Source organism: Novosphingobium sp. HNCC26DJ243, assembly GCF_057180545.1.
Map to the genome: position 1 here is coordinate 679,223 of NZ_JBXUGN010000001.1, position 113,745 is coordinate 792,967.

At 63.1% G+C, this 113,745-nt stretch carries 108 protein-coding genes, 2 tRNA genes and 1 pseudogene (2 of these 111 only partly in view); 39 read left to right on the plus strand and 72 right to left on the minus strand.

Annotation, left to right across the window (positions count from 1 at the left end; genetic code table 11):
• Positions 1-54 carry the start of an SRPBCC family protein gene (locus tag AC2A04_RS03250; protein ID WP_484210878.1) on the minus strand. Its footprint begins 648 nt before the window's first position, so 54 of the gene's 702 nt are visible here — the first part of the coding sequence; it begins with the start codon at positions 52-54; the stop codon falls past the left edge of the window.
• Between the two features lie 168 nt (positions 55-222).
• Between AC2A04_RS03250 and AC2A04_RS03255 the strand changes: the two genes are divergently transcribed.
• A complete protein-coding gene (locus AC2A04_RS03255; RefSeq protein WP_484210879.1) occupies positions 223-546 on the plus strand; it encodes a hypothetical protein in 324 nt (107 codons plus the stop codon).
• Between the two features lie 7 nt (positions 547-553).
• On the opposite strand, the gene AC2A04_RS03260 is transcribed toward AC2A04_RS03255, so the two are convergent.
• The 12 genes from AC2A04_RS03260 to mdlC all read right to left on the minus strand — a co-directional run bounded on the left by AC2A04_RS03260 (position 554) and on the right by mdlC (position 17,731).
• Positions 554-2,974 carry a glycoside hydrolase family 3 protein gene (locus AC2A04_RS03260; RefSeq protein ID WP_484210880.1) on the minus strand — a complete coding sequence of 807 codons (2,421 nt, stop codon included), beginning with the start codon at positions 2,972-2,974 and terminating at the stop codon, positions 554-556.
• Positions 2,975-3,064: 90 nt separating this feature from the next.
• Positions 3,065-4,264 (minus strand): MFS transporter, encoded by a 1,200-nt coding sequence (locus AC2A04_RS03265; RefSeq protein ID WP_484210881.1) that lies wholly within the window; start codon positions 4,262-4,264, stop codon positions 3,065-3,067.
• Positions 4,261-5,319, minus strand: coding sequence for a LacI family DNA-binding transcriptional regulator (locus tag AC2A04_RS03270; RefSeq protein ID WP_484210882.1), 1,059 nt, complete (start codon positions 5,317-5,319; stop codon positions 4,261-4,263). The genes AC2A04_RS03265 and AC2A04_RS03270 overlap by 4 nt, the downstream gene beginning before the upstream one ends.
• Before the next feature lie 6 nt (positions 5,320-5,325).
• Positions 5,326-6,246, minus strand: coding sequence for a glycoside hydrolase family 16 protein (locus tag AC2A04_RS03275; protein WP_484210883.1), 921 nt, complete (start codon positions 6,244-6,246; stop codon positions 5,326-5,328).
• Positions 6,243-7,748, minus strand: a complete 1,506-nt coding sequence (locus tag AC2A04_RS03280; RefSeq protein ID WP_484210884.1) for a tryptophan halogenase family protein — start codon at positions 7,746-7,748, stop codon at positions 6,243-6,245. The genes AC2A04_RS03275 and AC2A04_RS03280 overlap by 4 nt, the downstream gene beginning before the upstream one ends.
• Entirely contained in the window at positions 7,745-8,782 is a 1,038-nt protein-coding gene (locus AC2A04_RS03285; protein ID WP_484210885.1) for a cupin-like domain-containing protein, read from the minus strand. Before AC2A04_RS03285 ends, AC2A04_RS03280 begins: the two co-directional genes overlap by 4 nt.
• Positions 8,775-9,494 carry a SapC family protein gene (locus AC2A04_RS03290; RefSeq protein WP_484210886.1) on the minus strand — a complete coding sequence of 240 codons (720 nt, stop codon included), beginning with the start codon at positions 9,492-9,494 and terminating at the stop codon, positions 8,775-8,777. The genes AC2A04_RS03285 and AC2A04_RS03290 overlap by 8 nt, the downstream gene beginning before the upstream one ends.
• Positions 9,491-11,041, minus strand: coding sequence for a tryptophan halogenase family protein (locus AC2A04_RS03295; RefSeq protein ID WP_484210887.1), 1,551 nt, complete (start codon positions 11,039-11,041; stop codon positions 9,491-9,493). Before AC2A04_RS03295 ends, AC2A04_RS03290 begins: the two co-directional genes overlap by 4 nt.
• Positions 11,042-11,196: 155 nt before the next feature.
• Positions 11,197-14,151, minus strand: a complete 2,955-nt coding sequence (locus AC2A04_RS03300; RefSeq protein WP_484210888.1) for a TonB-dependent receptor — start codon at positions 14,149-14,151, stop codon at positions 11,197-11,199.
• A 186-nt stretch (positions 14,152-14,337) separates the two neighbouring features.
• A complete protein-coding gene (locus AC2A04_RS03305; RefSeq protein WP_484210889.1) occupies positions 14,338-14,838 on the minus strand; it encodes an aromatic-ring-hydroxylating dioxygenase subunit beta in 501 nt (166 codons plus the stop codon).
• Complete coding sequence (locus AC2A04_RS03310) at positions 14,835-16,178, minus strand: aromatic ring-hydroxylating oxygenase subunit alpha (protein ID WP_484210890.1); 1,344 nt, start codon at positions 16,176-16,178, stop codon at positions 14,835-14,837. The genes AC2A04_RS03305 and AC2A04_RS03310 overlap by 4 nt, the downstream gene beginning before the upstream one ends.
• Positions 16,175-17,731 carry a benzoylformate decarboxylase gene (gene mdlC / locus AC2A04_RS03315; protein WP_484210891.1) on the minus strand — a complete coding sequence of 519 codons (1,557 nt, stop codon included), beginning with the start codon at positions 17,729-17,731 and terminating at the stop codon, positions 16,175-16,177. The genes AC2A04_RS03310 and mdlC overlap by 4 nt, the downstream gene beginning before the upstream one ends.
• A 95-nt stretch (positions 17,732-17,826) precedes the next feature.
• On the opposite strand from mdlC, the gene AC2A04_RS03320 reads away from it, so the two are divergent.
• Together AC2A04_RS03320 and AC2A04_RS03325 are read left to right on the plus strand one after the other, a co-directional pair.
• Positions 17,827-18,717 carry a LysR family transcriptional regulator gene (locus AC2A04_RS03320; RefSeq protein WP_484210892.1) on the plus strand — a complete coding sequence of 297 codons (891 nt, stop codon included), beginning with the start codon at positions 17,827-17,829 and terminating at the stop codon, positions 18,715-18,717.
• A gap of 63 nt (positions 18,718-18,780) precedes the next feature.
• A complete protein-coding gene (locus tag AC2A04_RS03325) occupies positions 18,781-19,692 on the plus strand; it encodes a ketopantoate reductase family protein (protein ID WP_484210893.1) in 912 nt (303 codons plus the stop codon).
• 230 nt (positions 19,693-19,922) lie between these two features.
• Here the strand turns inward: AC2A04_RS03325 and cobA are convergent, their stop codons facing one another.
• From cobA to AC2A04_RS03380, 11 genes are all read right to left on the minus strand, one after another.
• Complete coding sequence (cobA, locus tag AC2A04_RS03330; RefSeq protein WP_484210894.1) at positions 19,923-20,759, minus strand: uroporphyrinogen-III C-methyltransferase; 837 nt, start codon at positions 20,757-20,759, stop codon at positions 19,923-19,925.
• The gene (locus tag AC2A04_RS03335; RefSeq protein ID WP_484210895.1) at positions 20,759-23,269 is read right to left on the minus strand and encodes a nitrate reductase; all 2,511 of its coding nucleotides are present in this window, start codon (positions 23,267-23,269) and stop codon (positions 20,759-20,761) included. The genes cobA and AC2A04_RS03335 overlap by 1 nt, the downstream gene beginning before the upstream one ends.
• The gene (gene nirD / locus AC2A04_RS03340; protein ID WP_484210896.1) at positions 23,266-23,607 is read right to left on the minus strand and encodes a nitrite reductase small subunit NirD; all 342 of its coding nucleotides are present in this window, start codon (positions 23,605-23,607) and stop codon (positions 23,266-23,268) included. The genes AC2A04_RS03335 and nirD overlap by 4 nt, the downstream gene beginning before the upstream one ends.
• A complete protein-coding gene (gene nirB, locus AC2A04_RS03345) occupies positions 23,604-26,102 on the minus strand; it encodes a nitrite reductase large subunit NirB (RefSeq protein ID WP_484210897.1) in 2,499 nt (832 codons plus the stop codon). Before nirB ends, nirD begins: the two co-directional genes overlap by 4 nt.
• A gap of 217 nt (positions 26,103-26,319) precedes the next feature.
• Positions 26,320-27,576: an alginate export family protein gene (locus AC2A04_RS03350; protein ID WP_484210898.1), complete on the minus strand. Its 1,257-nt coding sequence runs from the start codon at positions 27,574-27,576 to the stop codon at positions 26,320-26,322.
• A gap of 51 nt (positions 27,577-27,627) precedes the next feature.
• Entirely contained in the window at positions 27,628-29,307 is a 1,680-nt protein-coding gene (locus tag AC2A04_RS03355; protein ID WP_484210899.1) for an ABC transporter ATP-binding protein, read from the minus strand.
• A 16-nt stretch (positions 29,308-29,323) separates the two neighbouring features.
• Complete coding sequence (locus AC2A04_RS03360) at positions 29,324-30,331, minus strand: ABC transporter permease (protein WP_484210900.1); 1,008 nt, start codon at positions 30,329-30,331, stop codon at positions 29,324-29,326.
• A 16-nt stretch (positions 30,332-30,347) separates the two neighbouring features.
• Positions 30,348-31,754: a CmpA/NrtA family ABC transporter substrate-binding protein gene (locus AC2A04_RS03365; protein ID WP_484210901.1), complete on the minus strand. Its 1,407-nt coding sequence runs from the start codon at positions 31,752-31,754 to the stop codon at positions 30,348-30,350.
• A 214-nt stretch (positions 31,755-31,968) separates the two neighbouring features.
• Positions 31,969-33,189 (minus strand): CmpA/NrtA family ABC transporter substrate-binding protein, encoded by a 1,221-nt coding sequence (locus AC2A04_RS03370; RefSeq protein ID WP_484210902.1) that lies wholly within the window; start codon positions 33,187-33,189, stop codon positions 31,969-31,971.
• A complete protein-coding gene (locus AC2A04_RS03375) occupies positions 33,189-33,767 on the minus strand; it encodes an ANTAR domain-containing response regulator (protein WP_484210903.1) in 579 nt (192 codons plus the stop codon). Before AC2A04_RS03375 ends, AC2A04_RS03370 begins: the two co-directional genes overlap by 1 nt.
• Positions 33,768-33,835: 68 nt before the next feature.
• Positions 33,836-34,609 carry an enoyl-CoA hydratase/isomerase family protein gene (locus AC2A04_RS03380; protein WP_484210904.1) on the minus strand — a complete coding sequence of 258 codons (774 nt, stop codon included), beginning with the start codon at positions 34,607-34,609 and terminating at the stop codon, positions 33,836-33,838.
• Between the two features lie 95 nt (positions 34,610-34,704).
• Between AC2A04_RS03380 and AC2A04_RS03385 the strand changes: the two genes are divergently transcribed.
• A complete protein-coding gene (locus AC2A04_RS03385; protein ID WP_484210905.1) occupies positions 34,705-35,037 on the plus strand; it encodes a hypothetical protein in 333 nt (110 codons plus the stop codon).
• Here AC2A04_RS03385 and AC2A04_RS03390 read toward each other — a convergent pair.
• Both AC2A04_RS03390 and AC2A04_RS03395 read right to left on the minus strand, forming a co-directional pair.
• The gene (locus AC2A04_RS03390) at positions 34,986-35,768 is read right to left on the minus strand and encodes a (S)-acetoin forming diacetyl reductase (RefSeq protein WP_484210906.1); all 783 of its coding nucleotides are present in this window, start codon (positions 35,766-35,768) and stop codon (positions 34,986-34,988) included. The genes AC2A04_RS03385 and AC2A04_RS03390 overlap by 52 nt on opposite strands.
• A gap of 80 nt (positions 35,769-35,848) precedes the next feature.
• Positions 35,849-37,492, minus strand: a complete 1,644-nt coding sequence (locus tag AC2A04_RS03395; protein ID WP_484210907.1) for a flavin-containing monooxygenase — start codon at positions 37,490-37,492, stop codon at positions 35,849-35,851.
• A gap of 293 nt (positions 37,493-37,785) precedes the next feature.
• Between AC2A04_RS03395 and AC2A04_RS03400 the strand changes: the two genes are divergently transcribed.
• From AC2A04_RS03400 to AC2A04_RS03415, 4 genes are all read left to right on the plus strand, one after another.
• Positions 37,786-39,225 (plus strand): NAD-dependent succinate-semialdehyde dehydrogenase, encoded by a 1,440-nt coding sequence (locus AC2A04_RS03400; protein ID WP_484210908.1) that lies wholly within the window; start codon positions 37,786-37,788, stop codon positions 39,223-39,225.
• Positions 39,226-39,416: 191 nt separating this feature from the next.
• On the plus strand, positions 39,417-40,466 hold the full coding sequence (locus AC2A04_RS03405; RefSeq protein ID WP_484210909.1) for a Gfo/Idh/MocA family protein: 1,050 nt from the start codon (positions 39,417-39,419) through the stop codon (positions 40,464-40,466).
• The gene (locus AC2A04_RS03410; protein ID WP_484210910.1) at positions 40,463-41,275 is read left to right on the plus strand and encodes a hypothetical protein; all 813 of its coding nucleotides are present in this window, start codon (positions 40,463-40,465) and stop codon (positions 41,273-41,275) included. The genes AC2A04_RS03405 and AC2A04_RS03410 overlap by 4 nt, the downstream gene beginning before the upstream one ends.
• Before the next feature lie 31 nt (positions 41,276-41,306).
• Positions 41,307-42,566 carry an MFS transporter gene (locus AC2A04_RS03415; RefSeq protein ID WP_484210911.1) on the plus strand — a complete coding sequence of 420 codons (1,260 nt, stop codon included), beginning with the start codon at positions 41,307-41,309 and terminating at the stop codon, positions 42,564-42,566.
• On the opposite strand, the gene AC2A04_RS03420 is transcribed toward AC2A04_RS03415, so the two are convergent.
• Both AC2A04_RS03420 and AC2A04_RS03425 read right to left on the minus strand, forming a co-directional pair.
• Positions 42,485-43,093 carry a hypothetical protein gene (locus AC2A04_RS03420; protein ID WP_484210912.1) on the minus strand — a complete coding sequence of 203 codons (609 nt, stop codon included), beginning with the start codon at positions 43,091-43,093 and terminating at the stop codon, positions 42,485-42,487. The genes AC2A04_RS03415 and AC2A04_RS03420 overlap by 82 nt on opposite strands.
• A gap of 252 nt (positions 43,094-43,345) precedes the next feature.
• Positions 43,346-43,435, minus strand: a tRNA-Ser gene (locus tag AC2A04_RS03425).
• A 148-nt stretch (positions 43,436-43,583) separates the two neighbouring features.
• Here AC2A04_RS03425 and hspQ point away from each other — a divergent pair.
• Positions 43,584-43,964, plus strand: coding sequence for a heat shock protein HspQ (hspQ, locus tag AC2A04_RS03430; RefSeq protein WP_484210913.1), 381 nt, complete (start codon positions 43,584-43,586; stop codon positions 43,962-43,964).
• A 38-nt stretch (positions 43,965-44,002) separates the two neighbouring features.
• Here the strand turns inward: hspQ and AC2A04_RS03435 are convergent, their stop codons facing one another.
• Entirely contained in the window at positions 44,003-44,881 is an 879-nt protein-coding gene (locus AC2A04_RS03435; protein ID WP_484210914.1) for an ABC transporter permease, read from the minus strand.
• A gap of 111 nt (positions 44,882-44,992) precedes the next feature.
• Here AC2A04_RS03435 and AC2A04_RS03440 point away from each other — a divergent pair, with 111 nt between their 5' ends.
• From AC2A04_RS03440 to AC2A04_RS03450, 3 genes are all read left to right on the plus strand, one after another.
• Positions 44,993-45,697, plus strand: a complete 705-nt coding sequence (locus AC2A04_RS03440) for a GcrA family cell cycle regulator (RefSeq protein WP_484210915.1) — start codon at positions 44,993-44,995, stop codon at positions 45,695-45,697.
• 92 nt (positions 45,698-45,789) lie between these two features.
• On the plus strand, positions 45,790-46,953 hold the full coding sequence (locus AC2A04_RS03445) for a GGDEF domain-containing protein (protein WP_484210916.1): 1,164 nt from the start codon (positions 45,790-45,792) through the stop codon (positions 46,951-46,953).
• A gap of 50 nt (positions 46,954-47,003) precedes the next feature.
• A complete protein-coding gene (locus AC2A04_RS03450) occupies positions 47,004-48,008 on the plus strand; it encodes an acyltransferase family protein (RefSeq protein ID WP_484210917.1) in 1,005 nt (334 codons plus the stop codon).
• A 5-nt stretch (positions 48,009-48,013) separates the two neighbouring features.
• On the opposite strand, the gene AC2A04_RS03455 is transcribed toward AC2A04_RS03450, so the two are convergent.
• From AC2A04_RS03455 to rimP, 14 genes are all read right to left on the minus strand, one after another.
• Entirely contained in the window at positions 48,014-48,244 is a 231-nt protein-coding gene (locus AC2A04_RS03455; protein ID WP_484210918.1) for a hypothetical protein, read from the minus strand.
• Positions 48,241-48,453 (minus strand): hypothetical protein, encoded by a 213-nt coding sequence (locus AC2A04_RS03460; protein ID WP_484210919.1) that lies wholly within the window; start codon positions 48,451-48,453, stop codon positions 48,241-48,243. Before AC2A04_RS03460 ends, AC2A04_RS03455 begins: the two co-directional genes overlap by 4 nt.
• A 168-nt stretch (positions 48,454-48,621) precedes the next feature.
• Positions 48,622-50,943 (minus strand): polyribonucleotide nucleotidyltransferase, encoded by a 2,322-nt coding sequence (gene pnp / locus AC2A04_RS03465; protein WP_484210920.1) that lies wholly within the window; start codon positions 50,941-50,943, stop codon positions 48,622-48,624.
• Positions 50,944-51,103: 160 nt separating this feature from the next.
• Entirely contained in the window at positions 51,104-51,373 is a 270-nt protein-coding gene (rpsO, locus tag AC2A04_RS03470) for a 30S ribosomal protein S15 (protein ID WP_484210921.1), read from the minus strand.
• Between the two features lie 5 nt (positions 51,374-51,378).
• Complete coding sequence (gene truB / locus AC2A04_RS03475; protein WP_484210922.1) at positions 51,379-52,332, minus strand: tRNA pseudouridine(55) synthase TruB; 954 nt, start codon at positions 52,330-52,332, stop codon at positions 51,379-51,381.
• A 4-nt stretch (positions 52,333-52,336) separates the two neighbouring features.
• Positions 52,337-53,044 carry a site-2 protease family protein gene (locus AC2A04_RS03480; RefSeq protein WP_484210923.1) on the minus strand — a complete coding sequence of 236 codons (708 nt, stop codon included), beginning with the start codon at positions 53,042-53,044 and terminating at the stop codon, positions 52,337-52,339.
• Position 53,045: 1 nt separating this feature from the next.
• The gene (locus AC2A04_RS03485) at positions 53,046-53,603 is read right to left on the minus strand and encodes a GNAT family N-acetyltransferase (RefSeq protein WP_484210924.1); all 558 of its coding nucleotides are present in this window, start codon (positions 53,601-53,603) and stop codon (positions 53,046-53,048) included.
• A complete protein-coding gene (locus tag AC2A04_RS03490) occupies positions 53,600-54,187 on the minus strand; it encodes a thymidine kinase (RefSeq protein ID WP_484210925.1) in 588 nt (195 codons plus the stop codon). The genes AC2A04_RS03485 and AC2A04_RS03490 overlap by 4 nt, the downstream gene beginning before the upstream one ends.
• A 13-nt stretch (positions 54,188-54,200) precedes the next feature.
• Positions 54,201-54,605 carry a 30S ribosome-binding factor RbfA gene (gene rbfA, locus AC2A04_RS03495; protein ID WP_484210926.1) on the minus strand — a complete coding sequence of 135 codons (405 nt, stop codon included), beginning with the start codon at positions 54,603-54,605 and terminating at the stop codon, positions 54,201-54,203.
• Between the two features lie 2 nt (positions 54,606-54,607).
• Positions 54,608-55,144, minus strand: a complete 537-nt coding sequence (locus AC2A04_RS03500; protein ID WP_484210927.1) for a DUF1697 domain-containing protein — start codon at positions 55,142-55,144, stop codon at positions 54,608-54,610.
• Between the two features lie 446 nt (positions 55,145-55,590).
• Positions 55,591-58,179, minus strand: coding sequence for a translation initiation factor IF-2 (gene infB, locus AC2A04_RS03505; protein WP_484210928.1), 2,589 nt, complete (start codon positions 58,177-58,179; stop codon positions 55,591-55,593).
• A 5-nt stretch (positions 58,180-58,184) separates the two neighbouring features.
• Positions 58,185-58,922 (minus strand): DUF448 domain-containing protein, encoded by a 738-nt coding sequence (locus AC2A04_RS03510; RefSeq protein WP_484210929.1) that lies wholly within the window; start codon positions 58,920-58,922, stop codon positions 58,185-58,187.
• Complete coding sequence (gene nusA, locus AC2A04_RS03515) at positions 58,903-60,537, minus strand: transcription termination factor NusA (protein WP_484210930.1); 1,635 nt, start codon at positions 60,535-60,537, stop codon at positions 58,903-58,905. Before nusA ends, AC2A04_RS03510 begins: the two co-directional genes overlap by 20 nt.
• Positions 60,538-60,540: 3 nt before the next feature.
• Positions 60,541-61,134 carry a ribosome maturation protein RimP gene (rimP, locus tag AC2A04_RS03520; RefSeq protein WP_484210931.1) on the minus strand — a complete coding sequence of 198 codons (594 nt, stop codon included), beginning with the start codon at positions 61,132-61,134 and terminating at the stop codon, positions 60,541-60,543.
• 340 nt (positions 61,135-61,474) lie between these two features.
• Between rimP and AC2A04_RS03525 the strand changes: the two genes are divergently transcribed.
• Together AC2A04_RS03525 and AC2A04_RS03530 are read left to right on the plus strand one after the other, a co-directional pair.
• Entirely contained in the window at positions 61,475-61,603 is a 129-nt protein-coding gene (locus AC2A04_RS03525) for a hypothetical protein (protein WP_484210932.1), read from the plus strand.
• Positions 61,603-61,830, plus strand: coding sequence for a PspC domain-containing protein (locus tag AC2A04_RS03530; protein ID WP_484210933.1), 228 nt, complete (start codon positions 61,603-61,605; stop codon positions 61,828-61,830). Before AC2A04_RS03525 ends, AC2A04_RS03530 begins: the two co-directional genes overlap by 1 nt.
• Before the next feature lie 92 nt (positions 61,831-61,922).
• Here AC2A04_RS03530 and AC2A04_RS03535 read toward each other — a convergent pair whose 3' ends face one another.
• Positions 61,923-62,648 (minus strand): queuosine precursor transporter, encoded by a 726-nt coding sequence (locus AC2A04_RS03535; RefSeq protein ID WP_484210934.1) that lies wholly within the window; start codon positions 62,646-62,648, stop codon positions 61,923-61,925.
• 60 nt (positions 62,649-62,708) lie between these two features.
• Here AC2A04_RS03535 and AC2A04_RS03540 point away from each other — a divergent pair.
• Positions 62,709-62,785, plus strand: a tRNA-Arg gene (locus AC2A04_RS03540).
• A gap of 278 nt (positions 62,786-63,063) precedes the next feature.
• On the opposite strand, the gene AC2A04_RS03545 is transcribed toward AC2A04_RS03540, so the two are convergent.
• Positions 63,064-63,663: a nuclear transport factor 2 family protein gene (locus tag AC2A04_RS03545; protein WP_484210935.1), complete on the minus strand. Its 600-nt coding sequence runs from the start codon at positions 63,661-63,663 to the stop codon at positions 63,064-63,066.
• 244 nt (positions 63,664-63,907) lie between these two features.
• On the opposite strand from AC2A04_RS03545, the gene AC2A04_RS03550 reads away from it, so the two are divergent.
• The 11 genes from AC2A04_RS03550 to AC2A04_RS03600 all read left to right on the plus strand — a co-directional run bounded on the left by AC2A04_RS03550 (position 63,908) and on the right by AC2A04_RS03600 (position 76,300).
• On the plus strand, positions 63,908-64,399 hold the full coding sequence (locus AC2A04_RS03550; protein ID WP_484210936.1) for a nuclear transport factor 2 family protein: 492 nt from the start codon (positions 63,908-63,910) through the stop codon (positions 64,397-64,399).
• 34 nt (positions 64,400-64,433) lie between these two features.
• A complete protein-coding gene (locus AC2A04_RS03555) occupies positions 64,434-64,904 on the plus strand; it encodes a nuclear transport factor 2 family protein (RefSeq protein WP_484210937.1) in 471 nt (156 codons plus the stop codon).
• Positions 64,905-65,024: 120 nt separating this feature from the next.
• Positions 65,025-66,380 (plus strand): esterase, encoded by a 1,356-nt coding sequence (locus tag AC2A04_RS03560; RefSeq protein ID WP_484211677.1) that lies wholly within the window; start codon positions 65,025-65,027, stop codon positions 66,378-66,380.
• A 559-nt stretch (positions 66,381-66,939) separates the two neighbouring features.
• A complete protein-coding gene (locus AC2A04_RS03565; protein ID WP_484210938.1) occupies positions 66,940-68,598 on the plus strand; it encodes an efflux MFS transporter permease in 1,659 nt (552 codons plus the stop codon).
• Complete coding sequence (locus AC2A04_RS03570) at positions 68,595-69,785, plus strand: HlyD family secretion protein (RefSeq protein ID WP_484210939.1); 1,191 nt, start codon at positions 68,595-68,597, stop codon at positions 69,783-69,785. Before AC2A04_RS03565 ends, AC2A04_RS03570 begins: the two co-directional genes overlap by 4 nt.
• Positions 69,785-71,191 (plus strand): efflux transporter outer membrane subunit, encoded by a 1,407-nt coding sequence (locus AC2A04_RS03575; RefSeq protein WP_484210940.1) that lies wholly within the window; start codon positions 69,785-69,787, stop codon positions 71,189-71,191. The genes AC2A04_RS03570 and AC2A04_RS03575 overlap by 1 nt, the downstream gene beginning before the upstream one ends.
• A gap of 95 nt (positions 71,192-71,286) precedes the next feature.
• On the plus strand, positions 71,287-71,823 hold the full coding sequence (locus tag AC2A04_RS03580) for a 2Fe-2S iron-sulfur cluster-binding protein (RefSeq protein WP_484210941.1): 537 nt from the start codon (positions 71,287-71,289) through the stop codon (positions 71,821-71,823).
• A complete protein-coding gene (locus AC2A04_RS03585) occupies positions 71,820-72,791 on the plus strand; it encodes an FAD binding domain-containing protein (protein ID WP_484210942.1) in 972 nt (323 codons plus the stop codon). Before AC2A04_RS03580 ends, AC2A04_RS03585 begins: the two co-directional genes overlap by 4 nt.
• 4 nt (positions 72,792-72,795) lie before the next feature.
• Positions 72,796-75,033, plus strand: coding sequence for a molybdopterin cofactor-binding domain-containing protein (locus tag AC2A04_RS03590; RefSeq protein WP_484210943.1), 2,238 nt, complete (start codon positions 72,796-72,798; stop codon positions 75,031-75,033).
• Between the two features lie 236 nt (positions 75,034-75,269).
• The gene (locus tag AC2A04_RS03595) at positions 75,270-75,602 is read left to right on the plus strand and encodes a DUF6481 family protein (protein ID WP_484210944.1); all 333 of its coding nucleotides are present in this window, start codon (positions 75,270-75,272) and stop codon (positions 75,600-75,602) included.
• A gap of 86 nt (positions 75,603-75,688) precedes the next feature.
• Positions 75,689-76,300 carry a spermine/spermidine synthase domain-containing protein gene (locus AC2A04_RS03600; protein WP_484210945.1) on the plus strand — a complete coding sequence of 204 codons (612 nt, stop codon included), beginning with the start codon at positions 75,689-75,691 and terminating at the stop codon, positions 76,298-76,300.
• A 9-nt stretch (positions 76,301-76,309) separates the two neighbouring features.
• Here AC2A04_RS03600 and AC2A04_RS03605 read toward each other — a convergent pair whose 3' ends face one another.
• From AC2A04_RS03605 to AC2A04_RS03630, 6 genes are all read right to left on the minus strand, one after another.
• Positions 76,310-76,978, minus strand: a complete 669-nt coding sequence (locus tag AC2A04_RS03605; RefSeq protein ID WP_484210946.1) for a TadE/TadG family type IV pilus assembly protein — start codon at positions 76,976-76,978, stop codon at positions 76,310-76,312.
• Positions 76,972-77,583, minus strand: a complete 612-nt coding sequence (locus AC2A04_RS03610; RefSeq protein ID WP_484210947.1) for a TadE/TadG family type IV pilus assembly protein — start codon at positions 77,581-77,583, stop codon at positions 76,972-76,974. The genes AC2A04_RS03605 and AC2A04_RS03610 overlap by 7 nt, the downstream gene beginning before the upstream one ends.
• The gene (locus AC2A04_RS03615; protein WP_484210948.1) at positions 77,580-79,529 is read right to left on the minus strand and encodes a TadE/TadG family type IV pilus assembly protein; all 1,950 of its coding nucleotides are present in this window, start codon (positions 79,527-79,529) and stop codon (positions 77,580-77,582) included. The genes AC2A04_RS03610 and AC2A04_RS03615 overlap by 4 nt, the downstream gene beginning before the upstream one ends.
• A gap of 143 nt (positions 79,530-79,672) precedes the next feature.
• Positions 79,673-80,878 (minus strand): CaiB/BaiF CoA transferase family protein, encoded by a 1,206-nt coding sequence (locus tag AC2A04_RS03620; protein ID WP_484210949.1) that lies wholly within the window; start codon positions 80,876-80,878, stop codon positions 79,673-79,675.
• Entirely contained in the window at positions 80,875-82,437 is a 1,563-nt protein-coding gene (locus tag AC2A04_RS03625; protein WP_484210950.1) for an acetyl-CoA acetyltransferase, read from the minus strand. Before AC2A04_RS03625 ends, AC2A04_RS03620 begins: the two co-directional genes overlap by 4 nt.
• An 83-nt stretch (positions 82,438-82,520) precedes the next feature.
• Entirely contained in the window at positions 82,521-83,681 is a 1,161-nt protein-coding gene (locus AC2A04_RS03630; RefSeq protein WP_484210951.1) for an aminotransferase class I/II-fold pyridoxal phosphate-dependent enzyme, read from the minus strand.
• A gap of 66 nt (positions 83,682-83,747) precedes the next feature.
• Between AC2A04_RS03630 and AC2A04_RS03635 the strand changes: the two genes are divergently transcribed.
• Positions 83,748-84,116, plus strand: coding sequence for a winged helix-turn-helix domain-containing protein (locus AC2A04_RS03635; protein ID WP_484210952.1), 369 nt, complete (start codon positions 83,748-83,750; stop codon positions 84,114-84,116).
• On the opposite strand, the gene AC2A04_RS03640 is transcribed toward AC2A04_RS03635, so the two are convergent.
• The 17 genes and pseudogenes from AC2A04_RS03640 to AC2A04_RS03720 form a co-directional block, all read right to left on the minus strand.
• A complete protein-coding gene (locus AC2A04_RS03640; protein ID WP_484210953.1) occupies positions 84,113-84,439 on the minus strand; it encodes a hypothetical protein in 327 nt (108 codons plus the stop codon). The genes AC2A04_RS03635 and AC2A04_RS03640 overlap by 4 nt on opposite strands.
• Positions 84,440-84,583: 144 nt before the next feature.
• Positions 84,584-85,870, minus strand: coding sequence for a metal-dependent hydrolase family protein (locus tag AC2A04_RS03645; RefSeq protein ID WP_484210954.1), 1,287 nt, complete (start codon positions 85,868-85,870; stop codon positions 84,584-84,586).
• Between the two features lie 86 nt (positions 85,871-85,956).
• Positions 85,957-86,415 carry a hypothetical protein gene (locus tag AC2A04_RS03650; protein WP_484210955.1) on the minus strand — a complete coding sequence of 153 codons (459 nt, stop codon included), beginning with the start codon at positions 86,413-86,415 and terminating at the stop codon, positions 85,957-85,959.
• A gap of 50 nt (positions 86,416-86,465) precedes the next feature.
• Complete coding sequence (locus tag AC2A04_RS03655; RefSeq protein WP_484210956.1) at positions 86,466-86,747, minus strand: hypothetical protein; 282 nt, start codon at positions 86,745-86,747, stop codon at positions 86,466-86,468.
• Positions 86,748-86,817: 70 nt separating this feature from the next.
• Positions 86,818-87,603: an NUDIX domain-containing protein gene (locus AC2A04_RS03660; RefSeq protein ID WP_484210957.1), complete on the minus strand. Its 786-nt coding sequence runs from the start codon at positions 87,601-87,603 to the stop codon at positions 86,818-86,820.
• Positions 87,604-87,926: 323 nt separating this feature from the next.
• Entirely contained in the window at positions 87,927-88,256 is a 330-nt protein-coding gene (grxD, locus tag AC2A04_RS03665; protein ID WP_484210958.1) for a Grx4 family monothiol glutaredoxin, read from the minus strand.
• A 27-nt stretch (positions 88,257-88,283) separates the two neighbouring features.
• A complete protein-coding gene (locus AC2A04_RS03670; protein WP_484210959.1) occupies positions 88,284-88,517 on the minus strand; it encodes a BolA family protein in 234 nt (77 codons plus the stop codon).
• Positions 88,517-88,840, minus strand: coding sequence for a DUF1476 domain-containing protein (locus AC2A04_RS03675; RefSeq protein ID WP_484210960.1), 324 nt, complete (start codon positions 88,838-88,840; stop codon positions 88,517-88,519). Before AC2A04_RS03675 ends, AC2A04_RS03670 begins: the two co-directional genes overlap by 1 nt.
• A gap of 105 nt (positions 88,841-88,945) precedes the next feature.
• Positions 88,946-89,494: a hypothetical protein gene (locus AC2A04_RS03680; RefSeq protein ID WP_484210961.1), complete on the minus strand. Its 549-nt coding sequence runs from the start codon at positions 89,492-89,494 to the stop codon at positions 88,946-88,948.
• 110 nt (positions 89,495-89,604) lie between these two features.
• Positions 89,605-90,198, minus strand: coding sequence for a hypothetical protein (locus AC2A04_RS03685; protein ID WP_484210962.1), 594 nt, complete (start codon positions 90,196-90,198; stop codon positions 89,605-89,607).
• A 132-nt stretch (positions 90,199-90,330) separates the two neighbouring features.
• Positions 90,331-92,574: a prolyl oligopeptidase family serine peptidase gene (locus AC2A04_RS03690; RefSeq protein WP_484210963.1), complete on the minus strand. Its 2,244-nt coding sequence runs from the start codon at positions 92,572-92,574 to the stop codon at positions 90,331-90,333.
• A gap of 53 nt (positions 92,575-92,627) precedes the next feature.
• Positions 92,628-94,766, minus strand: a complete 2,139-nt coding sequence (locus tag AC2A04_RS03695) for a prolyl oligopeptidase family serine peptidase (protein WP_484210964.1) — start codon at positions 94,764-94,766, stop codon at positions 92,628-92,630.
• Positions 94,767-94,914: 148 nt separating this feature from the next.
• Positions 94,915-95,340 carry a 50S ribosomal protein L17 gene (gene rplQ / locus AC2A04_RS03700; protein ID WP_484210965.1) on the minus strand — a complete coding sequence of 142 codons (426 nt, stop codon included), beginning with the start codon at positions 95,338-95,340 and terminating at the stop codon, positions 94,915-94,917.
• A 120-nt stretch (positions 95,341-95,460) separates the two neighbouring features.
• A complete protein-coding gene (locus AC2A04_RS03705; protein WP_484210966.1) occupies positions 95,461-96,522 on the minus strand; it encodes a DNA-directed RNA polymerase subunit alpha in 1,062 nt (353 codons plus the stop codon).
• Positions 96,523-96,640: 118 nt separating this feature from the next.
• Positions 96,641-97,030 (minus strand): 30S ribosomal protein S11, encoded by a 390-nt coding sequence (rpsK, locus tag AC2A04_RS03710; protein ID WP_008065643.1) that lies wholly within the window; start codon positions 97,028-97,030, stop codon positions 96,641-96,643.
• Between the two features lie 48 nt (positions 97,031-97,078).
• Complete coding sequence (gene rpsM / locus AC2A04_RS03715; RefSeq protein WP_292625769.1) at positions 97,079-97,447, minus strand: 30S ribosomal protein S13; 369 nt, start codon at positions 97,445-97,447, stop codon at positions 97,079-97,081.
• 307 nt (positions 97,448-97,754) lie between these two features.
• Positions 97,755-97,910: pseudogene (locus AC2A04_RS03720) on the minus strand (DapH/DapD/GlmU-related protein); the annotation flags it as partial.
• Positions 97,911-98,331: 421 nt separating this feature from the next.
• Between AC2A04_RS03720 and AC2A04_RS03725 the strand changes: the two are divergent.
• Complete coding sequence (locus AC2A04_RS03725; RefSeq protein WP_484210967.1) at positions 98,332-98,757, plus strand: DapH/DapD/GlmU-related protein; 426 nt, start codon at positions 98,332-98,334, stop codon at positions 98,755-98,757.
• A 229-nt stretch (positions 98,758-98,986) separates the two neighbouring features.
• Entirely contained in the window at positions 98,987-99,778 is a 792-nt protein-coding gene (locus AC2A04_RS03730; RefSeq protein WP_484210968.1) for a transglutaminase-like domain-containing protein, read from the plus strand.
• Here AC2A04_RS03730 and AC2A04_RS03735 read toward each other — a convergent pair.
• The 4 genes from AC2A04_RS03735 to hemF all read right to left on the minus strand — a co-directional run bounded on the left by AC2A04_RS03735 (position 99,775) and on the right by hemF (position 104,600).
• Positions 99,775-101,865, minus strand: coding sequence for a RelA/SpoT family protein (locus AC2A04_RS03735; RefSeq protein WP_484210969.1), 2,091 nt, complete (start codon positions 101,863-101,865; stop codon positions 99,775-99,777). The genes AC2A04_RS03730 and AC2A04_RS03735 overlap by 4 nt on opposite strands.
• 73 nt (positions 101,866-101,938) lie before the next feature.
• Positions 101,939-102,562 carry a GNAT family N-acetyltransferase gene (locus tag AC2A04_RS03740; protein WP_484210970.1) on the minus strand — a complete coding sequence of 208 codons (624 nt, stop codon included), beginning with the start codon at positions 102,560-102,562 and terminating at the stop codon, positions 101,939-101,941.
• Positions 102,563-102,612: 50 nt separating this feature from the next.
• Positions 102,613-103,224 carry a hypothetical protein gene (locus AC2A04_RS03745; protein ID WP_484210971.1) on the minus strand — a complete coding sequence of 204 codons (612 nt, stop codon included), beginning with the start codon at positions 103,222-103,224 and terminating at the stop codon, positions 102,613-102,615.
• 497 nt (positions 103,225-103,721) lie between these two features.
• Positions 103,722-104,600, minus strand: a complete 879-nt coding sequence (hemF, locus tag AC2A04_RS03750) for an oxygen-dependent coproporphyrinogen oxidase (protein WP_484210972.1) — start codon at positions 104,598-104,600, stop codon at positions 103,722-103,724.
• Positions 104,601-104,646: 46 nt separating this feature from the next.
• On the opposite strand from hemF, the gene pdeM reads away from it, so the two are divergent.
• The 10 genes from pdeM to AC2A04_RS03800 form a co-directional block, all read left to right on the plus strand.
• Positions 104,647-105,321: a ligase-associated DNA damage response endonuclease PdeM gene (gene pdeM, locus AC2A04_RS03755; protein WP_484210973.1), complete on the plus strand. Its 675-nt coding sequence runs from the start codon at positions 104,647-104,649 to the stop codon at positions 105,319-105,321.
• Between the two features lie 127 nt (positions 105,322-105,448).
• Positions 105,449-105,967 (plus strand): translation initiation factor IF-3, encoded by a 519-nt coding sequence (gene infC / locus AC2A04_RS03760; protein ID WP_484210974.1) that lies wholly within the window; start codon positions 105,449-105,451, stop codon positions 105,965-105,967.
• A 206-nt stretch (positions 105,968-106,173) separates the two neighbouring features.
• Complete coding sequence (locus tag AC2A04_RS03765) at positions 106,174-106,473, plus strand: hypothetical protein (RefSeq protein ID WP_484210975.1); 300 nt, start codon at positions 106,174-106,176, stop codon at positions 106,471-106,473.
• An 88-nt stretch (positions 106,474-106,561) separates the two neighbouring features.
• Positions 106,562-107,227: a hypothetical protein gene (locus AC2A04_RS03770; RefSeq protein ID WP_484210976.1), complete on the plus strand. Its 666-nt coding sequence runs from the start codon at positions 106,562-106,564 to the stop codon at positions 107,225-107,227.
• Between the two features lie 75 nt (positions 107,228-107,302).
• Complete coding sequence (locus AC2A04_RS03775) at positions 107,303-108,715, plus strand: SLC13 family permease (RefSeq protein WP_484211678.1); 1,413 nt, start codon at positions 107,303-107,305, stop codon at positions 108,713-108,715.
• A gap of 186 nt (positions 108,716-108,901) precedes the next feature.
• Positions 108,902-109,564: a hypothetical protein gene (locus AC2A04_RS03780; RefSeq protein WP_484210977.1), complete on the plus strand. Its 663-nt coding sequence runs from the start codon at positions 108,902-108,904 to the stop codon at positions 109,562-109,564.
• Positions 109,564-110,310: a DUF4331 family protein gene (locus tag AC2A04_RS03785; RefSeq protein WP_484210978.1), complete on the plus strand. Its 747-nt coding sequence runs from the start codon at positions 109,564-109,566 to the stop codon at positions 110,308-110,310. Before AC2A04_RS03780 ends, AC2A04_RS03785 begins: the two co-directional genes overlap by 1 nt.
• A 22-nt stretch (positions 110,311-110,332) precedes the next feature.
• Positions 110,333-111,682: a hypothetical protein gene (locus AC2A04_RS03790; protein ID WP_484210979.1), complete on the plus strand. Its 1,350-nt coding sequence runs from the start codon at positions 110,333-110,335 to the stop codon at positions 111,680-111,682.
• Positions 111,621-112,799: a HupE/UreJ family protein gene (locus AC2A04_RS03795; RefSeq protein ID WP_484210980.1), complete on the plus strand. Its 1,179-nt coding sequence runs from the start codon at positions 111,621-111,623 to the stop codon at positions 112,797-112,799. Before AC2A04_RS03790 ends, AC2A04_RS03795 begins: the two co-directional genes overlap by 62 nt.
• 51 nt (positions 112,800-112,850) lie before the next feature.
• Positions 112,851-113,745, plus strand: partial view of a potassium channel family protein gene (locus AC2A04_RS03800; RefSeq protein WP_484210981.1) — the 5' portion only. 215 nt of this gene lie beyond the right edge of the window; the window shows 895 of its 1,110 coding nt (coding positions 1-895); the start codon lies at positions 112,851-112,853; its stop codon lies beyond the right edge, outside the window.

Consider the following 113,745-nt stretch of genomic DNA (forward strand, 5'->3'; position numbering starts at 1 on the left):
GGCCAATGCCGCAAGGCCACCTGCAACCTTTCCGGGCTGATCTGTATGTTTCATCGCATCACTCCTGGCGGCATGACATCGGCCGCCTGTCGCGATGAAAACGAACGACATCTCATTCCGGGCAAGGGCAGTAGCCTGCATGCGACACGCCCCATCTCAAAAGTCGCGCTTTGTCGCGGCTCAATGATTAACAACGCACGGGAGATTTCGGGAGGAACAGACATGCAATCGCAAGCTCTGCGCGCAGCCTTTATCCTTGGCGCGTTCCTAGCTGCCCTTCCCGCGCGCGCCGACGACCCCGGCGACCTGGCAATGCGCACGTCAGCCGCGCGAGAGCGCGACAAGTCCGTGATCCGCCAGCTCAACCTTGCCGAGGCGGCGCGGGTTCGCGATCGGGACGCGCGCTACGCAGCGCAAGCCCGTGCATCGCGTGAAGCTACGGCCGACTACGCCAACCGCCGTGCGCGCTACGAGCGCGACATGGCCGCGTGGCGCCGCGCAGTCGCCGCCTGCCGCTCGGGCGACCGCGCCGCCTGCGCGCGCTGAAGCGGTTTCAGTTCGCCAGAGGTGGACAGGCAGGCATCTGTCCGATCCCCTCGATCCCGGCATTGCGCAGGCTTATCACGAAGCCCTTGTCCGCACCCATCCGCAGCGGAGTACCGATCGCCTTGATCGGGGCGCCGTGCTGGGCAAAGCACTTGAGCGCGATCATCAGCGTGCCCGCCTTGCCCGGAGCCGTCGCGCCAACCAGCGTCGTCACATCAAGCCTCACGCCGCCAAAACTCACGGTGACCGGTCTCGTCCCGACCGCATCGACGCGCCAGTCCAGCCGGAGCGCGAACCCGCCGTTGAGATAGCGTTCCATGTCCACCGGCGGCCCGTCGACAGCAATGTCGCCCTTACCGCTCCAGGAGAACTGACGCGCATCCTCCTGCGCCATCAGGTCCACCGCGCGCATCGTTACGGTGCTGTCCAGACCCAGACGCCACGGCTCGATCACCCGGCCATGCCGGATGTAGGCAGTATCGCTCAGCGCCGGTCCCTGCTCCACGCGCGGGTCTTCGTTGACCTTGCCCATTTTTGCAGGCTGAGCGTAGGAAAGTCCGTACCCCGCCGGAAACAGCGGGTCGACCATCGGCGCGCGGGCGTCCTGCGGCCAGGCAAAGGGCAACCTGCCGGTGAAATCGCGCGCTGGCTTGCCATCCTTGCCAGCCACCAGCACATCGGCAACGCCCTGACCCTGTGATCCAGGCTGCCAAGCCGCCACAAAGGCATCGGCAATGTTCATTTCGGCACCAACGAACATCGGACGCCCGGAAAGGAACACCGCCACAACCGGCACACCCTGCGCCTTGAGCCGGCGCATCAGGTCCAGCTCGCCCATGCGTGGATGGAACACGAGGTTGGGAATATCGCCCTGGAATTCGGCATAGGGTTGCTCGCCAAACACGACCACGGCAACATCGGGCTTGCCCGGAGCATCGCCGGTTGGATCGACGCGCACCTTGCCGCCGGCAGTGCTGACCGCGTCAGCAATTGCCCCCCCGATCGTGCGGCCCCTGGGAAAGTCCTGCGCGGTCGTGTCGGTGCCCTGCCAGGTGATCGTCCAGCCCCCTGCCTGCATCGCCATGCTGTCCGCTCCCGGCCCGGTCACCAGAACGTTCGCGCCCGGACGCAGCGGCAGAATCCCGTCTTCGTTCTTGAGCAGGACCAGCGATTTGGCGACTGCCTCGCGGGCGATGTCGAGATGCGCCTGCGCACCCACCTGCGAAGGATTTCCGCGCTCGATCAGCTTGGGCCCCATCAGCCCCAGCTTGAATTTCACGCGCAGCACCCGCCGCACCGCATCGTCGAGCCGGGCCCTGGAAATGGTCCCGTCGCGCGCCTCGCGCAATGTGCTTTCGAACAGACCTTTCCAGCTGTCTGGTGCCATGAACAAGTCGAGACCCGCATTGATCGAAGCTGCACAATCCGTCGGCGTGCAGCCCGGTATCTGCCCGTGCCCGTTCCAGTCCCCCACCACGAGGCCCTGAAAACCCATCCGGCCCTTGAGCACGTCTGTCAGCAGCGACTTGTTGCCGTGGTTCTTGATCCCGTTCCAGCTGGAGAAACTGGCCATGACGGTCAGCGCGCCCGCCTCGATCGCGGGCGGATAGCCCTGCGCATGAAGACGCACCAGGTCTGCTTCGGAAACCCTGGCATCGCCCTGGTCCTTGCCGCCCTCGGTTCCGCCATCGGCGAGGAAATGCTTTGCGCTCGCCGCAACCTTGCCCGGCCCCAGGGGAACTCCGCGCTGCAACGGTCCTTGCAGTCCTTCGACCATGGCCTTGGAATAAGCCGCGACCAGCGCTGGATCGCCTGAATAGCCTTCATAAGCGCGCCCCCAGCGTGGGTCTTGCGGCACGGCAAGCGTCGGCGCGAAAGTCCATTCGATGCCCGATCCGGCAACCTCGGCTGCGGTGGCCGCACCAATCCTGCGGATCAGGTCGGGGTCGCGCGCCGCGCCAAGTCCGGTGTTGTGCGGAAAGATTGTGGCGCCCGGCAGGTTGGAATGGCCATGCACCGCATCCACGCCGAACAGTATCGGAATGCCCGCCCCCGACTGGCGCGACGCCTTGCGATATTCGGTGACGAGCTTCAGCCACTTGGCGGCATCCGCCCGCTCGTCGCCATAGGGGCCGCTGTTTCCACCTGCCAGGATCGAGCCCAGCGGATAGCGTGCAAGATCTTCCGGCGTCATCGAACTGATGTCGCCCTGGATGACTTGGCCGACCTTCTGCTCGAGCGTCATCCGCGCGATCAATCGGGTGATCGCCCGTTCGGTCGCGGGATCGGTTATCGCCGATGGGCTGTGGGCTGCTGGCCAGTTGGCGGGGTTGGCGACGCCTTCGGGCGCTTGCGCATTCAGTGCCCCGGCGCTCACGCCCAGAACCAGCATGGCCGCAAGGCCTCGTGCCACCATTCGCTTCGACATCGACTACCCCGGATTCTTGTTTGAGAACGTTCTCAAACGCGGTTTGTCATGCACCGAAGCGTAAATCAAGCCCCTTGGGACGAACGGCAATCAGCTCTGTTCTGAAGGCTCGGGTGCGCGCGCCAGCAGGGTCATCGCGCCCAGCGCCAGCACTGCCAGAACCACGAACAACCCGGAAAAACCGAGCGAAGGGACCAGCGCGATCGTAAGGGACGGCATGGCCAGCGACGGGATCGTGTTGGTGAGATTGAACAGTCCCAGATCGCGCCCGCGCCGCGCACCATCGGGCAGGACCCGCAATGTGTGCGCGGTGTGGAGCGCGAGGAACACTGAGGTCGAAAGCCCGAACAGCAGGTAGGCTGCAATCGCCTCTGCCCTGCCCTGCGCGAGGGCCATGGCGGCAAGCCCTGCCGCCGCACCCGCTGCCGCCACAGCAAGCGGCACGACGGGCCGATCCCGTCGATCCGCCCAGCGTCCCGCCAGCAGAGCCGTCGGCGCGCCGATCAGCATGGCAAGGCTCAGTACCCGCGCTATCCCGGCGTCCCCGAAGGTGGGATCCACGCGCCTGAACCACAGGTAGAAATAGGCGAAGAGCGATGCTTCGGAGATCTGCACCAGCAGCCGCGCAAACCACATCCGCGTCGCCATCGCCCGCAGAACCGCGCGCGCCGCTTCCGTCGCTTGCGCACCGATGCGCGCCGGTCGTTCTTCGCGTCCATCCTCACCCAGCAACACAAGCGGGGCGATGCAAGCGATCACCACGCCTGCTACGATGGCAAAGCGCTGCGGCAAGTCGGCAAGCCCGGGAATCGTCACGAAGGCTCCTGCCAATGCTCCTGACGCAGGCGCAAACGCCAGAAGGCCGCCCAATAATCCCTTGCTGCCATCGGGCACGCGGTCCCCCGCCCATGCCGAAAGCGGCCCAAGCATAATGTTGAGGCCGATCTGCCAGGCTACGATCAGTCCGATCAGCCCCTGCAAGCTCTGCATCAAAGGCATGGCACAAAGCAGCGCGCTCGAAATGACGAGCCCCGCTACCACCCATGACTTTCGGCTACCGGTAATGTCGCTCAACCAGCCGAAGGCGATGTTCGCCACGCTTGATCCGATCGCGCCGATGAACGTCGTCAGCGCCAGCCAGCGCACGCCATCCCCGCCCGCCAGCCGCTCCACGTGCATCGGCAGAAGCAGCGTCAGGAACGGCGTATAGGCAATCGCCGCGCCAGCCCAGGCCAGCGCATAGAGCCCCAGAAACCGCCGGTCGCGCCTTCCGCTGTCCAGACCGCTCACACCGGGCCGGTCGAGGCGCGAACCTCAAAACCCATCGGGATGATCACCGGCCCCACGTCGGCATCGGGATTGCGATGTGCCGCGATCAGCATGCGCACGGCCATTGCTGTCGTCTCGGCAATCGGCTGATCCACTGCGGTCAGCGCAGGCCGCGTAAACCGCACCAACGGCGTGTTGTCGAAGCTGACCAGCGAGAGGTCGTCGGGAATGGCAAGGCCGAGCTCTTCGGCGATCTCTACCGTGGCGAGCGCCATCTGGTCGTTGCTCGCAATGATCGCACTTGGCCGGTCAGAGCGCGAGAGCAGCGCGCGCGCTGCCCTGACCCCGGATTGGTAGGTAAAGTCGCCGGCTTCAAGCAGCCCTTCGGTGGGCGCGCCTGCGGCCTCCATCTCGGACCGCCAGCCGTGCACTCGCTTGGCGATCAGCCCGTATTCGGGAGGGCCGGAAATCACCCCGATCCGCCGATGCCCGAGATCGAGCAAGTGCCGCGTCGCCATGCGCGCTCCTCCTTCGTCATCCATTGAAACGAGGATGCCTACAGGCAGACCATTCTCGGTCACCTGCGCGCCGATCCGCGCGAACGGCACATTGTGCTTGGCGAGGACTTTCAAGATTTTGGGATTGTCAGAGTGTGGCGGCGTCAGGATCGCGCCATCGGGTTGAAGCGCAGCAATTGCCGCCGAAAGCTCGCGCTCGACATGATCATTGTGCGTGTCCACCAGTTCGAAGATCAGCCGATAGCCGTGCTCGCTACACTCGAGCATCCCGCCGAGCAGCATCTGGTCGACCCAGTCGGTACCCTGCCGCGCGCGCCAGTCGGCGATCGTGCGTTCGCGATCGTTGAGCGCCAGGATCAGGTACGAACGCGAACCACTCATTCGCTGCGCCGCGATTGAAGGCACGTAGCCCAGCTTGTCGATCGAGCCTTGCACCTTGTCGCGCATTTCGGGCCGTACGTTCGGCTCGTTATTGATGACGCGGCTGACCGTTTGCAACGATACCCCGGCATCTGCCGCCACGTGCTTGATCGTTACCGCCTGCCGCCTGCGCACCATCGTCCGTCAATTGCCCCCGCTCGTTCCGCTGACAGCGTTATCCGAGCCCGCGCGCTTTTGCCAGACGCGCACGTAATCCACTTCCATCCGCTTGGGAAAACCGTTGTCGTCCACGCCGCCGCTGTTGCGCCCCTCGGGCAGATGCCCGCCGATGGCGAGGTTGAGGATCAGGTGGAAAGGCTTGTCGAACGGGGCCCCGGGCTTGTCCGATCCCAGACTGTGCCATTCGTGCGGCACCCGCCGCTCGTACTCGGTCCCGTCTACCCGCCAGACGATGCCGTCCTTGTCCCACTCTATTTCGTAGAGATGATAGCCGTCCACTTCGCCCGCCAGCGGCGTTTCGTCGCCGATGTAGCGGTTTTGCGGCGGCTCCCCGCCAAAATGAATCGTGCCCAGAACGCGATTCTCCCTGCCGCCTGCGCAAGTTGCGCAGGGTTCGCCAAGGTTGACCGCCTCCATGATGTCGATTTCGCCTGACCGCGCCCATCCGCCATAGGACCAGTCTTCGGGCAGCATCCAGATCGCCGGCCAGGTGCCCTGCCCCCGCGGCAACTTCGCGCGCACCTGCACCTTGCCATAGAGCCACGATGTCTTGCCCGCCGTCGTCAGGCGTGCAGAGGTGAACGGCTTGGTCCGCGTCGCGGCCTGTCTCTCCGGCAAAGTGCGCTGATCTTGTGGATAGGCTGGGCCGGTCTGCGCCTCCTTGCGCGCAACGATCGCCAGTTTGCCATCGCGCACCGCGTGATTTGCCGGCGCGCGGGTGTAGCACTGCCGCTCATCGTTACCCCCGCCCCAGCAATCGTCGGCCAGTGTCCACCGCTTGTCGTCGACGGTCGATCCGTCGAACTCGTCGGCCCAGACCATGTGCCACTCGTCCTGCGGTGTGCCTGCTGCAAGCGCGGCAGCCGCCAGCAACAGCACGCTCATGCCGCCACCGGCACCGCCGCGCCGCAATAGCGGGCGACGTATTCCCCGTGCAGAGGAAGACCCGCCACCGTGCGGCTCACCTGCTCCCGCAGCGTGGACAACAAGTGCGCCAGTTCCTCATCCCGCAGCTTGGCCGCCACCGGATGATGGCTCTGCGGCACAATCCCTTGCCCCATCATCACCTGCACCCACGAATTCTCGGCAAACAGTTCTTCGTGTTTGCGGAAGACGCGACCGGTTTCGCGGAACAGTTCCATCTTGTGCATCAGGCTGTCCGGCACCGCCATGCTCGCGCAGTGCCGCCAGAATGGCGTATCGCGACGGTCGGTCGCCTTGTAGTGCAGGATCAGGAAGTCCCTGATTTGCTCCATGTCGGTCATCTGCTGCTCGTTGAACTCGGCAACGTCGTGCGCGCTGATTGCGCCCGCCGGAAGCATTCGCACGATCCGCAGGATTGCGCGCTGGATCAGGTGGATCGAGGTCGATTCCAGCGGCTCCATGAACCCGCCTGCAAGCCCCACGGCCACGCAGTTGCGTTGCCACTGCTTGCGCCGCGCGCCAGTGCGGAAGTGGATCGGGTTCGGCTTTACCAGCTTGTCGCCTTCCACTGTGGAGAGCAGCTTTTCCAGCGCCGTTTCGTGATCCATGTAGGCGTTGCAATAGACCACGCCATTGCCCTGCCGGTGCTGCAGCGGGATGCGCCACTGCCACCCGGCCTCGTGAGCGATGGCACGGGTATAAGGGACCGGCGGCCTCACGCTCGAGGTCTGGATCGCAATCGCGCTGTCACATGGCAGCCAATGGGTCCAGTCGTCATAACCGACCCGCAGCGCGCCCTCGATCAGCAGCGCACGAAAGCCCGTGCAGTCGATGAACAGATCGCCTTCGATCCGCTTCCCGCTTTCCAGCGTCAGCGCGGCAATGTCGCCGCCTTCGGCATCGAGATCCACTTGCGCGATCTTGCCTTCGATACGCACAGTGCCATCGGCCTCGGCCATCCGGCGCAGGAACCTGGCATAGAGTCCCGAATCGAGCTGATAGGCGTAATTCATGCGGTCGTCGGGCAAGTGCGCGAACCGCCCGGCTTCTGCTGCCTTCAGTTCAAGGCAATATTCGCCATAGGCCTCGAGATGCCCACGGGCTTTCCCATTCAGCCAGAAATGCTGGAATCCCGCCGACCAGTGGTCCTTTCCCGTCCCGCCGAACGAATGGAAGTAGGCCTCGCCCGGCACGCGCCAGTTCTCGAAGTTGATGCCCAGTTTGAACGTCGCCTGCGTCGCGCGCATAAACTCGGCCTCGGATATGCCGAGAATGCGGTTGTAGGCGACCAGCGGCGGGATCGTGCTTTCGCCCACGCCGATCGTGCCGATCTCTTCGCTCTCGACCAGCGTCACGCTGGCAACCGCCCCCAACGTGCGCGACAGCGCGGCGGCGGTCATCCACCCGGCCGTGCCGCCGCCTGCAATCACGATGCGGCGCGGAAGTTGCTGTGCGGCACTCATTGCGAAAGGCTCCTCAGCAGGAATTGGTGAAGGCGTTGCGCGCCCTTGGCGTCAAGCCGAGCGAGGACCCCCTGCCCGGCCTTGGGAACATGTGCGCGCGCCGCTTCGCCGCCCGAAAAGACGTAATGCTCGAACATCAGCCGCCAGACTGCGCGCTCGTCCTCGGGCAGATCGCGGATCGCCATGATCGCGTGCGTCAAGGCATTCTGGGGCTGGCCGAGATAGCGCGGCGTATCCCGCCACCAGTAATTCACCAGCACATTGAATGGCGCGAGCGCTTCGACGTGATGATACCACAGCGGCGGAATCACCAGCGCGTCGCCGGGCTCCAGCTCTGCAACCACCGCGTGCTTCTGCGCTTCGCGGAACTTCGGATGCCGCGCGAAGTCCGGGCTTTCGAAATCCACCATCGAAACCGGCCGCCCCGCGGGCGTATTGTCGATAGGCCCGAGATAGAGATTCTCGAACTGATCGGGCGGAAACAGGGTGAAACGCCGCCGCCCGACGGCACAGCACGCCAGGTTGCGCGGGAAATCGTTGTGCGCAGCAATCCGCGTGGCATTGCCGATCCAGATCGAGGCAAGCGCATCCTCGCGCCCGAAGTCCACATGGTTTGCCTCATGCAACCCGTCGAAGAACTGGCGCATGTCGATCGATCCCAGATAGACCGTCGGCACTTGCGCGCCTTCGATCCCTTCGGCCTTGTCGAAACCGGCAAGGATGTCGGGCAAGCGGCCCTTGCCCATGCGGAAGTTTACCGTCATCGCCTCGTCATAGAAAAGGCGCCCGCCCTGCCCGGGCTCCGCAATCGAGACCGGCAGGTCCACAGGCCGCGCATGAGCGGCAAGATAGGCGCGGGCCGCGCGGGCGGACTCAAGTCCGGCGCGGACCAGCGGCCAGTCCGAAACGAGTCCGCGAAGCACGATGGGCGAGGTTGCGTCACGCAGGATCGTGTCCCGTTCGGCGTTGTCGCAAAGCGTGCGCTCGGGCACTGCGGCAAGATTTGCGTGGAACGAGCCGTCCGCGTCAGCCACTGTGGGACAACCGGTTCTTGCGCGCCACGAGATCGGCAAAATGCGAAAGCGAGGCGAGGATCATGGTGATGCGCAGCAGATGTCCGCTCGCCATCAGATAGGCCAGAGCGTCCCCGTCCAGCGCCGTCAGCTTCTCCTCGTTGATGGTATGGTAACCGACGAGCGAGTTGGTGGAACCGTTGTCGAGCGTGACTTCGAGAGTAAAAGGTTCTGCCAATTCGTAACGGTCCAGCGCGGCGTAAAAGTCTCCTGCTTCGCGGTGGGCAAAGTCGAGATCGCCGAGCTTGCCCGCAATATCCTCGAGGAAGGGCGTCGGCTTGCCTTCTGCGTCAAACGCGCGAACGCCTTCTCCGTTGGTGCTGATGCGCGGATGATCAAGATCGACGTGAACCTGTCCGACGTCATCTTGCGAAGCCGGTCGGCCGACGAGAAATGGCTGGATTGCCATGGCAAGCGGGCGATATGTCGCGTCCCAGCGCCCATCTCGCAGGAACAGGTTCTCGCCCGCCTCGAAGCCGAACAGCGCGAGCGCGCCCAGTTGCCCGCTGGCAAGATCGCGCCGCAGGACAATGGGATAATGCGCCTGGACCTGGCGGAATTCGGCCGGAACGGTTGGGCAGGCCATGACATTGTCGCCCATCTCGGCACCGGCGGCCGTGTGGATGCGCAATTCGCCATGGTCGGCAGGATTGAGAATAGCGTGGTTGCTCATATCACTGCCGTTCCTTGCGTGGCGAACTGTTCGGGTGGCGGGTTCGTGGCGCCCTTGATTGCTGCGTCGAGGTACGTCCGGTTCGAGGGCAAAGCCGCCGCGAGCGCGCGCGAACGCTGGTTCACGTCGGCCAGGCGATCTGTCGCTGCACCTGAATGGGTTCTTGCAACCTCCGGCACCGCAAACCCCATGCCATAGAGGACGTATTGCTGGCTTGCCGCGCAGAACAGTTCGTCCATGCGCGGAAAGTCCCACACCGAAGGGGGCTGATCCCGCCAGAGTTCGAGGTATTCGGAAAGGCGGAGCGGGACGCTCGCGGGATCGCGCTGCGCCAGCCAATAGGGCTCGGTCCGATGGCTGAGCACGTAATGCAGTTTGAGAAATTCGACGATGCGGTCCCAGCGATAGCGGAACAGCTCGTTGAAGCGTTCGGCCAGCATGGCCATCGTGCTCGCCCGGCGCGGGAAGTTGTCGGCCAACGCCTTGATCGACAGTTCGATGGTGACGATCGCTGAAGCCTCGAGCGGCTCGATGAACCCTGCTGACAGGCCAACGGCGAGGCAATTGCGCTCCCAGAACCGGGCGCGGTGGCCGGTGGCGAACGACAGCTTGCGTGGGCGCAGTGATGCGACATCCGCGCCTGTGACCTTGGCTGCAACATAGTCGCGAAGGATTTCCTCGGCCCGGCCATCCTCCATGAATCGCGAGGCAAAGACGCAGCCGATGCCGCGACGGGTTGGCAGCCCGATATCCCATATCCAGCCCGCTTCGTGCGCGGTGCCGATGGTCTGCGAGGCAATCGGGCTACCCGGTGCAACCGGCACCTGCACGGCGAGCGCGCTGTCGTTGAACGAGACGTCGGACCGGTTGATCCACGGCACGGCGCAATGCCCGCCGATCAAAACCGCCGCCTGCCCCGAACAATCGATGAAGAAGTCTCCCGCGATCGTGCGCCCGTCATGCAGGTGCAGCCCGGCAATGTTGCCGCTTTCGCAGGCTGCCACGCCCGTGACTTGCGCAACCACGTGTGTCACGCCAAGCCGCGTGGTGGCGTGGCGCATCAGCAGCGCGGCAAACTTTCCTGCGTCCAGATGATAGCCGTAGTTCAGCGCGCCCGCGTAATCCGGCATGGTCCGCTGGCGTGGCGCAAGGTTCTGCAAACATGCCGAATGCTGCGAGGTCATTGCTGCAGCAAAAGGCTGCTCGGGCGCATTGGTCTGCCACGCACCGAGCAGGGCAGTCATGTCGCCCGGAGGTGGTGGAGTGAAGGGATGGAGGTAACTGTCCTGCGCAGAGCCATCGACCCAGCCATCAAAGCGCGAGCCCTGCTTGAATGACGCATCGCACTGGCCAAGGAATTCGGTCTCGGTAATTCCGATCGTGGCCAGCGTCTCGCGCATGGTGGGCCATGTGCCCTCGCCCACACCGATTGTCGGAATGTCGGGCGCTTCGACCAGCGTGATGCCAAGCTCGGGCCGTCGCGCTGCCAGCAGGCAAGCCGACAGCCATCCCGCGGTGCCCCCGCCGACGATGACAACCTGTTGCACCGACCCGATCATCGCTCACCCAATCCGGCCATCGGTTGATCCGAAGACCCGTAATTCCAATCGGTTACGCCTGGCTGAGACCCCTGCGGCCCGCACTGCCAGCAAGCAGTACGGGCCGCCGGGTCTTTCAACACAAGCGGATCACCCCGCCAGCATCAGAACGTAAACCGTGCACCGGCAGCATAGCGCGCATAGCCCGGTGCCGCAAAGAACACGGTCTGGGTGTTGCGCTGATAGCCCTTGCGGTCGGCATTGGTGATGTTGATGCCCTCGACGAACACCGTCACGCCCTTGCGGATTTCGTACGATGCACTGACGTCGAACTGGCCATAGGCCTTCACGTAGTACGGGTCGAACCCGTAGCCCGAGAGGAAACCATCACGCCAGTTGTAGGCAACGCGCGCCTGCAGACCGTTCTTGTCGTAGAACAGCACCGCGTTGGCGCTGTCGCTGACCCCGGTCACCGCGAACTGCGGCACGGTGTAGCGGACGGCGTTGTCGAACTTGGTGTCGCTCTTCACCACGGTGTAGTTCAGGATCGTGCCGAAGCCGCTGTCCCCGAAGCTGTGCTGTATCGCAAATTCCCAACCCCACAGCTTGGCCTTTTGATCGCTGTTGGTCGGCTGCGTGGTAATGAAGTTGACCAGCGGATCGGAACTCTGACCAACAACGCCGGTAACGACTCCGTTGCTGTCCCGAGTGACGGTCGACGGATACTTGGCACCGATGTAGTCGAGCAACTGCTGTGCGGTGGCGTTCGGGCCGAGCGCCGCACGGGCCTCTGCCGCATTCGCACCCGCTGCGGCATTCGTCAGTCCGAACGCAGGCTGGTTCACCTGGGTCTGGCTGATGAAGTTCTTCACCACCTTGTGGAAGAAGCCCACCGACACGTAGCTGGTCGGCGCGTAGTACCACTCAGCCGAAAGATCGACATTGTTCGACTTGTACGGCAGCAGGCCCGGATTGCCGCTCGATGCCGTGCTGCCACCGATGCGGATTGGCGAGGCAAGCGTGGTACCACCCTGCAGCGAGGTATAGTCGGGGCGCGTGATCGTCTGGCTGTAGGATGCGCGCAGGCGGACATTCCGGACCGGCTCCATGTCAAAGTCGATCGCTGGCAGCCAGTTCTCGTACTCGCCCTTGAGCGAGGCTGCGGCAACTTGCTGCGGGTTGCCATAATCGATCGCGGTTTCGTTGCCGCCGGTCCAGATCGTGCGGACCGGGATCGGCACCTGTGCCGTGGAGTCGACCTTGGTCTTCTCATAGCGCAGGCCGAGGCGCAGGTGCCCGGTGCCGGCACCCAGATCGAACGAGTGGGTCGTCTGCAGATAGGGCGCCACGGTGCGTTCGCGAACGCTGCGGTCCGTGGTGTACTTGGCGATGCAGGTGCCTGCCGCGACCGCGCTGCTGCAAATGCCGAGCTTGCTGTCGAGCAACTTGATCAGGCCGTCAGTGTCGATCTCGAAGTAGTTCGGGATGATCGACCCATCCTGCGAACCAGACATGCCCGAAAGATCCTTGGGCAGGTTGCGGATCTGGTAGAGATCGTCCGGCGTATCGGCTGCCGAAAGCGTGCCACCCCACGTGTCGTTCTGGATAACGCCGAAGGCCGAGCGCACCTTGTTCTCGGTGTAGGTCACGCCGAAATCGAGGCTATCGATGAACGAGGCATCGAAATCGTAACCGCCGCGCAACGCAACTTCGTTGATCTCGTCACGCATGTAGGCCGTGCGGAAGGCGTTGCCTGCCGGGCGGATGTTCGAAGCCTGGATTTCCGCACCGGGGTACATCTGAACACTGATGACCGGCATGTCGGAAGTGTAATCGACCTTCTGCGACTTCACGCCGAAGATCGCGCTGCCGACCGCGATGCCCGAGCCATAAGGCTTGGTCGGCTTGCTTTCCGCTGTCGAATGGTGGCCGTCAAGCTCGAGACGCAGGCCACCGGGGCCATCCCACTTGAGATTGCCACCGATCGAGTGGTTGCGCGAGCGGTTGGCTGCGACCGCGCCGGTAATGGCGAGGTCCTTGCCGGGGCCGAAGTTCTCGGCATAGAAGTTCGGGCCGGCCGCCGGCCCATCGGTCCAGCTGCTGGAGGTGTCGCCGTGGTTGAACCACACGCCGATCGAGTTGGTGCGCGCGTCGATCGTGTTCTGCGAGAAGGTATAGTCGACAGTGGCTGTCAGCGTGTCGGTCGGCTTGATCTGCACCACGGCCTGACCGTTGATGCGCTTGCGGCGGAATGTCGTGAAGTCATAGCCCGCGTTCTGCGTGACCTGATAGACATCGTTTGGCCCAGGACGGTTCTCGATGTTGGCAAAGCCCGGGCTGCCCGGCATCGCCAGCGAACCCCAGTTGTTTTCCGAACCGAGATAGCCCTCGCGCCAGCCAGCATTGAACTGCGCCTGGCTGGCCTTGCGATCCTGATACGACCCGGTCAGCAACACGCCGATGCGGCCATCTGCGAAAGTATTGCTGATGATGCCCGAGACTTCCGGCGTGATGCTGGTGCCTTCGAAGAGCGACGTGTCATAGACACCCTTGGCACCGATGCTGCCGTGAAAGCCCGGACGATCGAGCGGCTTGGCAGTCTTGATGTTGATGACCGAACCGATGCCGCCGGTGGCGAGCGATGCGCGGCCCGACTTGTAGACTTCGACCCCGGCAATGCCTTCGGAGGCAAGGTTGGCGAAGTCGAACGAGCGCGAGGCCGGAGCGCCACTGCTTCCACCGAGGCTGGATGCGGGCATCTGGCGGCCGTTGAGGAGGACGAGGTTGAAGTCGGGCCCGAAGCCGCGCACCGTCACGGTCGAACCTTCGCCGTTGGAACGGTCGATCGAGACGCCCGTGATGCGCTGCAGCGATTCAGCAAGGTTGGTGTCGGGGAACTTGCCGATGTCTTCGGCAGAGATCGCATCGACCACGCCCTGCGCGCTGCGTTTGATGTTGAGAGCCTGTGCGAGTGAGGCGCGGATGCCGGTCACGACGATCGCCTCGCCCTCACCCTCAGCCGGAGCCACCTCCTGCGCCAATGCGGTCTGGCTGGCGAGCGCCAGTGCCATTGCGCCGAAGCTCGACGCACGCACGATCATGGAACGCTTTGACCTCATACTTCCTCTCCCCCCACTGTTCGGGACTCGACGCCTCGCGCCTATTGTGAACGTTCACCTAAATGAGAACGTTCACTCCGTCAAGCGTACGCAAGCGCGCCGAGTGCGAAAACTCGCAACCGGCCATCGGCCAAACTCAGGGAAAATTCAGGATGTCAGAAGGTTGCGCTCAGGCTCGAGCCGGTGTCAGATTGAATTGATGTCGACCACCGTCGGAATCGTGTCGTTCAGCAGGAAAATCGTCTTTCGCGCGATCTTCCATGCCGAACCGTCCGGAACGAGCCGGTATTCATAGCGTCCGAAGAAACAATCGGCGCGGTTCATGCGCACATCGAAGCGGTGGCAGGTGAAGGCTGCGGAAACGTCTGCACCGCCTTCGTCCGCACCTGTTACCAGAACATTGGTCACCTGATGCACCACACGCGGCAGGGGTGACGACGCCGTCGACAGCCCGGAGGTCAGCCGCATGACGCGATCTTCGAGATTGCGCCGACCTTTGTAGTAGATTAGCGACAATTCACGGTCGGGATCTCGCGTAGTGGTCGTCTCGTCGCGCCACGCCGGCATCCAGAATTCGACGTCGGGCGTGAACAGATCGAGCCACTCGGCAAAGCGCCCCGTGTCGATGAGCAGGGCTTCGCGATAGAGAAGCTCTTCAGCCCCGGCGCGGGTCAACTCCGCGCTCATGCTGCGAACTCCGCTTCCATACGCTTGGCCCATGCCCGGTAATAGGCGTGATAAAGCGTCTCGTCGCACAGCTGTGAATCCGCCAGCACGCTGCGTTCGGGACTGAGGTCGATCCGGTCGGAAAAGCGATTCCCGCCGTCCACGCTCGCCGTCATCCCCCGCGCATAACCTTGCAGCCAGGGCTCGACCGTTCCTGCAAAGCCGATCTGGCAATTTTCGTATGATACCGTGTCGTCGGGCGTTGCCATGCCGGTCGGATTGAAGAAATCCTCGTACTGGCGAATGCGCTGGCGGCGGGCATCATTGCTCTCTCCTTTCGGCGCGATGCACCAAGTCCGCATTTCGGTCAGCCCCGGCGCAACCGGGCGGATCACGCGCAACTGGCTCGAGGCATTCTCTGCCACCTGCAGGTTGGGGAAGATCGTGAGGTTCCGCATGTTGAACATCCAGTCGCGCTTGCCCTCGCCGTGCCGTTCGGCCAGCGCCCTTGCGCTCTCGTATAGCGGGATTGCAGGCGTCACACCGAACACGCCCCAGTTGAGCACGTGCCCGTTGGCGAAAGAGAAGCTTCCGCCGCCGATCCCTTGCGTCTCTTCCTTCCAGTAGTCGCTGTTCTCCCACACCGAGGCGACGACGTCCCCGCTCATCTCCTTCTGCCGCCGCTCTAGCACGCGAATGTAGGAAGGATGCGCGGAGGTAAAATGATAGGCGTCCGAGCAGTTCTCGAGCTGCAGTTTCCAGTTCGCCTCGAACGTGAAGGTCACCTGCCCCGGCACGAGTTCGAGTCCCTCCTCGCTCTGATCCGCAACGAGATCGAGCAGCTTGGTCGTCTCACCCAGATGGTCGGCCAGCGACAGGACGTCCGCCGCAAGACTGCCGAACAGGAACCCGCGATAGTTCGCAAATCGGGGCAGTTCGGCCAGCCCGTGATCTTCCCGCCCGAAGCTCTCGGAATAGCATCCCGCCTTCTGCCATTTCACCGCCTTGTTGCGACCCGCGCTGTCGAAGGTCCAGCTGTGATAGGGACAAACGTGCAGCCGTGCATTGCCCTGTCGCACCTGCGCCAGCCGCGCGCCTTTGTGCGGGCAGGTGTTGACGAAGCCGCGCAACGTCCCCTCGCCATCGCGCTGCACCAGGACCGGAACACGGCCAGCAAAGGTCGTGAAGAAGTCGTGCGCGTTCTCTGCCTGACTCTCGAGCCCGAGGAACACCCACCCACCTTCGAACAGCACCCGCATCTCGGCATCAAAAACGGCTGGATCGGTGAAGATCGCACGGTTTACCCGAAACACGCCGTCTGCCGGACGATCGTCGATGAGGTCGGATATCCGCAACGTCACAGCACCATCGCCTCTACAAGTGTCGGACCATTCGCCGCGAAGGACCAGCGCAGCGCTTCGTCAAGGCTGGCCGCATCCGTGGCGCGCCGCGCCTGCACCCCGTGGCCTTGCGCAAGCATGCAGAAATCCAGCTCGGGAAATTGCGTGCCGACCAGCGTCTGCATTCCGAAATGCCGCCCGAAGTGGTGCAGTGCCTCGTAGCGATTGTTCTTGATGATCACGAAGCTGACGGCGGCCCCGTTCTGAGCCGCTGCATGCAGTCCCTGAATCGCGTACATCGCCGACCCGTCGCCCAGCACGGCGATTACCTTGTCGCCGGGTCGCGCCATGGCCATCCCAACCGCCGCTGGAAGCCCATGGCCCAACCCGCCGCTGGCCGTTGTGTAGAATGTGTCCTTCGCCACGATCGGCAACCGGTCGTGCATCGGCCCACGGCTCGACGGCGCTTCCTCGACGATGATCGTCTTGCGCCCTCGCAAGGCGGCGATCCGCTGCAGCACATAGGCATCAGTCATCGCCGAGCCGTCCAGCGGCGCCGGCAATATCCGTCCTTCCGGCGGGACCCGTGCCTCGGGTTCAGGCCCCGCCAGCAATTGATCGAGCGCCTTGTCGCACTGCGCCACGATGGCCGCGCCCGCAGGTGCCCAAGCAGCATGGACATGATTGTCGCCGATCATCCACACTTCGCAACTCTCGGGCACGTGCGGCCCTTGCCCCTCGACATGGTAGAGACTCATCGGCCCGCCCAGCGCCAGTACGAAGTCGAAGCTTGCCAGCGCTGCGACGATTGCCTCGCGCCCTGCCGTCAGAAAGCCGGCAAACAGCGGATGATCCTCGGGGAAGCTGCACCGCGCCGACATAGGCGCGACCAGCACCGCAGCATTGTGCCGTTCGGCAAGAGCAACCACCTGATCCCACGCCCCATCGCGCGCAACCCCCGCGCCCACCACGATGGCCGGCCGCCGCGCCTTCGCCAGCGCCAAGCCGCATGCCGCAATCGCGCCCGCATCCGGCTCTTTCCCGGCATGGACGGTCCGCGCAGTGAAGGGCGCGCAATCGCGGTCCCAGTCGTCGATCGGAATCGAGACGAATGTCGGCCCGCACGGCGGCTCCATCGCCACCAGCCACGCACGGTGCAGCGCTGCCGGCACATCCTCGGCCCGCGCGGGCTCGCACGACCACTTGACGAAGGGCCGGGGAAACTCCGCGGCACGCTCGGCGAACAGGAACGGCTCGTATGGGAGGATCGAACGCGCCTGCTGCCCCGCCGTTACCACCAGCGGCGTCTGGTTCTTGAACGCAGTGAACAGGTTGCCCAGCGCATGGCCTACGCCTGCCGAGCTATGCAGGTTGACCAGAGCCGCCTTGCGCGTGCCTTGCGCAAAGCCATCCGCCATGCCCAGCACGACACTTTCCTGCAGCCCCATCACATACCGAAAATCCTCGGGAAAGTCGCGGAACATCGGCAGCTCGGTCGATCCCGGATTGCCGAACACCGTCGTCATGCCCAGCTCGCGCATCAGGTTGATGGTCACGTCGCGGACGGTAGGCATGGTCTCTCCCGGTTCCTTGTTTTTCTACGAAAACGATGAACCACCCGACCAATCGAAACAATTGCAAATCACCGCCAAAGCCATACGCTCAACGCATGGATTTTGACGAACGCCAACTCCGCGCCTTTCTTGCTATCGCCGAAACCGGCAGCCTCGGCCGCGCCGCGCGGTTGGCCAATCTCACCCAGCCTTCGCTCAGCCGACTGGTCAAGGGCATGGAGCACCGCCTCGGCCACCCGCTGTTCGACCGCGGCGGCAAGGGCATGACGCTCACCCCGGCCGGTGATCTGCTCGCCACCCACGCCCGCCACATCGTCCACGAGATGCAGGCCACGCGTGATGAACTGGGCGCGCTCAAGGGTCTCAGGCGCGGCGTCGTGCGGGTCGGCGCAGTCGCTGCGGTCATGCGCACGCTCGTCGCCGATACCGTGGGCAAGCTACTCGCCGATGCCCCCGGCCTTGGCGTCGAACTGAGCGAGGCGGTGGACGGCGAACTGCTGGACGCACTCGTCACTCGGCGCGTCGATCTTGTGGTTGCCGCCAGCCCGCTCGATCATCCCGACGTGACCGTCATCGGGCCCGGCGCTTATGCCGACAGCTTTGCCGTGTTCTGCGCCACCGATCATCCGCTGCCATCGTCCGCATGCCTTGCCGCCGCCCTTCAGCACGATTGGATCATGCCTGGACCCGCCTTCACCCCGCGCGAGACCTTCGAGCGTCTGGTTCGCGCGCAAGGCTGTGCCCTCCCCCGCATCGCGGTCGAAACTGCATCGGTCGAGGCCATGATCGCCGTTGCCGCGCGCAGTCGCCTGCTCTGCTGGCTGCCCGAACCCCTTCTCGCGGCACACGTCGCGAGCGGAACCATGCGCCGGCTCGACATTCCCGAACTTGCCCGTACGCGCGGTTTCCTGCTTCATCGCCGCCGCTCAGGCCTACTCCCCGAAGCCGCGCGCCGCTTCGCAGAGCTGTTCCCGCTGGCCACTTGACCAAGGCTTGCGATCCCCCAAACTCGCGTGCCTGCATGTGCACGTGAGGGGAGGAACGGGTCAATGGAACGGATCGTGATAGTCGGCGCCGGCGCCATGGGCTGCCTGTTCGCAGGTCGCCTCGCCCTTGCCGGCAAGTCCGTCACTGTGGTCGACGTCGATCCTGCCCGCCTCGCGCAGATCGCCGCAGAAGGCATCACGCTGGATGATGACAGCGGACATCACCGCGCGGTCGTCGATGCTGCGCTCGCCGCCGAAGCTGACGGTCCGGTCGACCTGCTGATGCTCTTCACCAAGGGCATGCACAGTGCCGCCGCCATCCGTTCAGTCGCGCACCTTGTCCGCACCGATTGCGCCGTTCTCACGCTCCAGAACGGACTCGGCAATGTCGAGGCCATAGCTGAGGTTTTCCCGGCGGACCGCATTCTGTGGGGCGTCACCGATTTTCCCGCCGATCTCGAAGGGCCCACCCGGGTCGCGTCGCACGGGCAGGGGCATATCTTTCTCGGCAATTATCCCGCCGGCGCAGACGATCGCGCCCAAGCCGTCGCCAGCGTGTTCAACGCTGCAGGGCTCAATGCGGTCGCCGATCCACATGTCCGTGTAGCCGTGTGGGAAAAGGTTGCTTTTAACGCTGCGCTCAATGCCTTGTGCACTGTCTCGGGATTGCCGGTTGGCGGTCTCGATCATCCGGCCGGTCGCAGCGCGGCCCGCGCCGTCATCGATGAAATTGCCACCATCGCCAAAGCCGAAGGTGCAGAGGTTGACCACCCCCGGCTTTGCGCCAAGGTCGATTTCGCACTCGCCAATCACCGCACGCACAAGCCATCGATGCTTCAGGATCGCCTCGCTGGTCGCCGCACGGAAGTCGAATCGATCAACGGCGCGGTGCTCGACGCCGCCGGGCGCCACAACGTGTCCAGCCCGGCGCTTCAAGTCCTCACCGATCTCGTTCGCCTCAGGGAACCAGATTAAGACCTTTTCATTGGCTTAGGCTTGGCAATTGAGACGTCATATGAAGACGAGGAATATCGCCAAAATAACCGCCCCGTATCCGATCTGTCGCCGAGATTACACCTTGCGCCGCGATTGAGCGGTTAAATTATCCCCCTGGCCCCGGCTCGCTCTAGGCGAACACTCGAGTAATCGCGCCGAAGCTGACCAGGCGCATCGGTCAAGCCTGCCATACGATCATCTTGAATCTCTCAAGATTGTGCGGCAAGCTCCTGTAAAATAGGGATATTCAACGACACATCAGTCGGAGCTTCTTCTTCGGGAAAACTGTCCAGCATTGCTCGACAGCCCGCATCGCTCTGCCGCATTGCCTGACCGATCATCAGGAGCGCCGGCCCATCGCCCAGCGCGGTTCGCGCGGCCAGGGGCAGGAGATCAAGCCGCGTCTGGAAGTGCCTTTCGTCTGGAAGGCTCGCGTTCTCGACCAGCACTACCGGGGTATCTGCCGCAAGCCCCGCCGCGATCAGGTTTCGTGAGACATCGCCTGACGCAGCCTTGCCCATATAGACCGCCAGCGTGGCCTCGGGATCGGCCAGCGACCGCCAATCGAGATCGAGCGCCTCTCCGGCCCGCGCGTGCGCCGTCACGAACACCAGCTTGCGTGCCAGTCCCCGAAGCGTAAGCGAACGCCCCAGCCCTGCTGCCGCAGCACTCGCCGCAGTCACACCCGGACACACCGCCACCGCAACGCCCGCTGCGCGGCAAGCGTCCAATTCCTCTGTCGCGCGACCGAAGATGGAGGGGTCCCCACCCTTGAGCCTGACGACGCGTTCGCCGACAAGCGCTGCTTCGGCGATCAGTCGGTCGATTGTCTTCTGGTCCCTGGAATGCCTTCCGGAGCGCTTGCCCACGTGTATCAGTCGCGCATTGTCTGACGCGAAACCAAGGACTTCCAGGCCAACCAGCGCATCATAAAAGATCACACTGGCGGACCCGATCAGCCGTTCGGCCTTGCGCGTAAGCAATTCGGGATCGCCGGGCCCTGCGCCCACCAGCCAGACCATGCCTGCAGGAAAGTCATGCGTCATTACGATGCCTCCGCTAGTTCAGTTTTGTATTCCCGCAGAAGCCGGGCAATTGCTGGACGGCACGATCCGCAGTTCGTGCCTGCCCCACAGGCCTTGCCCACCGCCTCGACCGACGCTGCCCCATCCTGTGCGACCGCAAGAATGTGTTTCGTGCCGATGCCGTGGCAGACGCAGACGATCGGACCGCGATCGGGCACTGGCGTGCTGGGCCGTCCGGCGAGAAGTGCGCTCGGCTGCGCGTCCCCTGAACGCAATTGCCCGATGATCCAATCGCGCGCAGGCAAGGTGCCGCTGCGTGTCACGTAGAGCGCAGCGACAAGCCTTTCTGCCGTATCGAGCACTACGATGCGGCGCATGCCGCGCACCGCATCGAGAACTTCGATCCGTTCGCCCCCGGGCAGCAGCGCATCGGCGTCGATCGTTCCGTTTCCGGCCAGTTCGTGAAGCCATCCGCCCTCGATCCGGGAACGGCTCCACCAGACCAGCCCGTCCGGTGCGATCGCTTCGGCACGGACAAGAAATGCGCGCCAATCGGTACTCACGGCGGCGATCCGGCACGCATTGTTCTTGAAACCCGGCTGGCCCGAGACGGGATCGACGGACTGATCGGGCAGCAGGTTACCCCGACCGCCGCTGGCCATCGCCTCGCTCCAATGCATGGGCACGAAGACCTGCCCTTGCGCCTGTGCGTCCGTAACGCTGGCCCGAAAGACTGAACGTCCGCTCTGCGAGACGACCTCGGCCAAGGCGCCTTCCGCGATTCCCGCAGCAGCCGCATCGACGGGATGGACCTCGAGCAGAGGCTCACGGCGGTGCTGAGCGAGTGTCGGCGAAAGACCGGTGCGCGTCATCGTGTGCCACTGGTCGCGGTAGCGCCCGGTGTTGAGCCGAAGTGGAAAGGCCGCATCGGGCATCCGCGTCCGTGGCTCGACGGAAACGTGCTTCATCTCGCGCCCCGCCATAGGGTGACGACCGCCCCACAGAAACGGCTCCAGCGCTTCGTAGTCATCCGTCGAAATCGCGGCGTGGGTCGTCAGGTCGAGCACTTTGCCATGCGTTACTGCAAGTGACGTCATGGCGGCATATTCGCGATAGACCATCGCGGCTGAAGACCACTCGAACGCCCTGCCGAAGCCCATGCGCTCGGCCACATCGCGGATGATCGCCCAATCTGCGCGCGCCTCGCCGGGCGCGTCAAACAGAGCGCGCTGGCGGCTGATCCGGCGCTCGGAATTGGTGACCGTACCGTCCTTCTCGCCCCATGCGAGAGCAGGCAGGCGAACGTGCGCGAACTGCGCGGTGTCGGTATCGGCGATCACGTCCGAAACCACGACCGTCTCGCACCGCGCCAGAGCCTCTCGCACGAAGCCTGCGTCGGGCATCGAGACTGCGGGATTGGTCGCCATGACCCAGAGGAACTTTATCCGGCCGTCATGGATTGCGCGGAACATGTCCACCGCCTTGAGGCCCGGCTCCGTGCACAGCCTGTCGGTGCCCCAGAACCCGGAAACATCCGCGCGTTCAGCCTCGGAAAACCCGAGGTGGCAGGCGAGCATGTTGGCCAGCCCGCCCACTTCGCGCCCGCCCATCGCATTGGGCTGCCCGGTCATCGAGAACGGCCCCATGCCGGGCGCATTGATTCGGCCCGTGGCGATGTGCAGGTTGATGATCGCGTTGCCCTTGTCGGTGCCGGCAACCGACTGGTTCGCGCCCATCGAGAACACAGTGACCATGCGTGGGTGCTCGGCCACCATGTCTGCCAGCGCGGCAAAGACTTCGGGGTCGAGGCCATGATCGACCCCTGCATCTTCGCCCTGCGCCAGTCCGCGTCGGACCATGTCGGCCAGCAGGGCGTTGAACAGGGACACGTCGCCATCGGGCAGAACAGGCACGTGCAGATCGGCCTGCTCGGCCGTTTCGGTACGTCGAGGATCGATCACTACGATCTTCGTGCCTCTTGCCTCGCGCGCGGCCTCGATCCGCTGCCAGATCACAGGGTGGCACCAGGCGGTGTTGGAACCGACGAGCAGGATCAGGTCGGCATCGTCGAGATCGTCGTAGGTGACCGGAACGATGTCCTCGCCAAAAGCCCGATTGTGCGCAGCGACCGCGCTGGCCATGCACAACCGGCTGTTGGTGTCGATGTTGGCGCTGCCGACAAAGCCCTTCATCAGCTTGTTGGCAGCATAGTAATCCTCGGTCAGCAATTGGCCCGAGACGTAGAAGGCCACGCTGTCTGGCCCGTGCTGTTCGATGCAGTCGCGCATCCTTCCCGCGACGAGATCGAGCGCCGCATCCCAGCCCGCCCGTTCGCAGCCGATCATCGGATAGAGCAGACGCCCCTCCAGACCCACCGTTTCGCCAAGGTGCGTGCCCTTGGAACACAGCTTGCCGAAGTTGGCCGGGTGCTCGACATCGCCCTTGATCGTGACCGTCCGCTCACCTGTCACCGTAGCGCGGATGCCGCAGCCGACCCCGCAATAGGCGCAAGTGGTGCGGATTTCCTTCACGCTGCGCGGCTTCCGACCACGGCAGAGCGCAGGAGATAGATTCGGCCTGCGTCAACACGCAGCGGGATTGTGGGCACGCATCCCTTGTCTTCGCCCAGCGCCTCGCCGGTCTTGAGCGAGATGTTCCAGTTGTGCAGCGGGCAGGCCACGACGTTGCCGTGGACGATGCCCTGGCTGAGCGGGCCCTGTTTGTGCGGGCACTTGTTGACCAGCGCGTAGAATTCGTTGGCCTGGGTGCGGAACACCGCGATTTCATCGTGCCCTACCACTGGTAGCGTGCGCGCAGTGCCGGGGGTGATCTGGTCCACCGGACCGATATCGAGCCAATCGCCGATCACAGGGCGTTCTCCATCTGAAGCGGGCGCACCTCGGCGAGGTGCTGGTGAAGGTCGGCGTCCTTGCCTGCCACGCGCTCGGCCCATGGGTCGTCTTGGCAGAAAGTCTGCGAATAGCGGAAGCGGGCGGCGAGGCGCTTCACGCTTTCGGGATCGTCGAAGAGCCCGGCCTTTACATGTTCGAGCCCGACGCGTTCGATCCACGGCGCGGTGCGTTCAAGGTAATGCGCCTGTTCACGATAGAGCTGGATGAACGCGGCGCAGACCTGCATCGCCTCGTCCTCGGTGGCGACCTTGGTGAGCAGGTCCGTGGCGCGGACCTTGATCCCTCCGTTGCCGCCGACATGCAGTTCGTAGCCCGAGTCCACGCAGACCACGCCGAAATCCTTGATCGTGGCTTCGGCGCAGTTGCGCGGGCAGCCCGATACGGCGATCTTGAACTTGTGGGGCATCCACGAGCCCCAGGTCATGCGTTCAAGTTTCACGCCGAGGCCGGTTGAATCCTGCGTGCCGAAGCGGCACCATTCCGATCCGACGCAAGTCTTCACCGTGCGCAAGCTCTTGCCGTAGGCGTGGCCCGAAACCATCCCGGCGGCGTTCAGGTCGGCCCAGACGGCAGGCAGGTCTTCCTTCTTGATGCCGAAGATGTCGAGCCGCTGTCCGCCAGTCACCTTGACCATCGGCGCGTTGTATTTTTCCACGACGTCGGCGATCGCGCGCAGTTCACGCGGGTTGGTGAGGCCGCCCCACATGCGCGGGACGACCGAATAGGTCCCGTCCTTCTGAATGTTCGCGTGCATGCGTTCATTGACGAACCGGCTCTTCTGGTCATCCTCGTACTCACCCGGCCAGGCGCAAAGCAGGTAATAGTTGAGCGCAGGGCGGCAGGAAGAGCAGCCATCGGGCGTTTTCCAGTGCAGTTCCTGCAGCGCCTGCGGGATCGACCGCAGGTTCTTTTCGAGGATCAGGCGGCGCACGTCATCGTGGCCGAAACTGGTGCACTTGCACATCGTCTTGGGGCCGGACTGGACTTCGCTTCCCAGCGTCAGCGCCAGCAGGCTTTCGACAAGCCCGGTGCAACTGCCGCAGCTGGCAGAGGCCTTGCAGGTGCTGCGCACGGCATCGAGGCTGCATGCGCCCGCGTTGATCGCTTCGACGACCTTGCCCTTGGTCACGCCGTTGCAGCCACAGATCTCGGCATCGTCCGAGAGGGCGGCAACGGCGGCATTAGGGTCCAGCAGCGCACCCCCGGACGCAAAGGCCTGCCCGAAGATCAGCGCCTCCCGAATGTCTGAGATGTCCTCGCCCTTGCGCAGGAGATCGAAGTACCAGGAGCCGTCTGCGGTATCGCCATAGAGCACCGCACCAACCAGCTTGTTGTCACGCACGACGACGCGTTTATAGAGCCCGCGCGCGGCATCGCGCATGACGATGTCCTCGGCCCCGTCTCCGCCCGAGAAATCGCCCGCGGAGAACAGGTCGATGCCCGAGACCTTGAGCTTGGTCGAAGTAACCGAGCCTTCGTAGCCTGAGGGCTGTTCTGTCGCATGGTCGGCGAGCGCGCGGCACATGTCCCACAGCGGCGCGACGAGCCCGTAGCAATTGCCACGGTGCTGGACGCATTCGCCCACGGCCATGATTGCAGGATCGCTGGTGACCATGTGATCGTCGACGACGATGCCGCGCTCGACATCGAGGCCAGCCGACTTGGCTAGTGTCGTGCCCGGGCGGATGCCGACAGCCATGACCACGATGTCGGCGTCGAATTCACGCCCGTCCTTGAGCTTCACGGCTGAAACATAGCCATTCTTGCCGACGATCTCGGCGGTGTCCCCGCCGGTGACGATGGCCTGGCCACGGCGTTCGAGTTCGGTCTTGAGCAGGTAGCCCGCGGCCTCATCGAGCTGGCGCTCCATCAGCGTGGGCATCAGGTGAACGACGGTGACCTTCATGCCGCGAAGCGAAAGGCCATGCGCTGCCTCCAGCCCGAGCAGGCCACCGCCGATCACTACCGCAGAGCCGCCCTTTTCGGCCGCTGCGAGCATCTTGTCGACATCGTCGAGATCGCGGAACGTAACGACCCCGGCGAGGTCCTTGCCCGGCACGGGAATTATGAAGGGGTCCGAACCTGTCGCGATCAGTAGCCGGTCATAGGGTTCGACGCGGCCCGATCTTGCCACCACGGTCTGCGTCGCGCGGTCGATCGACACGACCGGGTCACCCGAAACCAGGGTAATGGCGTTGTCGGCGTACCAGTCGTCACCATTGATGACGATGTCCGCGAACGCCTTCTCGCCTGCCAGCACCGGCGAAAGCATGATGCGGTTGTAGTTCACGCGCGGTTCGGCGCCGAAGATCGTCACATGGAAGCGGGCAGGATCGCGGGCTAGGATTTCCTCGACGGCACGGCACCCGGCCATGCCGTTGCCGATCACCACAAGACGCTGGCGCACCTGCGCCGTGCGGTCCTTCTCGCTCAATGTCGTGGGCGCGTTCACTTGAACTTTTCCTTCGCAGACGCGCAACACGAAAAAGCCGCCCGAAACGCATCCTGAAAAGGACGGTCTGGGCGGCGACATTGCCACGCGATGTTGAATTTCCGGCCTTGCGCTGGTTCGCCCGACCTTGGGCGGCGCTTCGGCCTTCGTTCACTTGGCTAACCGATTCGGGTGCTGCACTGCAAGTGATATTTTGCAGTGCAGCAACCCCAACCGATCAGAAAGCCACTTCGGACTGGAGCCAGAGCATCTCCTTGTCGACGCCGAACTTCTCCGCATCGTAATTGGCGTACTTCACGAGGAAGCCTACCTTGCTGACCTTGAACCCGACGCTGGCATCCCATTCGGTACCGTAGCGGGTGTTGCCGATGTCACTGCGGAACCGGTGGTAGGTCACGTTGGCATTGAGGCCTGGCAGCGCCTTCACCTTCGGAAAGACCTTGGCCAGCGTCACGTAGTAATCCTCGAGGCCAGCAGCGGGCGTGGTCAGGAACAGATCGGCCCAGCCGTTGAACTTGTGAAGCGTGGCAAGTGGCGTCTGGAATGCCTTGCCCGCAGCCTTGTCGGCGCCAAGTTGTTCGTAACCAGCGGTAAGCGTGTAACCCTTGGCTGCAAGGCCAAGTTCGCCCAGAATGTAATCGGCCTCGTAGTTCACAGGGTTCATGCCCATGTCGAGCTGACGGGCATAGCTTGCCAGAACATTGAATTTGACCGCCTTGGACAGCGGGAAGCTGCCTGAAGCTCGCGCGCCATAGGTCTGCGACGAGTTGGCGTAAGCGAAGGCTTCGTCATAGTCGATCAGGTAGGAAAAGGCCTTTGCAGTGACGGGTCCGAATTTGGCGCCCGCACCCAGGAACACGAAGTCGCCATCCATCGAGCGACGCGGGCCAGCTTCCGATCCAAAGATCGAATCCTGCTGGATCGCATAAGTGCCGTCGAGGCTGACCGGGCCGAGCGTGGCTTCTGCGCGTACCGCATCGAAGCTCTGTTCGTTCTGGCGCCAGCCGACCGAGCCGACGAAGCGCTGATCATCGAGATTTATGCGCTGGCGCCCCACGGTAAGCGCAAAGGCCTTGGTCTTGTACTGGACCTGGAGACGGTTGAGATCGATGCTCTCGCCATCGGGAACCACGGCAAAGCCGGGGCGGCGCTGCGAACTGCCCGGAAGGACGAATGGGAAGGCGTTGTATTCTTTGCTGATCCCAAACGTGCCTTCGGCTTCGACCAGGAACGACAGGTGCGAGGGCGCGTGCTTGACCTCGAAGCCTGCGCGAAGGCGTGCGGTGACTGCGTCGGCATCGACGGTTGGCTGATCGATGCCCTCATAGCGCAGGCGCGCCTCTATGATCGGGTCGAAAGTAAGCCCATCCCCCATCGGCACCGGATCGCCGAATGGCTTGTCCGCCGCCAACGCAGGGTGTGCGAGAGCAACCGGCGACGCGAGCAGCGCCGCCGCCAGAATGCGAGACTTCATGATTTCCCTCCTGATTGACCCCAATCGCCAATCAGGCATCCTCAATCTTGGTCAGGCCGCCTTCTCGTGCGGTCCGTGATCGTATTCGGCCAGGAAGCGCAGGACTTCCTGACGGTACGCATAGAAATCCGGGTGCTTGAGCAGCGCCTTGCGATCGCGCGGGCGCGGCAGGTCGACCTTGAGCACCTTGCCGATGGTGGCGTTCGGCCCGTTGGTCATCATCACCACGCGGTCGGCCAGCAGGATCGCCTCATCCACGTCATGCGTCACCATGATCGCGGTCACCTTGGTGCGGTTCCACACTTCGACCAGCACGTCCTGCAGGTCCCAGCGAGTAAGGCTGTCGAGCATTCCGAACGGCTCATCGAGCAACAGCAGGCGCGGTGACAGTGCAAAGGCGCGGGCAATGCCGACTCGCTGGCGCATGCCGTTCGACATCTCGGCAGCCATCTTGTCCTTGGCATCGGCAAGTCCGACACGCTCGAGATAATAGTCGACGATCTCGCGCCGCTCGGCCCGCGTGGCGTGGGGATATACCCGCTCCACACCCAGGGCGACGTTCTGGCGCGCGGTGAGCCAGGGCATCAGGCTTGGTGCCTGGAACACCACGGCCTTGTCCGGCCCGGCGACGTCGATCTCGCGATTGTCGAGAATGATGCCGCCCTTGCTGATCTCGTTCAGCCCGGCGGCCATCGTAAGCACTGTCGACTTGCCGCAGCCCGAGTGGCCGATCAGCGAGACGAATTCGCCCTTGTCCATCAGCAGGTTGAAGTCCTCGACCACGGTCAGCGGCCCCTTTGGCGTCGGATAAATCTTGTTGAGCTTCCAGAACTCCATGTAGCGCCGCGTCGCGCCCTTCCTCGCCGCATCCTGATAGGCCTTTGGCGGAGGCGCGAGATCGAGCGGGGTGACGTTGGGCAAAGTGCCCATGTCGCTGCCTTTGGCCGCCTTCTCGCCTGCGAGGCTGCCGAGATAAGTGACGATCTCGGTTCGCAGGGCCTGAAAGTCGACACTGTCGTTCACCGCTTCACGATCGCGTGGGCGCGGCAGGGTGACAGGGAAGATGCGACCGATGCGCGCGGCGGGTGCTGGCGTGAGCACGGCAACGCGGTCGGCCAGCAGCAAGGCTTCATCCACATCGTTGGTCACGAGGATGATCGTGCGTTTCTCTTCCTCGCGGATGCGCTCGATCTCGTCCTGCAGCTTGGCGCGGGTGAGCGCGTCGAGCGCCGAGAGCGGCTCGTCCAGCAGGAGGATTTCCGGCTCCATGGCAAGCGCGCGGGCAACCGAGACGCGCTGGCGCATGCCCCCGGAAAGCTGTGCTGGCTTGCGGTCCATCGCATGGCCCAGGCCGACAAGCTGCACCTTCTGCCGAACAAGCGCGGCGCGAGCCTCCTTGCTGCGGTCCTTGTGAACCGAGTCCACAGCGAGCGCGACATTCTGTTCGACGGTCAGCCAGGGAAACAGCGAGTACGACTGGAAGACCAGGCCACGATCCTTGTCAGGGCCGGTGATCGGCTTTCCCCGCAGGAGCATTTCACCGGCATCGGGTTCAACCAGACCGGCAATGGCCGAAATCAGCGTAGTCTTTCCGGCACCGGAAAACCCCAGGATTGCGATGAATTCGCCCTCCTCGACATCGAGATCGATGCCGCCGAGCACTTCGGAAACACCGCCGGACTTGCCGGTGTAGCTTTTGCGTACACCCTTGAGCGAAAGGATCGTGGCCATGGCGCTATTGCCTTTCTCAGACGGTGCGGTTGCGGCTGACGAAGGCCTGAAGCGCCATCATCACACGGTCGAGCGCAAATCCGATCAGGCCGATCACGACGACCGCGACCATGATGCGCGCCAGCGACTTTTCCGAGCCATTCTGGAATTCGTCCCACACGAACTTGCCGAGGCCGGGGTTCTGCGCGAGCATTTCCGCCGCGATCAACACCATCCAGCCAGTGCCGAGCGAGAGGCGCATGCCGGTGAAGATGTAAGGCAGCGACGATGGCAGGACGAGCCGCGTCAGGCGCGCAAACCAGCTGAGGCGCAGCACGCGACCCACCGCGATCAGGTCCTTGTCGATACTGGCAGTGCCGATGGCGGTGTTGATCAGCGTCGGCCAGAGCGAGCAGAGCATGACGACGACCGCCGAGATGATGAAGCTCTTGGCGAGCGTGGGATCGTCGCTGGTGACTGAGGCCGAGACGACCATCGTCACGATCGGCAGCCAGGCAAGCGGGCTGACCGGGCGCATCACCTGCACCAGCGGGTTGATCGCGGCGTTGACGCGCTTCGACATGCCAGCGACCAGACCGAGCGGGACCGCGAACAGCGTGGCAAGGACGAAGCCTGCGGCCACCGTTTCAAGGCTGGTGAAGATCTGGTCGATGAAAGTGGGCGGGCCGGTATAGGCGTAGCCCGAAGCTACCGCTTCCGAGGCTGCAACACGCGAGGCGGCGGCTTCATCAAGCAGACCGAGGAAGGCCGTCCAGACATCGCCCGGTCCCGGAAGCGCGCCCAACGAAGTCTGAACCAAGGGAGCCAGCAAGGCCCAAAGCGCAAGAAAGCCGCCGATCCCCGCCAGCGGCGGCCAGGCCGCATCGAACACCGCCCGCCCAGCCGGGAGCTTGAGCGCGAAAGGCAGCTTCGAAGCAGTCGTCACGGGCGTTTCCTCCGGGGTCGGGAGGAGAGACACGCTCTCCTCCTTGTCCTTGCCAACGAGTTCAAGGAATTCGTCCTTGCGAAGCGGTACGGCGTTCATATGCTGAGGTCCTGTCTTACTTGACGCCGGCCGGCGTGACCTTCTGCCCCGGCTTCAGGCCGATGGCGAAGCTTGCGGCATAGGCGGCGGGCTTTTGCGCATCGAAGGGCACGCCATCAATTGCCTTGCGGGTATAGACGCGGAAGCCGTCGGTCTTGGGGAACTGCTCGGCAGTGGCCTTCCCTTCGGCGACAAGCGACTGTGCGGCGGCATCATAGAGATCGGGGCGGTAGACCGACTTCACGGTATCGAGGTACCACTGGTCGCTCTTGTCCTCTGCGATCTGGCCCCAACGGCGCATCTGCGTGAGGAACCAGATGCCGTCCGAATAAAATGGGTAGCTGGCCTGCTGGTCGAAGAAGAGATTGAATTCGGGCGTATCGCGCGTGTCGCCCGAGCCGAAGGTGAACTTCCCTGTCATCGACGCCATCAGCACCTTTTCATCTGCGCCGACGTACTTCGAATTGGCGAGCAGCTTGACCGCTTCGGGACGGTTCTTGCCGCCTTCTGCATCGAGCCACATCGATGCGCGGATCAGAGCGCGGGTGAGCGCCTTGACCGTATTAGGGTTCTTCTTGGCGAATTCGGCGGTCAGGCCGAAGACCTTGTCGCCCGTGGTCCCGGCAATATCGGGATCGACGATGATCGGCACGCCGATCTTCTTTGCTACCGAGGCCTGGTTCCACGGCTCGCCCACCGAATAGCCGTTGATCGTGCCTGCTTCCATGGTGGCGGGCATCTGCGGCGGTGGGGTTACGGAGAGCTGGACGTCCGCTCCGGTGACGCCCGCAGTATCGGCAGGAAGGTAGAACCCGGGGTTCAGACCGCCAGCGGCGAGCCAGTAGCGTAGCACGTAGTTGTGCGTGGAGACGGGGAAGACCATGCCCATCTTGAAGGGCTTGCCCTCGGCCTTGAACTTGGCAACCACCGGCTTGAGCGCTGCGGCCGAGATCGGCATCTGCACCTTGCCGTCCGGCCCCTTGGGCAGGGTCGGCGCAATCATGTCCCAGACCTGATTGGAAACTGTCACGCCCTTGCCGTTGAGATCGAGCGAGAACGGCGTGACCAACGGAACCTTGGACCCGATCCCGGCGCCCGAGGCAAGAACCTGGCCCGCCAGCATGTGCGCGCCATCCAGTTGGCCACCAGTCACGCCATCGAGCAGGACCTTCCAGTTCGCCTGGGGTTCGAGCGTGACGGTCAGGCCCTCTTCGCGGAAGAAGCCCTTTTCCTGCGCGACGACGAGCGGAGCAATATCGGTCAGCTTGATGAAGCCGAGCTTGAGGACGGGCTTCTCGATGCCGTTGGCGGACGCTGCCGGCTTTTCCGGCGCATCGGCACTCTTGCCGCAGCTTGCGAGCGCCACACTAGCGAGCAGGACTGCCACCATGCCGCGCCGATTGATCCTGCGAAATCCGTCCATTCGAACCACCCCTTTGGCCGGCGTGGACAACACAAAAAAGCCGCCTCGACTTGGCCGTTGAAGGCCAGATCGGGCGGCGACGTTGCCACGCAATGAAACTGCTGCGCCGGTGATGCGTGGTCCCGTCCATCCTTGGGCGGCGCTTCATCGGCTGACCCAAGGCTATGTGATTCGCACCCTGTTCCGCAAGCGCTTTTTGCACCGCAGCAGAATTTTATGTCGAAGACTGTGCTTTCACGTACTCGGCCAGACGGGCTGGGTCAAACACGCTTCCATCAAAAAACGTGTTGTTTTCCAGCGTTATAAGACCCTGCTGCATGCTCACCGAGGTAGGGCCAGCAAGGCTTCCTTCGACCTTCGAGCTGGCGCCTGGAAGCGGATCGCCCGTTCCCAATAGTGCACTGCGGTAGACGTCGGGTCGGAATACGCGCGCAGCGCGGGCCGCTTCGTCGGCGTCGAACCCGTTGCCTTCCCAGCGAACCATCTGGCTGTAGAGCCATTCGGCCTGGCTGACCCACGGGAAATTGGCGGCCTCACGATGCTGGAACATGAAGTCTGGATAATGCAGAACCTCGCCACCGCGTGAGAGCAGCAAACGATCGGAGATGGCTCGTCGGATCAGGTCGGCATCACCATCCAGGTACTCGGATCGCGAAAGAATCGCCGCATTGGCTTGCAGATTGGCGGGATCAACAAAGTGTTCGCCCGCCTTGCGCAAGGCCCGTACCAAGGCTTCGACCTGCGTACGACGTTCCTCGATGAGCGGTTCGCGCAAGGCGAGAACCTTCTCCACGCCGCGCCGCCATATCTGTGCGGTGAGCAACACGATCCGCCCCGCCCCGCGCTCCACCGCGACGCTGTTCCACGGCTCACCCACGCAAATCCCGTCAACCTCGCCAGCGTCGAGTGCGTCGGCGCAGAACGGCGGCGGTACCGTTGTGATCTCCACGTCAATGTCGGGCCGAATGCCACAACCTGCGAGCCAGTAGCGCAGCATGTAGTTGTGGCTGGAGTAGCGGTGGACCACGCCGAAACGTAAAGGATGGCCCGCTGCCTTGCGTTCGGCGGCGACCTCGGCCAGCGCCGCGCCGACGGACCTGGGATCGCCCAAGGCGCCGGGAGGGCACACGCGATCCGCAAGATCGGTGCGCAACGTGATCGCGTTGCCATTGAGACCGAGGACGAACGGCACCGACAGCGGCACCGCCGGACGTCCACGGCCCAGTGTGGTGGCGATCGCGAGCGGGGCAACCATGTGCGCGGCGTCGGTGTGACCATAGAGCAGCCGGTCAAGCACCGTTGCCCAGCTCATGTCTTTCACAAGCCGCAGCGCGAGGCCTTCGGCCTCGGCAAAGCCGTGTTCGCGCGCAAGGATCGGCAGACAGGCATCGACCAGCGGCAGGAAACCGACGGCCAGTTCGCCGTGCTCGACCATCAGATCCCTCCCATCAACTGGTGCGCGGTGACGACCGCATCGGCAATGTCGACGATGCGCTTGCCCTGATTCATCGCGGTCTTGCGCAATTCGGTATAGGCCTGCGGCTCGCTGAAACCGCGGCTCTCCATGAGGATGCGCTTGGCCTTGTCGATCGTCTCACGCTCGGCCAGCTTGCCCTTGGCCTCGGCGAGATCGGCCTGGAGACGCGAAAAGGCGTTGAAGCGGCGAACGGCAAGATCGAGTATCGGGCGGATGCGGTGCGGCGCAAGGCCGTCGACCACGTAGGACGAGACGCCGGCATCGATCGAGGCCGCAATTGCTTCATCGTCGCTTTCATCGACGAACATGGCAATGGGCCGGTCGAGCACGCGGCTGACGGCGAAGTATTCCTCAAGCACGTCGCGTGAGGGGTTGCCGAGATCCATCAGGACAATGTCGGGCGATATCTCGCCAATTCGCGCCACAAGGCCGCGCCGCTCGGTCACCACGAAGATTTCGCAGTCGGCCAGCGCGGCGAGACCTTCCTGGATCACCGCCGCGCGTGACGCACTTTCATCGACGATAGCAATCCGCATCTCTCGCTTGTGCAATGCAGCACGCCAAGATGCAACGGGGATATAAGACAAGGTTCGCAACGAGGGCGCTAGCGCCCGAGAAAATGGGCCTCGCGCCGTTCGAATACCGAAGCGACGCCTTCTGCGTAGTCGGCTGTCTGCTTGAGAATCGATTGCTCGTGGTGTTCGTGCGCAAGAGTCGGGGAAAGGCCTGCGAGAAGATCGGCAACGAGCGTCTGGCGCACCGCTATCAGCGCAAGCGGAGCGTTTGCAGCGATCTCACGGGCCATTTCAAGCGCCGCGTCGTCCAACGAACCATCAGGAGCTATCCGGTCCACCAGGCCGATGCGCAAGGCTTCGTCGGGCTTCGTGCGGGCCGCGGAAAGCATCAGCCAGGCGGCGTTCTGCGCACCCACAAGGCGCGGCAGGGTTTGCGTGAGCGCGAATCCGGGATGGAAACCGAGCCTTACAAAGTTGGCCGAAAGCCGCGCCGAAGATGCTGCAACGCGAAAATCTGCCGTGAGCGCGAGGCCGAGCCCTGCACCTATTGCACCGCCCTGCACTGCTGCGACCAGGGGCTTGCGTCGCCGGAAGATGCGCGTGGCCTGTTCGTAGAGCCGCGCGATCGAGTCCATGCCACCTTCGGCAGCGATCGCCTCGTCTCCCGCCAGATCGGCACCGGCGCAGAAATTGCGTCCTTCCGACGAGAGCAGAAGACAGCGGACTTCCGGATCGGCGTCGAGCGTGTCGATAGCATCGGCGATGGCGCGCAGGAGTTCGGGACAGGCGTAATTGAAGGGCGGCTTGTTGAAACGGATGTGACCGATGGCGCCATCGACCTGCGTCGTCACCTGCAATGTCATGTCCTTTCTTTCCCGATCGCTTGAGAACAGGGTTAGGCCCGAGAAAGGCACAATGGCAATCGCGACTATGATTGCGGTGAGCTATGGATGGTCAAGTGGCGACGTTCGGCAAGCAGCCGCCATGCGGCGATGTCAGAGATCATGGTCACCGCTTACGAGAAACGCTGGACGTTATCTGCGCAGGGCGTGCCCTCTTCAAGTTGCGCAATGAGACGGTGAAGACCTGGCGCTATGCGGCGGGAACGTGCCGCAATTTCTTCAAGATCAATGACGGCGCGATTGCCATAGCTGTCGGTGGCAATGGCGGGCGGGCCAGCAGTAACCAGGCTGGGGATCGCGCCGGTGCCACTTGCACCAGCGCGATCCGCAAGACGCCTCAGTTGAAGACCATGCCGCCGTCGATCAGGACCGACTGGCCGGTCATGTAGTCGGAATCAGGTCCGGCAAGGAACGATACGCAAGCTGCAACCTCGCTTGGCTGCGAAAGGCGCTGCAACGTGATGTTGCGAGTGAACTGCTGCATGCCCCATTCGACGGATTCACCGGCATTGTCGCCGACATCCTTTGCGACCTTCTGCATCATCGGCGTGTTGACGATGCCAGGGCAATACGCGTTCACGGTGATGCCATATTGCGCAAGATCGCGGGCGGCAGTCTGCGTCATTCCGCGCACGGCGAACTTCGTGCCCGAATAGACCATGAGGCCAGGATTGCCGACCTGGCCGGCCTGGGAGCAAGCGCTGATGATCTTGCCGCCGTGGCCCAGATTTCGGAACGCCTGTGCGGCTGCCTGGATGCCCCAGAGAACGCCGCCGACGTTGATGTCGTAGGTGCGGCGATAAAGTTCGTAGGTTACGTCCTCGATCGGCGTGATCGGCGCAACGCCCGCGTTGTTGATCACGACATCTAGTCCGCCGAGCTTGGCGATCGTCTCGTCGATGGCGGCAAAGACTGAATCGCGGTCCGCCACGTCAACCTTGATCGCCACGGCCTTGCCGCCTGCGCTCTCGATAGACTGGGCGACCTTGAGGGCCTCTTCGGTCTTGAGGTCGGCGCAGGCGACGGCGAAGCCGTCCTGCGCCAGCCGCACGGCGATCGCCTCGCCAATGCCCTGCGCGGCGCCGGTAATGAATGCGACCTTTCCTGTAACCCTGCTCATGTTCGAAATCCTTTCCCAACGGTTCTTTGATCTGCTTGTCAGGCGGCGGCACTGGTCCGGGTGGTTCTTGCCGCCGGAATTCAGGCGGGCCGAGCCGCGCCGGCGCGTTCGAGTGCGAACCCGCGATAGCCTCCATCGACGACCTCGCGGAGCAATTGGCGATAAGAGGCAAGCCCGCCCATATAGAAATAGATCGCGTTCTTCTTGCCGGGGATGTTGGACCCGAAGATCCAGGATTCCGCCTTGGGAAACAGGGTGTGCTGAGAGATTTCGTCGCACAGTTTCACCCAGTCCGCCTCGGCCGCTGGCTCCGGCTCGATCGTCGCGATGCCGTTGGCCTCCATGTAGGCGATCGTCTCGGCAATCCAGTCAACTTCGGTTTCGATTGAGGGCGGCAGGTTGGTGAACGGTCCGTTCGGTCCGAGCACCATGAACATGTTGGGAAAGTTGGCGGTGGCGATCGCCATGTAGCTGGTCGGCCCCGCTTCCCAGTGATCCTGTATGAGCATGCCATCGCGTCCGCGCAGTTCCAGCCGCTTGTAATTGCCGTCCACCGCGTCGAACCCGGTTGCAAAGACAAGCATGTCGAGCTCATGTTCCACGCCGTCCGAGGTGAGGATACCGCGGGGCGTGATGCGGGTGATCGGGGTTTCGTCCTTGCCGATGTGGACCAGTGTGACGTTTTCGCGATTGTAGACCGCGTAATAGCCGCTGTCGCAGAGGGGGCGCTTGGCGTAGAGGTCCCGCGGCTTGAGCTTGCGCGCCGTTTCGGGATCGTTCACGATTTCGTCTATCTTTGCGCGGATGTAGTCTTGCGCCGCGCGATTGGCCGCTTCGTCCGTGGCAATGTCGCTGAAAGTCTCGAACATGAAGCGGAAGCCGCCGCCCTTGGCCCAGGCCTTGTCGAAAATCGCCTTGCGCTCCTCCTCGCTGACGCTGAACACCGGCGTCTCGCTGGCGTCAAAGCCGAACGCGAGACCCGAACCGCGAACCTGATCCCAGGTCTGATCGAAGTTGTCACGAATTTCGGCAAGGCGCTCCGGCGTGATCGGCACATTGCCGATAGGTACCGAATACTGCGGCGATCGCTGGAACACCGTGAGATGCGCTGCGCGTGGTGCTACTGCGGTGATGAACTGCACCCCGGTGGAGCCGGTACCAATCACGCCGACGCGCTTGCCTTCGACAGTGGCATCCGCCGGCCAGCGCGAGGTGTGATGCATCTCGCCGGCGAACGTCTCGATGCCGGGAATATCGGGAATGTTCGTTGCGGCAAGGAGACCGAGGGCGGGAATGTAGTACTTCGCCGAGTAGGCATCGCCGCAATCGGTGGTGATCGTCCAGCGCTTGTTCGCATCATCGAAAACCGCCGAGACAATGCCGGTCCCGAACCGGATGTCCTTCTTCAGATCATGCCGCTCGGCCACGGCTTCGAGATATTCGAGCACGTCTGGCTGCTGGACATAGGTCGATTTGAAGGGCCACTGCCGGTAGAGTTCCTTGTCCCACGAATAGCAATAGACATGGGATTCGGAGTCGGACAAGGCGCCGGGATAGCGGTTCCAGTACCACGTCCCGCCGACCCCGCCGGCCTTGTCGAACGCGAGGACGTTCAGGCCCAGATCGTCGCGCAGTTTCTTGAGTGCGTAGAGCCCGCCAAAGCCTGCGCCGACGACAACGGCATCGAGTTCGATCAGCGATCCCGAGCCAGCTTCTGCGGCCATTGCATCCTCCATCCGTGATTTATAATTTTGAATTTGTATCAGATTTCATCGTCATGCGAGCACGGCTTTGCGGATCTGAAACCCATTCATTGGTGTCCGAAGGTATGTTGGTTGCTGGCAGAGTCAACAATGCGCAAGTCATTTCACAATGCGGAAAACCCCACCCTTGCGCGAAACGGCGGAGTTGCTGGGGTTCGTCGCGAGCCAGTGGACGGCTGCATTCTACTCTGACAAATGTGGCTCATCATGCCTGCCCGTCGCGGTTCGGGCGTCCTTTCGCGGAGTTAAGTGCAATGCAGTACCCTGACACCCAGTTGTTCATCCACGGCCAATGGCGCGATGCTGCGGATGGCCGGACCCTGCCGGTCGAAAATCCGGCAACGGGAGAGCAAATCGGACGGGTGGCGCATGCTAACCGCTCAGACCTCGACGCAGCCCTGGCATCGGCTGACAAGGGCTTTGCGGTGTGGCGCGACTTCACGCCAGCCCAGCGCAGCGTGATCATGCGCAAGGCCGCAGGCCTGCTGCGCGAGCGCGCCGACGACATCGCGATGCTGCTGACGCTCGAACAGGGTAAACCTCTGGTCGAAGCCCGCGGCGAGACAATGGCGGCCGCCGACATTCTCGAATGGTTCGCCGAGGAAGGCTTCCGGGTCTACGGTCGTATCGTGCCTCACCGGTCGAACCTGGCGGTCAGGCAGATGGTGGTGAAGGACCCGGTCGGTCCGGTCGCAGCGTTCACGCCCTGGAACTTCCCGATCAACCAGATCGTGCGCAAGATCGGGGCCGGCCTTGCCGCCGGATGTTCGATCATCGTCAAGCCGCCCGAGGAAACGCCTGCAAGTCCCGCCGCGTTCATGCGCGTGTTCCAGGATGCCGGGCTTCCCGAAGGTGTGCTGAACATGGTCTTCGGCACGCCATCGGAGATTTCCGAATACCTCATCGCAAGCCCGATCATCCGCAAGATCACTTTCACGGGATCGACCCCGGTCGGCAAGCTTCTGGCAGGCCTTGCGGGACAGCACATGAAGCGGGTTTCGATGGAGCTGGGCGGACAGGCCCCGGTGATCGTCTGCGCGGATGCCGATGTCGAGCTGGCCGCGCGCACGATCGGGCCGGCAAAGTTTCGCAATGCCGGGCAGGTCTGCGTATCGCCCACGCGCTTCCTCGTTCACTCGAGCGTGAAGGCCCGGTTCGAGGCTGCGCTTACGGAGCTGGCGCAGAACCTGAAAGTCGGTGACGGTACGCTGGCCGATACGCAGATGGGTCCGCTCGCCAACACGCGCCGGATCACCGCCATGCAGGAGCTTTGCGACGATGCGCTTGCGCGGGGGGCGCGTCTGTTGACGGGCGGCTCGCGTATCGAAGGCGCAGGCAACTTCTGGTCGCCCACGGTAATGACCGACGTACCCGCCGACGCGCGCCTGTTCAACGACGAGCCGTTCGGCCCCGTCGCCGGCATCCGTGCTTTCGATGACCTCGATGAAGCGATTACCGAGGCAAACCGTCTGTCGTTCGGTCTTGCAGGTTACGCATTCACGTCTTCGCTGGCCAATGCCGACAAGCTGGGGCGGCGCGTCGAAGTGGGCATGATGTGGATCAATACCCCCGCTGCCGGCTCTGCCGAGCTGCCGTTCGGGGGGATCAAGGATTCCGGCTACGGCTCTGAAGGAGGCCACGAGGCACTTGAGGCCTATCTCAACACACGGGCCGTAGTCGTCGCGAACGTGTAAGGCCGCAGTGGTCAAAACCGCTGCCATTGCTGAAATGCTTTGCCAAACCCCTCCGAATTTTTTATGTGATTAAAAAATTCGGAGGGGAGATTCGGGATGATGAAAGCGCTCGCAGCGTGCAGGACGGCACCTGCCTTGCCCCATGATCGTCTGCGCCTCCCGTTCTGCCTTGTTCGGAAGAAGGTTTCAGCATGAATTCGGAACGATCGCCGTTCGGTGTCGGCATTATCGGTGCTGGCCTGGCGTTTCAGGCGATTCACGCCCGCGTGCTTGCAAGCTTGCCGCAGGACTTTGCCCTGCGCGCAGTGTGGGACCCCGATTCCGGTCGCGCCGCCGAGGCCGCACAATGGCTTGGCCTCGATCCGATTGCGCAACTCGACGATCTGCTGGGTGATCCCGCCATCGCCGTTGTCGTGATCGCCAGCCCTGCCCGCTTCCATGCCGAACAGGCCATCGCCGCGATGCGCGCAGGCAAGAAGGCCGTACTGGTCGAGAAGCCCCTCTGCTCCACGGCAGAGGAGGCCGATGCGATTGCGCAAGTGGCAGCAGAAACCGGAACCGCCCTGCTCGTAGGCACCATGCATGTCCACGACCCCGCATGGCTGGCCGCGCGAGAGCAGATCGAACGCCATGCCTTTGCGCCTTCACTTGTGCGGTCCTCGATCGTGTTGCCGCCCAACGCGCGCTTCGAGGAATGGGCGACCGAACCACTTGCCGCCGTGCAGCCCCCGGCAAATCCACCGCCGCCGATGACGCCGGAGCAGCTCATGCAGCTGTGCATCCTCGAGCTGGCGATTCACGACCTCCCGCTGGTCCGCAAGCTGGCCCCTGAAGGGCAGGCTCCGAAAGTGCACACCGCGCGGCTGCGCAACCCGATGGGTTACGCGGTCAGCCTCTCGGTCGGGGAGACGCTCGTCGATCTCTCGGCTGTGCTGCACGGCCATTGGCAGACGGACTGGGCACTTGCAGCACTCGGACCTCAAGGGCGCCTGGACGTTTCTTTCACGCCGTCCTTTGTCATGGCGGGTTCGGGAACGATGACCTGGCAGGGCGATGGCGGCGACGAAGTACACGTCCGCGCTTGCGGCAACGGCTATGTCGGCCAATGGCATGCACTTGCCGCGATGCTGCGCGGAGAGCGCGACCGGCCCGATCCGCGCGAAGTATCGGCTGATTTCCGCTTTGCCCACGCCATCGCCGAACAGGCGGTTCAGGTGATGTCACACGGAGATCGCGCATGATCGCACAGCCCGGCCCCACGAAGATCGCGCTTGCCAGCACCCGGCCCGGCTGGATGCAGGGGCTGGTGGCGTCCCTGCCCCGGTCCCTCTCGCGATGCGACGATCCCGCGAGTGGAGATCTCGTCCTCGTTGATGGACAGGGCGATTGGCCGGAACACATCTGCGCAACCATCGCCGCTGGCGCACGCCGGATTGCGCTGGTCGAGCCCGGCCCGGTCGATGCGACCGCCCTTGACCGTGCGATGACCGCAATCGATGGCGCCAACGCCGAGTGCTTCGTCTTCGAGGACATCCCCGACAGCCCGGCGCTCGAAGGTTTTCGGGCCCTGCTGGATCAGCGGTTTGCCGAATTCGTGGTGACCGGCAGCCATCCAGAAAGCATCGAACAACTCGTCCTTGCCCAGATGCGCCTGTTGCGGGCATTGCAGGTCGGCGAAGTCACCTTCTCTGCCCCGGCCCTATCATCGCGTGCCATCCTGGCCGATGGTCGCGCAAACCTGGCTGGCGCTGAGGTGCGCCTGCGCCTCTCGGGCGCGCTGGCACCGGGCCCTTCGCGCATCGAGATCGTGGCGCATTCCGGCGAAGCGACGGCGCGTCTTGCGTGGGAGGGCGGCACCGAAGCCCGTCCGATCACCGTCGGACTCGCCAATGCTGCCGGACTGACCATTCTGCCGCCTCTGCACGAAGGTGGCATCCGCACAGCCTTGCGCGCGCTGCTCTCTGGCTCGTCAAGCGGAAAGCCCGAAAGCGGGTTGCGGCACCTCGCCGATGATCTGGCGCTGGCGGGCACGATAACAAGAACGCCCTGACAGGGTCGAGTGGAGAGGACGGGACAGGGACATGGCAGAGAGCGTAGAAGGCGCCCGCGCAAAGCTGGGTTGGCAAGTGCTGCTGGCTTACTGGTTCGCCCAGTATGCGGCCTGGCTCGCACTCCTGACTCCGGTCATCATCACCAACGCCATCAGGGTCCGCGATATCGTCGGTGAAGACGCCAAGGCCGGTTGGCTGGGACTGATCCTTGGCATCGGCGCGGCCGCAGCGATGATCTCCGCACCGATCTGGGGTGCGTTGTCCGACCGGACGACTGCGCGGATCGGCAAGCGCAAGCCCTGGATCATTGCCGGGGCGACCTCGTTGCTGGTCGGACTGTCGGTAATGGGCCTTGCCGAAACTCCGATCGTGTTCGGAGCCGGCTGGCTGATCTGCCAGATTGGCTCAAACGCCGCACAGGCTTCGTTCAACGCGGTAATCAGCGATATCGTGCCAAAGGCCCAGCATGGCATTGTTTCCGCCCTGATCGGATCATCGACGACCGCCGCAATGGTGACCGGCGTATTCCTGACCCAGTTCACCACGGGCTCGTCGCTGGCAATGTTTCTCGTTCCATGGATCGCCAGCCCGTTTGCAGTGGCGCTGTTCGTCTGGCTCGTGCCCGATACGCCCGCACAACCCGAATCCATGCCGAGACTGTCGCTGCGCGGGATTGTCGAATCCATCGGGCTGGCTTCGCTGCGGCACCGGGACTTCTTCCTCGCCTTCATCAGCCGATTTCTGGTCATGTTTGGTGCAGCATTCTCGATGGGATATCAGGTCTATTACCTGACGGACCACTTGCACGTGCCGCCGGGAGAGGTCGCCGCATTCATGGTCCTGTCCACGTCAATGATGGGCGCCTTGTCGTTTGCCATTTCGGCTTGCGGCGGATGGCTTTCCGACAAGGTCGGTAGGCGCAAGCCCTTCGTCGGCGGCGCGGCCGTGGTCATGGCAATTGGCCTGTTCACAATCAGCACGGCGACCGATTTCAATGGCTTCCTGCTCGGAGCAGCCATGACCAGCATCGGCCAGGGCTTGTATTACGCAGTCGATATCGCACTGTGCGTGGAAGTCCTGCCAGACCGGGGATCGGCCGCACGCGACATGGCGGTCCTGCAGATCGCCAGTTCATTGCCGCAATCGCTTGCCCCCACGGTGGCACCGGTCCTGCTGGCCATGGCGATCGGCGGGATTGCGGGTGCCAACTACCCACTGCTGTTCATGACCGCGGCACTTATCGTACTGTGCGGGGCCATGGCGATCGTGCCGATCCGCAAGGTGCGTTGAGGGATCGGCTCTACTGGCAGTGCTAGTGTGAGCGAGCCCGGATCCCGGATGGGGCGATCAATCTCCACATCGCCGAAAGGCAGGCCATCAAGCGTTCGGAGCAACGGCGTGATCAGCGGCACATCGCTGTCCTCGTTCACCCGGGCGGCGTGGATGGCGGGGTCGTAAGCTGCAATGCCGGGCACCAACTCCGGTGCCTCCAGCCGTCCCATCGCCGCCAGCAGGCTTTCACGGGCGAGATGTTCGTTGGCAAGTGCCGCGTTGTAGCTGGTCTGCGAAAGTAAAAGGTCGCGAACCAGATCCAGCACTTCGAGCGTTGTGCGAGCTTCTGCACGTTCCTGGATCCTGTCCCCTTCGTTGGCGCCACGCGCGGCATCGACCGCTCTCATGTAGAACGATAGACTGGCGCGTGCAGCTATCAACTGGTCCCACGTCGCAGCAAAACTCGCGCGATTTTCGCGCAGCGCCACATCGATCAAGAGCCTGTCGGACTGGTTCGCATGGTGTGGAATACCGTCACCGCACATCGATCGCGCGTCGCCATATCAGATCAGAAGCCTTGTCGGCGCAGAGATGCGGTTGACGAAATGACAAGATCAGTACGGTCGAAGCGTGGCAGAACCTGCCTCCTGACAGCGAAGCGGCTTGCCACCGTAAGGCGGCCATGCCGATCGGCGCCAGCCATGAACCGTGAGAGCTGTGCAAACGTTTCAAAGCATTGGACAGGTGCAGGGCAGCATTACGGCTTCTGGGAATGCACGTAATTCTTGAGAGGCACTTGGCGGAGAGGGTGGGATTCGAACCCACGGTACGGTTGCCCGTACACTGCATTTCGAGTGCAGCGCATTCGACCACTCTGCCACCTCTCCGCGAAGTGTCTTTGGGGGGCCGATGAGGGCCTTCCCGGTCGAGGAAGCGCGCCGTTAGCGCATGGTTTCGCGCTTGCCAAGTGAAAAGCTGCCACCTTTTCCACGGCCTCGCTTGTTTGCGTCACGGCCTGCGCCTATATTGCCTTGTATGGATCGTGCGAGTTTCTTTTCGCCCCAGGCAGGGCGCGATATTTCGGCCCCTCCCGTCTCATCGGCACGCTTTTCGATTGGCGACGTGGTGCGCCATCGCACTTTCGCCTTTCGGGGCGTGATCTTCGATATCGATCCGGTCTTCGCCAACAGCGATGAATGGTATGAGTCGATCCCCGAGGACATGCGCCCGATCCGGGATCAGCCTTTCTATCACCTTCTCGCCGAGAACGACGAGAGCAGCTACGTTGCCTACGTGAGCCAGCAGAACCTGCTGGGCGATGCGGAATCGGGCCCGGTCGACCATCCTTCGCTGGATGAGATGTTCGAAGGCTTCCGCAATGGCCGCTATCATTTGCGCCGCCGCCTGTCGCACTGACGGCAGGAGGGGCGCAGCGACTTCCCGGCCCCTTCCAGTCAGCTCTTCAGTTTCCATCCCGACCGCAGGATCGCGTAGAGCGTTGCGGCGATGACGAGATTGAGGACGCCAAGGCCGATGGCCCCGTGCAAGACCGCCATATTGCTGTCGCCGATGTCGCTCTGGCCAAGGAAGCCGAAGCGGAAGCCCGATATCACGTAGAAGATTGGATTCATCCGGCTGACGGCCTGGAAGGTCGGCGAGAGATTGTCGATCACATAGAAAGTGCCCGAGAGCATCGACAGCGGGGTGATGACGAAATTGGTGACGGCCGCGTTGTGATCGAACTTCTCGGCCCAGATCGAGGTCAGCACGCCAATCAGGGCAAGCAGGATCGACCCCATCAGTCCGAACCAGACGACCGCCCACGGATGCGCCACGTGAAGGCTGAGACCCGGCCAGAACAGCATCGCTGCCGCAACCGCAAAGCCGACGAACACGCCCCGCGTGACCGCCGCGCCGACCAGCGCGGCCATCAGTTCGCCCGTGCTGATCGGGGGCGTCAGGTAATCGACGATCGTGCCCTGAACCTTTCCGCCCAGCAGACTGAAGCTGGAATTGGCAAAGGCATTGTTCATCATGCCCATCGCGATCAGACCGGGTGCAACGAAGCTGGCGAAGTTCACGCCAAGGATCATGCGGGTGCCATTGGCGCCCCCACCCAGCGCGAGCGTGAAAATCGTCAGATAGAGCAGCGTCGTGACCGCAGGAGCCCAGACGGTCTGGGTCTGCACCTTGAAGAAACGCTTCACTTCCTTCATATAGAGGGTCCACAGCCCCAATCTGTTGAAGCTGCGGAAAACCGGCTGTCCGGGTGGGGTGAAGGTTCCGGCGTTGCGGGTGATGGCCCCATCTCGGGGCAACGGTTGATCGGCCATGCCTGTCGCGGTATCGCGCGGACTGACCGATGGCAAGATATTGCCGACCGGGCTTGCCCGGACAGGAATTAACGGTTGGGCCTGCCCGCCGCATGAAGGACGTTTGAAGGCATGAGCTGGACCGAAGAGCGCATCGAGAAGTTGACGAAGATGTGGGAAGGCGGCTCGACCGCCAGCCAGATCGCCGAGGAACTGGGTGGCGTCAGCCGCAATGCCGTGATCGGCAAGGCGCATCGCCTGGGCCTCAAGGCGCGCCCTTCGCCGGTAAAGGCCAACGAAAAGGCAGATGCACCTGCTGCCGCCCCTGCGCCCAAGGCCGCAAAGCCCGCAGCGCCTCCCGCGCCAGAACAGAAGATGGCTGCTCCGCGGCCTGCGCCTGTCGCCGCACCCGCTCCTCGGGCCGCGGCACCCGCGCCCGAACCGCGCGCACCGGCTGCTGCAGCCGCGCCAGCCGCCGACGCACCACCGGCTCCGCCTGCCCCGCGCATTGTCTCGGTCGGCCCCGGCGGCTTTCTGCGCCAGGGCCCCGGTGACCAGCAGGCGCCGATCCCGCCTGCTCCGCCGCGTCGTCTGGTGCCTGCACGTCCCAGCCCCGAGATTGCCGACAAGACCAGCCTGCTGGATCTCAACGATCGCATTTGCCGCTGGCCGATGGGCCATCCGGGCGAGCCGGATTTCCACTTCTGCGGTGTCAAGGTGAACCCCGGCTTCCCTTATTGCGTGGATCATTGCGGCCGTGCCTACCAGGCGCAGCTGCCGCGCGGCCATCGTCGCCCGCCCCCGCCCATGCCCTTCGGCGGCCCGCGCGTGCGCTAAGCGCCCCGGGCGAGCCCCAGGAATAACCGTAACGGACCAAATGCGGGCGTGTGCGTGGTTAATACCGCGTCACGCCGGCCGTCCTTTTCGGCATGACCCACGATGATCCCGCACGCGGCTCGCGTTCCCGACTGCTGAAATGGCTTGGTCTTACCGGCGAGGAAATCGTCGACGATGACCCAGCCCCTGAAATCGCCAATTTCCGCGATCCCACCGCCCGCGAGATCTGGCTTCCGGCAAAACGACGTCTGCTGGGCAAGGTCGCGGATTTTCTGATCGATCACGATCTCGAGGTCATGCCTTGGACGCTGGAGATCGCCTACGATTGCGTGACCGGCGCCAATCCGCGCATTGCGCAACTGATCCTAGAGCGGACCGAGTCGGGCCAGCCAGTCACTCTGCGCTGGCTTGAGCAAATCTATCGCGAGCAGGAAGGCGATGGCACGGCCGAGATGCTCGCCGCGCTGATGTCGCGTCTGGAAGACAGCCTCAACGACTTTTCCCGGACAACCAGCAGCGCGCGCACGGCGACGAGCGAATATGGCGCAGCCCTGCAGCAGCATGTCGACGACCTCGAGCAGGTCAGCAAGGCCGGCGTTGTCATCACCGAGCTGGCGGGCCTCGCCCGTGCGATGATGAGCAGGACCCGCGAAATCGAACACGAGCTCAACGAGTCCGAGCAGCGCGCACTCAAACTCCAGCAGAACCTCGACGAGGCTCGCCGGGTGGCCGACGAGGACCACCTTACCGGCCTGCCCAATCGCCGCGCGTTCGAGATGCTGTTCGAGAAGGAACATGCCTGCGCGGTCTCTGCCGCCGAACCGCTCTGTGTCGCATTCTGCGACATCGACCATTTCAAGCGCATCAACGACACGCACGGACACGCTGCGGGCGACCGGGTGCTGAAGGTTGTCGCCGAAACCCTGAATCGCATATCCAATTCGCGATGCCACGTTGCACGCCACGGAGGCGAGGAATTCGCCGTCCTGTTCCGTGCGCTGACCCCGAAGGAGGCTTGGGAGCGCCTGGAGGCGGCGCGCGAGGAAATCGCAGAGCGCCGCCTGGTCAACCGCGCGACCGACATGCCGTTCGGCCGGGTGACGTTCTCGGGCGGGATCGCCGATGTCTTTGCCTATGACTCGCGCAGCGACGCCTTGCGTGCGGCAGACGAGGCGCTCTATGCGGCCAAGCAGGCCGGGCGCAACCAGATCATAGTGGCGGGCCACATGCCACCGCCGCTGCAGGATGCCGCCTGACGGGGTGCTCTTGACCGGATATTAGGGAAATCGTCCCAAAACGTTCAGCAATGGCTGCAACCGAAAAAGTCCTTTCCATCCACTATCTGCGCGTGATTGCCGCGCTGATGGTCGTTTGCATGCACACGTTCAGTTACGGGCTTGTCAGCGGGTACGAGCAAAATCCGGTTTACTGGATGAAGCACGGCGTTTCGATATTTTTCGTGATCTCCGGCTTTGTAATCGTCACGTCAACCCAGAAGGCTCCAGGAGATGGAGCCATGTTCTTCCGTCGCAGGCTTCTGCGCATCGCGCCGATTTACTGGGTCGCGACACTGCTTTTGTTTGCTTCGGGCATTTCAGATCGCGGCGATGGCGCTCAGCTGTTGCCATCCCTGCTCCTCATGCCAACGCAGGTTGAGGGCGCAGATCGGCTGGTCTCGCCCACGCTCGAAGTTGGCTGGACACTCTGCATCGAGATGGCATTCTATCTGCTGTTCGCGCTGGCCATGGCGCTTCCTCGACGCACCGCTGTCGTGGGGACGGCATGCGGCCTTATTCTTGCTGGCCTGCTGGCGCCGGCTTTCTCGGGCAATCCTTGGTCAAACTTTTACCTGACCCCGCTCGTTCTCGAATTCGGTGCCGGAATGTTGCTCGCCTGGAGTGGCCTCAAGGCGCCTTGGTGGCTCTGCCCCGCCGGCTTCTTGATGATGGCCACCTCGGGATTGGCGAGCGAAAGCCATCTTCTAATTGCCTCGATCCCTGCAGTGGCAATCGTGGCCGGCGCGCGAGGAATGGACCATTGGTTGCGGCCTGTCCGCTCAGTCGTCTTGTTGGGCGACGCCTCGTATGCAATCTACCTCTTTCATCTCCATGCGCTTATGCTGCTCGCGGTCCCCCTGGTAGGACGCCCGGCACCAGCACTGGCCATTCTGCCGGTTGGGTTTTCGCTGGCAATCGCGCTGGGAATCCTCATGCACCTGCGCGTGGAAAACCCGCTGGCGGGTTTCATAACCACCAGACTGAATCATCATGCGCGAGCATCTAATATCGCCCCGGCGCCCTCGCCGGCCTGACAGCGTCAGCCGTATTGCGAGTTCTGGCTGCGCTGGAACGCGTAACGCTTCACGTTGCCTTCGATGATGTGCGTGCGGAACACCACGCGCATTTCCTCTGCACCTTCCTCACGCGTGCAGACAAGGCGCGTGCCGCCCGATGGCAACGTCTCGATCGCGCTGACCGAGATCTTGGCCTTGTCGCAGGCGGTCTGGACCTTGGCTTCGGGCAGATTGATGTTCATGGCGCGGCTCATGCGCTGATCCTTTCGGCAAAATCGGTGTCGTAAATGGCATGCGTCCAGCCGGCAGCTGCGCTGGCGCCTTCGGTCAGCTGCCACTTGTGTATGCGGCGGGCGACTGAGCCGGCCGACGCAAGATGGCGCGATCGACATGTTCTGCTGGTGCAGGACGTCGCGCGCATCAGGGCGTGCTGGTGCTCTGAATAGAGAAGATTGAGATCCATGAGAGGCTCCCGGCTAGTAAGCGGGAGCGCGCGGGGTCTCTCAGCCGGTGATGCCTACAATGGTCACTTCACCGATGCTCCCGCATGGGCTCTATTTGCGGAAAACGCAACGAGAAAGGCCCCACCTTTCGGCGGGGCCTCCCTTGTTCAACCCTTGCGGGCTTTCCCTCAGTCGTCGGACTTGAGGAAAGCCGGCATGTGATCGGGAGCCGGACCATCGTCGCGGTCGCGACGCGGACGGTCGCCGCCTTCACGGCCCCGATCGCCTCTGGGACCACGATCGCCACCTTCACGACGCGGGCCACGGTCGTTGCCGCGAGGGCCACGACGATCGCCACGATCACCACGGTCGCCGCGCGGTTCACGCGGTTCGCGGGGCGGGCGGGTGTCTTCGAGTTCGGCACCGGTTTCCTGATCGACAACGCGCATCGACAGGCGAACCTTGCCGCGCGGATCGATCTCGAGGACCTTGACCTTCACGGCCTGGCCTTCCTTGACGACATCGGTCGGCTTCTCGACGCGCTCGTTCTTCATTTCGGAAACGTGGACGAGACCGTCCTTTCCGCCCATGAAGTTCACGAAAGCACCGAAATCGACAATGTTGACGACCTTGCCGTCGTAGATCTTGCCGACCTCAGCTTCCTCGACGATGCCGAGAATCCACTGTTTGGCAGCCTCGATCTGGGCTGTGTCGGACGACGAGATCTTGATGATGCCTTCATCGTCGATATCGACCTTCGCGCCGGTGGTGGCAACGATTTCGCGGATGACCTTGCCGCCGGTGCCGATGACGTCACGGATCTTCGACTTGTCGATCGTGATCGTCTCGATGCGCGGTGCGTGCGCCGAAAGCTCGGTACGCGCTTCGCCCAGGGCCTTGGTCATCTCACCCAGGATGTGCGCGCGGCCTTCCTTGGCCTGCGTCAGGGCCTGAGCCATGATCTCGCGCGTGATGCCCGCGATCTTGATGTCCATCTGCATCGTGGTGATGCCGTTGGCGGTGCCGGCAACCTTGAAGTCCATGTCGCCGAGGTGATCCTCGTCGCCCAGGATGTCCGAAAGGACGGCGAACTTGTCGCCTTCAAGGATCAGGCCCATCGCGATGCCCGAAACCGGACGTTCGATCGGCACGCCCGCGTCCATCATCGAAAGGCAGCCGCCGCACACCGTGGCCATCGACGACGAGCCGTTGGACTCGGTGATGTCGGACAGGACACGGATGGTGTAAGGGAAGTCTTCCTTCGAAGGCAGCACGGGGTGCAGCGCGCGCCATGCGAGCTTTCCGTGGCCGACCTCGCGACGACCCGGAGCGCCGAAGCGACCCACTTCGCCGACCGAGTAGGGCGGGAAGTTGTAGTGCAGCATGAAGCGCTGATACGACAGGCCATCGAGGCCGTCGATCATCTGCTCGGCGTCCTTGGTGCCCAGCGTGGTGGTGCAGATTGCCTGCGTTTCACCACGGGTGAACAGCGACGAACCATGCGTGCGCGGCAGGAAGCCGACCATGGCTTCGATCGGGCGGACCTGCGTGGTGGTACGACCGTCGATGCGGGTGCCGTCCTCGAGGATGGCCGAGCGCACGATGTCCGCTTCGACCTTCTTCATGGTCTTGATCGCGACCATCTGGGTCTGCGGGGTTTCATCCGCAAACGCTGCCTTGGCCTTGGCGCGCGCTTCGTTGAGCGCGTTCGAGCGGGCCGACTTGTCGGTCAGCTTGTAGGCGGCTGCAACGTCCTTGCCGACGATGTCCTTGAGCTTCTTCTTGATGTCGGCGGTGTTGTCCGACAGGTCGATGTCCCAGGGATCCTTGGCGGCCTTTTCGGCCAGCTGGATGATCGCGCCGACGACCTTGCGGATCTCGTCATGGGCGAACATCACGGCGCCGAGCATTTCGTCCTCGGTCAGCTCCTTGGCTTCCGATTCCACCATCATCACGGCAGAGTCGGTCGCGGCGACGACGAGATCGAGGCGGCCTTCGGCAACCTGGCTCATCGACGGGTTCAACTGGTATTCGCCGTCCTTGAAGCCGACGCGGGCAGCGCCGATCGGGCCCATGAAGGGAACACCCGAGATGGTCAGCGCCGCCGAAGCCGCGATCATCGCCACGATATCGGGCTCGCTTTCGCCGTCATAGCTCAGGACTTGAGCGATGACGTTGATTTCGTTGTAGAAACCCTCAGGGAACAGCGGACGGACCGGACGGTCGATCAGACGGGAAACCAGCGTTTCCTTTTCGGTCGCGCCACGCTCACGCTTGAAGAAGCCACCGGGAATGCGGCCGGCAGCCGAGAACTTTTCCTGATAGTGGACGGTGAGGGGGAAGAAGTCCTGCCCTTCCTTGACCGACTTGGCGGCCGTGACCGCACACAGGACGACAGTGTCGCCATAAGTGGCAATAACCGCGCCATTTGCCTGACGGGCAACGCGGCCGGTTTCCAGAGTGAGGGTTTTTCCGCCCCATTCCAGCGATACGGTTTTGACGTCGAACATTTCGTTTCCTTCGACCCGCGGCCCTATTGCGCGCGGGCTTTTGCTGCCGGGGATTCCGTCCCGGTCCGGTGTGGGGCCGATTGTCGTGCCCCAAAGGCGTTCTGCCGAATTGCAGCGCGCCTAAACGCAAAAGCGGCCCACTTGGGGCCGCTTCGCTTGGTTACTTGCGAAGACCGAGCTTCTGGATGAGGTCGTTGTAGCGACCCACGTCCTTCTTCTTCAGGTAGTCGAGAAGCGAACGACGCTTGTTGACCATCATCAGCAGGCCGCGACGCGAGTGGTTGTCCTTGTGGTGGGACTTGAAGTGCTCGGTCAGGGTCTGGATGCGGCTGGTCAGGATCGCGACCTGGACTTCCGGCGAACCGGTGTCGTTCTCGGCGCGAGCGTTGCTCGAAATGACTTCCTGCTTCTTTTCAGCGGTAATCGACATATCATTCACTCCGCGACATCGGCGATGTTGAACCCCCTCGTGACGCTCAGGCTTCCGCCTGAAAGCTCAACCAGCGCGACCGGCACATTGCCTGATCGCGCCCAGTAAAGCCCGTCTTCGAAGGGCAATCCCGTAAGAACGCGGCCCTGACGGACCGCCCTTGCCTGCTCGGGATCGAGGTCTAGAGCCGGGATGTCGACCAGCCCTGCCTCCAGCGGCAAGAGTACGTGTTCAAGGGGCGCGCCTTGACCCACCTCGTTCAATTTGTCCAGCGAAATCGCGCGCGCCAGATCGAACGGCCCCGCGCGCAGACGGCGCAGCATTGTAACATGGCCGACGGTGCCGAGAGCGCGGGCGATGTCGCGGGCGAGGCTGCGGATATAGGTGCCCTTGGAGACGTGGGCGGAGAGGGTAATCCCATCCAGAGCCCCGTTCGTGTCGAGCGAAGTCGAGACACCGCGCGCAGTGTCTCGACTTCGCTCGACACGAACGGAGGTAAGTTTGTAGACGGTTACCTGACGCGACTTCAGCGTGACATCATGCCCTGCTCGCGCCAGATCATAGGCGCGTTGGCCATCGACCATTAAAGCCGAGTAGGCGGGCGGAACCTGTTCTATCGGGCCAGTAAACGCGGGAAGCATTTCGTCTATCTGCGCCTGCGTCGGTCGCACCGCGCTTTCCGCCACAACCTTGCCCTCAAGATCAAGCGTGTCGGTCTCAGTTCCAAACTGCACGGTGAACTCATACACCTTGCTCGCGTCGAGCATCCGCCCGCACAGCTTGGTTGCCTCGCCGAGGCCGATCGGCAGAACGCCGGTGGCCAGCGGATCGAGCGTGCCGCCATGGCCGACCTTGACCTTGCCGAAGCCCGCCTGCCGCAGGTTGCGCTTTACCGCCGCCACGCCCTGCGTCGAGCCAAGCCCCAGCGGCTTGTCGAGAATGATCCAGCCATCGACCATCGGATCACATCGGCTCCGGCCCGGCGACGACTAGGGCAAGGTCGGCCAGCAGGCTGCTTGCCCATTGCACCGGCGGGCCGACTACACGCTCGACCAGATGCAGGTTGGGGGCGAGGTAGGGCAGGATCACCAATAGCGCGAAAACAACGATCAGGCCGAACGGCTCGATCCGGCCATAGACGCGCGCGAGCGGTGCGGGCAGCACGCCCATGACGATGCGCGAGCCATCGAACGGCGGGATCGGCAGCAGGTTGAACATGCCCAAAAACAGATTCACCAGAAGGAAATTCTGGAGATTGTCAGCCAGGAACAGGACGCCAAGACCCGGCTCCACGGAACTGTCGGTGGCCCGCACAAGCAGGCCAAGTGCAATGGCTGAAAAGGCTGCGAGCACGAAGTTGATGCCCGGCCCCGCCGCTGCCACAGCCACCATGCCCCAGCGCGGATTGCGCAACCGGCGAAAGTCGACCGGCACGGGCTTCGCCCAGCCGAACACCGGCGCGCCGGTCAACTTGAGCAATCCGGGCAGGATGATCGTGCCGAAGAGATCGACATGGCGCAGCGGGTTGAGACTGAGGCGCTTTGCCTCTGCCGCCGTCGGATCGCCCAGCGCGCGCGCCATCCAGCCATGCGCTACCTCATGGAAAACGATGGCGAGGATCATCGGGATCGCGACCGTTGCGATGGTCCAGACAAGACTTTCGGGGTTCATGTCAGTAGCCCAATCTTTCGCGGTCGCGCTCGACGATGGAGAAAATCGCGCTGTCTCGGTCGTGCCCGGTCCATGTGATCATGTGGTTGCGCAGCACGCCTTCGAACGTCGCGCCGATCTTGCGACAGGCGGCTTGCGAGCGCGCATTGCGGACATCGACGCTGAGTTGCATGCGCTTGAGGCCGCAGGCAAAACCGTGCGAGATCAGCAGGCGCTTCATCCTGCCGTTGATGATGCCGCCTCGCGCTGCAGGCACTAGATAGGTATTGCCGATCTCGGCGCTCATGCGCTGCGTGTTGGCATCGATCCAGGCGGTAACACCGACCAGCGCGCCGTCGAGCAGCACCGCAAACGGCAACCGCGCCGGGTTGGCCATCAGCGCGTCAAACGAGGTGTCGAACCGGTCTGGCCCATAGCTGACCGCATACATCTCCCAGATCGCGAGATCCTCGGCGCAGGCGGCCTTGAGCTCCGCGCGGTGCTCCTCGTGCAAGGGCACAAGGCGCAAATCGCCATCTTCAAGCACCGCGAGAAGGCCAAGCGGATCATCGTGGGTCATGGATTGGCTCCATGCATCGCTTCGGAGAAATGCTTGCGGCACAGCGCGACGTAGCGGTCATTGCCGCCGATCTCGGTCTGCGCGCCAGCAAGGACAGCCGCCCCGCCTTCATCCACGCGCAGGTTCATCGTCGCCTTGCGACCGCAATGACAGACGGCTTTCAGCTCGACCAGCGAGTCCGCAATGCCCAGCAGCGCGGCGGCACCTTCGAAAAGTTCGCCCTGGAAATCGGTGCGCAGGCCATAGCACAGAACAGGGATACCCGCCTCGTCGGCTATGCGGGCGAGTTGCCACACTTGCGCCTTGGTCAGAAATTGCGCCTCGTCGACCAGCACGCAGGACAGCGGCTGGACTGCATGGCTGGCACTTATGCGCGACCACATATCCGTTGCCACGTCGAAGCGGTTGGCCTCGGCATGAAGGCCGATGCGGCTTTCGATGGCGCGGTCACCGCCCCGGCTGTCGAGCGCAGCGGTCCACAGCATCGTCGCCATGCCGCGCTCGCGGTAATTGAACTCCGCCTGCAGCAGGTTGGTCGATTTGCCCGCATTCATGCTGGCGTAGTAGAAATAGAGCTTGGCCATGCCGCCGGGCCGATCAGCCCTCTTCGGGATCGGGCGCAAGATCACGCCGGACCTTGGGATCGGCAAGAAGCGCCTCGATCCGGCTTGCGACGTCAAAGCTTTCGTCGGGCAGGAACTTGACCTTGGGCGCAAATTTCAAGCGCAGGCGCTGCGCTACCTCACGCTGGAAATAGGCAGTGTGGGTGCGCAGGGCCTTGAGCACGATTTCCTCGTCCTCGCCCAGCAGCGCCTTCACGAAGACCGAAGCGTGCTGCAGGTCGGGCGACATGCGCACTTCGGTTACCGATACCGTATGCGCGCTCAGCACCGCATCATGCACCTGCTGGCGCATCAGCAGTTCCGACAGGATATGGCGCACCTGTTCGCCAACCTTCAGAAGGCGGACGGAGCGGGATTCGGGTGTGGTCTGCTTGGCCAAGTTTAACTCATCTTTGCAAGAATACGGGCGATCGAGCGCACGTTGCGCGCCGTGCCCCGGCAGCCGAGGCGGCGCTCGATAAACGCACCGGTCAGCTTGCTTTCGGCCACGCCGTTCGCGAAATCGATATAGATGCTGCGATTGCCCATTGCCAGCTTCTCGAGGCCCCGCATCGCCTGATCCGCCGCCAGCTTGTCGAACGCAGCCTTGTCGGGTTGGCGTTCGAGGAAAAGCGTGTGCACCAGATTGTCCATGCCGATGCCGGTAAAGGGATTGCCCTCAACAGCCTCGGCAATGGCCGTGCGGTCGCGCACGGCGACGAAGCTCTTGATGTCGAACCGGTCGAGCATGACGTGGGAGAATAGGTCTTCGAGGCCATCGAGCGGGCGGTCGTCATAGTCGAACAGCAGGTTGCCACTGGCAACAACGGTCTCGAGACCGGTCAACCCTTCCCGCTCGAACGCCCAGCGCATGTCCGCCATCGTCACGCGATTGCCGCCGACGTTGATGGAACCGAACAGGGCGACATAGCGGGTCATTCTTGCATTTTCCGGCGGAAGTATTATGTGGTGCGTACCACTACGGTTGAAATTCTCATTTCACCATCCCGGAACCCGGACGTTGCAGCGTCCGGGTTCTTTTTTATCAGGGGTCGGCGTTGCAGCGCCGACCCCTTCACTGGTTTATCGGCGACCTAGCTCAATGAGCTTGATCACCAAGCTGACGAACGCGACAACAAGTGTCGCGACGCCGAGAACCAGAACCACTACTGTCTCTATTTTCAGAAAAATCACCTTCCCTTCTGTCGCCAGTAGCGACCTCGGAAAGACGTTTATCTAATTGGGACTGCGCGCCTCTAGTTCCTCGCTACAAACCAGATGAACAGCGGGACTGCCGCCAAAATGGCGAAAAGTCCTACCAGCAGACAGCCAACACCATACTTGGCTCTGCTATCCGGCTGGTAGGCCATTCCATTAATTGCCTATCAAAGCGTCCGATCGCGCATTTCGACTTCGAAGACTTCAAGCTGGTCGCCCGGTTTGATGTCGTTCGTGTCCTGCAGAACCACGCCGCATTCGAGGCCGCCGCGCACTTCGGCAACGTCGTCCTTGAACCTGCGCAGCGATGCGATGACCGTACGGCTGACAATGACGTCGTTGCGCGTGAGACGCGCGTGGATGCCCTTGCGGATGACGCCTTCGACCACGAGCAGACCTGCGGCCTTGTCCTTCTTGCCCGCAGGGAAGACTTCCTTAACCTCGGCGCGGCCGACGACCGTTTCGATCGCTTCCGGTCCAAGCTCGCCCGCCATTTCCGAACGGATATCGTCGGTGAGCTGGTAGATCACGTCGAAGTACTTCATCCGCACCTTGTTGCGCTCGATCAGCTCGCGCGCCTTGGCGTTGGGACGAACGTTGAAGCCGACGATCGGCGCGCCGCTGGCCTGGGCCAGGTTCACGTCACTTTCGGTGATCGCACCCACGCCCGATTGCAGGATGCGGACCTTGATCTCGTCGGTCGAGATCTTGTTGAGCGCGTTGACGATCGCTTCGACCGAACCTTGCACGTCGGCACGGACGACCAGCGCGTACTCGATTACCGCATTCTTCGCGGCAAGCGCGGAGAACATGTTCTCGAGGCTGGCAGGCGCCTGCGCGGTGCGCTTGGCAGTCGCACGTTCCTGGCGGTAGGCCGCAACTTCGCGGGCACGCGCTTCGCTTTCGACGACGCTGAGCGTGTCACCCGCCATCGGCACGCCGCCGATGCCGAGCACTTCGACCGGCAGCGAGGGTCCGGCTTCCTTCACCTGGCGGCCCTTGTCGTCGAGCATCGCGCGGACGCGACCCGACTGGGTGCCGACCACGAGAATGTCGCCAACCTTGAGCGTGCCGCGATTGACGAGAACGGTGGCCAGCGGCCCCTTGCCCTTATCGAGCTTGGCCTCGATCACCGTGGCATCAGCCGCACGATCGGGATTGGCGCGCAGTTCAAGCAGTTCTGCCTGCAGCAGGATCTTCTCGATCAGATCGTCAAGTCCCGCACCGGTCTTGGCCGAAAGTTCGACGTCCTGAACGTCGCCCGACATGGCTTCGACGATGACTTCGTGCTCGAGCAGGCGCTCGCGGATCTTCTGCGGGTTGAACTCGGGCTTGTCCGACTTGGTGATCGCCACGATCATCGGCACGCCAGCGGCCTTGGTGTGGTTGATCGCTTCGATCGTCTGCGGCATCAGCCCGTCGTCGCCCGCGACCACCAGAATGACGATGTCGGTGACGTTGGCGCCGCGCATGCGCATTTCGGTGAAGGCTTCGTGGCCCGGCGTATCGAGGAAGGTGATCTTGTCACCCGCCTTGGTCTTGATCTGATAGGCGCCGATGTGCTGCGTGATGCCACCGGCTTCACCGCGCACGACGTCGGTTCCGCGCAAGGCGTCGAGCAGCGAGGTCTTGCCGTGGTCGACGTGGCCCATGATTGCGACGACCGGGGGACGCGTCTGCAGCGTTTCCTCGGCATCGACATCAGCCGACGTATCGATATCGGCATCGCTGTCGCTCACGCGCTGGATGTTGTGACCGAATTCAGTGACCAGCAGTTCGGCGGTGTCCTGATCGATGGTCTGGTTGATGGTGACCATCATGCCCATCTTGAACAGCGCCTTGATCAGGTCCGCAGCCTTTTCGGCCATGCGGTTTGCCAGTTCCTGCACCGTGATCGCATCAGGCACGACCACGTCGCGGACCTGCTTCTCGCGCGGCTGGGACTGGCCGGCGAAGTGCGCCCGCTTTTCCTTTTCGCGTGCACGCTTGAGCGCGGCGAGGCTGCGGGCGCGCGCGCCTTCGTCCTCGTTCAGCGCACGGGTTACCGTAAGCTTGCCGCCACGACGGTCCTCGGCCTTGCGATCGCGCGGAGCCTGCGCAGGCTTCTTCGCGGCAGCCTCGGGGCGCTTTGCCGGGGCTGCAGACGCCACTGGCGTAAAGCGACGCGGTGCGGGCACGGCAGGCGCTGCCTGTGCATCTTCGCCCGAGGGCACCGGCTCGGCCGCAGCAGCGGGTGCAGCTTCGGGTGCCTTGGCGACTTCGGGTTCGTCTGCAGGTGCAGCCGCTGCAGCGGCCGGAGCGGGCGCGGCTTCCGGCTGGGCTACGGGGGCCTGATCGACGCGGGCCTTTTCCTCGGCACGACGACGTTCGTCCTCGATCGCCTTGAGGCGCTCTTCCTGTTCGCGACGGTTTGCAGCCTCGAGCGAGGCAAGGCGCGCTTCCTCGGCTTCGCGCAGCAGGCGGGCCTGCATTTCCTGGCGAGTCTCGCGGCTGGCCGAAGGCGGGGGTGGCGGCGGTGGCGGGGGCGGCGGCGGAGCGACCGGGGTCGGCTCGGGCGCAGCTACGGGAGCTGCAACGCCGGCAGAATTTGGCGCAGCTTCACCCGGACGGCCCATCAGCTTGCGCCGCTTGACCTCGACCACCACCTTGTTGGTGCGACCATGGCTGAAGGTCTGCTTGACCTCCCCGGCCTCTACCGAGGTCTTCAGGCCCAGAGGCCTGCGGCCCAGAGTAGGCTTCTTGTCGCTATCGCTCATCGAACTCATTCGCCCTTCGTATCAATATCGTCGTTCGCTGCCATGCCGTCATCCGGCGCGGCAGCATCATCGGTCTCGTGCCCGAGAAAGTGCATCAGGCGCTTCAGCGGCGCTGCGACTCGTTCGGTCGCGGAAGCATCGGTAAGGCCCAAGTGAACGACGTTGTCGCGGCCCAATGCCACAGACAGCGCCGCCCGGTCCAGCGGCAAGATTACGCCTTTGAGGCCAGTGCCTTCCGCACCTTCGCCCACGCGCCAGGCCTGGGCCAGCTTGTTGGGTCCATCGCTGCCGGCGTCGGAAGCATGGGCAAGGAACGTGACCGCACCGGAACGTGCGCCCTGTGCGATCTTTTCGGTACCCAGCAACATGTTGCCGGCGCGCAATTCGATGCCGAGACGGTCGGTCAGCGCACGGCGGAGCGAAACTTCGGTACGTTCGCCAAGGTCGGCAGGGATCGCCAGCGGCGCACCTTTGAAACCGCGCGCCAGCGCTCCCTTAAGCTTGCCATTGGCAACGGCTTTTTCAAGGTCTGCTCGGTTCACGCCGATCCAGGCACCGCGCCCGGGGGCACGCGCCAGCACGTCGGGCAGCACATCGCCATCGGGCGAGAGCGCGAGGCGGATCAGATCCCCCCGCGTATCATGACGCCCGGTCAGCACGCACTTGCGCTCCGGCGGGACCTTGCCCGCCGGCACGTTGCCATTGATGTCGGAGCTCAGCGGCTCATTGTGAGGAATCCGCATTGGCGGCCTCCTCGGCTTGGGGCTCGTCCTCGAACCAGTGTGCGCGGGCAGCCATGATGATCTCGTTGCCCTGCTCTTCGTTCAGGCCATATTCGCCCAGTACACCGCCCTTGTCCTCGCTCCGCTCCGAACGCTCGGTCCGCTCGCGCGGAGCCTTGTCGTTACGGCGGCGCTGCTCGACACGCTTCTTCGCGATCAGTTCGTCAGTGGCGAGATCGGCAAGATCGTCGAGCGTCTTTATGCCCGCCTTGCCGAGCGTGACGAGCATCGCCTCGGTCAGGTGCGGCAGTTCGGCCAGCGCATCTTCGACGCCAAGGCCGCGACGCTGCTCGCGCAGGCCTTCTTCGCGGCGCTCGATCGCTTCGGCGGCGCGGCTCTGCAGTTCCTCGGCGAGTTCCTCGTCGAAGCCCTCGATCGCGGCGAGTTCCGAGATATCGATGTAGGCGACTTCGTCCAGCTCGCTGAAGCCTTCTGCCACCAGCAGCTGCGACAGCGTTTCGTCGACGTCGAGTTCTTCCTCGAACATCTTCGAACGCTCGGCGAATTCCTTCTGGCGCTTCTCCGAAGCTTCAGCCTCCGTCATGATGTCGATGGCCGAACCGGTCAGCGACGAGGCGAGACGCACGTTCTGGCCACGGCGACCGATGGCGAGCGAAAGCTGATCGTCAGGAACGACGACCTCGATGCGGCTCTCTTCCTCGTCGATCACCACGCGGCTGACGGTGGCGGGCTGGAGCGCGTTGACCACGAACGTCGCGGTGTCTTCGCTCCACGGGATGATGTCGATCTTTTCGCCCTGCAGCTCCTGCACGACGGCCTGAACGCGGCTGCCCTTCATGCCGACGCAGGCGCCGACGGGATCGATGCTGCTGTCGCGGCTGATCACGCCGATCTTGGCGCGACTGCCCGGATCGCGCGCGGCGGCCTTGATCTCGATGATGCCATCGTAGATTTCGGGCACTTCCTGCGCGAACAGCTTCTTCATGAATTCGGGGTGCGCGCGGCTGAGGAAGATCTGGGGGCCACGGTTCTGGCGCTCGACTTTCGAGATCAGCGCGCGGACCCGCTCGCCCACGCGCGGCACTTCGCGCGGGATCTGCTGGTCGCGACGGATGACGCCCTCGGCGCGGCCAAGGTTGACGATCACGTGACCGAATTCGACCGACTTGATCACGCCGGTGATGACTTCGCCCGCGCGGTCCTTGAACTCGTCGTACTGGCGGTCACGCTCGGCATCGCGGACCTTCTGGAAGATCACCTGCTTGGCCGACTGCGCGTCGATGCGGCCAAGATCGACCGGCGGCAGCGGGTCGACGATGAAGTCACCCACGGCAGCACCCGGCTGGAGTTTCTCGGCCTGCTTGAGATCAACCTGCTTGAAGTAGTCCTCGACCACCTCGACCACTTCAACGACGCGCCAAAGGCGCAGGTCGCCGGTGCGCGGATCGAGCTTGGCACGAATGTCGTTTTCGGCACCGTAGCGGTTGCGCGCCGACTTCTGGATCGCTTCTTCCATCGCCTCGATGACGACCGACTTGTCGATCATCTTCTCGGTGGCGACCGCGTTGGCGATCGCAAGCAGTTCTGCACGATTGGCGGAAATCGCACTGGCCATGGGTCAGTCTTCCTGTTCTTCGGGGATTTCGGCGGACTCGTCTTCCGAGCCAAGGATTTCTTCATCCGCACCACTGGTATCCAGCGGACGGGTCGATGCGATGAGCCGGTCGGTCAGGACCAGCTTGGCGTACTGGACGTCGGCCAGCGGGAAGGTCACGCGGCCGGACTTGCGGTCATCCAGCGTGATCACATCGCCGTCGAGGCCGATCAGATCGCCCTGCAGTGACTTGCGATTGCCATCAACGGGAACGAGCAGCGTGAAGCGCGCCTCGTGACCTGCCCATGCAGCATAATCCTTCGGGCGGGTCAGCGGACGATCGATGCCGGGCGACGAAACCTCGAGGCGATAGGCGTCCTCGATCAGGTTTTCGCCCGCTTCTTCCAGCTCGTCGAAACGATCGGACACGCGGCGCGAAAGCGCGGCGCAATCCTCGATCACCAACTGGCCGGTCTCGGGGCGCTCGGCCATGATCTGGAGCGTGTGCTCCTCGTCGCCGATCTCGCCACCTTTGAAATAACGCACGCGCACGAGATCGAAGCCGAGGGCCTTGACCTCGGGCTCAACAACCTCGGTAATTCGCGCGATATCTGCCATGCAATCTCCGGTGACCGATTGTGCAAAAGCGATGCCGAGCCGGGACCGTCTGGTTCCAGCCTGACCTTGCTTTCACAATGTCGGGATGAGGCGCAGATAAGCGCGTCAGCGAAAATTTGCAAGGCGCAATCGTCGCATCGCGAAGGTTGAAATCCACACTTCCCAATCTGTGGTGGAATTCCCCAACTGTCAGCATTCATTCAGGTTTGCAAGTCGGGCATTTACGTCGAAAACCACGCATTCCCGCCATTCTGCGCAATTGGCACGGGGCATGCACTGCAAGGGACATGCGCCGCTAGGCTCACACAGACAGACCGAACCAGACACAAGGACCCAAGCCATGCCCCTTCTTTCCCAGCGTCTCGCCGCCGCCGCCACCGCCTTCACGCTCAGCCTCGCGCTGATCGCCGGCACCGTTCAGACGCCCGCGCCCATCGGCGCACCCGTTGCCCAGCAGGAGATGATCTGATGTCCCAGCTTCGTTTCGATGATTCGGCCCCTCGCCCCATCGAGAGCGCCAGCCGCGGTTTCCGCCTCGACAAGGTGCGCGGCAAGGTCATGGGCGTCTGCGCCGGCATCGCCAATTACTTCAACGTCGACGTAACTCTGGTCCGCGTGGCCTTTGCCATCGCCACCGTGCTCGGCTTCGGATCGGCAATCCTGGTCTACCTGCTGATCGGCCTGATCGCAGACTGAGCCGCACCACTCCCGAGGGCCTGTCCAGCCCCCTGCCCCGTCTCTCCCCGCCCACGGAGAGGCGGGGCTTCTATATTCAGGCTTCAGGCGGTTCAGACCTGGGGCGCCTTTGCGAAAGGCGAGAAATCGGTACCGGTGTCGAACACTTCGGCGCCCTCACGCTTTTTCAGCCACCCGACCACGGCATAAGTAACCGGCGTCAACGCCGCTTCCCACACCACCTTCATCAGCCAGTTGGTGACCATCACGGTCAGGACCTGATCCGTCGTCCAGATGCCGAGGAATGCGATGGGGTAGAAGATCAGGCTGTCGATCGCCTGGCCGAACACGGTCGACCCGATCGTGCGCGACCACAGCATCCGCCCCTTGGTCAGGATCTTCATCTTGGCGAGCACGAACGAATTGACGAACTCGCCCGCCCAGAACGCGGTGACCGAGGCAAGCACTATGCGCCAGGTCGATCCGAACACGCTTTCATAGGCCGCCTGCCCGTCCCAGCCAGGCGCGGGCGGCATGGCAACGACGACATAGCTCATGAAGGCCATGAAGATCAGCGCGAAAAAGCCCATCCACACGCAGCGCCGCGCATTGGCATAGCCGTATACTTCCGTCAGCACGTCCCCGATCACGTAGGAGACCGGGAAGAACAAAATGCCTGCGCCGAAGGTGAAGCCGCCGACCGTCGCCAGCTTGGCAGCGCCGATCAGGTTCGACAGCAAAAGGATCGCGACGAAGGCCGCCATCACATAGTCGAAATAACGGAAATGGCGGCGCGCACTCGCGGTGCCGTCGATCGGGGAAATATGGGGATCGCTCATGGGCACTCTAGCTAACCCGGTTTGCATGGCGGGAAAAGCAGCTTATGGGGCACTCGGCGCGCGCCCGTAGCTCATCTGGATAGAGCGCGAGACTTCTAATCTTGAGGCAGCAGGTTCGAGTCCTGCCGGGCGCGCCACTCCCGCACAAGAGAGAGAACTCCGTCTTCCAAGTCGTCCGAGGTCGCGCACGCTGTTTTCGCAAGCCCGGACCTTAAGCCGCAAATCTCGATGCGGCTATCGTTTTGGCCAAACTCGTCCCGCAAGGGCCTTGCACAGGATTGGTGGCGGCATCAGGCCGGTAGCCGCGCGCCGTTCAGGTCGTCATGGCATGGCTAGCGGCATGGCCGCCCCCTTCGCTGATGTCGCCCGTCATCTCGCCCCTTTGCGCAATGTGCAGATTCAACGCACTACTGCCCTAGACAAGGCGCAGCAGTTCCAGAGCCTCGGCGGAAGGCGCGGGGCGGATCGTACGGCGCGTGATCTGCCACAGGCCTCCTCGCAATTCGAAATCCCAGCGATTTGCCGTCAATCGCCAAGTAACCCACTTGCCCGTAGATGGAATTCCCTCTGGAGCGCTCTCGGAAGGCGATTGGTCGTGGGCCATGATCTGCAGGTAACCGACTGCGACCGCCCGAGAGCCCGTCACGCGAACGTAGGGTGGTGCGGCCACGTGAGCCATCCCTTCGGCTCTCAGCTTCGAATGAGAGGAATCGGTGATCACGCCGACGATCGCATCACGACCGCGTATCTCGCCCACGCTCCCGCCGACGTCCATTACCGCGTCCTCAGCGTAGAGCGCAGACTGATAAGCGGAGGCCCCTGTGTCCGCGCTGAGAGCACTCCCCGCAAGAAGGTTCTGAATCAACGCCAAATCGGAAATCTCGCGATCGGCCGGTGACGTACGGCGAGTGGCCGGCCTTGACACAGTCCGCTCCGTCGCCGGCGTACCGGCAACCGTTGCCGATCCCATCGTTGCTGCTGACACCGTGCCTGCCAGGACGTCTCTCCTCTTCATGTCAAATCCTCTCGTGGTCACAGCCACTTATCGCTTGGTGCCGTTCATCGGATTGTATAGCATGCACATATGCCTTGAAAGATGCGTGAGTGAAATTTGCGCGTCGAAATTGCGTTTGGCTGAATGTAAAGCGTAACCACTGAGCGGCACCCCGCGGCCGGTCAATCAAACTTGTTTTGCTTGGTTTCCAGAATTTTACTTTTCGTCCGAACCAAGATGGTGCGTCCCGAGAGGAAGGTGAACGGTGAGTGCTTTGAGAAACATCGCAATCTTCTCCATCTTTGCGCTTGCCCTGTCCCTGCCCCAGTCGCTCACGGCAAAGTCGTCATCGCGGGCGGACGGAACTGCTGCCCACGCTGCAAGGAGTGTAGTACTTGAGCTCGAGCACCGGCTTCTGCAGGCGCGTGTCAGCACCGACACCTCCGCCCACGAGGCGAGCTTCGCGCCGGAAGCCATTTACATGCACAGTTCCGGCCGCATCCAGAACAAGGCCGAAGTGCTCAAGATGGTTGCCGAGCGGCCATGGCTCAGTTGGTCGAAATCCGAACAGCAATTCCAGCTTTACGGCGACCTAGCCGTCACGCACGCGCTTCTTTCGGTGAAGCTTGTCGACAAGCGAACCGAAACGGTCCGGGCAACGGGCGTCTATGTCAACCAGGCGGGCGCATGGCGACAGGTGTCCTGGCAGTCCTCGGCCGGGCATTTCGTCGGACCGACGCCGGTTTCCGGCAAGTGATCAGATATCATCTCTTTGACGACAGGAAATAAGCGTGTCCAAATCTCCGGTCAGACCCCTTTTACTGGCAGCAGTACTGGCAATGCTCCAGCCTGTTGCTGCTCTTGCGCAAGATGCGAGCGCGGCCGATGAGCGGGCAATCTTGAGCCTCGAGAACAAGTTTCTCCAGGCACGGGTCACGGGTGATACGTCCAGCATCCGCGCGAGCTTTGCGAGTGACGCGGTCTTCATCTATGAGAACGGAGACCAGCGGAGCCGATCGGGTCTGGAATCGGATGTGGCAGGACAGTCTTATTGGTTGTCCTTCGAACGATCGGAGCCAACCCTCAGTCTCTATCGCGACGCTGCCGTCACGCACGCCGTGCTCGGCATCAGACTTGGCGGTGGACAGATCGACTGGGTCCGGACAACTGGCGTCTTCGCCAGGCAGGGTGGCGTCTGGCAAATCGTGTCCTGGCAATCAACGCCATTGCCTCCGCCAGATCCGCCGGCGGTAAAGCCGTGATTGGGCCAAGTATTTTTACCAAGCAAACCACAAAAAGAACGGCCCCCCGATCGAGGGGCCGTTCTCATTTCTAGCTTCGAATTGCGTAGATATTGCAAATAAAGGTATAAATTGCAGATCATGCAAAGCGCGCCTATCGCGTTCGTTGATATATGCATCATTACATGCAAATATGATTGGCAAAATAGGAGAGAAGGCATGCGGTATATCGTTACGGCAATTTTAGGATGCGCAGCCTTGTTTCCGGGGGCAGGTTTGGTCGCGGCGCAGCAGCCTTCATCGCAGAGCAGCAGGCCTGCTCCTGCCGCACGGTCACCCTTTGCACCCGCGGCCGTTTCCCCGACCATCGGGCAAGACGGGCGCGTTACTTTCCGGATCTATGCCCCGATCGCCTCCAGCATCGAGGTTCGCGGCGGCTTTCCTGATCCCTACAAACCGGTCACGATCAAGTTGTCGAAGGGCGCCGACGGTGTCTGGTCCGGGACGTCCGATCCGCTGGGACCGGAAATGTACGCGTACAACATGTATGTCGATGGCGTTCAGGTCCTCGATCCGGGCAACTCGCATACCAAGCGCGATGCCGCGATGATCTCGAATACATTCATCGTGCCGGGGCCCCGATCTTCGCTTTACGCGGTCAAGCCCGTGCCGCACGGCAGCTTGTCGGCGATGTGGTACAACTCGCCCAAGCTCGGCAAAGTCCGGCGTGCAACGATCTATACGCCTCCGGGGTACGAAGGCGGCAACAAGCGCTACCCCGTTCTCTACCTGCTGCATGGCGGGATGGGAGACGAGGATTCGTGGCTCGGCAACGGCCGCGCACCCCAGATCCTCGACAATCTTGCCGCAGAGGGAAAGATCCTGCCGATGATCGTCGTGTTTCCCAACGGAAACGCCACGCAGACGGCATCGCAGGATTACATCGAGGAGTTCGAACCCCAGGGCTCGTTCCTGAACATGGACTTTCCCGACAGCCTAGTTACCGACTTGGTGCCGTTTATCGACAAGAGGTTCCGGACGCAGAAGGGCAGCATCAACAGGGCCGTAGCAGGCCTTTCCATGGGAGGCGCACATGCGGTGTGGGCAGCCTTCCGTCATCCCGGCACCTTTGACTGGGTGGAAAGCATGAGTGGCGGCTACATGATCATGCCGGGTCTCGGGATTGACAGTACTGCTCCGACCGATCCGCAGATTCCTTCACATTACAGGCTACCCATGGCCATCGATCCGGCAAAGGTGCCGGTTGTCCTGCCCGACCTGACGGCCGCAACCGTCAGCAAAATGCGCATGTTCGCGCTCATGGTAGGCGAGAACGACCGCCTGGCTCCGCAGCAGAGGACCCTTCAGGCGCTGTTCGCCGAAAAGGGTATAAAGGCGGAATTCAAGGAGGTTCCTAACTATTCCCATGAATGGGCGTTGTGGCGCATCGAACTTTCAGAGATGCTTGCGAAGCTCTTTCGCCCTGCCAAGCACTGAGCGAGGTACAAAGAACAGAACTAAAAGATTGAGCGGCGCACGGGACCTTCGCGCAAGCTGATCTGCATTATCTTCACGCGAGAGCTGTGGAGCCGCAATTCAAGGTCCTCGACCGGCGAAGCAAGATTTCGTTCTTTATCGACGATTTGATGCAAGATTGTACTGAAAGTAAGGTTCGCGCGGCCAAACCCTCGGCGAAACGCCGCTGGAGTGCCGGAAACCTCAACACCGGAGAGAAAGGGCCTGCGATGTGCAAGACAACGAACGACCGATGCGCTCTCGTCCGTTGCCGCACAAAGCCGTCGTTCGGCGCGGCTGGAGAGAGTGGCAGGAATGTCCCACTCCCGGCCAGCCGAACCATCCTGGAATCCCTCTGCTCGAGAAGCCAGTGAAAACCTGACTTCCCAGTCATCGCCTTTGTCTTGTAAGGCGCGCCACCAGGTTCAGAAACGCCCTTGCGGTCGTTTCCGGAAGTGCGGGCTCGGTGTTCCGGAACCGGAGCGCATGCAAAACTTTATCATGCCGGGCGCCTGGGGTGCCTCTTGGAGTTGCGAGGGGCATGAAACAGGCGGTTGAACGGCTGCGGCGATTCCTCAGCGAGGAAGAGTGGACGTTTGCCCCGCACGAAGTGCCCGCAATTCCGGGGTCGCCCGGGTCGCCCGATCATCCCCTGTTCCGTCGGATAGCCTATGGCGCAATTGCGGTCCTGCTCGGTTTGACGGGTGGCCTCGGCAATGCCCTGATCGCAGGAAACACCGCGGCGCTGCAGGGTGCATTGGGCCTCGATCCTCAACAGATTGCCTGGCTCCCCACCGTCTATGTGATGACAAACATCAGCATCAATCTTCTGCTGATAAAGTTCCGTCAGCAATTCGGCCTGCGCCCCTTCGCGATGATCTTCCTCTTCATCTATGCTGTTCTGACATTCGCCCACCTGTTCGTGCTCGATTTCACCTCGGCCATCTTCGTGCGCGCCGCGAGCGGCATGGCGGGTGCAGCGCTGACCACGCTCGGCCTCTACTACATGATGCAGGCGCTCCCGGCACAATGGCGGCTGAAGGCACTGGTCATCGGTATCGGCATTCCACAATGCACGACGCCACTGGCGCATCTGTTCTCACCCGAACTGCTCGCCATGTCGCAATGGCGAGCGCTCTACCTGTTCGAACTCGGGCTCGCCCTACTTTCGCTCGCTTGCGTGGCACTGCTCCGCCTGCCCCCAACCATCCGCCAGAAGGCATTCGAACCTCTCGACTTCGTGACTTTCGTTCTGTTCGCCGTGTCGATGGCGCTGATCGCGGCTGTTCTCGGCCTCGGCAGGATCGTGTGGTGGACCAACGCTGCGTGGATAGGCTGGGCACTCGTTGCTGCCATTCCCCTGCTGGCAGCTGCACTCATCCTCGAGCACGGGCGCAGCAACCCGTTGATCAACACCCGCTGGTTAGGCAGCGCCGACATCCTGCGCTTCTCGATCGTCACGATCATGGCGCGCATTGTCCTGTCCGAGCAGAACACCGCAGCAGTCGGCATGCTGACGCTGTTCGGCCAGAACAATGATCAGCTTGGTCTGTTCTTCACGATCATATTCATCGCCTCGATCGCCGGAGTGCTGATCAGCGCTATCACGCTCGATCTTTCCAAACTCACCCAGCCCGTGATTCTCGCGATTGGTCTGGTGGCCGTAGCGGCATGGCTGGACTCGGGTTCCACCAGCCTGACACGCGCGCCGCAGCTTTACCTCACCCAGGCAATCATCGCGTTCTCGGCCACACTTTTCTTCGGCCCTGCGCTGCTGTTCGGCATGAGCCGCGCGCTCACCCAAGGTTCGGGGCACGTCATCAGCTTCCTCGCGCTGTTCGGCATCGTCAATTCGCTGGGTGGCCTTGGCGGCGCGGCGCTGCTCGGCAGCTACCAGCAGATGCGCGAAAAGGCCCACAGCACCGAACTGGTCCAGACAATTGATCCCACCGACCCGATCGTCGCCCAGCGCATCCAGATCGGCGCGGGCGCGGTATCGCGCAGCGTCACCGATCCCGCCCTGCGTCAGGCCGAAGGCGGCGCCCTGCTCTCGCAGGCGACCAGCCGCGAGGCGAACGTATTGGCCTACAATGACGTATTTCAGTTGATCGCCCTGCTCTCGGCGGGGACCTTCACCTACCTTCTATTCATTTTCCTGCGACGGCGCTTGCGTGAGCGCCGGATGGAGCGTGCCGCATGAGCCAGACGAGCAATCCCGTCACTTCGACCCCGATCACGGACGCGCGTGCACGCGAACTGGAAGCCGAGGATTCGACGCCCGTAGTGGATGCGTCGGCTGCGCCTCCCCCTGCGCCCGCGACACCAGCGGGATCGGGCTGGAAACCCAAGCGCGAAAACCGGACCGTGACGATCGTGATCATACTGGTCGCGCTCGCCGGGGTTCTTGCCGTGCTTGCTGCGTGGCGTCTGCCACCCTTTGCCAGCGCGGTCGTATCGACCGACAACGCCTTTGTCCGCGGGCGCACGACCGTGATCGCCCCGCAGCTTTCGGGCTATGTCGCCGAAGTCTTCGTGCGCGATTTCGAGACGGTGAAGGCAGGCCAGCCGCTGGTGCGAATCGATGACCGCATCTTTCGCCAGCGGGTGGAGCAGGCCGGCGCGCAAGTGGAGGCGCAGCAGGCGACCCTCGCCAATGCAGACCAGGCCGCGCGCAGTCGCGCCGCAAGTTTTTCCGCTCAGGATGCGGCCGTTGCCGGGGCCGAAGCGCAACTGCAGCGCGCGCAGGCCGACATGGCCCGTGTCAACGATCTAACCAGCGACGGATCTGTCTCGCTGCGTGAGCGCGACCAGACCCTGGCCGCGCTTCGTCAGGCCCAGGCAGCCGTGCTGCAGGCCCGGGCCGCGCGCGAAATCGCACGGCAGGACATTCGTACCGTAGAAGTCGGGCGCGGCGGTCAGAAGGCCGGGGTCTCCGGTGCCAATGCGGCGCTTGAACTTGCCCGGATCGACCTGTCGAACACGATCATCCGCGCGCCTGAAGCCGGACGCCTCAGCGAAGTCGGCGTGCGGACCGGACAGTACGTTACCGCAGGCTCGCAACTGCTGTTTCTCGTGCCACCCGAAACCTGGGTCATCGCCAACTTCAAGGAAGCCCAGACCGCGCGCATCCGCGTTGGCCAGCCTGCCAGCTTCACCGTCGACGGTCTTGGAGGAGCGCGCCTGCTTGGCCATGTCGAACAGATTTCGCCAGCGGCCGGATCGGAATTCGCGGTGCTCAAGTCGGATAATGCCACTGGCAACTTCACCAAGGTGCCGCAGCGCATCGCCGTGCGCATCCGCATCGACAGGGGACAGGCGCTGAGCGCGCGGCTACGGCCGGGCATGTCGGTTCAGGCCCAGGTTGACACCAGCGGAGCGGGCAACTGATGCGTCGCCTCGTCCTGGCAGGGCCCCTGCTCTGTGCCGTCCTGGCCGGATGTGCAGGACCTCGCCCTGCCTCGCCTGCCAGCGCCGCAATCGAGATCCCGGCCAACTGGCGCAATGGCCAGAGCGGCACCGGCCCGGCGATCGACGCGGCATGGTGGATCGGCTTTGGCGATCCGGTGCTGGGGCAGCTCGAGGCAAGGGCACTCGCCAACAACCCTGACCTTGCCGCCGCCGCCGCGCGGATCGAAGAGGCGCGCGCACAATTCCGGCTCGCTCGCGCGCAACTTTTGCCGCAGATCGGTGCGGTCGATCCTATCACCGGCGGGCAGGCGCTCAGCCCCTTCGGCACCGCCTCAGACACCATCAGCACGCAGCCATCGCTCCAGGTCAGCTACGATCTCGACCTGTTCGGGCGCCTGAAACTCGCCAGCCGCGCGGCCCAGGCGCAGTTGCTGGCGACCGCAGCTGCCCGCGACACGGTCAGGCTGGCGCTCGTCAGCAGCGTGGCTGCGGGCTACATCACGCTGCGCGGACTGGACCAGCGCCTCGCTATCGCGCGCGCAACCGCCTTGGGTCGTGCGGAGGCTCTGCGCATTGCCCGCCGCCGCGCCGAGACAGGCTACACCTCGGCGCTCGAACTGCATCAGGCCGAGGCCGAATACGCGGCCAGCCAGCAACTCATCGCGCAGGCTGAGCTCGCGATTACGCGACAGGAAAATGCGCTGTCGCTCCTGCTCGGCGAAAATCCGGGCGCAATTCCGCGCGGCGTCTCGATCGATCGGCTCGCCGCGCCCGCCATCCCTGACGGCTTGCCGGCCGACGTCCTGCGCCGCCGGCCCGACGTCTTTCAGGCCGAGCAGACGCTGGTTGCGACGGATCGCTCGCTCGACTCCGCGCGCGCCGCCTTCCTGCCCAACATCACGCTGACCGGATCGGCAGGCGTTGTCCTTTCGTCGGCTCTGGGCAATCCGGTGGGGGTTTTCGCGCTTGGTGGCAGCGTGCTCGCCCCGCTATTCAGCGGCGGCCGTCTGGAAGCGCAACAGGATGTCGCAGCAGCCCGGCGCGACCAAGCAGCGTTTGCCTATCGCAAGACCGCGCTGGTCGCCTTCCGCGAGGTCGAGGACAGCTTGGCCAGCGTGACGCGCACCGGACAGCAACAGGTCGCACTTGAAACCCAGCGGCAAGCGCTCACCGCCGCACTTAACAATGCCACCAACCGCTATCGTGCTGGCTATTCACCCTATCTGGAACAGCTCGATGCCCAGCGCGGATTGCTCAGCGCGGAACTTGCACTGGTGCAGACCCGCATCGATCGGCTCAACGCATTTGTTTCGCTCTATCAAACGCTCGGTGGAGGCTGGGCCTTGGCCGATGTCTGCCGCAAAGGCGACGATCCTTGCCCTTAGCCCCGCTGGCCCGCTGAAATGGTGTCGCTGCCGGATCAATGCAGCGCCTCGCACGTTCGGATTGGGAAATCCCACAACGAGGTGCGCAACGGGACATGGCTACGGCTCAGACTTATGCCTGCGTAAACGGCAGAAACCATCCGCTCCCTGACGACACACGTCGCACCTTGCTCGACTGGCTTCGCGATGATCTTGGCCTCACCGGCTCGAAGAAGGGTTGTGACCACGGACAGTGCGGTGCCTGCACCGTGCTGGTCGAGGGTCGTCGCATAAACTCGTGCCTGTCGCTCGCTCAGTTGCACGAGGGCGATAACATCGAGACGATCGAATCTGTCGGCACGGCAGAAAGCCTGTCGGCGCTGCAGAGAGCGTTCGTAACCCACGATGGCTTCCAGTGCGGTTACTGCACGCCGGGTCAGATCTGCTCGGCCAAGGCGTTGATGCAGGAGATCGCAGAAGGCTGGCCCAGCGCGGTGACCGAGGATGTCGAAGCACGCCCGACGATCTCGCGCGAAGAACTGCGCGAGCGAATGAGCGGCAACCTGTGTCGATGCGGCGCCTACTCCAATATCATCGCCGCAATCGAGGACGTGATCGCAAGCGAAGGCATCGGCTCGGGGACAGGCGCATGAGGCCGTTTACGCTGGCCCAAGCGCAATCCGGCGAAGAGGCGCGCGAGCATCTTTCCCAAGGTGCCGCCGCAATCGCCGGGGGTACCAACCTCGTCGATCTGATGAAGCTGCAGGTCGCAACGCCTGACAGCCTCGTCTCGATCCGCCGAACCGGGCTCGACATCATTGCAGAAGAAGGAGAGACCCTGCGCATCGGCGCGCTGGTCAGCAATGCCGATTGCGCTGCCGATGCGCGCGTGCGCCGGTCGTGGCCACTCCTGTCCAAGGCGATTCTGGCCGGAGCCAGTCCGCAATTGCGCAATCGCGCTACGACCGGCGGCAATTTGTGCCAACGCACGCGCTGCGGCTATTTCTACGACACCACGCAGACGTGCAACAAGCGCGAGCCGGGCACCGGGTGTGCGGCGCGGGAAGGCTTCAACCGGATCCATGCCGTGCTCGGCACGAGCGAAGCTTGCATCGCTACCTATCCAGGCGACATGGCCGTCGCCATGCTGGCGCTGGACGCGGTTGTTCAGGTGACCGGGGTAAAAGGCTCCCGCGCAATTCCGCTCGGCAGCTTTCACCGACAACCAGGTGACCATCCTTCGCGCGACAATGTGCTTGAGCGGGGCGATCTCATCACGGCTGTCACTCTGCCTGCGCCGACCGGAGGCATCCAGATTTACCGCAAGGTGCGTGACCGGGCGTCCTATGCCTTTGCGCTTGTGTCGGTTGCGCTGGACCTGGCCATGGACGGCAACCAGATCGGCCGTTGCGCGCTGGCATTCGGCAGTCTGGGCACGGTTCCCTGGCGCGATCGCGCGGTGGAGGAAGTGCTCGTCGGCGAGGTGCCGTCCCCCGCCCTGTTCGACAAGGCCGCCGACGTCTTGCTGCGCGATGCTCGCGGCTTTGGCGAGAACGATTTCAAGATCCCGCTGACCCGTCGTGCCCTCGCCGCGACTCTCCATGAAGCTACGAAGGGCTGACATCATGCGCCTCTCCTTTTCGGACATGTACAACACCCCTGACGAGCGCAATCTGCTCGACCATACCCAGCAGGGCGTGATCGGAAAGCCGCTCGACCGCCCCGAAGGGCCGCTCAAAGTCAGCGGCACGGCGACCTATGCCGCCGAATGGAAGATCCCGGATTGTGTTGAAGGCGTGCTCGTCCTGTCGTCGATCTCGCAAGGCAAGGTCGCCGCGATCGACAAGGAATCCGTTCTGGCCCTGCCAGGCGTTCTGGCGGTCTACGCGGACGAAGCCATGCTGCGGCGGCCCGCGCAGGGAACCGCAGGCAAGGCCCCTGTCCAGAATGTGAGCACAGTCGACTATTTTGCCCAGCCGGTCGCTCTGGTGGTTGCCGAACGTTTCGAGCAGGCCCGCGATGCGGCGCTTGCATTGAAGGTCGAGTACGAGCAGCCCTCCGACCCCGTACCACTGGATCCTGAAAGCCCGGACGCGAAGGTCGAGACGCCGTCTGACAGCAAGCCGGTCAAGGGCGGCGACCTCGACAAGGCAATGGCCGAGGCCGCGTTCAGCATCGATGTTGAGTATGACACGCCCGGCCATGCCAGTGCGGCGATGGAACCGCACGCGACGATCGCCGAATGGCAGGACGATCATCTGATCCTGCGCGGCAGCTACCAGATGCTTTCCTACAATGTGAAGGAGATAGCCGACAGCCTGTCGATCTCGTCAAAGAAGGTGCGTATCCTGTCGCCCTATGTTGGCGGTGGTTTCGGCTCGAAGCTCGGGATCACGCACGAGGCCGTTGCCGCCGCGATCGCGGCCAGGCACCTTGGCCGCCCGGTCCGGGTGGTCATGACCCGGCAACAGGTTTTTCAGACCGTCATGCGCCGCTCTGAAACGCGCCAGCGCGTGCGTCTCGCCTGCGATGCAGATGGCAAGCTGACAGGCCTTGGCCACGAGGCGTATGTCTCCAATCTACCCGATGAGGATTTTGCCGAGCCGGTTACGCAGGCAACCGAATTTCTCTATGGCGGCGAAAATCGCCTGCTCTCTGTGCAGGTCGCGCGGATCAGCCGGATGACCGCAGGCTCCGTGCGCGCGCCCGGCGAAGCTGTGGGCATGCAGGTCCTCGAAGCCGCGATGGACGAACTGGCCGAGAAGATCGACATCGATCCCATCGACTTGCGCAAGCGCAATCAACCCGCAAAGGTTCCGGTCAAGGGAACCGCCTATTCATCGCGCATGCTGATCGAAGCGCTCGATCAGGGGGCGCAGGCATTCGGCTGGGACCGTCGCGAGAAATTACCCTGCCAGACGCGCGACGGCGACTGGTGGCTTGGCATGGGCGTTGCCAGCGCCGCGCGCGTCAACGTCCTTGTCCCTGCCGAAGCCCGCGTGACACTGAAGGCAGACGGCACGGCGCTTGTTGAAACCGACCAGACCGACATCGGCACCGGATCTTATGCCATTCTCGGCCAGATTGCCGGCGAGATGCTCGGGTTGCCTATCGACCGGGTAAAAGTCGTTCTTGGGGATACCAGCCTGCCCGCAGGCGCAGGATCGGGCGGCAGTTTCGGCGCGATTTCCACCGGCTCGGCCGTGATGCGCGCCTGCGAGGTCATCTGCAAGAAGCTCGCCAAGGCGCTCGCGTGCGAAGAAGCAGAGCTTTCCCTCAAAGATGGCGTGGCCAGCGGGGCTGGCAAGTCAGCACCGTTGGAAGTCCTGCTGGGTGGCAAGGACATTGCCGAGATCGGCTCGATCAAGCCCGGAAAGACCACGAGGGACTATGCGCAGGCCAGCCACGGAGCGTTCTTTGCCGAAGTCGCCGTCAACGCATTTACGGGCGAAACGCGCGTCAGGCGAATGACGGGCGCTTTCGGCTTCGGGCGCGTGCTCAATGCAAAGACCGCACGGTCACAGTGCCTTGGCGGCATGGTCTGGGGCATCGGGTCGGCTCTGACCGAGGAACTGGCTTTCGACGTGCGCGATGGTCACCTCGTCAATCATGATCTGGCCGAATACCATGTGCCGGTCCATGCTGATGTGCCCGCGCTCGAGGTAATCCTTCTCGAGGAGGAGCGTGACGCCCCGGCCAGCCCGTTGCAGGCAAAGGGCGTCGGGGAACTTGGCATCTGCGGTGCCGCCGGTGCGATCGCCAACGCTATCTACAACGCTTGCGGCGTGCGCGTGCGCAGCTTCCCGATGACGCTCGACAAAATTCTGCCGCACCTGCCCGATCCATTCGCAACGGCGGCCTGACGCAAGGTCTCGGAAGTCAGGGTTGGCGCCCAACCCATGCACACCGGGACACATGGACCAAGATGCGCGTTGGTCTGGTCAGGCAGGGCAAAGCCGTGCTAGGGGCGCACTGGCATGGTCGTCAGTGACGAAGTCGGGCGCTTTCGCCTGTTTCCAGTCCTTCCAGCTGTTGCACGCCAGCATGCTCGCTGCATGCTGCGATTTCCTTTCAGTTTCAGGTTTTAGAGTACGGACAGATGGCAGGATACAAGGAACCAGGGTTCAACGATCGCATCGCTGCAGCACAGGCTGCGCGCGAAAAAGCGCTCGCCAAGCTGAAGGCAAAGCCCGCGCCCGATCCGGCAGCGCTGGCTGAAGCCGCCGCCAAGGCTGCGGCCCGCGAAGCCGCACAAGCCGAAAAGCGCAAGGCTCTCGAAGCCGAGCGCGCCGCCGCCCGCGAAGCCGAGCTTGCCCGCAAGCAGGAACTGGCCGAGGCCGCACAGGCAGCGATCAAGCCCGAAATGACCGACGCCGAGCGCAAGGCGGCCCGCGATGCGCGCTATGCCGCGCGCAAGGCCCGCAAGAAGTAGTACGGGCGATTACAGACACCACAGAGTTGCTCGATCACGAATGGATCGGCACAGCCCACGTCCCCAACGGCGTTGAAATACGCCTGATGCAGTCGGGCGACGAATTCACCATCCTGCTCGAACGCACCGAGCTGATGAGCACGCGCGCCAGCGGTTCCGAAGAGGCGCTGGCGACGATGACTGCGAGCAGGCTCGGCACGCGCAGCGGCCAGGAGTGGCTAATTGGCGGTTACGGAATGGGCTTCACCTTGCGCGCCGCGCTGGCTGATCTGCCTGCCGACGCGGTCGTCACTGTTGCCGAGATCGTGCCCGAGATCATCGAGTGGGCCCGAGGTCCGATGATCAACCTGACCGCCGGATGCCTCGATGATCCTCGCGTCCTCCTTGTGCAGGACGATGTGGCGCTATTGATCGACTCCGCACGCGAGGGCTACGATGCCATCCTGCTCGATGTCGACAATGGTCCCGACGGCCTGACGCGCGAAGTCAACGACGAGCTCTATCATCGCGATGGCTTGCACGCGGCAATGGCGGCCCTGCGTCACGGAGGAATCCTTGCCGTCTGGTCGGCAGAGCCGGATCAGGCATTTGCCAGGCGACTGCAGGATTGCGGCTTCGACGTGGACGAGGTCATCGTGCCGGAGATCGGCAAGGACCGCGGCGTCACCCACGTCATCTGGTTCGCTCAGAAGCCCTGAGGCTGACGGTCAACAGGGGTATAGCCCGCCGGTGCCGGTGACACCTGGCGTCAGGTTGCGCTCGTCGCGCACGAGATAGGCGCCTTCCTTCTTGAGCACGCGGTCGGACACATAGAGGTCGCCTACCAGACCGCTGTAGGAATAATAGATCTCGACGAACATGACCGGCGTGCTCGCGCTCGTTGCCGTAACCTTGGTCGCACCCTGACCCAGGCCGGTAATCGCCGTACCATTCAGCCCGTTGCGCGTGGTCGCGTTGCCATAGGCTGATTGGCGCGCAAGCTGGCCGTAGCAGCGCTGCCAGTGGATGTACTGCTTGCCGGTGGCAGTGTCCTTCTCGAGGCTGGTCAGGATGATCCGCCCCTTAGCCGCGATATCGATGGTCTCGCCCTGCGCCTGCGCGCCGAGCATGACCTCATTGATGTCGTCTTCGGTCACTGTCGGTGTGACTGCGCTGTTGTCGGTCTGGCCAAGTCGCGAGGCATTGTCGGCCAGCGTCAGCGCGATCTCGCTCAATTTCATGTCGACCGTGGTTAGATAGGCCACTTCAACCCCGTAAAGCCCGATCGACAGGATGATCGGCATGACCAGTGCGAACTCGACCACCGACACCCCCGATGAGCAATCCGCGAGACAGCGCGCCAGTCCGGCGGCACGAGTGCGATAACCCTTCAGCATGTGCCCGACTGCGATCCGGGCGAGTCTTGCGTCGCGAAGGGCTGGTTGCGGCGAACGGCAGTCGAGGCGATCTCGCGACGGCTCCAGTCGATCGGGACGAGCGGGACCTGGAAGATCGGATCATAGCGGACGGTGACGGTGTACATCACGACATCGTTTGCCCCACCGTTACCGGTCGAGCCGACGTCGGAGTCCCAATCGCCACTGCCATTTTCATCGACATAGTTTTCGCCGGTCGAGCAGGTCCCGTCGTTGTTTGCATCATTCCAGCGCTCGGGCCGCTCGATATCCGAAAACTCGTAATAGCTGCGGCGGGTCGAGGAAATATCCGCGCCCGGCAGAACCTGTCGGATCACAGCTTCGACCTTGGCGTCGGCCGCTGTCGTGTCTCCGGTCTCCAGCGTGGAATCGCGCGCAGCCTTCTCGACAGCACCATCGAGCACGCCGACCGCGTAGACCATCTGCCCCAGATCAAGGCAGCCGATGATCAGCATGAGAAACACCGGAGCCACGAGCGCGAACTCGATCACGGTCACCCCCGACCGGTCGGCGATCAGCGCGCCGACCGCGGCGCGGCAGCCTGAGGCGTGGCGCGCCACAATCATTGATAGACCCGCAGTTCGCCAACGTTTTTGGCAATCTCCTGAAACGCGGTGTTCAGCTGCGTCGCGCTCGTGGCAGTGTACGAACTGTTGTCGGACGCGCAGTAGCTGAGATCGGTCGTCATGCCCGAAGCAAAGGCAATGACCCAGACGCGGAAGCCCTTTGCTTTCGCGGCATCGCACAGGGCGCGGAAGCGGGCGGTGTGCCGCGCTGCTTGGTTCGAAGAGCCATCATCGGTGACGCGACGGTCATGCCACTCGATCCCGTAAGTCGACTGGACTGTCGTGCTAGGCTCCATGATTCCGTCGGTCATAAAGATGATGTGGCGCGAGACTTTCCCGCCGTTCGTAGGCGCCACGTTGACGGTCTCGCTCCAGGGGCCCTCGGGAGAACTGAGGCGCATGCCCCAAAGCATGCCAATGTCGTGATAGGTAGATCCCACCGCCACCAGCGAATCGGCGTAGGTGTTGAAAGCCGACTGGTTCATCGTCGAGAGTAGCTGCGCCTGATAGGGGCAGTACGAAGACGCCTTGGCGCCCTGTGTCGTCTCGGCGCTGTTCGTCAGGTAAGTGTTATAGTTGTACGTGGTCGTGCGATAGTAGGCGACGTCGGGCCACATCGGTGCCCATTTCGTCGAGTTGTCACTTTCATCAGGAACGGAATCGATATCGAGGTCGATCGCCGTAGAAGGCGACATGCCGGTCAGGCTCGAATAACTGAACGTCGCGCTGGAGTCGGTCTCGCGTTCCTCGATGCAGCCACCCCACGTGTAGGATACAGACGCTCCGCTCGTGCCATTCTTCACGCTCACCGCCTGAAACTTCTTCAGGTTGCTGACGTCGTAGGTCACCTGCTTGTAAGCGAAGTGGCTGAACTCCTGCCGCGTGCGCGTTTCGTATACGGGGTCGGAGGTCGCATAGGCGTAAGTGTAATAGGTACGCGTCGTGTAGTAATAGTACACCCTGTAGCGGTTGTTGTTCTGCTGCTGGCAGACGTACGTCGTCTTGCGCTGCGGCTGCGCTGTCTGCGTGGTGACGACCTGCTGGCCCGCTCCGTTGGTCGTGGTGCTGTTGCTGGTCGTGGCCGAGCCGTTGTTGGCCCAATCACTGTTTGCGGGACGCGCTGTGTTGCAGGACGACAGCGAATTGTAATTTGTCGAAGTGTACTGCGCGGTACTTCCCACCGACTCGGTGCTGTAAGTTTGCGAACTGGTGTAGACCGGCGAGGACCAGCCGACGAAGGTGCGCTCCGTGATAGTGTTGAACACCGCTTCGCGCGACTGGATCGGCCATTCGTCGACGAGATAATCGGGATCGAGATTGTAGATCAGCCGCCCGACATTGACCGAAGAACTGTAAGGCACGAACGAGTATCGCACGCGCGCGTTGGAGCCCTGGGTTGCCGTGTTCACCGTTGTATAGAAATTCTTCATCGCGCTGCGCAGCGCCTGGATGCGCGTCGTCGATGTGCCAGACAACGTACTTCCCATCGAACCGGTCGTGTCGAGCACCATCGTGATGTCGCTGTTGCCGACCCCCATCGTGGCGCTGCAGGCGACTGATACGTCGATGCTGTCCACGCCGATCATGCCCATCACCGCCGTATCGACCGAGGTCGAGGCGGTGCCGGTGACGAGATTACCGCTGTCGGACGATGTGGTGACGAAGCTGGTGCCGCTCGCGCCAATGTCATCTTCGACGAAGTTGGTGTTGAAGAAGGTTTCGGCCTGCGTCTTTGCGGTCGCGTCGTACCCGTTGGTGCTGACCGCGCGCCTGCCTGCCAGCGTGCCCGCATCGCAGGCCGATTGGAGCCGGTTGCGCGCCTTGTAGACGCGGCTCATGTCGACCCCGCCACCGATCAACGCGATGATCACAGGCACGCTTGCAGCCGCAAGGGGAAGCACGCTGCCCGCCCGGCTGCGATGAAGTCTGTAAAGGAACCCCGGCACTTTGTGACAAACCCTGTTGCGGACAATGCTGCCACAAGCAGTGCATGGGGTTGCCAGAGTCTTACTCTGATAAGTAATTTAAGTCTTTGAAATATATACTTCATAAATGAATTTTTGGTGACATTTTACCGACAGGAAAGTCATCAATCGCGTTCATCATCGCTCCGGCCTGCCGAAAATGCCGCCCATAGCCGCGCACGCACGGCCGCGCTGTCCTGTCCTGGCAATGGTGGCATCAGTCCTGCCGATTCAGGCAACGCGCCGAACTTCACCGGTGCGGCCTGTTCGAGATATGCGCCCTCGACGGGATGTTCCCGCCTGCGGAAAAAACCGGTCGCCACCAGATGCGGATCTGCGGCAACATCATTCAGATCGCGCACCGGTTGTGCCGGAATCTGTGCCGCGTGGCATCGCGCCACGATTTCGGCGGTTGTCAGCGCTGGCGTGAACCGTGCCACGGCCTGGTACAGTTCCGCCTGCCCGAGATAGCGGTCGCGAGGAGTCGCGAGATGATCCTGCTCGAGGAATTCTGGATGGTCGAGCAGCGCAAACAGGCGCACCCATGCATCGTCGGTATAGGCAACGATGCTCACATGGCCATCAGCGGTCGGAAATGGCTGACGGTCGGGATCGATCTGGCGATGATAGCCCGCCGGTCCATTGGGCGGATCGAAGGTCAGACCGCCGAGGTGCTCGATCAGCATGAAACTGGCGAAAGTCTCGAACAGCGGAACTTCCACGTGCTGGCCCTCGCCCGTCCGCAGCTTGTGAACGATGGCTGCCAGCGTGGCGTAGGCGGCATGCAGCCCCGCAGCCTTGTCGGCAACGAGCGAGGGCAGATAGCGCGGACGTGGATCGCCATCGACGCGCGACAGGAGCGTCGTCGTGCCCGTGGCAGCCTGCACGACATCATCGTACGCCTGCAGATCGGCATATGGGCCGTCCTGCCCAAAGCCGACGCAATGCACGTAGATCAGCGTCGGATTGATCGCGGTCAGGCTATCGTGATCAAGCCCCAGCTTTTCCAGCGCGCGGCCGCGCACGTTGACGATGAAGACGTCGGCTTCGCGCAGAAGATCGATCATCACCGCCCGGTCAACCTCCGCCTTCAGGTCGAGACTCACCGATTTCTTGCCGCGGTTCAGCGCCATGAAGGCTGGTGCCATGCCCGGCGAAACCGCCGGCTTCGCAGACCAACGAAAGGCATCGCCCGTTCCGGGCGCTTCGACCTTGATCACGTCCGCGCCAAGATCGGCGAGCACCTGAGTGGCGTAGGGTCCGAAAACGACCGAGGTCAGATCGACGACGCGGATGCCTTCGAGCATTCGGGGCTTGCCAGGGTCACTCACTGTCCCGCCCTCCCGACCAGTTCGAACGCATTGCTAGTCTCGCCTGCCTGCACCGCAACTTCGCGACCGAGCGGATCGTGCGCAAGCATTTCTGTGACCGTCTGCCGATCGCGGCTCGCCGCAATGAACCGCGCGCCGCCATTCATCTCGCCGATAACGATGGCCTGCTCCGGCACGCCCCTGGCATAGCTCACCGTATAGGTTCCGATCCGGCCCCTGCCCTCCGGGCGGTCCTCGATGATCGCTTTGGGCGCCTGATCCAGTGCCGTCTGCACGGTGTCCGTCTCGCATCCCGGCCACTCGCTCGGTGCGGTCGAAAGCACGGCCGCCCCGTACTTCGATTGGTATCCACCGTTGAGGCCGACCAGGCCGAACGTGCCCGGGGCTGCGCGAAGTCGCTCGGCCATCGTGGCGATGGCATGCGTGGAATAGTTGTTACCTGCTCCGCCGAAGTAGGGCAGGCCGCCAGTCACCGTTAGCCCGCGCGGATCATCGGGCGAAAGGCTCAAGCCATCCACGGCAGCATTGAAGACCGGCGCGGGAAAGCAGGAATAGAAGTCGAACAGCGCCATGTCGTCCGCGCTCTTGCCCGCCGCCGCAAATGCCGCTGCGATGGCCGCGTTGCAGGCGGGGTAGCCGCCGATGTCGGGCCGATCGAGGATTTCACGTTCGTTTGCGAGAGCAGCGCCGTGAAGAAAGACCCATCGGTCTTGCGGTACGCCTGCCTTGCGGGCGGCACCTGCGGACATCAGCAGGATTGCCGCGGACTGGTTGACCTGGTCGCGCGATACCAGCCGCAGCGGGTAGGGATCGGCAATCATTCGGTTGCGTTCACCGGGACGGGCAATTTCCTCGGCACTCAAAGCCCTGCCCTGCGCCGCACTATAGGGGTTGGTCGCCGCGACTTTCGAAAACGGCGCGAACAGTTGCCCCATGCTCAGGGCATAGTCCTCACGCGACAGAACGGTACGGGCACGACGCGCGTTCTCGCACAGCGCATAAGCGATGACCGCCGAATGAATTCCATGCGCGATGCTGAGGGGAGAAAGCGTGCCCTTGAATCCCAGGCCCCGATCTATCCATTGGCAGCCAAGCGCATCGGCGTCGTCATGCTCGGCCCAGTTCCGCTCGATGCCATTCGCAGTCAGGTGGCGCACGGTGGATATGGCTTCCGAACCGAAGGCCAGCGCCGCCACGCTCTCGCCCGAGGCGATGCGCGCGCCGAGATCCGCCAGCAGCATGAGCGGCGATTGCCCACCGACCTTTTCCAGGATGGCAACCCTGGGCCGGATGCCAAGACGACGCGCGACTGCAAGCGGCATCTTGTCGGCGCGTCCGAAAGGCACCTTCATCGCCCCCGATTCCTCGAAGGTACGGATTGCACCGACGGCATCGATCAGAGGTGCGAGGGGCAATGCAGCATGGGCATCCACAATTGCCGCCGCCGCTGCCCTGGCAGCCAGATCGGCGAACGAAAGTCCCTGGTAATCGGGCGCATCTATCCGCTCGACGAACTGTCCTGCACCGACAATGACCGGCGTATTATCGAGAACCCGCATTCAAAGCCTCTGCACGTTCGGCACGGTCGCCGATCAAGGGAACGCCCTTACAGCAGGTACGGCAATGAATTTCAATCGACCGATTAAACAGATGCAGGGACTGCCGCCGTCTGAACGCGCCGCGCGGCGAACCATGGCTCGATCCGGCGTACCGCTTCCTCGATCAGGGGCGTGGATACTGCGAAGCTGAAGCGGATGAAGCGCCGTCCGTCTACCGGATCGAAATCGATCCCGGGTGCGGTGCAGACCCCGGTGTCGCGTAGCAACTGTTCGCAGAACGCCAGGCTGTCCTCAGTGAACTCGCTGGCGTCGGCATAGATGTAGAAGGCCCCGTCCGGCGGCGCGATGCGCCCGAGGCCTATTCGCGGCAGTGCTTCGAGCAGGATGGCCCGGTTGCGCGCGTAAGTCCCGACATGGCCGTCAAGCTCGTCGCGGCATTCGAAAGCCGTCAGCCCCGCCTTTTGCGCAAGCACCGGCGGCGTCAGGAACAGGTTGCCCATACGCGCCCGCGCCGCGCCGATCAGGTCGGGCGGGACAACCAGCCATCCCAGCCGCCACCCGGCCATGCTGAAGTACTTCGAGAACGAGTTTACGACGATTGCTTCGGGCAAGTGCTCCAGCATGGAAGCGGCGCGTTCGCCGTAGCTCAGCCCATGGTATATCTCGTCAGAGATCACGCGGATGCCCTTGCGGCGGCAGACTTCGGCGATCGCGGCCAATTCCGCAGGATCGATGATCGTCCCGGTGGGATTTGCCGGACTGGCCACGATCAGACCGTCGGGCACGGGATCAAGGGCGTCAAGAGCTGCCGCCGTAACCTGAAACCGCTCGGATGGCCCGCACGCCATCTCGACCGGCTCGAGGTACATCGCCTTGAGCGTGTTGCGATAGGCAACGTAACCTGGCCGCGCGAGGGCAATCCGCGCTCCGGGCGCAAACAGGCACGAAAGCGCCATCACGAAAGCCGGAGACGCGCCGCAGGTGAGGATTACCTGCTCGGCGCCGATCTCCACCCCGTAATTCTCGGCATAGCTTTGCGCGATGCGGCTCTTGAGTGGCACGCTTTCCCAGTATCCCATGGCCTCGTTGTCGAGCACTTCGTGCGCCAGCGCGATCGCGCGCGCAGGAGCACCGGTTGAGGGCTGACCGAATTCCATGTGAATGATGCTGCGTCCCCCGGCCTCGAGATCGTGGGCGATGCGGCTTACGGCGATGGCGTGGAAAGGTTCGACGGTTGCGATCATGCCTCGGCCTAGTTGCAGGGGAAACAAGTTGCAAGATCAGCCTGCTGCCCGATACCGTGCAGCGCGATGCAACATCTCAAACTCAAGATCCAGCTCTATTGCGGCGACGAGATCGCGATGGGTCCGGGCAAGGCCGATCTGCTCGACGCCATTGCCCGCGAAGGTTCGATCTCGGCCGCAGCGCGGGCGATGGGCATGAGCTATCGCCGTGCATGGCTGCTGGTCGACACCATGAACCGCTGCTGGCGCGAACCACTGGTCGAAACCTCGCCCGGAAGCGCAAAAGGCGGTGCAAGGGTAACAGCAACCGGCCAAGGGGTTCTTGCACATTACCGCGCGCTGCAGGACCGCGTGCAAGGAACGGCAGACTGTGCCGATCGTGCCGCCCTTGGCGATGTCTTGCTGGCTGAACCGCGCCCCGGCCCAAGCGCCTAATCGCGCGCGCTGTCCGATTTGCGCGCGGAGCGGATCAAGTAGCGCAGCATCTGACCTTTCGAGAGCTGCATGTCGGGCGCTTCGTCCAACAGTTCCTCAGGCTCAAGCTCCGCTATGGCTTGTTCCGCGCAGGCAAAGCCCTCAGCCCATTCGCCGCTTGTGGAGCGCGACGAAAGAAGCTCGATCGAGCATCGCTCCAACACGTCCACGATGCGTTGATGAACGCGCGCGACAAGGCCGGTCGCCGTCGTCTCGCGGTGAGCGGCAAACTCCTGCCCGACGATTTCGATGACTTCGGGAGAGGAGGCTAGATTCAGACGCACCAGCAGCCTGCTTGCCGCAAGCCGGTCGACGTCCCTGCACCGAATGGCCATCAGCTACCCCCCTGGAGGCTGCATGCCCTGTTTGGAAGCAACAGGACCGAAACGGATCATACGCTGTGACTGCGCCCGATGAAAAGGACATTTTCAGCGGGTTACCGGGCCTTTCCAGAGGATGCCGTCCTTCATCACGAGCGTGACCTTGCGGATCGCCGATATGTCAGACAGCGGATTGCCTTCAACCGCGATCAAGTCCGCCAGAAGGCCGGGCCGCACTTTGCCCAGCCGGTCGCCCAGGCCAAACATCCGTGCATTGCCCGAAGTCGCCGCGATCGCGACATCTGCGGCCGACATCCCTGCCTTGACCATTAATTCGGCCTCACGGGCGTTGTCGCCATGGGCGTAGACGCCGACATCGCCGCCCATGCAGATCGCCACCCCGGCTTTGCGTGCCTTCGTCAAGGCATCGAAGCCTTCCTGCACGCCGGGTGGAACGGGCGCGCTGCCATCCCAGCCCCGGTAGCGAGCGACAGCATCGCCTGCCGCCAGGGTCGGGCAAAATCCCACGCCCTTGGCCTTCATCGCAGAGAAGACCTCGGGTGTTCCTTCATCGCCGTGCTCGATGGTGTCGACGCCCGCCGCCGTGGCGCGGCGCATACCCTCGGCCGTACTGGCATGGGCAACAACTTCGCGCCCCGCACTATGCGCCGCCTCGACCGCAGCCTTCATCTCTGCTTCGGAAAAGGTCGGCCGACTCGGTTCGCCTGGGCCCCAGCGATAATCGGCATAAAGCTTGATTACATCCGCACCGCCCGCGATCTGGCGCCGTACGACGTTTACAAGGTCCGGTCCTCCCGCTTCCTCGGCTCCCAACGGCGTAACCACCCCCGGCTCGAACCCGCGCGGCCCATAAGCGCCAGGCGCGACGATCGCGCGCGTCGCAACCAGCATGCGGGGCCCCGGTACGATCCCCTGCTCGATCGCCTGCTTGAGGCCGACATCGGCATATCCGGCGCCCTCGGTGCCGAGGTCGCGTACAGTGGTGAACCCTGCCATCAGCGTGATACGCGCGTGGACGGTCGCACGCGCGGTCCGGAGGGCCAATGGTTCATGCAGGACCTGGTCGTCCCAGGATGTCTCGTTGTAGGGATGCAGGAAGAGGTGCGAATGCCCCTCGATCAACCCCGGCATCAAGGTCGTGCCGGGCAAATCGATCACGGAGGCCTCCGGCGGCGACTTGAGGTCGGGCCCTGCGGCCTCGATGCGATTGCCTCGCACCAGGACCGACCAGCCCTTGTGCAGCATGGCCGCCTCGCCGTCGAACACCGCGTCGGGTCGCAGAAGCGTCAACGCCTCCTGCTTTTCGGCAGCTTGGGCAGGCAGCGCGGCTGATGCCGCAGCGACAAAAGCATAAAAGGATGATGGCAGGCGCATAGAGTTCCTTTCGGTCCCCCCGGAGCATAGGCCCCGCCTCGCGCCTTACAATGCGTCGCTCAGCCTTTTGCGCTCAAGCGAAGTGGTCAGGCTTCCTCGTGGCGCATTTGCGATAGCTGTGCGTTCGTCCGCGGGACCACGCCGATGCCCCCGATCGTCCGGCGATCTAGATCTCCAAGCTGCGTATCGGGTGAACGCCGCGCGAGATCGCGCAAATGCTGGACGCGGATCACCGCCATCACGCAACCAAGCGCCGCTACGGCCACACCCAGGCGCCAGAAGGCAAAACGGCCGCTTTCCATCGTCGAAAGAAATTCGGCGAAGCACATCCAGACGGTGACAGCCCCGAGCAATTCGGTGGCCCGCTGCTTCGGCGCTGCCAGCAGAAGGCTGCAGGCCAGAACAAACGATCCGAGACCGGCGTGAACCGGCTCCATCGCATCGCTGACATATCCGTAACCAAGCCCGATAGCCGTCGCAACCGCGACGCAGCTCCCGAGGCGGGTGATCTGACCGGGGGTCAATTTGTCGAGAGGACTACGCATGAACACCGATCTAGCCCTTAACCGTCAAAAAATCGTTACGGCACGCTCCGTCAACGGAAGAGCCCTACAATCCAGAAAATCGCCGACCAGAGTGTGATCGAAAGTGCAATCGGGGTGGCAAGCCTGACCCAGCCCGGCGCCTTGGGCACCACCACCGGATCAACCGATCGGCCCTCCGGCACCACATCCTGAAGTCGCTCGAGCTGCCCCTGCAAACCATGGACCGGCGATGGCACCGGCACATCGACCCCCTCAGCTTCACGCGGGACGCGGCGGCTGGGGTTCGTCGCGGGGGCGGGCATCTTGACGGACAGGGCTTGCGAACCGGACATGGGGTCACCTCATCGGCTACCCTGCCCCGCAATTGTGAAACCGGCATCAACCCTGCCCTAGGTGATGTTCCTAGCCGCGCTGAGCGCTGTCGAGCGGTTCACCTCGAATGGGGTAGCCCAGTCCGTCGGGTATCATCAGCCACCGCTTGCCCTCTCGCTCCTCGATGAACGGGCTGATCGTGCCAACGGGCGTGACTTCGGCATGGGCACGGGCGTCCGCGAATGCATCGAACTGTGCGAGGCGCTCAAGGTTGCGCCGGGTCGGAAAGATCACCTTGATCTTCTGCTGCCTGGCAAGGTCGAGCGCTTCTGTCGCGCTCGCCCAGAACAGATGCCGGTTCTCGGTCGCGTCCACGGCAATGTCGACCGCCCCGGTCCCGAGATTGGCCAGATAGAAGCGGGTGTCGAATATTCTTTCAGTCCGGTGACGCGGCCACCAGCGCGCGAACGGCACAAGTTGGTGGGGAGCAAGCGTCCAGCCAAATGTATCGAGGACGGGCGCAAGATCGCCACCCGAAACGAGCATCCTGCGCGCCTCGGCAGCAATCACGCCGTCAACTTTGCCTTCGATACCGATGACCAGGCCCGTTTCCTCGAGCGTTTCGCGGACGGCGGCCACGCGCGCTGCCATGTCAGGCGCGTCACCTTCCAGCTTTGCGGCGAGTTTGATGTCGGCCGGATCGATCTTGCCTCCCGGAAAAACGGTAGCCCCACCGGCAAAGGCGAGGCTGGCGTTGCGCTCGACCATGAGGAGCTGCGCAGGCCCGCCTGCCGGATCGTGGCGAAAGATGACGACGGTTGCCGCCGGGACAGTGCGCGCCGCAAGGCTGTCGAGTTCCAGATCATGCGTTTCCATTACCGACCCATGATGTCGTGGCGGACGAGGCTTGCCAAGCGGCCAATTTGTGTCGGCCTCTTTTACAATCACCGCTCAGGGCAAAACCCTGATATCCAGAAAACCCTTGAAAAATGGCCGGTCCGGAAGTTTGGCACGACCCCTGCATAGTCATCCGTGTCCCGAAGAGTAGCTTCTTCTCGAGGCGGAGCCAGTCCCCCCGGTCTCCTTGGCTCCGCCTCTCCCGGGACTTCCCGCAAGCAACAGGCCGGACAGGCGACAGGCGCAAAAAAGGCGCGACCGGCTCGATGCCGCCCGCGCCCGTCTTGCACTGGTTTGGTGGATCAGGCGGCCTTGACGCCGGCCTCGTCCATCATCTGCTGCAGTTCGCCAGCCTGGAACATCTCCATCATGATGTCCGATCCGCCGACGAATTCACCCTTCACGTAAAGCTGCGGGATCGTCGGCCAATCCGAAAAGGCCTTGATGCCGCTGCGGATTTCCATGTCCTGAAGGACATCGACGCTGGAATACTCCACGCCAAGGTGTTCGAGGATCGCCACGGCCTTGCTCGAAAAGCCGCACTGCGGAAACAGCGGCGTGCCCTTCATGAACAGGACGACATCGTTGCCGTTGACGATTTCGGTAAGGCGTTCTTCGGTGGTGCTGGACATCGGGGATCTATTCCTTTCACGCCGCTCTCAATTGGGAACGGCGGTGGTCAGTTGCAAGGCGTGAAGCACGCCGCCCATGCGCCCGCCGAGCGAATCATAGACCAGCTTGTGCTGCTTGACGCGAGGCAGGCCAACGAAGGCAGACGATATGACCCTTGCCGAATAGTGGTCGCCATCGCCCGCAAGATCGGTGATCTCGATCTGGGCATCAGGCAAGGCGGCGCGGATCATGGCCTCGATCTCGGCCGCAGGCATCGCCATCAGGCTTCGCCCATCAACTGGCGGCGCGCCTCGACCGACTTGGCGTCCATGGCAAGGCGGATCTCGCCTTCGTCGATGTCGACGCCGGCAGACGTCAGGTCGCCGAGAATCTTGCGGATCATGTCCTCGTCGCCCGCTTCCTCGAAATCGGCCTGTACGACCGACTTGGCATAGGCTTCGGTTTCAGCGGCATCGAGCCCCATGCGCTCTGCCGCCCAGGTGCCGAGCAGCCGGTTGCGGCGCGCATGTACGCGGAACAGCATTTCCTCGTCACGGGCGAACTTTGCCTCGAAGGCCTTTTCGCGATCATCGAAAGTGGTCATGGGCCGGTGAATCCTTCAAAAGAAGCTTTCCCTAGCCGATAGTCAGCGCGCGCGGCGGCTGCAAGGGACCAGCAAAAGAATTGCTGGCCCCGAACAGCCGTTCAATCAGAAGTTGCCGCGTCTCAGGTCAAGCAGAACGCCGCCCTGCGCGCTGACGTCGCAGGAAAATCTGTCGCCGTTGCGCAGCGTGCCGGATACGCGGTAGCCATCTCCGGCGCGCGTTGCATCGTAGACCTCGTCCACTTCGCCCTTTGCCGATGCTTCATCGACGCAGCGGTTGACGGCCTCGTCAAGACCCCGCGTCGCCACGCGACTGGAACCGGGCTGCCCCTCGTAAGGACGCGTATCGGTATTGCTGCCGTTATAACGCCAGTCATCCTGGCGATAAGTGTCGTTCGGCACCGGGTCGGGCCGGTAGCGATCATCGTCGTTGCGGCGATCGTTCGATTTGCTCGCCGCGCTGGCGATGGCAGCAATACCACCAAAAATCAAAAGACCTGCAAGTACGTCGCCACCGTCGATCCCGCGATCGCGATGCCAATGACGGCCTCCCCCACCCCAACCGGGACGAGCCTGCGCTTCACCTGCCAGCGGCAGCATGACCGTTGCCATGCCGGCCAGCGCCATTGCGCCCTTTGCAAACTTGCGCGCCATAAAATTGACCCCTCGCCGGCCCGCGCGGGCGATGCGCCCGCCGAGACCCCGTCATTCCATATGGACTAGGCGGCACAGGCTTTCCGATGCCTGAACCGCCCGTCCCCTAATCACAGACCGCGGATTCCGCTGTAGTCGATATCGACCACACGACCACGTTCGACCTTGCACTTGAACGAGCCTGCGTCGTAGCCCCGAAGCGAACTGTTCCATCCGCGATAATCGCCATTCCAGCCGCGCCCGTAATAGCGGTCGCCCTGGCGCCAATCACGCCCGTTCGAATTCACCGCGATCCGGCCGCGTACCTCGTAACCCCAGCGGGTCGGGCGAACATCGCGCACGTCGGTCACATCGGCGCGGCCATAGCTGTAACGGGCTGCGGTGCGTTCGGCGACATTGACGCACTGCTCGATTGCGCCCCGCGGATTGCCGCGGCCGTAGTAGTTGTCGCGATAACGATCGTTGTTCCAGCCATCGCGCCCGCGCCAGTTGTCGTCGCCATAGCCGTAGCGATCGTAACGGTCGTTGCTGTTGCTGGCGGCTGCGGCGATGGCAGCAATGCCGCCGATCACCAGCGCGCCCGCCACGATGTCGCCACCGTCGATGCCGCCGCGATGGTCGCGCGCGATTGCCGGAGTGGCCGAAGACACCGCGACCGCTGCGGCGGCGGCAGTTCCGACCAGGGCCTTGGAGATTGTCTTCATGGTCCGATCCTTCATTTCATCGGCAGGGCGATTTCCCTGCCATGAGTGATGATCTGCCTGATTCGCGGTGAGATCACGCTGAACCGCCATGACAGCGATTGTTCATAAATAAGGCCGATTACCTGAACGACTTTAGCTGCCGGACGGAAGGCCGGTCCAGTAGGCGAGAAACGCAAGGACATCGGCACCTGTGTCGATCACCTTATCCACCGGCTTGCCCGCGCCGTGTCCCGCACGCCTCTCCACTCGCAGCAGGTGCGGCTTGTTGCCGATCTCCGCTGCCTGCAATGCCGCCACGTACTTGAAGCTGTGTGCGGGGACCACGCGATCGTCGTTGTCGGCAGTAGTGACGAGAATCGCGGGATAAGGCCTGCCGCCCGCGATGTTGTGATAGGGCGAATAGGCCCGCAGCGTCCGCCAGTCGGCCTCACGATCGGGGTGTCCGTAATCGTCCACCCAAAAGCGCCCGGAAGTGAAGCGGTCAAACCGCAGCATGTCCATCACGCCGACATCGGGGTTGGCGGCGGCGAACAGATCGGGCCGCTGGTTTACCACCGCGCCGACCAGCAATCCCCCATTCGATGCGCCCTGTATGGCAAGCGCGCCCTTTGCGGCGATGCCCTCACGGATCAGGTATTCGCCCGCGGCGATGAAATCGTCGAAGCTGTTCTGCTTGTTGGCCCCGCGCCCGGCATCGTGCCAACTGCGCCCGAATTCGCCACCGCCGCGAATGTTGGCGAGCGCGAAGGCCCCTCCCGCCTCGAGCCATGCCATGCGCACGGGCGAATAGGCGGGCGTCAGCGCGATGTCGAAACCGCCATAGCCATAGAGCAGGGTCGGCAGCGGTTTGCCGTTTCGCGCCAGATCGCGTTTGCGCACGACATACATCGGCACCTTCGTCCCGTCGCGCGAGGTGAATTGCCGCTGTTCCACCTCGTAAGTGGCCGGGTCGAAAGACATGCGTGGCACGGCGAAGGGCGTGATCTCGCCGGTGCGCAAGTCCATGCGATAGACCGCAGGCGGCGTCGCAAAGCTGCTGAACTGGTAGAACGTCTCGTAATCGCCCGGCTTTCCGCCAAAGCCGCTGGCCGTGCCGATCCCGTTGAGCGTGATCGCCTTGCCCGGACGGCCCTTGCGATCGGTCATTACCGCCACGCTTTGCCCATCCTTGAGGTACGACAGAAGAAACCTGTCGCCGATCATGCGTGCCCCTTCGAGCGTGTTCAGCCGCTCGGGCACGACCACGCGCCAGCCTTCCGAGACACGGGCAAGATCGATCGTCACCAGATGAAAATTCGCAGCGCCACGGTCGGTCAGGAACCACAAGCGATCCTCACTTCCCGCCACCAGTCGCCAGTGGTCGGAAATGTCGGGCACAAGCACGTCGGCCTTCCACCGATCGGCACCGCGCCGACCCAGCTGGATCAGATGCACCGCATTGCGCTTGTCGGTGCCGGCCTCGCTGACGATCACCGCCCAGCGCCCGTCGCTGGTCACCTGTGCCTTGTGGCTCCACTCAGGATGGTCGGGCGTCGCATGAACCAGGACATCCTGATTCTGCGGCGTCCCGGTGCGATGGAACCACACGGCCTTGTTGTAACGCGGCGCGCGAGGATCCTCGTCCGCAGCCGGAGCGGGAAAGCGCGAATAGAGGAAGCCCTCGTCGCCCACCCACGCGATCTCTGTATCGTTCGCCCAGTCGATCCGGTCATCCAGCACGCGACCGCTGCCGACCTCGACCACGCGCATCCGCCGCCAGTCGCTGCCCGCTTCCTGCTCTGCAAAGGCGAGATAGCGCCCGCTCGGGCTTGGCTCCCACTGTGCCAGTGCCAGCGATCCGTCAGCGCTCCAGCTGTTCGGATCGAGCAGCAGGCGCTGATCGCCGTCCACGCCCTTGCGCACCCACAGCGCCGACTGGTTCTGCAGGCCGGAGTTGCGCGTATAGAAGTAAAGGCGTCCGGCCTTGCGCGGCAGGCCGTACCGTTCGAAATCGAACAGGCCGCGAATGCGCGCGGCAAACGCCTCGCGCCCCGGAAGCCGAGCAAGATACTGCGAAGTCAGCGCGCTTTGCCTTGCGACCCATCCGGCAACCTGCACGTCCTTCCGCAAATCGGCCTCGAGCCAGCGGAAGGGATCGGCCACGCGCTCGCCAAAGGCCTGCTCGACCAGCCCATCGTTGCGTGTGGCAGGATAAGCGCCCTTGGGCAGGACCAGACGGCTTGGCGGCGTGATCTTGCCCCCGCTGCCGGTCGGAACCGCAGCGCCCACGCCATCGGCTGCACTTTCGCCGCGCAACGGCACGGTCGCCAGCAGCAGCGACAGCACGGCACACGCGCTCGCAGCGCGCCGCCCGACCAGATCCTTCTCCCACGTCATTATCGCCAGTGCTTTAGCACCTCAGGCGGCATCGTGGCGAGATGAATTGAAGGTCAGTCCGCAGGCTTCAGCCCGGTCCAGTGCGCGAGGAAGGCATAGACGTCAGCCGACTCCTCGATCATCTTCGAAACCGGCGTGCCAGCGCCATGCCCTGCCCGCGTCTCGATGCGGATCAAGTGCGGCTTCGCCCCGATCTTCGCTGCCTGCAAGGCGGCGGCATACTTGAAGCTGTGCCCCGGCACGACGCGGTCATCGGTATCTGCCGTCGTCACCAGAATGGCCGGATAGTCCTTGCCCGAGGTCACGTTGTGATAGGGCGAATAGGACCGCAGGAGGCGCCAGTCGGCTTCCTTCTCGGGAAAGCCGTAGTCGAAGACCCATTCGCGCCCTGCGGTAAAGCGATCGAAGCGCAGCATGTCCATCACGCCGACAGCGGGGTGCGCCGCCGCGATCAGGTCGGGCCGCTGGTTGACGACCGCTCCGACCAGCAACCCGCCATTCGAGCCGCCCTCGACCGCCAGTCCGTCCTTTGCGGTCACGCCATTGGCCTTGAGCCATTCGCCCGCAGCGATGAAATCATCGAACACGTTCTGTTTGGTCGCACCCTTGCCGCCCAGATGCCAGGCTTCGCCATATTCGCCGCCGCCGCGAATATTCGCCACGGCAAAGGCACCGCCCGCATCAAGCCATGCCATGCGCGCGGCGGAGAAGCCGGGCAGAATCGAGATGTTGAAGCCGCCATACCCGTAGAGGATCGTCGGTGCCGGTCCGGTCAGATCCTTGCGCCGCACCACGAACATCGGAATTTTGGTGCCGTCCTTCGATGGGTAGAAAACCTGCCGCGTTTCGAACCGCGCGGGATCGAATGTCAGCTTCGGTGCGGTCCAGACCTTTGCCGACGCCGCATCGTCTGCGTTGAAAGCATAGATTGTCGCAGGCTGGGTAAAGCCGCTGAACACGAAATGGCCCCCGGCATCACCAGGCTCGCCCATCACGCCGCCGACGCTGCCGATACCGGGCAGCGCGAGCATTCCCGCAGCCTTGCCGTCGAGCGTCGCCAGCCGAAGCTCGGCCTTCACGTCGCGCAGGTAGTTGAGGACCAGCCGATCACCAACGATGCTGGCACCATCGAGCACTGCAGCGTCTTCGGGCACGACTGTCGAAAAGACAGGCTGCGCGCCGGACAAGTCGACCATCATGACCTTCTTGCGCGGCGCATCCTTGCTGGTGACGAACCACAGCCTGTCGCCCACACCGTCAATCAGCGACCATTCGTCCGAAAGAGGCGCGATCAACGGCACGACTCTCCAATCGCCCTTGCCAATCGCGGCCACGCCCACGGCATTGCCCTTCTCGCTCCCGGTGCTGGTGGAGACGACAAGCCACCGCTGATCGTGGGTCACTTCGGCTGCGTGATAAAGACGCGGATTGTCCGCAGTGGCATGGATCTGCCGATCCTGCGACTGCGCGGTGCCGAGCTTGTGCGCCCAGACCGACTGATTGGAACTGACCTCCTGGAAAGCTGCGCCCGCCTGCGGCTCGGGAAAGCGCGAATAGATCACGTTGTCGTTGCCGGCCCACGCCAGCCGCGAGAATTTCACGTGGCTGATCGTGTCCGACAGCACCTGCCCGCTCGCCACGTCGATCACCTTGACCGAGCGCCAGTCGGTGCCGCCATCCTGCACGCTGTAGGCAACCTTCGACCCATCAGGCGAAGGCTCCCAATCATCGAGAGCAGTCGCGCCGTCCTTCGCCCAAAGGTTCGGATCGATCAGGACGCGCGGCTCGTCACTGCCATCGGCCTTGCGCACAAAAAGCACAGACTGGTTTTGCAGTCCCGTGTTGCGGCGGAAGAACAGAGCCTCGCCCCGCTTGACCGGCAGCCCGACGCGCTCAAAATCGAACAGGCTGCGCAGCCGCTTCTCGAACGCGGCGCGCTCGGGCAGGGCTTTGAGGTAGGCGTCGGTGAACTTGCTTTGCGCGTCAACCCATGCGGCCACCTTGGCATCCGTGCGAACGTCGGCTTCAAGCCAGCGATAGGGATCGGTGACCTTCTCGCCAAAGACGGTGTCGACCACCTGGCCGCGTTCGGTCGGTGGATAGATCATCGTGCGGTCCTGTGCAGGGGCGACAGCGGGGGCGACAAGAAGCGCAGCCGCCGATACGGCGAACATGGTGCGGATCGATGACATGGAAGGGCTTTCAGCTGAATCATTCCGGTTGCATGGGAAACTAGCCGGGATAGCCGCACAAGCAAGCGTCGCAAATCGAACACCCCAAAACAAAACGGGCGGAGCCGAAGCCCCACCCGTCATGTATTCGGTTGAACCGAAGCGCGAATTACGCGGCTTCGTATTCGTCCTCGTCCGCGGTCATGACCGGGCCCGAATCCTGGCCCTTGGCCGAGGTATCGCGGTCAACCAGTTCGATCACGGCGATCGGAGCGGCGTCCGACGAGCGGAAGCCGGCCTTGATGATGCGGGTGTAACCACCGTTGCGATCGGCATAACGCTCAGCCAGAACGCTGAACAGCTTGTTGAGCTGCGCATCGTCGAGCAGGCGGGCGTGAGCGAGACGACGGTTCGAAAGGCCGCCCTTCTTGCCCAGCGTGATCAGCTTTTCGATGTAAGGGCGCAGTTCGCGCGCCTTCGGCGTGGTGGTGGTGATCTGCTCGTGCTTGATCAGCGAGGCCGCCATGTTGCGGAGCATCGCGATACGGTGAGCGGAAGTACGACCGAGCTTACGCTGGCCCATTTTATGACGCATGAATATTTCCTTCAGTTCGTAGGGGGGCCGTACAAGGTACCCCGATCCAGGCGGCTGTTACGGGCTGCCGCCAAATCGCCCTGAAAACAGGGCGTCCCGCAAAGGACGCCCCGAATTTGCTTAACCCAGAAGCTCTTGTTCGAGCTTCTTGGCCATCTCTTCGATGTTCTCCGGCGGCCAGCCGGGGATGTCCATGCCGAGGCGCAGACCCATCGAGGAGAGAACTTCCTTGATCTCGTTGAGCGACTTGCGGCCGAAGTTCGGCGTGCGCAGCATCTCTGCTTCGGTCTTCTGAACCAGATCGCCGATATAGATGATGTTGTCGTTCTTGAGGCAGTTGGCCGAGCGGACCGAAAGCTCCAGTTCGTCGACCTTCTTGAGCAGGTAACGGTTGAGCTGGTTGGCGTCGCTCTCTTCGGGTGCGTGGGCAGCAACACCTGCGACCGAGGGAACGTGGCCGACCGGAACCTGATCGTCGAAGTGGACGAACAGCGAAAGCTGGTCCTGCAGGATGCGTGCGGCATAGGCCACGGCATCTTCAGGCGTCACGGTGCCGTCGGTTTCGACCGTCAGGTTAAGCTTGTCGTAGTCAAGCTCCTGACCGATGCGAGCGTTGTCGACCTTGTAGGAAACCTGACGCACCGGCGAGTAGAGCGAGTCGACCGGGATAAGACCGATCGGCGCGTCTACCGGGCGGTTGGCAACGGCCGGGACGTAGCCCTTGCCGGTGTCGACCGTCAGTTCCATGTTGAAGGTTGCACCTTCATCAAGGTTGCAGATCACGAGATCCTTGTTCAGGACTTCGATGTCGCCCGTGACGGCGATATCGCCAGCCTTGACTTCGCCCGGTCCGGTTGCCGAAAGCTGCAGACGCTTGGGGCCTTCGCCCTGCATCTTGAGTGCGATCTGCTTCACGTTGAGGACGATGTCGGTCACGTCTTCACGAACGCCGGCAAGCGACGAGAACTCGTGAAGGACGTTCTCGATCTTGATCGAGGTGACGGCCGCGCCCTGGAGCGACGACAGGAGCACGCGACGCAGCGCGTTTCCGAGGGTGAGACCAAAGCCACGTTCCAGCGGTTCGGCGACGAAAGTCGCACGGCGCTTGGAGTCGTTGCCCGACTTGATCTCGAGATTGTTGGGCTTCTTCAGTTCCTGCCAGTTCTTGATGTTGACAGTCATGGAATTCCCCTGGGGTTTGTGCGGGCTTTTGCCGGTTGCCGGACGCGAATGTCCGGCTCCGGTCGAAATATTGGGCAGACGGGGTGCCGGTACCTGCACCCCGCTTGCCGTAGCAGGATCAGACGCGACGGCGCTTCGACGGACGAACGCCGTTGTGCGGGATCGGGGTCACGTCACGGATTGCCGTGATGGTGAAGCCGACCGCCTGAAGCGCGCGCAGGGCGCTTTCACGACCCGAACCGGGGCCCTTGACCTCGACTTCGAGGGTGCGGACGCCGTGTTCGGCAGCCTTCTTGCCAGCGTCGTCAGCAGCGACCTGCGCTGCGTACGGCGTCGACTTGCGGCTGCCCTTGAAGCCCATCATGCCGGCCGAGGACCACGAAATCGCGTTGCCCTGGGCGTCGGTGATGGTGATCATCGTGTTGTTGAAGCTGGCGTTTACGTGCGCAACACCGCTGGTGATGTTCTTGCGCTCGCGGCGCTTAATGCGCTGAGGTTCGCGTGCCATTGATTTCTATCCTCGAGAAACTGGGACGGAAGAAGGCCCTTTCGGGTCTTACTTCTTCTTGCCGGCGATCGGCTTGGCCTTGCCCTTGCGGGTGCGGGCGTTCGTGTGCGTGCGCTGGCCGCGGACCGGAAGGCCCTTGCGGTGGCGCAGGCCACGATAGCAGGCGAGGTCCATCAGGCGCTTGATGTTCATCGCCACTTCGCGACGAAGATCGCCTTCCACGGTGTGATCGGCGTCGATCGCTTCACGGATCTGGAGCACTTCGGCGTCCGAGAGATCCTGCACGCGACGGGCATGATCAATTCCGAGCTTGTCGGCGATCTGCTTGGCCTTGTGAGCCCCGATACCATGGATGTAGGTCAGCGCGATGATAACGCGCTTGTTGGTGGGGATGTTTACCCCGGCAATACGAGCCACTTGCTTCTCCGTTTGCTCCACAGGACGAACGACTCGCGTCGCACGCCCTATCTCATCGCTAAAAACACTCCCGTAAGACGGGAAAATTCGGGCATCGACAAGACATTAGCCTTGTGCGCACGGAACCTTGCCGGTCGAGAGTGAAAGGGGCGCTTAGGAGGTTTCAGAAGCAACGTCAACAGTTGCGCAAAGACAAAACGCGGCCCAAGCGCCCAGTTGCAGCGCGGCCTTCCGATGTCGTGCAAGGGATATACCCCAGTTCGTGGCACAGGTCAAAGAGACCGCAATCAGTGAGCACCTAGTAGGTTACGACACGTGCGGGATTGCCCGCAACATACACGCCATCGGGCACGTCCCGGGTCACGACAGCCCCTTGCCCGACCTGGCTGCCGTTACCCACACGCACGCCAGGCATGATGATGGCCCGTGCGCCGATAGTGCTTCCCGCCCCGATCACAGTATCGCGATAGAGACCGCGCGTGTGATCATGGCTCAGCAGGATGGCCCATTCCCCGACCACGCTGTTTTCGCCCACGTGAATGCCCTGTGGCCAGTTGCGATCGAGCGATGCCGTCGGCGCGATCCACGAGCTGTCGGCTATATCCATGTGCCACCAGTGCTTGCGCAAGACATGCTGGAGCCACTGGCGTGGCGATCTGACCTGCTTGATCGTTTTCATGTCGGATTCAGGATTCACGGTTTGCCCCCATGCCACCGCCAAACGCAGGTCCACGCAATTGGGCTTTGCATAAGGTAACTGCGGATCTTACGAAACCCTTATGGCGCAGAGACGGCTTTCACAATTCGAGCGGATACGGAACCTTGCACTTCGCGTCAGGCGCGCAGGTTTGCGCATACGATTCGGAATACGCTTTGCTGAGGATGTGGATCTTTCGCTGACCACGCAGTTCATCAGTTCAACGCGGGGATCGATCAGGGTCGGGCCGTCCACTGCAATTGCCCTCAACGCCACGATCATCTCGCTTGGCGAGGACGGGACGACCGCCCGGGTTTCGATTGGCGGCAACTGTTTCATCGGCGCAGGGGCCCTGATCTGCCCAGGCGTGACAATTGGGGACGGCGTAATCGTGGCGGCCGGCTCGGTGGTACGGCGCGATGTCCCCGGAGACTGCGTGGTATCCGGAAATCCCGCGCGCATCGTCAGGCGGGGCATCGGCGCAGGGCGCTATGGTCGGTTACCCGATGCGTGGATGAACCAGCGCTTGATGGTGGCGACCGAGGCCCTGAAGCATGGAAGGATATCGCGGCATGCGGCCGCAGGCTTCATCGACGCCGGTGACAGCACCTGACGCCAGCAGGCGTCTCCGCTCATGCACTCTCTTGTCCACTCTATCGCCAGCAAGGCGATTGCGCGGACCGATCATTACCGCCATCGCGCATTACCGCCGCTGCTGAACGATAGCGGCCTCGATCACCTTCACCTCGGTTGCTACGCGCTTGATCTTAGCGGCGCGGGATCAATCATCGATTTATCACAGACGCTACGGAGCCAATCCGGGCGCTACAAGTTTAGGCCTCATGTCCGCCAACGCAACGCGCCTCGCCATTTCCGCCACTCTCGACTACGCCCTCACATCACCCGCACCGGTCTTGCTTCAAGTCGCGGTCGCGCACGAGCCCGGCCAATCGATACAGCGCGAGGCACTTGCTGCAGCGGAGTTGCCAGAGCCAATCCAGATCGCCGCGCACGACGGCGTGGGGCAGCGTGCGTGGTTGATGCCGAACGACCGCCTGTTCATCCATTACGAAGCCGAGGTCACGGTCGATCGGCCGGTTGTGGATCTGGCGTTCTTGTCGGATGATCCTCTTCCGTCACTCCCGGCCGAGGTCGTCGAATATCTTCTGCCATCGCGCTATTGCCCCGTGGACACCATGCACGCCTCGGTGGTCGACATGTTCGGCGGAATGACCGGGGGGCCTGCGGTGTTGGCAGTGCGCGACTGGATCGGCGGGCACTTGTCTTACGTACCGGGCGCCAGCCATGCCGGGACGACCGCGCTCGACACCTTCCACGCACGCGAGGGAGTGTGCCGGGACTATGCGCATCTGCTGGTCACATTGGTGAGAGGTCTTGGCATACCGGCGCGACTGGTCAGCGCTTACGCGCCAAATGTTACGCCGCCCGATTTCCACGCGCTTGCACAAGTCTGGCTGTCAGGCGCATGGCACCTCGTCGACGCGACAGGCATGGCCGATCCATCGCACACCGCGATCATTGGCGTCGGGCGCGACGCGGCCGATATCTCGTTCCTCACGATCTTCGGCACCGCCACTCTCAACGAACAAGCGGTGAGCGTTACCCTGCTCTAGATTCGTTCCGCCTGCGCCACTGCATCGCTGGCGCGCAATGCGCTGACGATACGGGTGAGATGTGCGAGGTCGCGGACTTCGAGATCCACTTCATAGGTGTGGAACGGGTTCTCGCGCTGAGTCATCTCAAGATTGACGACGTTGGCGTGATTCTTGGCAAAGATGCCCGCCATTTCTGCAAGCGTGCCGGGACGATTGTAGAGCTCGGCGCGCAGCCGCCCGATCGCGCCATCGGTTCGCGCATCCCAGGACAGGTCGATCCAGTCGGCATCGACGCCGTCGGCCAGTGCCATGCAGTCGATCGCGTGCACTTCCACGCCCTTGTCCGGGCGTCGCAAACCCACGATGCGGTCGCCCGGAACCGGATGGCAGCAATCGGCAAGTTTGAACGCCATGCCGGGAGTGAGCCCGCGCACCGCGATCGCGCGCTGCTGGCGCGGCCAGTTCTCCTCCGGGATATTCGCCGCGCTACCGGGAACGAGTGCTTCCATCACCTGCCGGTCGTCGAGCTTTGCCGAACCGATGGCGAACATGAAGTCCTCCTCCGTGCCAAGCTTGAGTCGCTTGATCGCATCGGCGGTCGCCTTTTTGCCGATCTTGGTCGGAAGGCGCTCGACGATCTCCTCGTAGAGCTTGCGACCGATTGCGGCGACTTCGGCGCGCTCCTTCTGACGGACGAAGCGGCGGATCGCGGCGCGAGCCTTGCCCGTCACGACGAAGCCCAGCCACGACAACTGTGGTTCGGAATTGCGGCTCTTGATGATCTCGACGACATCACCATTGCCGAGCGGCGTGCGCAGCGGCACGTGGCGACCATTGATCTTGGCACCCACTGCTGCCGCGCCGAGATTGGTGTGGACGGCAAAGGCAAAGTCGATCGGCGTCGCGCCCTTGGGCAGCTGGAACAGCGCGCCCTTGGGCGTGAACGCGAAGATGCGATCCTGGTAGATCGCCATGCGCGTGTTCTCGAGCAGTTCCTCGGCATCGTGGCTCGCATCGAGAATTTCGACCAGATCGCGGAGCCAGCCGACCTGGGCATCGGGCTGGATGCCGCCCTGCTTGTAGGACCAGTGCGCGGCAAGCCCGTATTCGTTGAGCTCGTGCATCTGCCGGGTCTTGATCTGAACTTCGACGCGCATCGCGTTGGAATAGATCAGCGAAGTGTGCAGCGAACGATAGCCGTTCATCTTCGGGGTGGAGATGTAGTCCTTGAAGCGGCCGGGGATCATCTGCCACGCGCGGTGCAGCAGGCCGAGCGCCTTGTAGCAATCGTCCTCCCCCTCGGTGATCACGCGGAAGGCCATGATGTCCGTGATCTGCTCGAACGAGACATGGCGCTCGGCCATCTTGCGCCAGATCGAATAGGGATGCTTCTCGCGGCCCGAAACCTCGACGCGCAAACCGGCCTCGGCCAGCACCTTCTTGATCTCGAGCGCGATGGAATCAACTTGCGCGCCTTCTTCGCTACGGATCGCCGCAAGGCGACCGGTGATCGTCGAATAAGCTTCCGGCTCGATCTGCTCGAATGCGAGCAGCTGCATTTCGCGCATGTATTCGTACATGCCCACGCGTTCGGCGAGCGGCGCGTAGATCTCCATCGTCTCGCGCGAGATCCGGCGGCGCTTTTCCTCGCTGCGGATGAAGTGCAGCGTGCGCATGTTGTGCAGGCGGTCAGCCAGCTTGACCAGCAGGACGCGCAAGTCCTCGCTCATCGCCAGCAGGAACTTGCGCAGGTTCTCGGCCGCGCGCTCGCTCTCGCTCATCGTTTCGATCTTCGAGAGCTTGGTCACGCCGTCGACCAGCCGCGCCACATCGGGGCCGAACAGGCGTTCGATGTCCTCGATAGTGGTCAGCGTATCCTCCACCGTATCGTGGAGCAGCGCAGTTATGATCGTGTCCTGATCGAGCTTCAACTCGGTCATCAGGCCCGCGACCTCTACCGGATGCGAGAAATAGGGGTCCCCGCTGGCGCGCTTCTGCGTTCCGTGCTTCTGGACGGTAAAGACGTAAGCGCGGTTGAGCATCGCCTCGTCCGCTTGCGGATCATAGGCGAGAACACGTTCGACAAGTTCGTACTGGCGGAGCATCTGCCCCTAGATGGAGGCAGAAGCGCAGGCAGGGCAAGGGGGAAACCTGCGTAAATTCGAATGATTTGCCGGCTCAGCGAATTATCGGAACCGTACCGCTGCCTTCGGGCAACAGGCCAGAAAGGCGCGGATCGGCGAAAACCTCGACATAGCGCGCATAGGGCACGAACCCCTGCGACTGGTAGAAGCCCGGCGCGCGCGGATCGTCGAGCGTGCAGGTGTGAACCCAGACCCGTTCGACGCCTGGAGCCCACGCCATCTGCAGCGCGCGGCGCATCAGCCACTTGCCAAGGCCCTTGCCGGTCGCGCCGGGAATCAGACCGAAGAAGGCAATCTCGCACTCGCCTTCCACCCGAAAATCCAGCTCGAGCATGCCTACCTCGACACGGGCCCGGTCGACCACGGCGAACACCTGCACGTGCGGATCGTGAATGATATCGGAAAGTTCGACATCGTTCTTCGCAAGCCGCGACCACCACAACCACGGCGCACCGACGCGCTTGTAGAGCAGGCGGTACTTCTCGGGCGCGCAGTCCTTCCAGCGGACAAGCTGGACCGGCACATCGCCCTCGGGCGTCAGTCGGCGCAGTCCCTCTGGCGGAGCAAGCATTTCCAGCGCTGTTACGACGCAGGCGAGTTGGTCTTTGCCAACCGCATGCAAACCGGCACTCAACTTTAAACCACACGACGAAATCATATGATGCTCATTGCCGACCGCCTGTTAAATCGCAACGGTTGGACCGAAGATTACCGCACGCCCATTACTGTTCCGGCGAAAGTCAGGTCATACACTCCGCCGCGTCCATGTTGATAACGGAATGCGTAGCCGAATTCCCGTCGCCCAGGACCGAAAAATATGCCGTAAGCACCACCGGATCCGGAGCTGGAAGTCGGGGAATTACTATCAAACACGAGGTCAGTACTAAAATACATACTGGGCGCGGCACCGCTTAGGCCTGCAGTATAGCGAAGAGGCCCAAATGAGATGGTTTTCCCGTCAGAACGTTTGCCGCGAACCGTAAGGTTTGAAATCATCTGCTGCTGGTCGAGGTCGACGGTCATATCGACGTCGGCGTCGGTAATCGCATAAGCCTCGACCGTGCCGGATCGGTAATCATAAATGCGACCCTTGACTGCAAACCGGCTAAAGGTTGCCACCCTTTCCAACTGAGGATCGTCATCCCGCGAAGGCACCCCGAAAACACAGTAAATGTGGCCATTTGCCGTACTTTTTACTTTTTCTGCGAGCACCAGGCGTCGACTGTATTGAAACCGCGCAGACGGATTTTCGATCGAAAGAACAGCGCGGTGGTCTTCGAAAGCTGCATCGTAGTCGACTGAGGTATCAGTCCTGCTCACAAGATCGGACGATCCGAAGACGTATGGGCCTGTCTTACCTGCATTCACATGGTAAAACCTATACGTGCTGCTGGATTCAAAGTACGTCAAAGGCGCAGAATATTCGTACAAGACGGAAAATTGGGGCGACGGGGCCCCCATTGCGCCTCCACCTCTGAAACCCGTGCAGCCGGCACGATACTGTCGATCACCTGAGAGTTGCTGGAATGTCAGGTAAGAGCTGCTCGTGGGGCTGGGCGTGGGCGTTGGGCTTGGAGACGGCGTGGGGCTTGGCGAAGGTGTTGGTGACGGCGTGGGAGCGGGCGAAGGCGCAGGCGTGGTTGGCACAGTCACAGGTGCGCCACCATCTCCGGACCCGCCGCCGCACGAGGCCAGAAATGCAAAAGCCAGCGTCAACGATACATTACGAACCATGATTCCCCCCAACTGTGCACAACACGTAGCGGGAGAAACGATAATTCAACAATCGAATTCTTGCCGAATTGGCGGGAATAATTTTAGCTCCACATCGCTTCGGGCGGGAGGCTCATCAGGATCGCATCAATATTTCCGCCGGTCTTGAGGCCGAACAGCGTGCCGCGGTCCCAGACGAGGTTGAATTCGGCGTAGCGGCCGCGATACTGCAACTGCTGGAGCTTTTCGGCGTCGTTGAAGGGCGTGTTCAGCCGGCGGCGGACCAGCTTGGGAAAGACACCGAGGAACGCCTCGCCCACATCGCGGGTGAACGCGAAGTTGGCCTCGAAGCCTGCGTCGTCGGCGCATTCGAGGTGATCGTAGAAAATCCCGCCGACGCCGCGATGGACCTTGCGGTGCGGGATGTAGAAGTAGTCGTCCGCCCACTTCTTGAACTTCGGGTAGTATTCGGGATCGTGGGCATCGCACGCAGCCTTGTACTCCGCGTGGAAGTCCGCCGTATCTTCTTCATAGGGGATCGGTGGATTGAGATCGCCGCCGCCGCCGAACCAGGCCTTGCTGGTGGTGAGGAAACGCGTGTTCATATGGACGGCGGGCACATGCGGGTTGGCCATGTGCGCGACCAGGCTGATGCCGGTGGCGGTGAAGCCGGGCGTTTCCGCGCTTGCGCCGTTGATCGTGCCGGCAAACTCCTTCGAGAATTCGCCCTGCACGGTCGAGACGTTCACGCCGACCTTCTCGAAGATCCTGCCCTTCATCAGGCCCTGGACGCCGCCTCCGCCATTCTCGACCGCTTCGCCATCGACTTCACGGTTCCACGGCGTAAAGGTGAAGCTGGCGTCGGAGCCCGCTTCGCGCTCGATCGCTTCGAATGCGGCGCAGATGCGATCCCGCAGGGATTCGAACCAGGCGCGGGCGCGGGCGGTGTGATCGGTCCAGTCGATCGTGATCGTTTCGGTCATGGCAGCGGCACTTGCCAAGGGAAACGCCATCCGGCAAGGGGAAGTCATGGTTCCCTTTTCGTTCGCAGATCAGGAGTTTCGGCTGGGCGCGTCCAGAGCCTTGTTCTGGGCCGAGGAAAACGCGCTGCTGGTGGCCGATCTGCATCTCGAAAAGGCGAGCTTCTTTGCCCGCCACGGCCAGATGCTCCCACCTTATGACAGCCGCGCGACGCTCGAGAGGCTGGCAGGGGCCCTTCGCGAGACAGGTGCGCGGCGCGTGTTCTGCCTTGGCGACTCCTTTCACGACTCGGGCGGAGTCGACCGGCTCGAGCCCCATGCAGCGGGCATGCTGGATGCCCTGACCCGCGCCACCGACTGGGTCTGGATCACCGGAAACCACGACGAGGATGCCCGCGCCCCCGGCGGAACAATCGTCGACGAGCTTGCCGTGGGCGGTTTTTCGCTGCGCCATATTGCGCGAAAAGGTGCGCCCGGTGCCGAGATTTCAGGTCACTTCCATCCCAAGATGCGCGTCCATGTGAAAGGCCGGTCGATCGCCCGAGCCTGCGCGGTGGCGAGCGAAAACCGCCTGATCCTGCCAGCTTTCGGCGCGTTGACCGGCGGGATGGACGCAGGTGACCCGGCGATCCTCGGGGCCTTGCAGCCCGCGCGGGCGATCGATGCGATTGTCCCGGCCGGAGAGCGGCTTGCCCGCTTTGCGCTGTGGCGTGCGGCTGCCTGATCGCGTGCCATCGGGATCAGTCGCAATGCGCGCTTTATCTGGCCGCGCATTGTGATATGAGCGCGCCAACCGTATATTCGTTTAAACTGCAGGAGAAAGCACAATAGCTCCCCCACCCCGGCGCAGCATGGCGCCCCCCGTCAAGAGCGGGCCTCGCTTCAACCAGATGATCAACGTGCCCAAGGTGCGCGTGATTGACGAGAATGGCGAGAACCTGGGTGTAATGTACACCCGCGAAGCGATCGATCAGGCAGCCGAAGTCGGCCTCGATCTCGTCGAAGTTTCGCCCACGGCCGATCCGCCGGTCTGCAAGTTCCTCGATGTGGGCAAGTTCCGCTACGAGGCGCAGAAGAAGGCTAACGCCGCCCGCAAGAGCCAGAAGACGCAGGAGATCAAGGAGATCAAGATGCGTCCGAACATCGATGACCACGATTACGAAACCAAGATGCGTAACGTGTTCCGGTTCATCGAAGATGGCGACAAGGTGAAGGTGACCCTGCGTTTTCGTGGGCGTGAGCTTTCGCACCAGCAGCTGGGCATGAACCTGCTGCGCAAGGTGCAGGACGACGTGGCGGAGATCGCCAAGGTCGAAGCTTTCCCGCGCATGGAAGGCCGCCAGATGCTGATGGTGCTCGCACCGAAGTAAGCGGATTGTCTTCGCTGACGGATTTGAGGGGCGCGCCGCGAGGTGCGCCCTTTTCCTTTTGTCTTCCCGGAAAAACGCTTCAGCGCTCCGAATTGTAATGTTCCGCAATTCACCCTGACAGGTGCACCGTCCACCGATTGCATCATGCCCGGATAGCCGCGCCGCGCGTTTCCCCGCCGGTTCGCCAATAAATCCAGGAGTTTTGCATGACGCCGTCTCTGAAAATCATCCCCGCCGTCGCCATCTTGGCCGGCTCGCTTGGCCTCGGTGGTTGCGCCACCAAGGGCTATGTCAATGAACAGATCGCCACGGTCAACCAGCGTATCGATGGCGTGGAAACCCGTCTTGCCGATACCGACGCCACCGCCAAGGCTGCTCGCGCCGAAGCGCAGGCTGCTGCCGCACAGTCGATGACCAACACGCAGCGCATCGACCAGATCAACGGCCGTGTCGACGGTGTCGAACAGCGAATGATGGAAGCGCAGCGCAAGCGTCCGCGCAACTAAACCCATTCGGGAACGCAGCTTCCGATTCAACCGTTTCTCCTGCGTCGGCATTTCCGCCGGCGCAGGATTTTGCTGAATGCGACAATCGATGAACCACGTTTTTCTGGTGCTGGCTGGTATCGCCTCCGCCCTTCCTGCCGTTGCACAGGCCGAGGATATACCGGCAGTTCCCGAAACGTCGCAGATGGTGCCGACCGAAACGGACCGATCGGAAGCTGCCACCCGCGTGATCGACTGGGTTTCCTCGGCGCGCGACAACGGTCGCCTGCCCTACATCGTCATCGACAAGCAGTCGGCAGCGATGTTCCTGTTCGATGCCAAGGGCAAGCAGCTGGCCAAGGCGCCGGTCCTGCTCGGTATCGCGTTGGGAGACGATGCAACGCCGGGCATCGGAACGAAGAACCTATCCGAGATCGGCCCTGCCGAGAAAACCACCCCAGCCGGGCGCTTCCTTGCCAAGTACGGTGTTGCCGCAGGCAAGCAGAAGGTCCTCTGGGTCGATTACGCCACCTCGGTTGCGATCCACACCATTCCCACGGGCAAACCCAGGGAACAGCGCGTCAAGCGTATGCTTTCCGAAAGCGCCGAGGACAACCGGATCACGTTTGGTTGTATCAACGTGCCCAAGGCCGCCTACGCCAAGGTCCAGCAGCAGTTCGGCAAGAAGGGCGGTTACGTCTACATCATGCCGGACGTGAAGCCGGTAGAAGACGTGTTCCCCCGCTTGCTGGTCCAGCCTTTCCAGAACCGCTGACGCCCACGCCCTTTCGCTTTCCGCGCAGCCTCTGCTAGGCAGTCGGCGGGACGATTGGGGAGCAGGGCAATAGTGATCGACGCACGCAGGATCGGACTGATTGCCGGGCCGCTGGGGTTCATCGTGACCCTGATGGCTGCGCCACCTGCTGGCATGCCCGATGCGGCGTGGAGCGCGGCGGGTCTTGTATGGTGGATGGCCGCCTGGTGGATGACCGAGGCAATGCCGCTTTCGGCGACCGCGTTCCTCCCGTTCCTCGTCTTGCCGCTGACAGGCGTCGCTGACGCCAACAAGACCGCCTCGGCCTATTATTCGCCGATCATGTTCCTCTTCGTCGGCGGCGCGTTCCTTGCGCTCGCCATCGAACGGACCGGGCTCCATCGGCGACTGGCGCTGTTCATCATGGGGCTTGCGGGTGCCCGGCCCGGACAGTTGCTGCTCGGCGTGATGGCCGCAACTGCTGTCCTTTCCAGCTTCATTTCAAACACGTCCACCGCGCTGATCATGATGCCGATGGCGCTTGCCATGCTCTCGGCAGGTGGCGTCCGCCAGGACGACACCTCGGGGATGGCCGGGGCCCTGCCAATGGGCATCGCCTTTGCCGCCTCGATCGGAGGCCTCGCGACCATGATCGGCACGCCGACCAACGCGATCGCGGCGGGGCTAATTGAGAAGGCCCTGGGCACAAAGATCACGTTCCTTGTCTGGGCGATGTACGGCGTGCCGATCGTGCTGATCGCCGTGCCGCTGGCTGCATGGATCATCGCTCGCGTGCAGAAGCTTGATGCCGACGCTTTCGATCCGGTCGCTGCGCGCGAAGCTATCGGCCACTCGGTGCGCTGGACCATACCGGAAAAACGCCTGATGCCGGTCGTGATCCTCGCGTTTCTGGCGTGGGTCATGCAGCCGCTGCTCGAGGGCGCGTTTCCCAAGGGTGGTCTGACCGACGGCACGATCGCTGCGGCAGCGGGCCTGATCCTGTTCATCCTGCCCGATGGCACGGGCCGCCCGATGCTGACCTGGCCCGAAGCCAACCGCGCGCCGTGGGACGTGGTACTAATGTTCGGCGGCGGGCTTGCCATGGCGATGGGTATGACCGAATCCGGGCTGACCAAATGGATGGGCGAGATGCTCCTTCCGCTGGCCCATGTGCCGCTGCCGGTCGTCGCGCTGGTGCTGGTGGCTTTCGTCATCCTCGTCACCGAGTTTGCCAGCAACATAGCGGCTGCCAGCGGGATCATGCCGGTCGTCGCTGCGCTGGTCGCCGCGCTCGGGGCCGACCCGATCCTGCTTGCCCTGCCCGCCGCCTTTGCAGCGACGTGGGGCTTCATGTTGCCCGCAGGAACCGGCCCGAATGCGCTCGCTTGGGCCACGGGGCACTGCTCGATGCGATCGATGATCAAGGCCGGCCTCGCGCTCGACGTCGTCGGCGTTTTCCTCCTCGTTGGCGTCGTGTGGCTGGTTACCGCCCTGCAACATTCGGTCTAGGTATAATGCCGTTATTTTCGCTTCCCGAGTGACGGCAATCCGGTCTAGATTATGTGCAAGGGCCTCCCGCTGAATCGCGATTTTCGCAAGCTGTGCAGCAACGCACAGTGATTCAGACAGAAAGAGGCGAAAGCGTGGTCGCACAGTCTTTCGTCTGTCTTTCCTGGGGAGTTTGCCGTGCGTGGCATGATCAAGACATTGCTGGCAGGAGGAGCCGGCGCTGCTGGCCTCGCCGCGCTGATGCTGGTGCCGACAGGGGTGGCCGAAAGCGCGGACCATCTCGACCCGCCCGGCCGCACCGACGGCGGCGTTGACGCAACGCCCGACATTCCGGCTGATATCGCCGACGTCTTCGCTTGGCACTCCAATGGCACCACCAAGATCGCGATGACCTTTGCCGGCCCCGTCTCGGCCGCCGGGACTACGCCGCTCTATTATGACCGCGACGTTCTCTACAAGATCAACATCTCGACGCGCGAACCGGCCAGCACGCCCGAGTTCACCATCAAGTACCGCTTCGGCAAGGGTTCGGGCGAGAAGGAATGGGGCGTGCGGATCGAGGGCATCCCCGGCGTTACCGGAGCGGTCGAAGGTCCGGTCGAGACCAATCTCGAGAAGGACGGGGTCAAGGTCCGCGTTGGCCTGTTCGACGAGCCATTCTTCTTCGACCTGATCGGTTTTCGCGAAACGCGCTCGTCCGGAACATTGCGCATCCGCAATGACCGCAATTTCTTCGACGGCCAGAACGACACCGCAATCGTGCTCGAAATCCCCGATGACAAGCTAGGCACCGGGGTAACCAACCTTGGCCTGTGGGGCCAGACCGCGCGCTTCGGAGGAAACATCTGATGACGCTTCAGCCGATCTCGCGCCTGCGCGCCCTCGCAATTGCCACTCCGTTGGCCCTGGCCCTGTCCCTTACCGCCTGTGGCGAAGATGGTGCCGGCAGCACGGTCGTGGTGCCCGCTCCCCAGCCGAGCACAACCTCGACCGCAACGCCGACGCCGACCGCGACTTCGCTCAGCTACAATTCGACCAATTGCTTCACCCAGGCGATTCAGGGGCAGAACGGCGCAAGCCTCAAGTCGTTCATTATTCCGGACACGCTCAAGCTCGACCTCACCCGGTCGACGCGGTTCCCCAACGGCCGCCACCCGTCGGACCCGGTCGTCGATATCCTGCTGGCAACGCTGCTTCTCGACATGAGCGTGACCGGTCAGGGACCGAACACTTTGGCCAACGTTCCGCTCGATCCTCCGGGCAACGACAAGTTTTTCCTGCTGACGTTCCCGTTCCTGGCGACGCCGAATGGTACGCCGCAAGTGGCTTCGGGAACGGGTACGAACTTCAACTTCCGCACCGATCCCGATTCTGCCTATGTCAGTGTCGATCGCATGGGCAACCCGGCCATCGCCACGGCGCTGGTCAGCTCGTCCATGAAGGTTGCCTACAACGACGACACGCCAGCGGGCGATGCCACCAACGAGAAATACTTCGAGGAATACGAGCACGAACTCGACAAGTTGTTCGGCCTGATAGGCGACGATGTCGAAAGCCTCGGCCTCAAGATCTGCGCAAGCAAGACGACGACCTGAGCGGAAAGCGGACGGCCGAACCATGAGGAGCAAGCAGCGCGGCGCGCGCTGGCCCTGGCTGCTGCTGGCTGCCGTGCTGCTCGTGAGTGCAGTCGCGATTGCCTACGACAAATGGCAATCGCGGCAGGGCCCACCCGATCCGCTGCCAAGCGAGATCGCTCCGTGGTTCGGCCCGCGCAGCCAGATCGAGCTTGAACAGGCCGCGAATGTCGGCGTCGACGGCGCACGCGCGCGCCTCGCGCTCGCCTCGGACGAATGGCTGCGCCAGGAAATGCTGGCGCGCGCGCTCGTCAAGCGCTTCCGCGCCAGTGGCAGCTATGCCGATCTGGCCGAGGCCGACGCATTGCTCGATAAAGGCATGGCCGGGTCGCCTGCCCCTGCCGGCCCCAGTCTGAGCCGCGCGGAAACGTCGCTGCTGCTCCACAGGCTCGATGCGGCGGAAAAGGGCCTCGCCCGCTTTTTTGCGCAAGTGGGTGAACCCGACGCCGAAGAATCCGCCGGTGCATGGAGCATCAAGGGCGACATCTCGTTCCAGCGCGGCGACATGAAAGCTGCGCGCCTCGCGTATGTGCGCGCAGAGGAATACGACAACAATGCCGCCGTCGCCTTGCGTCAGTCGATGCTGGCGCTGCGCAGCGGGGATGCCGACCTCGCCCGCCGAAGGGTCAACGCAATCCTGCGCGCGCCCAGGCTAAACCGATCGGTAAATTCGCTGGTAGCCTTGCAGCGCGCCACGATCGCCTATGGCGCGGGCGACTGGAAGGCAGCCGGCGAATGGTCGCGCTTTGCCGACAGGTTCTTTCCCGGCAATCCGCTCGCACAAGCCTATGTCGCGCAGCAGCACGCTGTCGAGGGCGATATCAACGGCGCGGTTGCGCGCTATGAAGCGATCCTTGCAAAAGCGCCCTTGCCCGAAGTGATGGATGCCCTCTCCTTCACCCTGCGGCTTGCAGGTCGTGGCGATGAAAGCCGGGCCTGGGCGGCGCGTGCCTCTCCGCTCTGGGCCGAGCGCTATCGGTTGCTCCCCGAGGCCGCCGCCGCGCATCTGGTCGAACACGAACTGGCGCTTGGCGATCCTGCCCGCGCCTTGCCGATCGCCCGCGCCGATGCAGCGCGCCGACCGCACGGGGCCACCCTCCTGCTCCTTGCCCGCGCGCAACTGCTGACCGGTGATGCTAAAGGCGGGATCGCCACGCTGGAACGCGCCGAGGCGACGGGATGGCGCAGCAGCGGGCTTTACCTTGCGCTTGCCGACGCGCACACCGCGCTGGGCGATGAAGGGGCAGCCGACGATGCGCGGGAGGAAGCGCTTGATCTCAATCCCAGGGCGACCGACCCGGCGGCGCGTTTCATCTGGTTCGGCCACGATTGAACGCCTGATCCGCGCCGCCCTGACGATGTTGCTGTCACTCGCAGCAGCGCCCGCCCTTGCCCACCTGACGCCCAATTCGGAAATCCGCCTTTCGTTCGCGCCGGGCGCGGTCACCGCCGATGTGGTCGTGCCTCAGGCCGAGTTCGCCTACGCCACCGGCCTTGCCACCGACAATTTGACGGCCAGTCTCGCCAAGGCAAAGGCGCGCGTGGTGTCGGACATGGCGGTGCTGGCGCCCGATGGCAGGCCATGGAGCATCAGCGTGGATCGCATCGCGTTCGAGCAAATCGCAGGTCCGCCCGACCTTCACCTCAACCTCACGCTCACCGCGCCTCCCGGCGCGTCGGACCGTGTGCTGCGCTGGCAGTGGCACTTGGTAACGCGTGAGGCGCCCAGCCATTTCGCGCTGCTGGTGATCGAGGGCGATCTGGCCGGCGGTGTCAAAGCCAGGCGCGAGATGGTCGGCGCGCTCACCGCGACCCGCAGCGAACTGGTGGTCGATCGCGGCCACGCCAGCTCCGCCCGCCTGTTCGCCAATGCTTTCGTGCTCGGCGCGCATCATATCGCGCAAGGCTACGACCACCTATTGTTCCTGCTGGCGCTGCTGCTGCCCGCACCACTGCTTGCTGCCTCCAGACGCTGGACCTTGCCTCGCAGCCGCAGAGCCACGTTCAAGGGCCTTGCCTGGATCGTGACCGCGTTCACGCTCGGCCATTCGACAACGCTGATCCTTGCCGCTTTCCTCGGCCTGCGTCTTCCGGCCCAACCGGTCGAGGTCGGGATCGCGTTCTCGGTGCTGATCTCGGCAATCCACGCCGCGCGGCCTCTGTTTCCGGGCCGCGAGCCGCTGGTCGCCGGTGCCTTCGGCCTTGTCCACGGGCTCGCCTTTGCGACATTGGTCTGCAATTTCGGCCTGGGCGCAGTGACGCGAGTGACAGCGATCCTCGCTTTCAATCTGGGCATCGAGGCCGTCCAACTCGTTGTCGTGCTGGTTACTGTGCCGCCTCTGATCGCACTCGCGCACTGGCGGCATGGTGCGCGAGTGCGCGTCACACTCGCGGGATGCACTGCGCTTGCCGCCATTGTCTGGCTCGTGCAGCGGCTCGGGCTTTCCTGAACTGGACAAGTCCGCGCTCCCCCCTCTAGGACCTTCGTTGAAGGGGGCATCATGGAACCGGAAGGCGATCTGTCGGCATTTGGTCAAGGCGCGAATTCCGTGCTTGGCTCGCCACTGCGCATGCTCACCGGCACCTTGGTCTACGAGCTTGCCGTATTCGTCGTCTCGACCTGCGGATTCCTTGCTGCGGGTTGGCCGCTGGGCGACGCCGCCTACATGGTCCTTTTGACGATATTCTCGGTCGGCTATGGCGAGATCCGGCCGGTCGACACCACGTTCCTGCGCATCTGGACCAGCGGAACGATCATTCTGGGCTGTACCGGCATGATCGTGCTGACCGGTGCGCTGGTGCAAGTCTTCACCCTTTTCCAATTCCGTCGCCTGCTGGGGTTCGATCGCATGATTTCCGAAATCGAGAAGCTGGACGGCCACGTCATCATCTGCGGTTATGGCCGCATCGGCGTGCAACTGGCCAAGGCCATGACCGAGGCCAAGCGCCCTTTCCTGATCCTCGAGCGTGACCATGCCAAGGCCGAGGACGCCAAGGCGCAGGGCTTCCTGTGCATGGTCGGTGAGGCGACTCACGAGGAAACGCTCAAATCGGCAGGGATTGCCCGTGCCAAGGTTCTGGCAACCGTCCTGCCCGATGATGCCGCCAACGTCTTCATCACGCTCTCTGCCCGCAACCTGAATCCGGGGATCGAGATCATCGCGCGAGGCGAAGCCCCGACGACCGAGAACAAGCTGTTCCACGCTGGCGCAGACAAGGTGGTGATGCCGACACACATCGGCGCTGAACGGATCGTCGAGATGATCCTCTATCCTGCAACCGGTAACGTGCTCGGCGAGGAAGGCGACATCGGCACGGTACGCCGCAACCTCCACGACTTCGGGCTCGACCTCGAGGTCGTCGAGGCGCTTCCGGGCGGCGCGCTGACCGGCGAGA

Excerpts from the sequence above, each read along its gene's own strand:
- AC2A04_RS03500 (WP_484210927.1), bottom strand. The coding sequence starts at position 55,144 with ATGACCCGCTATGTCGCCCTGTTCGGTTCCATCAACGTCGGCGGCAAT.
- AC2A04_RS03415 (WP_484210911.1), top strand. The coding sequence starts at position 41,307 with ATGGCAGAGAGCGTAGAAGGCGCCCGCGCAAAGCTGGGTTGGCAAGTG.
- AC2A04_RS03605 (WP_484210946.1), bottom strand. The coding sequence starts at position 76,978 with ATGCTGAAGGGTTATCGCACTCGTGCCGCCGGACTGGCGCGCTGTCTC.
- pnp (WP_484210920.1), bottom strand. The coding sequence starts at position 50,943 with ATGTTCGACGTCAAAACCGTATCGCTGGAATGGGGCGGAAAAACCCTC.
- AC2A04_RS03480 (WP_484210923.1), bottom strand. The coding sequence starts at position 53,044 with ATGAACCCCGAAAGTCTTGTCTGGACCATCGCAACGGTCGCGATCCCG.
- hspQ (WP_484210913.1), top strand. The coding sequence starts at position 43,584 with ATGGATCGTGCGAGTTTCTTTTCGCCCCAGGCAGGGCGCGATATTTCG.
- infC (WP_484210974.1), top strand. The coding sequence starts at position 105,449 with ATGGCGCCCCCCGTCAAGAGCGGGCCTCGCTTCAACCAGATGATCAAC.
- truB (WP_484210922.1), bottom strand. The coding sequence starts at position 52,332 with ATGGTCGATGGCTGGATCATTCTCGACAAGCCGCTGGGGCTTGGCTCG.
- AC2A04_RS03305 (WP_484210889.1), bottom strand. The coding sequence starts at position 14,838 with ATGAGCGCGGAGTTGACCCGCGCCGGGGCTGAAGAGCTTCTCTATCGC.
- AC2A04_RS03290 (WP_484210886.1), bottom strand. The coding sequence starts at position 9,494 with ATGAGCAACCACGCTATTCTCAATCCTGCCGACCATGGCGAATTGCGC.
- AC2A04_RS03765 (WP_484210975.1), top strand. The coding sequence starts at position 106,174 with ATGACGCCGTCTCTGAAAATCATCCCCGCCGTCGCCATCTTGGCCGGC.
- AC2A04_RS03735 (WP_484210969.1), bottom strand. The coding sequence starts at position 101,865 with ATGCTCCGCCAGTACGAACTTGTCGAACGTGTTCTCGCCTATGATCCG.
- AC2A04_RS03370 (WP_484210902.1), bottom strand. The coding sequence starts at position 33,189 with ATGGTCGAGCACGGCGAACTGGCCGTCGGTTTCCTGCCGCTGGTCGAT.
- AC2A04_RS03590 (WP_484210943.1), top strand. The coding sequence starts at position 72,796 with ATGCGCCTCTCCTTTTCGGACATGTACAACACCCCTGACGAGCGCAAT.
- AC2A04_RS03740 (WP_484210970.1), bottom strand. The coding sequence starts at position 102,562 with ATGATTTCGTCGTGTGGTTTAAAGTTGAGTGCCGGTTTGCATGCGGTT.
- AC2A04_RS03360 (WP_484210900.1), bottom strand. The coding sequence starts at position 30,331 with ATGAACGCCGTACCGCTTCGCAAGGACGAATTCCTTGAACTCGTTGGC.
- AC2A04_RS03705 (WP_484210966.1), bottom strand. The coding sequence starts at position 96,522 with ATGACTGTCAACATCAAGAACTGGCAGGAACTGAAGAAGCCCAACAAT.
- AC2A04_RS03255 (WP_484210879.1), top strand. The coding sequence starts at position 223 with ATGCAATCGCAAGCTCTGCGCGCAGCCTTTATCCTTGGCGCGTTCCTA.
- AC2A04_RS03600 (WP_484210945.1), top strand. The coding sequence starts at position 75,689 with ATGCAGTCGGGCGACGAATTCACCATCCTGCTCGAACGCACCGAGCTG.
- AC2A04_RS03595 (WP_484210944.1), top strand. The coding sequence starts at position 75,270 with ATGGCAGGATACAAGGAACCAGGGTTCAACGATCGCATCGCTGCAGCA.
- AC2A04_RS03450 (WP_484210917.1), top strand. The coding sequence starts at position 47,004 with ATGGCTGCAACCGAAAAAGTCCTTTCCATCCACTATCTGCGCGTGATT.
- AC2A04_RS03580 (WP_484210941.1), top strand. The coding sequence starts at position 71,287 with ATGGCTACGGCTCAGACTTATGCCTGCGTAAACGGCAGAAACCATCCG.
- AC2A04_RS03350 (WP_484210898.1), bottom strand. The coding sequence starts at position 27,576 with ATGAAGTCTCGCATTCTGGCGGCGGCGCTGCTCGCGTCGCCGGTTGCT.
- AC2A04_RS03420 (WP_484210912.1), bottom strand. The coding sequence starts at position 43,093 with ATGTGCGGTGACGGTATTCCACACCATGCGAACCAGTCCGACAGGCTC.
- AC2A04_RS03280 (WP_484210884.1), bottom strand. The coding sequence starts at position 7,748 with ATGAGTGCCGCACAGCAACTTCCGCGCCGCATCGTGATTGCAGGCGGC.
- hemF (WP_484210972.1), bottom strand. The coding sequence starts at position 104,600 with ATGACCGAAACGATCACGATCGACTGGACCGATCACACCGCCCGCGCC.
- AC2A04_RS03270 (WP_484210882.1), bottom strand. The coding sequence starts at position 5,319 with ATGGTGCGCAGGCGGCAGGCGGTAACGATCAAGCACGTGGCGGCAGAT.
- AC2A04_RS03355 (WP_484210899.1), bottom strand. The coding sequence starts at position 29,307 with ATGGCCACGATCCTTTCGCTCAAGGGTGTACGCAAAAGCTACACCGGC.
- AC2A04_RS03560 (WP_484211677.1), top strand. The coding sequence starts at position 65,025 with ATGCAAAGCGCGCCTATCGCGTTCGTTGATATATGCATCATTACATGC.
- AC2A04_RS03390 (WP_484210906.1), bottom strand. The coding sequence starts at position 35,768 with ATGAGCAGGGTTACAGGAAAGGTCGCATTCATTACCGGCGCCGCGCAG.
- AC2A04_RS03660 (WP_484210957.1), bottom strand. The coding sequence starts at position 87,603 with ATGGAAACGCATGATCTGGAACTCGACAGCCTTGCGGCGCGCACTGTC.
- AC2A04_RS03525 (WP_484210932.1), top strand. The coding sequence starts at position 61,475 with ATGCCCCTTCTTTCCCAGCGTCTCGCCGCCGCCGCCACCGCCTTCACG.
- AC2A04_RS03630 (WP_484210951.1), bottom strand. The coding sequence starts at position 83,681 with ATGATCGCAACCGTCGAACCTTTCCACGCCATCGCCGTAAGCCGCATC.
- AC2A04_RS03680 (WP_484210961.1), bottom strand. The coding sequence starts at position 89,494 with ATGGCGCGCAAGTTTGCAAAGGGCGCAATGGCGCTGGCCGGCATGGCA.
- AC2A04_RS03690 (WP_484210963.1), bottom strand. The coding sequence starts at position 92,574 with ATGACGTGGGAGAAGGATCTGGTCGGGCGGCGCGCTGCGAGCGCGTGT.
- AC2A04_RS03535 (WP_484210934.1), bottom strand. The coding sequence starts at position 62,648 with ATGAGCGATCCCCATATTTCCCCGATCGACGGCACCGCGAGTGCGCGC.
- AC2A04_RS03545 (WP_484210935.1), bottom strand. The coding sequence starts at position 63,663 with ATGAAGAGGAGAGACGTCCTGGCAGGCACGGTGTCAGCAGCAACGATG.
- AC2A04_RS03325 (WP_484210893.1), top strand. The coding sequence starts at position 18,781 with ATGGAACGGATCGTGATAGTCGGCGCCGGCGCCATGGGCTGCCTGTTC.
- AC2A04_RS03410 (WP_484210910.1), top strand. The coding sequence starts at position 40,463 with ATGATCGCACAGCCCGGCCCCACGAAGATCGCGCTTGCCAGCACCCGG.
- AC2A04_RS03695 (WP_484210964.1), bottom strand. The coding sequence starts at position 94,766 with ATGTCATCGATCCGCACCATGTTCGCCGTATCGGCGGCTGCGCTTCTT.
- AC2A04_RS03320 (WP_484210892.1), top strand. The coding sequence starts at position 17,827 with ATGGATTTTGACGAACGCCAACTCCGCGCCTTTCTTGCTATCGCCGAA.
- AC2A04_RS03650 (WP_484210955.1), bottom strand. The coding sequence starts at position 86,415 with ATGCGTAGTCCTCTCGACAAATTGACCCCCGGTCAGATCACCCGCCTC.
- AC2A04_RS03790 (WP_484210979.1), top strand. The coding sequence starts at position 110,333 with ATGAGGAGCAAGCAGCGCGGCGCGCGCTGGCCCTGGCTGCTGCTGGCT.
- mdlC (WP_484210891.1), bottom strand. The coding sequence starts at position 17,731 with ATGCCTACCGTCCGCGACGTGACCATCAACCTGATGCGCGAGCTGGGC.
- AC2A04_RS03365 (WP_484210901.1), bottom strand. The coding sequence starts at position 31,754 with ATGGACGGATTTCGCAGGATCAATCGGCGCGGCATGGTGGCAGTCCTG.
- AC2A04_RS03530 (WP_484210933.1), top strand. The coding sequence starts at position 61,603 with ATGTCCCAGCTTCGTTTCGATGATTCGGCCCCTCGCCCCATCGAGAGC.
- AC2A04_RS03300 (WP_484210888.1), bottom strand. The coding sequence starts at position 14,151 with ATGAGGTCAAAGCGTTCCATGATCGTGCGTGCGTCGAGCTTCGGCGCA.
- AC2A04_RS03575 (WP_484210940.1), top strand. The coding sequence starts at position 69,785 with ATGCGTCGCCTCGTCCTGGCAGGGCCCCTGCTCTGTGCCGTCCTGGCC.
- AC2A04_RS03380 (WP_484210904.1), bottom strand. The coding sequence starts at position 34,609 with ATGACATTGCAGGTGACGACGCAGGTCGATGGCGCCATCGGTCACATC.
- AC2A04_RS03730 (WP_484210968.1), top strand. The coding sequence starts at position 98,987 with ATGTCCGCCAACGCAACGCGCCTCGCCATTTCCGCCACTCTCGACTAC.
- AC2A04_RS03785 (WP_484210978.1), top strand. The coding sequence starts at position 109,564 with ATGACGCTTCAGCCGATCTCGCGCCTGCGCGCCCTCGCAATTGCCACT.
- AC2A04_RS03260 (WP_484210880.1), bottom strand. The coding sequence starts at position 2,974 with ATGTCGAAGCGAATGGTGGCACGAGGCCTTGCGGCCATGCTGGTTCTG.
- rplQ (WP_484210965.1), bottom strand. The coding sequence starts at position 95,340 with ATGCGTCATAAAATGGGCCAGCGTAAGCTCGGTCGTACTTCCGCTCAC.
- AC2A04_RS03570 (WP_484210939.1), top strand. The coding sequence starts at position 68,595 with ATGAGCCAGACGAGCAATCCCGTCACTTCGACCCCGATCACGGACGCG.
- rpsK (WP_008065643.1), bottom strand. The coding sequence starts at position 97,030 with ATGGCACGCGAACCTCAGCGCATTAAGCGCCGCGAGCGCAAGAACATC.
- AC2A04_RS03645 (WP_484210954.1), bottom strand. The coding sequence starts at position 85,870 with ATGCGCCTGCCATCATCCTTTTATGCTTTTGTCGCTGCGGCATCAGCC.
- AC2A04_RS03445 (WP_484210916.1), top strand. The coding sequence starts at position 45,790 with ATGACCCACGATGATCCCGCACGCGGCTCGCGTTCCCGACTGCTGAAA.
- AC2A04_RS03485 (WP_484210924.1), bottom strand. The coding sequence starts at position 53,603 with ATGACCCACGATGATCCGCTTGGCCTTCTCGCGGTGCTTGAAGATGGC.
- AC2A04_RS03395 (WP_484210907.1), bottom strand. The coding sequence starts at position 37,492 with ATGGCCGCAGAAGCTGGCTCGGGATCGCTGATCGAACTCGATGCCGTT.
- AC2A04_RS03460 (WP_484210919.1), bottom strand. The coding sequence starts at position 48,453 with ATGGATCTCAATCTTCTCTATTCAGAGCACCAGCACGCCCTGATGCGC.
- AC2A04_RS03780 (WP_484210977.1), top strand. The coding sequence starts at position 108,902 with ATGATCAAGACATTGCTGGCAGGAGGAGCCGGCGCTGCTGGCCTCGCC.
- AC2A04_RS03510 (WP_484210929.1), bottom strand. The coding sequence starts at position 58,922 with ATGCGGATTCCTCACAATGAGCCGCTGAGCTCCGACATCAATGGCAAC.
- AC2A04_RS03455 (WP_484210918.1), bottom strand. The coding sequence starts at position 48,244 with ATGAGCCGCGCCATGAACATCAATCTGCCCGAAGCCAAGGTCCAGACC.
- rimP (WP_484210931.1), bottom strand. The coding sequence starts at position 61,134 with ATGGCAGATATCGCGCGAATTACCGAGGTTGTTGAGCCCGAGGTCAAG.
- AC2A04_RS03490 (WP_484210925.1), bottom strand. The coding sequence starts at position 54,187 with ATGGCCAAGCTCTATTTCTACTACGCCAGCATGAATGCGGGCAAATCG.
- AC2A04_RS03565 (WP_484210938.1), top strand. The coding sequence starts at position 66,940 with ATGAAACAGGCGGTTGAACGGCTGCGGCGATTCCTCAGCGAGGAAGAG.
- rpsO (WP_484210921.1), bottom strand. The coding sequence starts at position 51,373 with ATGTCGATTACCGCTGAAAAGAAGCAGGAAGTCATTTCGAGCAACGCT.
- AC2A04_RS03400 (WP_484210908.1), top strand. The coding sequence starts at position 37,786 with ATGCAGTACCCTGACACCCAGTTGTTCATCCACGGCCAATGGCGCGAT.
- AC2A04_RS03610 (WP_484210947.1), bottom strand. The coding sequence starts at position 77,583 with ATGATTGTGGCGCGCCACGCCTCAGGCTGCCGCGCCGCGGTCGGCGCG.
- AC2A04_RS03440 (WP_484210915.1), top strand. The coding sequence starts at position 44,993 with ATGAGCTGGACCGAAGAGCGCATCGAGAAGTTGACGAAGATGTGGGAA.
- AC2A04_RS03585 (WP_484210942.1), top strand. The coding sequence starts at position 71,820 with ATGAGGCCGTTTACGCTGGCCCAAGCGCAATCCGGCGAAGAGGCGCGC.
- AC2A04_RS03275 (WP_484210883.1), bottom strand. The coding sequence starts at position 6,246 with ATGAGCGTGCTGTTGCTGGCGGCTGCCGCGCTTGCAGCAGGCACACCG.
- AC2A04_RS03770 (WP_484210976.1), top strand. The coding sequence starts at position 106,562 with ATGAACCACGTTTTTCTGGTGCTGGCTGGTATCGCCTCCGCCCTTCCT.
- AC2A04_RS03670 (WP_484210959.1), bottom strand. The coding sequence starts at position 88,517 with ATGGCGATGCCTGCGGCCGAGATCGAGGCCATGATCCGCGCCGCCTTG.
- AC2A04_RS03405 (WP_484210909.1), top strand. The coding sequence starts at position 39,417 with ATGAATTCGGAACGATCGCCGTTCGGTGTCGGCATTATCGGTGCTGGC.
- cobA (WP_484210894.1), bottom strand. The coding sequence starts at position 20,759 with ATGACGCATGACTTTCCTGCAGGCATGGTCTGGCTGGTGGGCGCAGGG.
- AC2A04_RS03635 (WP_484210952.1), top strand. The coding sequence starts at position 83,748 with ATGCAACATCTCAAACTCAAGATCCAGCTCTATTGCGGCGACGAGATC.
- nusA (WP_484210930.1), bottom strand. The coding sequence starts at position 60,537 with ATGGCCAGTGCGATTTCCGCCAATCGTGCAGAACTGCTTGCGATCGCC.
- AC2A04_RS03675 (WP_484210960.1), bottom strand. The coding sequence starts at position 88,840 with ATGACCACTTTCGATGATCGCGAAAAGGCCTTCGAGGCAAAGTTCGCC.
- infB (WP_484210928.1), bottom strand. The coding sequence starts at position 58,179 with ATGAGCGATAGCGACAAGAAGCCTACTCTGGGCCGCAGGCCTCTGGGC.
- AC2A04_RS03375 (WP_484210903.1), bottom strand. The coding sequence starts at position 33,767 with ATGCGGATTGCTATCGTCGATGAAAGTGCGTCACGCGCGGCGGTGATC.
- AC2A04_RS03655 (WP_484210956.1), bottom strand. The coding sequence starts at position 86,747 with ATGTCCGGTTCGCAAGCCCTGTCCGTCAAGATGCCCGCCCCCGCGACG.
- grxD (WP_484210958.1), bottom strand. The coding sequence starts at position 88,256 with ATGTCCAGCACCACCGAAGAACGCCTTACCGAAATCGTCAACGGCAAC.
- AC2A04_RS03685 (WP_484210962.1), bottom strand. The coding sequence starts at position 90,198 with ATGAAGACAATCTCCAAGGCCCTGGTCGGAACTGCCGCCGCCGCAGCG.
- pdeM (WP_484210973.1), top strand. The coding sequence starts at position 104,647 with ATGGTTCCCTTTTCGTTCGCAGATCAGGAGTTTCGGCTGGGCGCGTCC.
- AC2A04_RS03625 (WP_484210950.1), bottom strand. The coding sequence starts at position 82,437 with ATGCGGGTTCTCGATAATACGCCGGTCATTGTCGGTGCAGGACAGTTC.
- AC2A04_RS03435 (WP_484210914.1), bottom strand. The coding sequence starts at position 44,881 with ATGGCCGATCAACCGTTGCCCCGAGATGGGGCCATCACCCGCAACGCC.